Genomic DNA, 84,654 nt, shown 5'->3' on the forward strand with positions numbered 1-84,654 from the left:
CAGCTGACCGCCGACTGGTCCTGGCCCGCCGCCCTCTTCACCGAGGACGAGGTCCGCGCCCTGGCCGAGGCCTGGTTCGCGAGCCTGCGCGCCCTGGTCGCGCACACCGCGTCCCCCGAGGCCGGCGGTCTGACCCCGTCCGACGTGCGTCCGCTGGTCCCGGTCACCCAGGAGCAGATCGACCGGCTGGAGGCCGACCACGGCCGCCTCGCCGACCTGCTCCCGCTCTCCCCCCTCCAGCAGGGCCTGTACTTCCACGCCACCTACGACACCGACGCCCACGACGTCTACACCGTCCAACTCGCCCTCGACATCGAGGGCCCGCTGGAGGCCGCCGCCCTGCGCGCCGCCGCCGAGGCCCTGCTCACCCGGCACGAGACGCTGCGCGCCGCGTTCCGCGACGACTTCGGTCTGCCCTCCCCGGTCCAGGTGATCCCCGCCCGGGTCGAACTTCCCTGGCGCGAGGTCGACCTGACCGACGTGCCCGCCGACGGCCGGGCCGAGGCCGTCGCCGCCTGGACGGCCGCGGACCGCGCCGACCGCTTCGACCCGGCGCGCGCCCCGCTGATGCGGTTCGCCCTGCTCCGGACCGGCGCGGAGCAGCACCGGCTGGTCGTCACCAACCACCACATCCTGCTGGACGGCTGGTCCATGCCGGTCCTGGTGAAGGAGCTGTTCACGCTCTACGGCGGCGACGGCACCGCGCTGCCCCGGGTCACCCCGCACCGCGACTACCTGGGCTGGCTGGCCGGCCAGGACCGCGCCGCCGCCGAGGACGCCTGGCGGCAGCTGCTCGACGGACTGGCCGAACCCACCCTGGTCGCCCCCGCCGGCCGCGACGGCGGGCCGGGTGCGCCCGACCGGGTCACTGTCGACCTGCCGGCCGGGCTCACCGCGCAGCTCACCGAGCTGAGCCGGGCCCGCGGCACCACCCTCAACACCCTGCTGCAGGCCGCCTGGGCGCTGGTCCTCGGCCAGCTCACCGGCCGGGACGACGTGGTCTTCGGCGGCACCGTCTCCGGCCGCCCGCCGCAGGTCCCCGGCATCGAGTCGATGGTCGGCCTCTTCATCAACACCCTGCCGGTGCGGGTCACCCTCGACCCGGCCGAGACCCTCGGCGCGCTGCTGCACCGCCTCCAGGACCAGCAGGCCGCCCTGATGGACCACCAGTACCTCGGTCTCACCGACCTCCAGCAGGCCGCCGGGCTCGGCGAACTCTTCGACACGCTGGTCGTGTTCGAGAACTACCCGCTGGACGCCGACGTGCTGGCGCTCGGTGGCGGGCTGCGCGTCACCGGCCTGGAGGGCCACGACGCGACGCACTACCCGCTGATCCTCACCGCCGTCCCCGGTGAGCGGCTCCAGCTGCGCCTGGACCACCGCGGCGAGCTCTTCGACGCCGCCGCCGCGCGCGCCCTGGTGGACCGGCTGGTCGGTGTCCTCACCGGCGCCCCGGAGCTCCTGGACGCGCCGGTCGGCCGGATCCCGCTGCTCGCCGCCGAGGAGCGGGAGCGGCTGCTGGCCGACTTCAACGACACCGCGCGCCCGGAGCAGAGCGCCGAGCCGGTGGTCACCCGGCTCTTCGCCGACCTGGCCGGCTGGGCGCCGGCCGCGGAGGCGGTCGCCTCGGCCACCGGCACCCTCTCGTACGGCGAGCTGGACGCCCGCGCCAACCGGCTCGCCCACAAGCTGCTGGCGGCCGGCGTGCGTGCCGAGGACCGGGTCGCGCTGCTGATGGAGCGCTCGCCGGAGCTGGTCGCGGCCGTGCTCGGCGTGCTCAAGGCCGGCGGCGCGTACGTGCCGCTCGACCCGCGCTTCCCGGCGTCCCGGATGCGGCACATCCTGGCCGAGACCGGCGCCACCGTGCTGGTCGCGGACACGGCCGACGCCGTCCGGCGGTTCCGCGACGGAGCCGACGCCGGGGACGACACCCGGGACGAGACCCGGGACGACACCCGGAACGACGACGGCAGCGGGGACGACGGCGGCCTCGGGCTGACCGTGATCGAGGCGGCCCCCGCCCTGGCCGAGGGCCCCGCCCACGACCCGGGCGTGACCGTCCGCCCGGACCAGCTGGCCTACGTGATGTTCACCTCCGGCTCGACCGGCCTGCCCAAGGGCGTCGGCGTCACCCACCGCGACATCGTGGCGCTCGCCGAGGACCGCCGCTTCGAGTCCGGGCACGAGCGGGTGCTGCTGCACTCGCCGACCGCCTTCGACGCCTCCACCTACGAGCTGTGGGTGCCGCTGCTCGGCGGCGGCCAGGTGGTGGTCGCCCCCGCCGGGGACCTCGACGCCGTCCGGCTGCGCGAGACCGTCACCCGGCACGGCGTCACCGCGCTGTGGCTGACGGCCGGCCTGTTCCGGCTGATCGCCGAGGACGGGCCCGGCTGCCTGGCCCGGGTCAGCCAGGTGTGGACCGGCGGCGACGTCGTGCCGGCCGCCGCGGTCCGCCGCGTCCTGGAGGCCTGCCCCGGCCTGACGGTCGTCGACGGCTACGGCCCCACCGAGACCACCACCTTCGCCACCACCCACCGGATCGGCTCCACCGCCGAGGTCCCCGCGTCCGTGCCGATCGGCCGCCCGCTGGACGGCATGCGGGTGTACGTGCTGGACGCGGCCCTGCGGCCCGTCCCGCAGGGCGTGGCCGGCGAGCTGTACATCGCCGGTGACGGCCTGGCCCGCGGCTACCTGGGCCGCCCCGGCCTGACCGCCGAACGCTTCACCGCCGACCCGTACGGCCCCGCCGGCACCCGGATGTACCGCACCGGCGACCTCGCCCGCTGGGCCCCCGACGGCACGGTCGACTACCTCGGCCGCACCGACGACCAGGTGAAGGTCCGCGGCTTCCGGATCGAGCTCGGCGAGATCGAGGCCGTGCTCGCCAGGCACCCCGCGGTCGCCCAGGTCTCCGCGGTGGTCCGCGAGGACACCCCCGGCGACCAGCGGCTCGTCGCCTACGTCGTGCCCGTGCCCGGGGCCGAGCCGTCCCCCGCCGAGCTGCGCGCACACGCCGCCGAGGGCCTGCCCGGCTTCATGGTGCCCTCCGCCCACGTCCTGCTGGCCGCGCTGCCGCTGACCGGCAACGGCAAGGTCGACCGGCGCGCCCTGCCCGCCCCCGCGCTCGCCGCCCCGGCCGCCGGCCGGGCCCCGCGCACCCCGCAGGAGGAGATCCTGGCCGGGCTGTTCGCCGACGTCCTCGGCCTGCCCGCGGTCTCCGTCGACGACGGCTTCTTCGACCTCGGCGGCCACTCGCTGCTCGCCACCCGCCTGGTCAGCCGGATCCGCCCGGTGTTCGGCGTGGAGCTGGCCGTCCGCACGCTCTTCGAGGCGCCCACCGTCGCCGAACTCGCCGAGCGGATCTCGGTCGCCGGGCAGGCCCGCGCCGCGCTCACCGCACGGCCGCGGCCGGAGGAGGTCCCGCTCTCCCCCGCCCAGCGCCGGCTCTGGTTCCTCAACCGCTTCGAGGACGCCGGTTCCTCCTACAACCTGCCGCTCGCGCTGCGGCTGGACGGCGACCTCGACGCGGGCGCGCTGCACGCCGCGCTCGGCGACGTCACCGCCCGGCACGAGAGCCTGCGGACCGTCTTCCCCGAGTTCGACGGCCGACCACGCCAGTGGGTGCTGCCGGCCGGGGTGTCCGCCCCCGCCCTGCCGGTCACCGAACTCCCCGACGCCGACGGCGCGTTGAACGCGGCGCTGGCCGCGGCGGTGGCCGAGGGCTTCGACCTGACCACCCAGCCCCCGCTGCGGGCCCGGCTGTTCCGGATCTCCGCCACCGACCACGTGCTGCTCGTGGTGCTGCACCACATCGCCGGCGACGGCTGGTCGCTGGCCCCGTTCGCCCGCGACCTGGGCACCGCCTACGACGCCCGGCGGGCCGGCACCGCCCCCGGCTGGGAGCCGCTGCCGGTCCAGTACGCCGACTACACCCTCTGGCAGGCCGAGGTCCTCGGCGAGGAGAGCGACCCGGCGAGCCCGCTGGCCCGGCAGATCGAGCACTGGGGCAGCACGCTGGCCGGCCTGCCCGAGGAACTGGCCCTGCCCACCGACCGGCCGCGCCCGGCCGACGTCAGCTACCGCGGCGCGTCCGTGCCGCTGGCCCTGTCCGCCGAGGTGCACGAGCGGGTCGCCGCCGTGGCCCGCGCCCACGACGCCAGTGTCTTCATGGTCGTCCAGGCCGCCGTGGCCGCCCTGCTGAACCGGCTCGGCGCGGGCGAGGACATCCCGCTCGGCAGCGTCGTCGCCGGCCGCACCGACGAGGCCCTGGACGAGCTGGTCGGCTTCTTCGTCAACACCCTGGTGCTGCGCACCGACCTCTCCGGCGACCCGACCTTCGCCGAGCTCCTGGCCCGCGTCCGGGAGGCCGACCTCGCCGCGTACGCCCACCAGGACGTGCCGTTCGAGCGTCTGGTCGAGGTGCTCAACCCGGTCCGCTCGCTGGCCCGGCACCCGCTGTTCCAGGTCATGCTCGCCTTCCAGAACAACGCCGAGGCCACCCTGGACCTGGACGGGCTGCGCGCCACCGCGCTGCCGGTGCGCCTGTCCGCCGCCAAGTTCGACCTGCTGTTCTCGCTGGAGGAGACCTTCACCGCGGACGGCGCCCCGGCCGGTCTGACCGGGGTGCTGGAGTACTCCGCCGACCTGTTCGACCGCGGCAGCGCCGAGACCGTCGGCGAGCGGCTGGAACTGCTGCTCGCCGCCGTCACCGCGGACCCCGACCGCCCGGTCACCGCCGTCGACGTGCTCACCGCGGCCGAGCGCGACCGCGTCCTGGGCAACTGGAACGACACCCGCCGCGAGGTCGCCGAGGCCACCGTGCCCGCACTGTTCGAGGCCCGGGCCGCCCGCACCCCGGACGCCCCGGCCGTCCTGCACGCCGGCACCGAACTGGCCTACGGCGAGCTGAACGCGCGCGCCAACCGGCTGGCCCGGCTGCTGGTCGCCGAGGGCGCCGGCCCCGAGCGGTTCGTCGCCCTGACGCTGCCGCGCACCGCCGACCTGATCGTGGCGCTGCTCGCCGTCCTCAAGTCCGGCGCCGCCTACCTTCCGGTCGACCCCGGCTACCCGGCCGACCGGATCGGCTACATGCTGGCCGACGCCCGGCCCGCGCTGGTCCTCAGCACCGGCGAGGCCGCCGGCGTGCTGCCCGAGGGCGCCCGCACCCTGCTGCTGGACGACCCCGCCGTCCGGCAGCGGCTCGCCGGCCTGGCCGGCACCGACCTCACCGACGCCGAGCGCAACCGGCCGCTGGACGTGCGCCACCCCGCGTACGTGATCTACACCTCCGGCTCCACCGGCCGCCCCAAGGGCGTGGTGGTCCCCCACCGCAACGTCGCCGACTTCGCCGCCTGGGCGGCCGCCGACCTCGGCCCCGACCGGCTCTCCGACGTGCTCGCCGCGACCTCGCTCAACTTCGACGTCTCGGTCTTCGAAATCCTCGGCCCGCTGCTCTCCGGCGGCCGGATCGAACTCGTCCGCGACGTGCTGGCCCTGCTCGACGTGCCCGAGGGCCGGCACTACAGCCTGATCAGCGCGGTGCCCTCGGCCCTCGCGCACACCCTCGGCCAGGCCGGCGCCCCGCGCTTCGGCGCCGACCTCGTCGTGCTGGCCGGCGAGGGCCTCCCGGCCCACACCGCCGACGCCATCCGGGCCGCCGTGCCCGGCGCCGGGATCGCCAACATCTACGGCCCGACCGAGGCCACCGTCTACGCCACCGCCTGGTACGGCGGCGCCGGATCCGCCGGACGGACCCCGCCGATCGGCCGGCCCCGGCAGAACACCCGGGCCCTGGTCCTGGACGCGGGCCTGCGCCCCGTCCCGCCGGGCGTGCCCGGCGAGCTGTACCTGGCCGGCGAGGGCCTGGCCCGCGGCTACCTCGGCCGCCCCGGCCTGACCGCCGAACGCTTCACCGCCGACCCGTACGGCCCCGCCGGCAGCCGGATGTACCGCACCGGCGACCTGGTCCGCTGGACCGCCGACGGCGAGCTGGAGTACCTCGGCCGGACCGACTTCCAGGTCAAGGTCCGCGGCTTCCGGATCGAGCTCGGCGAGATCGAGGCCGCGCTCGCGAAGCACCCGTCGGTGGCCCGGGTGGCCGTGCTGGTCCGCGAGGACACCCCCGGTGACCAGCGGATCGTCGCCTATACCGTCCCGGCCGGCGAGCCCGCCGACCCGGCCGCCCTGCGCGCCCACGTGGCCGCCGCGCTGCCCGAGTACATGGTCCCGGCCGCGTTCGTCACCCTGGCCGCGCTGCCGCTCAACCCGAACGGCAAGCTGGACCGGCGCGCCCTGCCCGCCCCCGACTTCGGGGCCGCGGCCGGCGCCGGGCGGGCACCGCGCACCCCGCAGGAGGAGCAGCTCACCGCGCTTTTCGAGGAGGTGCTCGGCGTCGCCGGGGTCTCCGTCGACGACGGCTTCTTCGACCTCGGCGGCCACTCGCTGCTCGCCACCCGGGTGGTCAGCCGGATCCGCACCCTGTTCGGCGCCGAACTCCCCGTCCGCGCCCTGTTCGAGACCCCGACCGTGGCCGCGCTCGCCGAGCGGATCGGCGCCGCGGCCCGGGCCCGCCGGCCGCTGGCCGCCCGGGTCCGCCCGGAGTCCGTCCCGCTCTCCGCGGCCCAGCGCCGGCTCTGGTTCCTCAACCGCTTCGAGCAGCGCACCGGCACCTACAACCTGCCGCTCGCCGTCCGTCTCACCGGCACGCTGGACGAAGCGGCGCTGCGGGCCGCGCTCGGCGACCTGACCGACCGGCACGAGAGCCTGCGCACCGTCTTCCCCGACACCGACGGCCACCCGCGGCAGCAGGTCCTCGCCGCCGGTGCCGCCCGGCCGGAGCTGACCACCGCCCCGTACAGCGCGGAGGCGCTCGCCGCGGCCGCCGCGCACGACTTCGACCTCGCGAGCGAAATCCCGCTGCGCGCACGGCTGTTCACCGCGGACGAGCGGACCCACGTGCTGCTCCTCGTGCTGCACCACATCGCCGGCGACGGCTGGTCGATGGCCCCGCTGGCCAGCGACCTCGCCACCGCCTACGCGGCCCGACTGGACGGCCGCGCACCGGAGTTCACCCCGCTGCCGGTCCAGTACGCCGACTACACGCTCTGGCAGGCCGAGGTCCTCGGCGAGGAGCACGACCCGGCGAGCGAACTCGCCCGGCAGACCGGCTACTGGCAGCAGACCCTGGCCCGCCTCCCCGAGGAACTGGCCCTGCCCACCGACCGGCCGCGCCCCGCCGAGCTCAGCTTCCGCGGGAACACCGTGCCGCTGCGGCTGCCCGCCGAGGCGCACGCCCCGCTGGCAGCACTGGCCCGGGAGGCCAACGCCAGCGTCTTCATGGTCGTCCAGGCCGCCCTGGCCGCCCTGCTCGGCCGGCTCGGCGCCGGTGAGGACGTCCCGATCGGCTCGCCGATCGCCGGCCGCACCGACGAGGCGCTCGACCGCCTGGTGGGCTGCTTCGTCAACACCCTGGTGCTGCGCACCGACCTGTCCGGCGACCCGACCTTCCGGGAGCTGGTCGAGCGCGTCCGGGAGACCGACCTCGCCGCGTACGCCCACCAGGACGTGCCCTTCGAGCGGCTGGTCGAACTGCTCAACCCCGAGCGCTCGCTGGCCCGGCACCCGCTGTTCCAGGTGATGCTGTCGTTCCAGAACAACGCGGCCGCCGCCCTGGAGCTGCCGGGCCTCACCGTCGAGCCGCACGAGGCCGTGGTGGACGGCGCCAAGTTCGACCTCTCCTTCCAGCTCGCCGAGGAGTACGCCGCCGACGGCGGCCCCGCCGGCGTGGCCGGCCGGATCGAGTACGCGACCGACCTGTTCGACCGGGAGACCGTGGCCGGGCTCGCGGACCGGTTCACCCGCGTCGTGACCGCCCTGGTCACCGCGCCGGACCGGGCCCTGTCCGAGCTCGACGTGCTGACCGCCGAGGAGCGCGGGCAGCTGCTCGTGACCTGGAACGACACCGCCCACCCGGTGCCCGCCACCACCCTGCCCGCGCTGTTCGAGGCCCAGGCCGCCCGCACCCCCGACGCCACCGCCCTGGTGGCCGGCGAGGAGCGGCTGAGCTTCGCCGCGCTGGACGCCCGCGCCAACCGGCTGGCCCGGCTGCTGGCCGGCCGGGGCGTCGGCCCGGAGCGGTTCGTCGCCGTCGCCCTGCCCCGCACCGCGGACCTCATCGTCGCGCTGCTCGCGGTGATGAAGGCCGGCGCCGCCTACGTCCCGGTCGACCCGGCCCTCCCGGCCGGGCGGATCGCCCAGCTGCTCGACGACGCCGGCACCGCCGCCGTCATCACCGGAGCTGGCGCCCGCGACGCGCTGCCCGCCGACCGCGGCGGCCTGCGCATCGACCTGGAGTCCCCGGCGGTCGTCCACCGGCTGCGCGAGCTGCCCGCCACCGCGCCCACCGACGCCGACCGCACGGCCGCCCTGGCGCCCGCGCACCCGGCGTACGTCATCCACACCTCCGGCTCGACCGGGAAGCCGAAGGGCGTCGTCGTCCCGCACGCGGGGCTCGGCAACCTATTCCACCACCACTTCGGCGAGCTGTACGCGGCCGAGACCGCAGCGGCCGGCCGGCCGCTGCGGGCGGCGCTCACCGCCGCCGTCTCCTTCGACGCCTCGCTCGACCCGCTGCTGTGGCTGGTCGCCGGGCACGAACTGCACGTCGTGGACGACGACACCCGCCGCGAGCCGGCGGCCCTGATCGGGTACGTCCGGGAGCACGGCATCGACTTCCTGGAGCTCACCCCGTCCTACGCCGAGCAGCTCGTCGAGCACGGCCTGGTCCGGGACGAGACGGCCCGGCCGCGGATCCTCGCCCTCGGCGGCGAGGCGGTCGGCGAGGCGCTGTGGCAGGAGCTCGCCCGCACCCCGGGCGTCACCGGCTACAACCTGTACGGTCCCACCGAGGCCACCATCGACAGCCTCACCACCCGCACCACCGACACCGACCGCCCGCTGGTCGGCCGGCCGGTCGGCAACGCCCGCGCCTACGTGCTGGACGCCGCGCTGCGGCCGGTCCCGGCGGGTGTCGCGGGAGAGCTCTACCTCGCCGGCGCCGGTCTGGCCCGCGGCTACCTCGGCCGCCCCGACCTCACCGCCGAACGCTTCACCGCCGACCCGTACGGCCCCGCCGGCACCCGCATGTACCGCACCGGCGACGTGGTCCGGTGGACCCGGGACGGGCAGATCGAGTACCTCGGCCGCTCCGACGACCAGGTCAAGATCCGCGGCTTCCGGATCGAGCTGGGCGAGATCGAGACCGTCCTGGCCCGGTACGAGGGCGCCGAGCGGTCGGCCGTGGTCGTCCGCGAGGACCAGCCGGGTATCAAGCGCCTGGTCGCCTACGTCGTCCCGCGCGGCGGGGACCTGGACGAGGCCGTGCTGCGCGCCCACCTCGCGGCGGCACTGCCCGGGTACATGGTCCCGTCGGCTTTCGTCGCGCTCGACGAGCTGCCGCTGACCGCCAACGGCAAGCTCGACCGCCGGGCCTTGCCCGCCCCCGAGTACACCGGCACCGGCCAGGGGCGGCAGCCCGGAACGGCGGCCGAGGAGATCCTCTGCGGGATCTACCGCGAACTGCTCGGCGTGGACACGGTGTCCGTCGAGGACAGCTTCTTCGAACTCGGCGGCGACAGCATCGTCTCCATCCAGCTGGTCAGCCGCGCCCGCAAGGCCGGCCTGGTCCTCACCGCCCGCGAGGTCTTCCAACACCGCACCCCCGAAGCCCTCGCCGCCGTCGCCACCACCACCGACACCCTGCCCACCGAGGAAAGGGCAGCCGGGCTGGGCCTCGTCCCCGAAACCCCGATCACCGCCTGGCTGCGCCAACTCGGCGGACCCGTCGACGGGTTCAACCAGTCCATGCTGGTGCAGACGCCCGCCGACGCCACCCACGAGCAGCTCACCGACGCCCTGCAGACGCTGCTCGACCACCACGACGCACTCCGCGCCCGCCTGATCCGCAGCACCGAAGCCTGGAACCTCGACATCCCCGCCCCCGGCACCCTCCGCGCCGGCGACCTGCTCCACCACGCCACCGCCGACCTCACCACCGAAGCCCGCGCCGCCCAGCTGCGGCTCGACCCCGACGCCGGCGTCATGCTCCAGGCCGTCTGGTTCCAGACCGAGAACCGCCTGCTGCTCACCGCCCACCACCTCGTCGTCGACGGCGTCTCCTGGCGGATCCTGCTCCCCGACCTCGCCCACGCCTACAACCGCGTTCCCCTGGAACCCGTCCCCACCTCCTTCCGCCGCTGGGCCCAGCAGCTCACCACCCTCGACCGCAGCAACGAACTCCCGCTCTGGCAAGCCCAGCTGACCGGCCCCGACCCACTCATCGGCACCCGCCCCCTCGACCCGCAGACCGACACCGCCGCCACCGTCCGACACCTCTCACTCACCCTCCCCACCGAGGTCACGGCCCCCCTGCTCACCGACACCGCCGCCCGCTACCGCGCCACCGTCAACGACGTCCTCCTCACCGGCTTCGCCCTCGCCGTCAACACCTGGCGCGCCACCGCCACCACCCAGGTCCTCGTGGACCTCGAAGGCCACGGCCGCGAACCCGTCATCCCCGGCGCCGACACCTCCCGCACCACCGGCTGGTTCACCAGCCTCTTCCCCGTCCGCCTCGACCCCGGCACCACGCACCCCGGCACCGGTCTCGGCAGCGCACTCAAGGCCGTCAAGGAACAACTCCACGCCCTCCCCGACAACGGCATCGGCTACGGCCTCCTCCGCCACTCCGACACCGGCACCACCCTCACCCACCTCCCCACCCCCCAGATCGGCTTCAACTACCTCGGCCGCTTCAACGCCACCACCGGAGACGCCACCGACTGGGCCCTGTGCACCGACGCCGACCTCGGCGACGGCCGCGACCCGGCGATGCCGCTGGCCCACGCGATCGAGCTGAACGCCGTCACTCTCGACCACCCCGACGGCCCGCAGCTGACCGCCGACTGGTCCTGGCCCGCCGCCCTCTTCACCGAGGACGAGGTCCGCGCCCTGGCCGAGGCCTGGTTCGCGAGCCTGCGCGCCCTCGCGGCGACCACCGACGGCGGTCTCACCCCCTCGGACGTCCGTCCGCTGGTCGCCTCCGTCACCCAGGAGCAGATCGACCGGCTGGAGGCCGAGCACGGCCGCCTCGCCGACCTGCTCCCGCTCTCCCCGCTCCAGCAGGGCCTGTACTTCCACGCCACCTACGACACCGACGCCCACGACGTCTACACCGTCCAGCTCGCCCTCGACATCGAGGGCCCGGTGGACCGGTCGGCCCTTCGGGCCGCGCTGCACACCCTGCTCACCCGGCACGCCAACCTGCGCGCCGCGTTCCGTCACGACGGCCTGGACACCCCGCTCCAGGTGATCCCGGCCCGGGTCGAACTTCCCTGGCACGAGGTCGACCTAGGCCACCTGCCCGCGGCGGACCGCGCAGCGGCGGCCGACCGGCTGACCGCCGAGGACCGCACCCGGCGCTTCGACCTCGACCGGCCGCCGCTGATGCGGTTCACCCTGGTCAGCACCGCCGCCGACCGGCACCGGCTGCTCGTCAGCCACCACCACCTGCTGCTGGACGGCTGGTCCATGCCGGTCCTCCTCGGCGAGCTGTTCACCCTGTACGGCGCCGCCGGCGACAGCGCCACGCTGCCCCGGGTCACCCCGTACCGCGACTACCTGGGCTGGGTCGCCGGCCAGGACCGCGCGGCCGGCGAGGCCGCCTGGCGGCAGGTGCTCGACGGGCTGGAGGAGCCGACCCTGCTCGCCGCCCCCGACGCCTCCCGGGCACCGGTGCTGCCGGTCCGCACCCGCCTGGAGCTGCCGGAGGCGGAGACCGCGGCGCTGGCGCGCTGGGCTCGCGAGCGCGGGGTCACCGTCAACACCGTCGTGCAGGCCGCCTGGGCCATCGTGGTCGGCCGGCTCACCGGCCGGGACGACGTGGTCTTCGGCGGCACCGTCTCCGGTCGCCCGCCGCAGGTGCCGGGCGTCGAGTCGATGGTCGGCCTCTTCATCAACACCCTGCCGGTGCGGGTCACCCTCGACCCGGCGGAGACCTTCGGTGCCCTGCTGGAGCGGCTCCAGGACCAGCAGGCCGGTGTGATGGACCACCAGTACCTTCCGCTCGCCGACCTCCAGCGGATCGCCGGGCTCGGCGAACTCTTCGACACGCTCGTCGTGTTCGAGAACTACCCGCTGGACGCCGACGGGCTGCGCACCGCGGCCGGCGGGCTGGGCATCGTGGGCGGCGACAACCACGAGTCCACCCACTACCCGCTCAGCCTGACCGTCAGCCTGGGCCGGGCCCTCGGCCTGGACCTCGCCCACCGTCCGGACGTGCTCGACCAGGACCGGGTGGACGCGCTGACCGCCGCCTTCGTCCGGCTGCTCGGCGAGGCCGCCGCGCAGGCCGACCTGCCGGTCGGGCGGCTGCGGCCGGCCGACGACGGCGCCGAGGAGCGCATCCTCGGCGCGTGGGCCGGCCAGGCCGTCGCCGAGCCGGGGCACGACCCGCTGATCGACCGGTTCACCCGCCAGGCGGCCGCCACCCCGGACGCCACCGCCGTGGCCGGCGGCGACGAGCGGCTCAGCTACGCCGAGCTCGACGCCCGCTCCAACCGGCTGGCCCGGCTGCTGGTGGCGCGCGGCGCCGGCCCCGAGGGCTACGTCGCGGTCGCGCTGCCGCGCTCGGTGGACCTCCTCGTCGCCCTTCTCGCCGTCCTCAAGTCCGGTGCCGGCTACGTCCCGCTGGACCCCGAGCACCCGGCCGAGCGCCTGCGCTACGTCCTCGACGACGCTCGCCCGTCCCTGCTGCTCACCACCGGGGTGACGGCTGCGGACCTGCCCGGCACCCCGGCCGTGTTCGTCGACGACCCCGCCCTCGGCACCCAGCCGTCCGGGCCGCTCCCGCTCACCGGCGACGGGCGCTCCCCCGCCTACGCGATCTACACCTCCGGCTCCACCGGCCGCCCCAAGGGCGTCGTCGTCCCCCGCGCGGCACTCGACAACTTCCTCACCGACATGACCGCGCGCGTCCCGATGGACGGCACCGACCGGCTCATCGCCGTCACCACCGTCTCCTTCGACATCGCCGCCCTGGAGCTCTACCTCCCCCTGCTCGCCGGGGCCACCGTCGTCATCGCGGGCAAGGACGAGGTCCTCGACCCCGAGGCCCTCGCCGCCCTGATCGCCCGGCACGACGGCACCGTCCTCCAGGCCACCCCCTCGCTCTGGCAGGGCCTCACCGCCCAGGCACCGCAGGCGCTCCACGGCCTGCGGATGCTGGTCGGCGGCGAAGCCGTCCCCGGCGCACTCGCCGAGGCCATGGCGAAGACCGGACGCTCCGTCCTCAACGTCTACGGACCGACGGAGACCACGATCTGGTCCACCACCGCCGTCCTCGACGGCACCGCGACCAGCCCGTCCATCGGCCGCCCGATGCTCAACACCCACGCCTATATCCTCGACTCCGCCCTGCGCCCGGTCGACGCCGGCGTGCCCGGCGAGCTCTACCTCGCCGGTGCCGGCCTCGCCCGCGGCTACCTGGGCCGCCCCGGCCTGACCGCCGAGCGGTTCACCGCCGACCCGTACGGCGCGGCCGGCAGCCGGATGTACCGCACCGGCGACCTCGCCCGCTGGGCCCCGGACGGCACGATCGACTACCTCGGCCGCACCGACTTCCAGGTCAAGGTCCGCGGCTTCCGGATCGAGCTGGGCGAGATCGAGGCGGTGCTGACCGGCCACGAGGACGTCGCGCGGGCCGCCGTCGTCGTCCGCGAGGACCGCCCCGGCGTCAGGCTCCTCGTCGGCTACGTCGTCCCGGCCGACGGCCGGACACCCGACCCGGCCGGGCTCCGCGCCCACGCCGCCGCCGGACTCCCCGACTACATGGTCCCCGCCACCGTCGTCGTCCTCGACGCCCTCCCCCTGAACACCAACGGCAAGCTCGACCGCAAGCAGCTCCCCGCCCCCGACTTCACCGACCGCCCGGCCGGCCGCGCCGCCGCCACCGAGCGGGAGAAGCTCCTCGCCGCCCTCTTCGCCGAAGTCCTCGGACTCCCCGAGGTCGGCGCCGACGACAGCTTCTTCACCCTCGGCGGCGACAGCATCACCTCCGTCCAGCTGGTGGGCCGCGCCCGGCTGGCCGGCCTGGTGCTGACCCCGCGCGAGGTGTTCCGGCACAAGACGGTGGCGGCACTGGCCGCCGCCCTGCCCGAGTCCCCGGCCGATCCGGCGCTCGCGCCGGACCCGGAGGGCGCGGACCCGGCCGTCGGCGCCCTGCCGGCCACCCCGATCATCCGGTGGCTGCGCGAACTCGGCGGCAGGATAGACGGGTTCAACCAGTCGGTGCTGGCCCCGGTCCCCGGCGGCCTCACCGGGGAGGCGCTCCGCGCGGTGCTCCAGGCCGTCCTGGACCACCACGACGCCCTCCGGGCGCGCCTCGTCCGCACGTCCACCGCCTGGACCCTGGAGGTCCCGCCGAAGGGCGCGCTGCCGGCCGCGGCGGTCGTCCACCGGATCGACGTCGCGGGCCTGACCGAGGCCGGGACCGCCGCCCTGGTGGACGCCGAGGGCCGTGCCGCACAGGACCGGCTCGACCCGGACGACGGGCTGATGGTCCAGGCGGTCTGGTTCGACGCCGGACCGGAGGCTCCCGGCCGCCTGCTGCTGGTCCTGCACCACCTGGTGGTGGACGGCGTGTCGTGGCGGATCCTGATGCCCGACCTGATGCAGGCGTACGAGGCGGTGGCCGCCGGCCGCGAGCCCGTCCTGGAACCGGTCTGGACGTCCTTCCGTGCCTGGGCCCGCGGGCTGGCCCGCGCCGCCCTCGCCCCCGGACGCGCCGCCGAACTCCCGGTGTGGACGGGCATGCTGGCCGGCTACCAGGAACCCCCGCTGGGCACCCGGGCGCTGGACCCGGCCGTGGACGTGGCCGCCACCGCCCGGCAGCTCGGCCTGACGCTGCCGGCCGAGGTCACCGGGCCGCTGCTGACCACCGTGCCCACCGTGCTCGGCACCGGCGTCAACGAGGTGCTGCTCACCGCGTTCGCGCTCGCCGTCACCGCGTGGGACCACGGCCGCGGGCGGCAGCGCCCGGCCGGCGTCCTGCTCGACCTGGAGGGCCACGGCCGCGAGGAACTGCTCGCCGGCGTCCTGCCGGACGCCGACGTCTCGCGCACCGTCGGCTGGTTCACCAGCATGTTCCCGCTCCGGCTCGACCCCGGGGTGGCGGCCGCCGACTGGCCGGAGGTCCGGGCCGGTGGCCCCGCCGTCGGCACCGCGCTGGCCAACGTGGCCGGGCAGCTCGCCGCGCTGCCCGACAACGGCGCCGGCTACGGGCTGCTGCGCCACCTCAACCCGGAGACGGCCGACGTGCTCGCCGCGCTGCCCGTCCCCCAGATCGGCTTCAACTACCTGGGCCGGTTCGGCGCCGGGGACGGCGAGGACGACGGCGACGGCGGTCTGGGCGGCAGCGACGCCGCGATGCCCGCCGGACACGCCCTGGAGCTCAACTCGCTGGCCCAGGACCGCCCCGACGGCCCGCACCTGGTGGCGTCCTGGAGCTGGCCGGACGGCCTGTTCACCGACGACGAGGTCCGCGGTCTCGCCGAGGCCTGGTTCACCGCCCTGCGCGGGCTGGTCGCCCACGCCGCGCACCCGTCGGCCGCCCCGGTCCGGCCGGTGCCGCCGCGGCCCGCGACCACGGAGCCCGCACCGCTGCTGGACCTCGACCAGGACGAGATCGACGCGTTCGAAGAAGACTTCGAATTCTGAGTGGAGAGAGAGACATGACCAAGGTGAAGCCGCGCATCGAGAGCATCCTGCCGCTCTCTCCGCTCCAGCAGGGCCTGCTGTTCCATGCGCAGTACGACGCCCAGGGCCCCGACGTCTACACCATGCAGCTCGCCCTCGACATCGAGGGCGACGACCTCGACGTCGAGGCGCTGCGGGGGGCCTGCGCCGCCCTGCTGCGCCGGCACGCCGGGTTGCGGGCCTCGTTCCGCCACCGCCAGAACGGCGAGCCGGTCCAGCTGATCCCGTTCGAGGTGGCGCCCGACTTCACCCTGGTCGACCTCACCGCCCGACCACCGCAGGAGTGGGAACGGGCCGCCGGGGAGGTCGCCGCCGGGGACCGCGCCCGCCGCTTCGACCTCGCCCGACCACCGCTGATCCGCTTCACCCTGGTCTCCGGCGGCACCGACGGGCACGACGGCGGGACCACCGGCCGGCACCGGTTCCTGATCACCGCGCACCACATCCTGATCGACGGCTGGTCCCGGGCCCTGCTGGTCGGGGAGCTCTTCGAGCTGTACGGGCTGCTGCGGCGCGGTTCCGACGAGCGCGCCCTGCCCGCCGTCACCCCCTACCGCGACTACCTCGGCTGGGTGGCCGCGCAGGACCGGGGCGCGGCCGAGTCGGCCTGGCGGCAGGTGCTGGACGGGCTGGAGGAGCCGACCCTGCTCGCCGCCCCGGACCCGGCCCGCGAGCCGGTCGCCCCGGTGACCACCCGGGTCGAGCTGCCCGCCGCCGCGACCGCCGCCCTCGTCGGCTGGGCCCGCCGGCTCGGGGTGACCGTCAACACCGTGGTCCAGGCCGCCTGGGCGATCACGCTCGGCCGGCTCACCGGCCGCGACGACGTGGTGTTCGGCGGCACCGTCTCCGGCCGCCCGCCGCACCTGCCCGGCGTGCAGTCCATGATCGGCCTGTTCATCAACACCCTGCCGGTCCGGGTCGCCCTCGACCCGGCCGAGCCGGTCGGCGCCCTCCTGGAGCGGCTCCAGGACCAGCAGGCCGGCCTGATGGACCACCAGTACCTCGGGCTGGGCGACATCCAGCGCCTGGTCCCGGGCGGCGGCGAACTCTTCGACACCCTGCTGGTCTTCGAGAACTACCCGGTGGACACCGAGGGCCTGCGCCGTTCCGCCGGCGGGCTCGGCGTCGTGGACGGCCACAGCCACGAGGGCACCCACTACCCGCTGAGCCTGCTGGCCCACGTCGGCGACGTCCTCGCCCTGGAGCTGAGCCACCGTCCCGACCTCCTCGACCGGCCCGCCGCCGAGGCCGTCGGCGCCGACGTGCTGCGGCTGCTCGCCGCGCTGCCCGGCGCCGAGGCCACCCCGGTGGGCCGGCTGGAGCTGCTCACCGCGGAGGAGCGGACCCTCGTCCTCGGCACCTGGAACGACACCGCGCACGCCGGCGACCTGCTGCCGCTGCCCGCCCTGTTCCGGCGGACCGCCGACCGGCACCCCGGCACCGTCGCCGTCCAGTACGCCGGGCAGCGCCTGACCTACCGCGAGCTCGACGCCGCCGCGAACCGGCTGGCCCGGCTGCTCGCCGCCCGCGGCGCGGGCCCCGAGCGGATCGTGGCCCTGGCCCTGCCCCGCTCGGTCGAGCTCGTCGTCGCCCTGTGGGCCGTGCTGAAGTCCGGTGCCGCCTACCTGCCGGTGGACGCCGGGTACCCGGCCGAGCGCATCGCCCACATGCTCGGCGACGCCCGCCCCGTCCTCGTCCTCACCGACACCACCACCCGGCCGGTCATCGAGTCCGCGGCCCCCGGGGCCGGCGAGCGGCTGCTGCTGCTGGACGACCCGGCGACGGCGACCGCGCTCGCCGGCCTCTCCGGTGCCGAGGTGACCGACGCCGACCGCACCGCACCGCTCACCCCGCTGTCCCCCGCCTACGTCATCTACACCTCGGGCTCCACCGGCCGCCCCAAGGGCGTCACCATGCCCGGCGCCCCGCTCGCCAACCTGATCGGCTGGCACGAGGCGGAGCTGCCCGGCGGCTCCGGGGTGCGCACCGCCCAGTTCACCGCGATCAGCTTCGACGTCTCCGCGCAGGAGCTCCTCTCCAGCACCCTGAGCGGCCGCACGCTGGTCGTCCCCGACGAGGACACCCGCCGGGACCCGGCCGCCTTCGTCCGCTGGCTCGACGAGCAGCTGATCGACGAGGTGTACGCGCCCAATCTCGTGCTCGACGCCCTGTGCGAGGAGGCCGTCGGCCAGGGCCTGGAGCTGCCGGCCCTGCGCCACCTCGCCCAGGCGGGCGAGGCGCTCGTCCTCAGCAAGCGGATCCGCGACTTCCACCACGGCACCGGCCGCCTCCTGCACAACCACTACGGCCCGACCGAGACCCACGTCGTCACCGCCGTCACGCTCCCCGCCGACGTCGACGCCTGGCCCGACCGCCCCACCATCGGCCGCCCCATCCGCAACACCCGCACCTACGTGCTGGACGGCGCGCTCCGCCCGGTCCGGCCCGGCGTGCCCGGCGAGCTCTACCTCGCCGGCGCGGCCCTGGCCCGCGGCTACCTCGGCCGCCCCGGCCTCACCGCCGAACGCTTCACCGCCGACCCATACGGCCCGCCCGGCAGCCGGATGTACCGCACCGGCGACGTGGTCCGCTGGACGCCCGACGGCGAGCTGGACTACCTCGGCCGCTCCGACCACCAGGTGAAGATCCGCGGCTTCCGGATCGAGCTCGGCGAGATCGAGGCCGCGCTCACCGGCCACCCGGCGATCGCCCAGGCCGCGGTGCTCGCCCGCGAGGACCGGCCCGGCCTCAGGACCATCGCCGCCTACCTGGTACCCGCCGACGGCCACACCGTCCCCGGCTCCGACGCGCTCCGCGCCCACCTCGCCGGCCTGCTGCCCGACTACATGGTCCCCGCCGCCTACGTCACGCTGGCCGCCCTGCCGCTGACCCCCAACCGGAAGCTGGACCGCCGCGCCCTGCCCGTCCCCGAGGGCTCCTCCTCCGGCCTGGCACCGCGCACGGCCCGCGAGGCCGCCCTGTGCGCCCTCTTCGCCGAGACCCTCGGAGTGGAACGGGTCTTCGCCGACGACGGCTTCTTCGACCTCGGCGGCCACTCGCTGCTCGCCACCCGTCTGATCAGCCGGATCCGCTCCGAGCTCGGCGCCGAGCTGCCGGTCCGCGCGCTGTTCGAGGCGCCGACCCCGGTGGCCCTCGCCGAGCGGGTCGGCTCCGCCGGCCGGGCCCGGAAGGCGCTGACCGCCCGCCGGCGGCCGGCCGAGATCCCGCTCTCCCCCGCCCAGCGCCGGCTCTGGTTCCTCGGCCGGCTGGAGGACGCGGGCGGCAACTACAACCTGCCCCTGGCGATCCGGATCTCCGGCGAGCTGCACGTCCCGGCGCTGCGCGCGGCCCTCGCCGACGTGGTCGCCCGGCACGAGAGCCTGCGGACGGTCTTCCCGGACACCGACGGCCGGCCCCGTCAGCACGTCCTCGACCCGGCGGACGCCGTGCCGGCCGTCCCGGTGATCGGCGTCACCGAGGAGGAGCTGCCCCGCGCACTCGCCGCGACAGCCGCCCGGGACTTCGACCTGACCGGTGAACTCCCGCTCCGGGCCCGCCTGTTCGCCCTCAACGGCACCGAGTACGTGCTGCTGCTGGTGCTGCACCACATCGCCGCCGACGGCTGGTCGATGGCCCCGCTGGCCCGCGACCTGTCCACCGCCTACCGCGCCCGCCGCGAGGGCGCCGAACCCGGCTGGCAGCCGCTGCCCGTCCAGTACGCCGACTACACGCTCTGGCGCCAGGAGATCCTGGGCGACGAACACACCCCCGGCAGCGAACTCGCCCGCCAGATCGACCACTGGCGCACCACCCTCGCCGGCCTGCCCGACGAGCTCACCCTGCCCACCGACCGCCCGCGCCCGCCGGAGTCCAGCTACCGGGGCGACACGGTCTCCCTCACCGTCCCCGCCGGCACCCACCGGGCGCTGGCCGCCCTCGCCCGCGGGCAGCGGGCCAGCGTCTTCATGGCCGCGCAGGCCGCGCTCGCCGCCCTGCTGCACCGGCTCGGCGCCGGCGAGGACATCCCCCTCGGCACCCCCGTGGCCGGCCGCACCGACCAGGCGCTGGACGAGCTCGTCGGCTTCTTCGTCAACACCCTGGTGCTGCGCACCGACGTCTCCGGCGACCCCACCTTCCGTCAGCTGCTGGAGCGCGTCCGCGAGGGCGACCTCGCCGCGTACGCCCACCAGGACGTGCCCTTCGAGCAGCTGGTCGAGGCACTCAACCCGAACCGCTCGCTGGCCCGGCACCCGCTGTTCCAGGTGATGCTGTCCTTCCAGAACAACGCCGAGGCCGGCCTCGACCTGCCGGGCCTGCGCACCACCGCACAGCCGGTCGGCCTGCGGATGTCCAACTTCGACCTCTCGGTCGTCCTCGCCGAGCGGTTCACCGCGGACGGCGAGCCCGACGGCATCGAGGGCGGCATCGAGTACGCCACCGACCTGTTCGACCGCGCCACCGCCCAGGAGCTCGCCGACCGCCTGGTCCGGCTGGTCGGCGACCTGGTCGCCGACCCGGACCGCCCGCTGTCCACGGTGGACGTGCTCACCGCGGAGGAGCGCCACCGGGTGCTCGTGGAGTGGAACGACACCGCGCGCAGCCACCCCACCGGCACCCTGCCCGCCCTGTTCGAGGCCCAGGCCGCCCGCACCCCCGACGCCACCGCCCTGGTCTTCCGGGACGTCCGGCTCAGCTACGCCGCGCTCAACAGCTGGGCCAACCGGCTGGCCCGCCGGCTGATCGCCGACGGCGTCCGGCCCGAACAGGTCGTCGCCGTCCGGCTGCCGCGCTCCGCCGAACACGTCGTGGCGCTGCTCGCCGTGATGAAGGCGGGCGCGGTGTACCTGCCGGTCGACGTCGCGTACCCGGCCGACCGGATCGCCCACATGACCGAGGACGCCCGGCCGGTCGCCGAACTCGCCGACCTCGCCGAGCTGTGGGCGCTGGAGGGCCACCCCGCCCATTCGGGCGGGAACCTGACCGACGAGGAGCGTGCCGGCGCCCCGCGGCCCGACAACGCCGCCTACGTCATCTACACCTCCGGCTCCACCGGCCGCCCCAAGGGCGTCACCGTCCAGCACCGCAGCATCGTCAACCTGTTCCACGACCACTTCGGCCGGCTCTACGCCCCGGAGCTCGCCGCGGCCGGCGACCGCCGCCTCAAGGTCGCCCTGGTCGCCTCGCTCTCCTTCGACGCGGCGATCGACCCGCTGCTGTGGATGCTGGCCGGCCACGAGCTGCACCTGATCGACGACGAGGCGCGGCACGACGCCGCCGCCCTGGCCGCGTACGCCCGGCAGGCCGGCGGCATCGACCACTTCGACACCACCCCCGGCCACTTCCAGCAGCTGCACGAACTCGGCGTGACCACCGACGAGGCCACCCGCCCGCTGCTGGTGAGCCTGGGCGGCGAGGCGCTCGGCGAGGCCCTGCGCGCCGAACTCGCCACGGTCGAGGGCCTGGTCTCCTACAACCTGTACGGGCCCACCGAGACCACCGTCGACGCCCTGGGCCAGCGGATCACCGAGACCGGCCGGGTGCTGGTCGGCCGCCCGCTGGACAACTACCGGGCGTACGTCCTGGACGCCGCGCTGCGCCCGGTCGCCCCGGGCGTCGCGGGCGAGCTCTACCTCGCCGGCACCGGCCTGGCCCGCGGCTACCTCGGCCGCCCCGGCCTCACCGCCGAACGCTTCACCGCCGACCCCTACGGCCCGGCCGGTTCGCGGATGTACCGCACCGGCGACCTCGCCCGGTGGACCAGGGACGGCCGCATCGACTGCCTCGGCCGCGCCGACGACCAGGTCAAGGTGCGCGGCTTCCGGATCGAGCTGGGCGAGGTGACGGCGGCGCTGGAGGCCCACCCGGACGTCGCCGCCGCCGCCGTCCTGGTCCGCGAGGACCGGCCCGGCATCCGCGAGCTCGTCGCCTACGCCGTCCCCGTCGCCGGCCGGTCCGTCCCCGCCGACGGCGAGCTGCGCCGCGCCCTCGGCGAGCGGCTGCCCGACTACATGGTCCCGGCCGCGTTCGTCCCGCTGGAGCGGCTGCCCCGCACGGTGAACGGCAAGCTGGACCACCGGGCGCTGCCCGCCCCCGCCCCGCGCACCGGCGCCGACGGCCGCGCCCCGCGCACCGCGCAGGAGAAGGCGCTGTGCGCGATCTTCGCCGAGGTCCTCGGCCTCGACACCGTCTCGATCGACGACAGCTTCTTCGACCTCGGCGGCCACTCGCTGCTCGCCGTCCGGGTCACCGGCCGGGTCCGCTCCCGGCTCGGCGCCGAACTCGCCGTCCGGACCCTGTTCGAGGCCCCGACACCCGCCGGACTGGCCGACCGCCTCGGCACGGCCGCGACCGGCCGCCCCGCACTCACCGCCCGCCGGCGCCCCGACCCCGTCCCGCTCTCCCCGGCCCAGCGCCGGCTCTGGTTCCTCGACCGCTTCGAAGGGCCCGGGGCCACGTACAACATGCCGCTGGCGGTCCGGCTCGCCGGCCCGGTCGACCCGGCGGCCTTGGCGGCCGCGCTCGGCGACGTCTGCGCCCGGCACGAGAGCCTGCGGACGGTGTTCCCGGACGCCGACGGCCGGCCGCGGCAGCTGGTCCTGCCGCCCGATTCGGCCCGCCCCGAGCTCCTGGTGGCCCCGTACACCGCCGAGGCGGTGGCGGCCGAGGCCGCGCGCGGGTTCGACCTGGCCGCCGACCTGCCGGTCCGGGCGGCGCTGTTCACGGCCGGCGGGGAGGAGTCCGTGCTGCTGGTGGTCGTGCACCACATCGCGGCGGACGGCTGGTCGATGGCCCCGCTCGCCCGCGACCTGTCCACCGCCTACGCCGCCCGACTCGGCGGCCGCGCACCGGAGTTCACCCCGCTGCCGGTCCAGTACGCCGACTACACGCTCTGGCAGGCCGAGGTCCTCGGCGAGGAGGACGACCCGGCCGGCGAACTCAACCGCCAGGTCGAGTACTGGCGCACCACCCTGGCCGGGCTCCCGGAGGAACTGGCCCTGCCCACCGACCGGCCCCGCCCGGCCCGGATGAGCCACCGCGGCGACACCGTCCCGTTCACCGTCCCCGCCGCCACCCACGAAGGGCTGCTCGCGCTCTCCCGGGCCACCGGCAGCAGCCTGTTCATGGTCGTCCAGGCCGCGCTGGCCACCCTGCTGCACCGCCTCGGCGGCGGCACGGACATCCCGGTCGGCAGCGTCGTCGCGGGCCGCACGGACGAGTCGCTGGACGAGCTGGTCGGCTTCTTCGTCAACACCCTCGTGCTGCGCACCGACCTGTCCGGCGACCCGGGCTTCCGTGAACTGCTGGGCCGGGTGCGGGAGACGGACCTCGCCGCCTACGCCAACCAGGACGTGCCGTTCGAGCGCCTGGTGGAGATCCTCAACCCCGAGCGGTCGATGGCCCGGCACCCGCTGTTCCAGGTCATGCTGGCCTTCCAGAACACCGGGGAGGCGACGCTCGGCCTGGCCGGGCTCGACGTCGCACCGTGCGAACTCGCGCTCGACTCGGCGAAGTTCGACCTGACCTTCCAGCTGGCGGAGTCGGCGGACGGGCTGGCGGGCAGCGTCGAGTACGCCGTCGACCTCTTCGACCGCAGCACCGCCGAAGCACTCGCCGCCCGCCTGGTCGCCGTCCTGGACACCGTCGCCACCGACCCCGACATCCGCGTCGGCAGCATCGACGTCCTCACCACGGACGAACGCGCACTGCTCGCCCAGTGGTCCGGCAGCCCACGCGAACTGGCACCCGTCACCTACCACGGCCTGTTCGAAGCCGCCGCCGACACCACCCCCCACGCACCCGCCCTCACCAGCGGCCCCCTCGTCCTCACCTACGCCGAGGTCGACGAACGCGCCAACCGCCTCGCCCACTGGCTGCACGGCCAAGGAGTCGAACCGGAGCACATCGTCGCCCTCGTCCTGCCCCGATCCGTCGACATCGTCATCGCCCAACTCGCCGTCCTCAAGACCGGCGCCGCCTACCTGCCCATCGACCCCGACTACCCCACCGAGCGCATCGACTACATGCTCGACGACGCCCGACCCACCCTCGTCCTGCACGAACTGCCAGAGCTGGACGGCGAGTCCGCCACCCGACCGACGGCGGCGCCCGCCCCGACGAACCCCGCCTACGTCATCTACACCTCCGGCTCCACCGGGCGTCCCAAGGGCGTCGTCGTCAGCCACGCCGGCCTCGCCAGCTTCGCCGCCGCCGAGATCGAACGCTTCCACGTCACCCCCGACAGCCGCGTCCTGCAGTTCGCCTCCCCCAGCTTCGACGCCTCCGTCCTCGAACTCGTCATGACCTTCGCCGCCGGAGCCACCCTCGTCATCCCGCCCACCGGACCACTCGCCGGCGACATCCTCGCCGACGTCCTGGAAACCGAACACGTCACCCACGCCCTCATCCCGCCCGCCGCCCTCGCCAGCGTCCCGAACGGCACCTACCCCCACCTCCGCACCCTCATCGTCGGCGGCGACGCCACCTCCGCCGAACTCGTCGACCACTGGGCCCCCGGCCGCCACATGGTCAACGCCTACGGACCCACCGAATCCACCGTCGCCGCCACCATCTCCACCCCCCTCACCCCCGGCACCGGCACCCCCACCATCGGCACCCCCATCCCCAACACCCACACCTACGTCCTCGACGCCACCCTCCAACCCGTCGCCCCCGGCGTCCCCGGCGAGCTCTACCTCGCCGGCCCCGGCCTCGCCCGCGGCTACCTCCGCCGCCCCGCCCTCACCGCAGAACGCTTCACCGCCAACCCCCACGGACCCGCCGGATCGCGGATGTACCGCACCGGCGACCTCGCCCGCTGGACCCCCACCGGCGCACTCGAATACCTCGGCCGCACCGACGACCAGGTCAAGATCCGCGGCTTCCGCATCGAACTCGGCGAGATCGAGACCGTCCTGGCCCGTCACCCGGAGGTGGCGCGGTCGGCGGTCGTGGTCCGCGAGGACCAGCCGGGCGTCAAGCGCCTGGCCGGCTACGTCGTCCCGGCCGCCGGCGCCGCCCCCGACGCCGAGGCGCTGCGCGCCCACCTCGGCGCCGCCCTCCCCGACTACATGGTCCCGTCCGTCTTCGTCGTCCTGGACGCCCTCCCGCTCACCGTCAACGGCAAGCTCGACCGCAGGCAGCTCCCCGCCCCCGTAGCGGAGACCGGCCCCGCCGCCGGGCGCGGCCCGCGCTCCGCCCAGGAGGAGGTGCTCTGCGGGCTGTTCGCCGAGGTGCTGAAGGTCGACCGGGTGGGCATCGACGACAGCTTCTTCGAGCTGGGCGGCGACAGCATCACCTCGATCCAGCTGGTCAGCCGGATCCGCTCCGTCCTCGGGGTGAAGATCGGCAACCGGAGCGTCTTCGAGACCCCGACCGTCGCCCGGCTCAGCGAGAAGCTCGGCAGCGGCCAGGGGGGTGACGGCTTCGAGGTGCTGCTCCCGCTGCGCACCGGCGGCGACCGGCACCCGCTGTTCTGCATCCACGGCGCCGGCGGCCTCAGCTGGCCGTACTCCTCGCTGCTGAAGCACATCGGTGCCGAGTACCCGGTCTACGGCCTCCAGGCCCGCGGCCTGGACGGCGTGGACGAGCGGATCGCCGGCAGCGTCGAGGAGATGGCGGCCGACTACGTCGAGCAGATCCGCTCGGTCCAGCCCGCCGGCCCGTACCACCTGGCCGGCTGGTCCTTCGGCGGGATCGTCGCACACGAGATCGCCGTCCGGCTGGCCGAGGCCGGCGAACGGGTCGCGCTGCTCGCCAACCTCGACCAGACCCCGTTCGACGAGGCCTGGACCGAGGAGGAGGGGTACACCGTGCCCACCGAGCGGGACGTCCTGGAGACCCTGCTGGACTTCGTCGGCTACGACCTCGCCGAGCTGCGGGCCCGACCGCTCGACCACGGGCGGGCGATGGAGCTGATCCGGGCCCGGGACAGCGCGCTCGGCAGCCTGGAGGAGCACCACATCTCCGCCTTCGTGAAGGTCGGCGTCAACAACCACGTGCTCAGCGGCGCCTACCGGCCGCGCCGGTTCGACGGCGACCTGCTGCTGTTCGTCTCGACCGTCGGCACCGACGACCCCGCCGCCAAGGCCGAGCGGTCGGCGGCCGCCTGGCAGCCGCACCTGACCGGCACCGTCACCACCCACCCGGTGCACGCGCACCACGGGCACCTGCTCCAGCCGGACCCGGCGGCCGAGATCGGGCGGGTCCTCCTCGCCCGCCTCACCGACTCGCCGGCCCCCGTCAACTGACCACCCATCGCAGACACGTAAGGAGTGGCCGTCATGGAAACGGCAATCTCGGCGGAGGGCCTCCGCAAGCGGTACGGCGACCACCAGGCGCTCAACGGCATCGACCTGGAGGTGCCGGCCGGCTCAATCCTGGGCGTGCTGGGCCCCAACGGCGCGGGCAAGACCACCACCGTCCGCATCCTCACCACCCTGCTGACCCCGGACGAGGGCCGCGCGACCGTCGCGGGCTTCGACCTGGCCACCCAGCAGAAGCAGATCCGCGCGAACGTCGGCCTCACCGGCCAGTACGCGGCCGTGGACGAGCGGCTCACCGGGCGGGAGAACCTCCAGCTGATCGGCACGCTGCTGCGGCTCGGCCGGCGCGGCGCCCGGGCCCGCGCCGACGAGCTCCTGGAGAAGTTCGACCTGACGGCCGCGGCCGGCCGGATGGCGAAGACCTACTCCGGCGGTATGCGCCGCCGGCTCGACCTCGCCGCGAGCCTGGTCGCCGCTCCGCCGGTGCTCTTCCTGGACGAGCCGACCACGGGCCTGGACCTCACCAGCCGGCTCGCGCTCTGGGGGATGATCAAGGAGCAGGTGCACAACGGCGTCACCGTCCTGCTCACCACCCAGTACCTGGAGGAGGCGGACCAGCTCGCCGACTCGATCGTGGTGATCGACAAGGGCCTGGTCATCGCCGACGGCACCCCGGACGAGCTCAAGCGCAAGGTCGGCGGCGAGCGCCTGGAGGTCACGGTGGCCACCGACGCCGACCTGGCCGCCGCCACCCGGGTCCTGGCCGAACTGTCCTCCGGCGAGCCGACCGTCGACCAGGAGACCCGCACGGTGTCGGTGCCGATGGGCGGCGGGGTGAGCACCATCGCCGCCGCCGCGCTCGGGCTGGAGCGGCTCGGCATCGAGCCGCAGGACTTCGCCGTCCGCCGGTCCTCGCTCGACGACGTCTTCCTCGCCCTCACCGGACAGCCGGGCGCCGCGCCCGCCACGGAACCGACCCCCGCCGGGGACCCGGCGCAGCCCAAGGAGATGCAGGCAGCATGACCGAGGTGTTCAGCGACACGTTCGCGCTCGCCGGCCGCCAGATGCGGCACATCCGGCGGATGCCGGAGCAGCTCCTCGGCATCACCGTGATGCCGGTGGCCTTCGTCCTGGTCTTCGGCTACCTCTTCGGCAGCGCGATGCAGGTGCCCGGCCAGGGCGGCTACAAGGAGTACATCATGGCCGGCATCTTCGCCCAGGTGATGCTGGCCAACCTCACCACCACCGCGGTCGGCGTGGTCGAGGACCTCAACAACGGCCTGGTGGACCGCTTCCGCGCACTCCCCATCTCCCGGTCGTCCGTGCTGCTCGGCCGCACCGTCGCCGACCTCGTGCTGGTCTCCTGGACCTCCGCGGTGATGGCCCTGGTCGGCTACCTGATCGGCTGGCGGGCGCACAACGGCGTCCTGCAGACGCTGGCGGGCTTCGGCCTGCTGCTGCTGATGGGCTTCGTGATGTCCTGGGTGGGCGCCCTGGTGGGGCTCTCGCTGCGCAGCCCGGAGGCGGTGAGCGCGCTCGCCGGCGTGGTGATGATGCCGCTGGCGTTCCTGTCCAACGCCTTCGTCCCGCCGCAGGGCCTGCCCGGCTGGATGCGGGTGATCGTGGAGTGGAACCCGGTGAGCGCCGTGGTCTCCGCCGCCCGCGACCTCTTCGGCAACGAGCGCGGCGAGTCCAGCGGGGCCTTCCCCTCCGAACACCCGGTCCTCGCCGCGGTGCTCGTCCTGGCCGCCCTGCTCGCCGTCGTCATCCCGCTCGCCGGCCGCGCCTACCAGCGCGCCGCCGCCAAGCGCTGACCACGGTCCGCCCGGGAACGACGAAGGCCCTGCTTCCGCCGGCCGGAAGCAGGGCCCTCGTCGTCGGGCGGTGTTCAGCGTCTGTGGCCGGGGCCGATCATCAGGAACAGCACCCGCAGCACCAGCACCGAGCTGACCACCAGCAGGTTGTAGCCGAAGAGTTCGAACAGCCCGAGGCCCTGGCTGAGCATCGGGCCGCCCTCGGTGCGCAGCAGTTGCACCCCGACCAGGCCGATCACCCCGCCGAGGAAGGCGAGCAGGACCTCGTGGACCAGCGAGCGCAGGAACCGCCGGTCCTCCGGGTCGGAGAACATCCGGACGCCGACGGTGAGCTGTCCGCCCTCCACGGCGGAGCCGATCCGCTCGATCCGGCGCGGCAGCCGGCGCAGCATCGGGACCAGCCCGAGCAGTTCCTCGGCCACGGTGCGGCCGAGCGTCTCCGGCTTGAGCTTGCGCAGGTGCTGGGAGACGGCAAAGGAGCGGGCCTCGGTGACGATGTCGAAGCCGGGCACCAGGCGGTCCAGCGAGCCCTCCATGGTGGCCAGGGCGCGGAAGACGGCCGCGATCTCCGGCGGCACGCTGATCCCGTGCCGGGAGACGATCGCGAACAGGTCGGCGAACATCTCCCGGTCGGGCTTGGTGCCGGGCGCGAAGTGGCGGGCGAGGAACTGGCCGACCGCGCGTTCGAGCCGGCGTTCGTCGATGTGCTCGGGGTGCACCACCATCTCCAGCAGCGCGTCGCACAGCCCGCCGGGGTCGCCGCGGTGCAGGGCCAGCACCATGCCGCTCAGAGTGGCGCGCAGCGAGCGGTCGATCCGCCCGACCGAGCCGAAGTCGAGCATGCCGAGCGTGCCGTCGTCGAGCAGCAGCAGGTTGCCGGGGTGCGGGTCGGCGTGGAAGACGCCGCTGGTCATGATCTGGCCGAGCAGGCACTCCAGCATCGCGCCGGCCAGCGCGTGCCGGTCCAGGCCGCGCTCGTCCAGCACCTTGGGGGCGCTGTGCAGCGGAATGCCGGACATCCACTCGGTGACCAGCACCCGCTTGCCGGTGAGGTCCTCGTGCACCTCGGGCACCCGGATCACGGAGTTCCCGCCGGCCTCGGCGATCGCGGCGGCCACCGAGAGCGTGTTGCGGGCCTCGATCCGGAAGTCCAGCTCCTCGTGCACCGAGACCGCGAAGCCCTGGGCGAGGGTGACGGCGCCGACGCTGCGCCCCCACTCGGTGTGCTGTTCCAGCCGTTCGGCGAAGCGGTAGAGGATGTCCAGGTCGTCGACGACGATCTCGCGGGCACCGGGACGCTGCACCTTCACCGCGACCTGCTCCCCGCCGGGCAGCCGGGCCCGGTGGACCTGGGCGATGGAGCCGGCCGCGAACGGCTTCCGGTCGAACTCGGCGAACACCTCGTCCGGCGAGGCGCCCAGCTCCTCGTGGAGGACCCGCTCGACGGCGTCCCAGGGCTCGGGCGTGGCCTGGTCCTGGAGCAGGCCGAGCTCGGTGGTGAACTCGGGCGGCAGCAGGTCGTGCCGGGTGGACATCACCTGGCCCAGCTTGACGAAGGTGACCCCGGCCTCCTCCAGGGCGAGCCGCAACGAGGCCGCCAGGACGGCGCGTTCGGCGGCCGCGTTCGGCCCGCGCCTGGTCCGGCCGGAGAGGAAGCGGCCGAGGCCGTGCCGGACGAATATCCGGCTGAGCCGCCCGTAGCGGCGGGTCCGGGCGACCTGCCGGCGCAGCGAGCCGGGGAACCGCACCAGCCCGCGCATCACGCCGGAGGGCACCAACACCTCGGTGGCCGCCAGGAAGAGCATGGCGGCCACCAGGGAGACCCCGATCTCCAGGGTCAGCAGGGCGACGGGCTGCACGTGGCGCAGCGGGTAGCTGACCAGGGACGCCGCGGCCAGCCCGACCAGGCCGGTGGCGACGGCGCGCCCCTTGCCGAGCCGGACGCCGAGCAGCCGGCGGGCGCCGGAGGCGAGGCCGGTGACGAAGACGGTCAGCGAGAGCGCCGCCAGCAGGACGAGGGCGGCGGCGTTCATGCCTGCCGGCTGCCCGCGGTCCGGCGCCGGCGCGCGGCGTAGTTCAGCGCCACCACGGCGAGCAGCGGCCCCCAGAGCAGCAGCGGCATGTAGAGCCAGCCCATCACGGCCCGGTGGGTGCCCTGGAGGTTGCCGCCGTCGACGCGGTCCCACAGGACGGCCTGGCTGACGGTGAGCGCGGTCATGAACGCCGCCCCGAGCAGGGCGGCGGTGACCGCCGCCCCGGTCCGGACCGGCCGGCCGCCGGCCAGGGGGATCCAGCGCGGCACGACCAGCCCCCAGTCACGGACCAGCCCGAGGGTCATCAGGGCCGCGCCCTCCTGGAGCAGCGAGATGGCCGGCAGGATGAGGTAGCCCGTCCCGGGCAGGCCGTAGTCGCTGCGCAGGACGGCCTCGCTGTACCCGACCGGCACGCCGACGGTCATGGCGAGCCGCCACAGCGTCGACGGCAGGGCGATCAGCGGCACGGCGTGCGCGACCCAGACCGCCCAGCGTGGTGGCGGGGGTGTGTCCGGCAGGACGCCGGGGGCCAGGAGACGGCTGGCTTCGGTGGTCATAGGACACTGCCCATCTGATCGTCAGGTGCACGGCCGGCTGTCCATGCTAGGAAGCTGACCTGGGTGTTTACGGTCCCGTTGTCAGCTTGCTGCCACAATTCCGGCCACCGTCGCACCCGCTGAGGCACTGTCCACTCCTTGCCAGTCGGCCGCGGGACTCCGGGGGGAATTCCGGGCCACTGTCACCATCAGGACAACGGCGTTGAACGGCGGGACTGTTCGGACGAAGACTCGTCGGCAGGGAAATACCCCCGAAATTCGTCGGGGCGCCCCGACGAAAGGAGAAGACCATGACCAAGAAGGTGTACGAGGCTCCGGTATTCGCGGCCGCCGGTTCGTTCACGGTGGACACCGGAATCGGCCTCCCGGTGCTCTGGGACTGGAAGCACGTCGGCGGCTGCTTCTAATTCGCCGGCCGTCCACCCCCTTTCCCAGGAGCCGACCATGCCGGACCACGGCGCACCGTTCTTCTTCGTATTCCCGGACAACGAAGCAGCGTTCGCCGTGGCCCGGCGGCTCCGCCGGGCCCGCCCGGAGCTGTCGGTCGTCGACCACGCCTCCGGCCGGGCCTGGCTCCTGGGCCGCTGGGACGCGGACGGCCTCGCCGTGGTGCGGGCCGGCCGCACGGCGGTCGCGCTGTCCGGCGCCTTCCCGCGGACCGCGGCCGGGGTGCTGGCCGGCCGGGCCTCCCGGCTGCGCGACCCGGCGGACCTCGACGACCTGGCCCTCACCCTGCCCGGCCAGTTCCACCTGCTCGCCTCCGTCGACGGCGAGCTGCGCGCCCAAGGCTCGGCCTACGGCGCCCGCCGGCTCTTCCGGACCCGCACCGGCGGCACCCTGGTGGCCGGCGACCGGGCCGGAGCGCTGGCCCGGCTGGCGGGCCTGGAGCCCGATCCGACCGCGGTCGCGATCCGGCTCATGGGCCTCGTGCCGGCCCCGCTGGACGAGCGCCCGATGTGGCGGGAGGTCACCGCCGTCCCGCCGGGCACCGCCCTGCTGGTCCGGCCCGACGGCTCGCACCGGCACCGCCGCTGGCACCGGGCGCCCGAACCGGACACCCCGCTGGAGCGCGGGGCGCCGTCCGTCCGGGAGGCGCTGCTGGCCGCGGTCGACCTGCGGACCGCCCCCGGCGGGCTGATCAGCTCCGACCTGTCCGGCGGCCTGGACTCGACCTCCGTCTGCTTCCTCGCCGCCCGCGAGCCCCGGCCCGCCCGGCTGATCGCCTGCACCTCCACCGGTGACGAGGCGTTCAACGAGGACGGCCGGTGGGCCCGGTGGGCCGCCGAGGACCTGCCCGGGGTCGAGCACTTCATCCTGCCCGATGACGAACTCCCCAAGTTCTACGAGGGTTTCGCCGACGGCGGGCTGCAGCTGGACGTCCCCGCCCCGGTCGTCGCCTCGCGGCACCGGATCACCGTGCTGGCCTCCCGGATGGCCGAACGCGGCTCCCGGCTCCACCTGACCGGGAACGGCGGCGACAACCTGTTCTTCGGCCTGCCCGGCCACCTGCACGCGCTGGCCGCCCGGCGCCCGTTGGTCGCGCTGCGCAAGCTGAACGGCTTCCGGTCGCTGCGGTCCTGGCCGGTCACGGCCGTCGCCCGCCAGATCGCCGACCGGCGCGGCTACCGCGCGGCGCTGGCCGGCGTCTCCGTCCGGAACACCGCGCTGCGCACCCGCGACCTGAGCACGCCCTCGCTCGGCTGGGTGCGCGCCCCCTCCGTCGCCTCCTGGCTGACCGGGGACTGCCTGGACCTGTTCGAGCGCGAGCTCGCCGCCGCCGTCCCCACCGCGGAGCCGTACGGGCCCACCCCGGGCCGGCACTTCGAGCTCGCCGCCCTGTACCAGCTGGCCCGCGACAACCAGGCGATCGACGACGCCTGCCGCACCGTCGGGATGCCGACGGCCGCACCCTTCCTCGACGACCGGGTGATCGAGGCGGCGTTCTCGGTCCGGGTCGAGGACCGGGTCGACCCCTGGGCCTACAAGCCGCTCCTGGTCCGGGCGATGGACGGGCTGGTGCCGCGGCGTTCGCTCGCCCGCGCCACCAAGGGCGAGGGCACCCAGGACGCCGCCGCCGGCCTGTACCGCCTGCGCACCGAACTGACCGCGCTGTGGGAGGACAGCCGGCTGGCCCGCGCCGGGCTGGTCGACGAGGCCGCCCTGCGCCGGACCTGCGCCGCCGCGAGCTCGCCCGAGCTGCGCGACGAGCGGTTCATCTCCACCCTCTCCGCCGAACTGTGGCTGCGGGCGCTCGACCCGCAGCCCACGGCCGCGACCGCCACGGGAGTCCCCGCATGAAGCTCGTCCACCGTGAGTACCTGAAGATCGCCGAGACCGAGTACGGCGCCGTCCTGCTGGACATGAAGTCGGGCGCCTACTGGGAGCTCAACCCCACCTCCGCGACGATCGTCCGTGCCCTGCTGGACGGCGGCCGGGCCGAGGACGCCACCCGCCGCCTCACCGAGGAGTTCGACGTCGACGCCGAACGCGCGGCCGCCGACGTGGACGGCGTCCTGGCGGCGATGGCCGCGGCGGGCGTGGTGGCGGCGTGAGCGGGCGGCCCGGGCACCCGGGGAGGCCGGCATGAGCTTCACCACCGCCCTGTCCACCGGCGCCCGCCACCCGCTGCGCCGGCGTCTCACCGCCCGCACCACCGTCCTGGCCGCCCGGCTGCTGGCGCGGCTGGCCCCGCACCGGCTGGAGCGGGCCCTGGCGTTCCTGGCCCGCGGCGCCGCCCCGGCCACCGAGGCGCAGGCCACCGCGGCCCGCGAGCTGGTGCTCACCGCCAGCCCGGCGATGCAGGGCCACCGCAGCTGCCTGCCCCGCTCGGTGGCGGTCGCGCTGACCTGCCGGCTCGGCGGCAGCTGGCCGACCTGGTGCGTGGGCACGCTGATGAGCCCGCCGTTCAGCCCCCACGCCTGGGTGGAGGCCGAGGGCAGGCTCATCGGCGAGAAGGGCCGCTACGAGAGCTGGGCGCGGCTGGTCACGGTCGCCGCGCCCGGCCCGTCCGGTCAGCCCGGCCCGTCCGGTCAGCCCGGGCAGGGCCTCACTGGCAGCCGCGCTGCCAGTTCCAGCCGATGAAGGTGTGCCGCAATTCCACGTCGAACCGGCAGGTGGCGGTGCCGTCCGCGGCGAGGTCGACATACGAATGGTGCGCATTGGCGTACCACGCCCCGGTCACGTCGAAAATGCCCTTGTAGGTGAATTCGGCGTGGGCCTCGTTGTGCGAGGCCGTGCAGTCGGCGGTGCAGTCGGAGTTCTTCGTCGCGGACTTCAGCGACCAGCCGGCGTTCCACGGCTCGCGGTTCCACTGCTGGGTGGCGTCGGTGTCCGCGGTGGTGATCCGGGTGCCGTCGGCGGTCCAGGACGAGGTGGTGTACAGGCCGGTCATCCGGATGTTGCAGCAGTCGAACATCTCGTTCCAGCTCTTGAACTGCCGCGCCGCCGGGCCGGCCGCCGCTGCGGCCGCGACGCCCCCGGCGCCCCGGGTGCCCTTGGCCGGGACGAGGACGGCCTCGCCGAACACCGGCTTGCAGTCCGCGCCGATGGTGACCTGCTGCTGCACGGCCGTCCCGGCCGGCGGTGCGGGCAGGACCCCGGTCAGCCGGAGCTCGCCGCAGGACCTCGCCGTCCCCCCGGCGGCGGTGGAGCCGGCCGAGCCGGCGGCGGTGGCCGGAGCGGCCGACAGCGCCAGGGTGCCGGCGGCGAGTACGGCGGCGAATGCGAGGCGATTACGCAATGTCCCATGCCTTCCTGGTGAGTTCCGCCTGGGAGCGTAAGCGGCGTTCTTTCCCGGCTGGCCGGCCCGCAGGAATCTTGGCAGGAAGCTGACATATCTCTGGCCGATCCCCGGAACGGTGTCCCGGTGGCACCTTCATGTCAGCAGGGTTGAACGGCCGTCCGTACCCGCCGGAAGCTGTCGACAGCGCGAACAGACACCTGGAATCCGTAGCGGCCGGGCCGCAGAGGGGGGTTTCCGCATGAGGGCCGGACAGATGTACGACGCCCGGAATCCCGGCGGGCCGGATCTCCCGCCGGAATTGCCGTCGGGCCTGCCGTCGGACCTGCTGCCGTCCGACCTGCTGCTGGACCGGCTCGGCCTGGCCGAACCCGCCTTCGAGGACCGGATGCGCACGGCGCTCGCCGAGGCCGAACAACGGCTGCTCCCCGGCACGGACGAGGGCCCGGACCCGCGGGTCACCGCCATCACCGGACACCTCGTCGAGGCCGGGGGCAAGCGCCTGCGCCCGCTGCTCGTGCTGCTCGGCGCCGAGTTCGGCGATCCCGCGGCGCCCGGCATCGCCCAGGCCGCCGCCATCGCCGAGCTCGTCCACCTCGCCTCGCTCTGCCACGACGACGTGATGGACGGCGCCGACACCCGGCGCGGCCGGCCCAGCCTGCACGCCCGCTGGGGCGAGCGCGCCGCCGTCCTCGGCGGGGACTGGCTGCTCGCCCGGGCCGCCCAGCTCGCCGCCGGCCTCGGCCCCGCCGCCGTCCACCTGAACGCCCAGGCCGCGGGCCGCCTGGTGGCCGGCCAGCTGCGCGAACTCACCGGCCCCGGCCCGGACGTGGACCCGGTCACCCACTACTTCCGGGTGGCGGCCGGCAAGACCGCCGCCCTGCTCGCGATGTCCCTGGGCATCGGCGCCGTCCAGGCCGGCGCGCCGGCCCCCGCCGCGGCCGCGCTCACCGAGTACGGCGAGCAGCTCGGCATCGCCTTCCAGGTCGCCGACGACCTGCTGGACCTGCGCGCGCCCGCCGGGTCCACCGGCAAGGAACGCGGCCGGGACCTGCTGGCCGGCGTCCAGAGCCTGCCGGTCCTGCTTGCCCGCGAGGGCGCCGACCCGGCCGACGCCGAACTGCGCGCGCTGCTCACCGGCGGCGCCGTGTCCGCCGCCGACGCCGCCCGGGCCCTGGAGCTCTTCGAGCGTTCCGGCGCGCTCGCCGAGGCCGGGGCCGTGATGCACCGGCGCCTCGACCGCGCCCGCGCCGCCCTGGACGCGCTGCCCGCCCTCCCGGCCCGCCGCGCCCTCTCCGCCCTCTGCGACCACGTCGCCCTCCGCACCGGCTGAGCCGGCCGAACCCGCCAGGAGCCGCGCCATGACGATGGCCGCACGGGTCGCCGGACCCGGCCGGATCCGCCAGGACGTCCACCACGGCCCGGCCGCCACCGGGGCGCCGCACGCCGGGGGCGGGCCGGTCTCCCGGGAGCGGGTCGAAGCGTTCCCCGACGGGGGCGGCCCCCCGGCCCGGGAGCGCGTCGAACCGCTCCCCGGTGAGGGCGACCCCCCGGCCCGGGAGGGAGCGGGCAGCGCGCCCGGCACCCTCGCACCCGCGCTGGCGGGCCCGCTGGCCCCCACCCTGTTCCGGGTGATCGCCGGCAACCCCGGACCGGAGGAACTCGCCGCCATCGCCGCCCTGCTGAGCGTCCGCGCCGCGGCCGCCCGGCCGGCCCCGGCACCGGCCTCGGCACCGACATCCGCGCCGCCCGCCCGCTGGGAGCGCAGCGCCCGGCGCCCGGCCGCCTCCTGGGCCTCGCCGCCCTGACCCGGCGCTGGCAGTTTGCTGCCGACCTCGTTGCGGGCCCGGCCCGGGCCGACCCAGGGTGATGAAGAGGCCGTGGCCATTCCGGATACGGGCGCGGTCGGGCAAGGAAGGGGCAGCAGCCGTGCTTCAGGTGGTGTTCCGCATCCTGGGGCCGCTGGACATCAGCGCCGACGGCCGGCCGATCGCCCTCCAGGGCGCCCGCCAGCGGACCGTCATGTCGATGCTGCTGCTGTCACCCGGCCGGGTGGTCTCCGTCGACACCCTCGCCGACGCCGTCTGGCACGGCAACCCGCCGGCCACCGCCCGCAACCAGATCGCCATCTGCGTCTCCGGCCTGCGCAAGACCCTCAAGACGGCCATCGGCATCGACGACCTGATCGTCACCAGCCACCCCGGCTACCTGCTCCACCCCGGCGAACACCGCATCGACGCGGTCGAGTTCGAGGAGCGGGCCGCCGAGGGCCGGGAGGCCGCCCGGCGCGGCCGGATCGAGGAGGCCCAGGACCACTTCGAGAACGCCCTCGCGATGTGGCGCGGTCCCGCCCTCGACGGCATCACCACCGAACGCGTCGAGGCCGAGGCGGCCCGGCTGACCGAGCTCCGCCTCGACGTGTACGAGCAGCTCACCGCGCTGCGCCTGGAGGCCGGCCGGCACCGCGAACTCATCGGCGAGCTCACCGGTTTCGTCCGCGAGAACCCGCTGCGCGAGCAGGCCCTCGCCCAGCTGATGCTGGCCCACTACCGCTCCGGCCGGCGCGCCGAGGCCCTGGAGACCTACCGCGACGGCGCCCGGCTGCTCGCCGACGAACTCGGCATCGACCCCGGCCCGGCCCTCCAGGAGCTCCACGAGGACGTCCTCAACGACTCCCCCGGGCTGAGCCTGCCGGTCGCCCCCGCCGCCGCCCCGGCCCTCGCCGTGCCCGCCCACCTGCCGCCGGTCCCGGCCGCGTTCACCGGGCGCCACCAGGAACTCGCCGCCCTCGACCGGCTGCTGGACCACCAGGGCGGCGCCTCGCTGCCGGTCGGCTCGATCATCGGCACCGGCGGCGTCGGCAAGACCGCCCTCGCCGTCCACTGGTCCCACCAGGTCGCCGCCCGCTTCCCCGACGGCCAGCTCTTCGCCGACCTGCGCGGCTACGACGAGGAGGAGGAACCGCGCCGGCCCGGCGCCGTCCTGGACCGCTTCCTGCGCGCCCTCGGCGTCCCCGGCCCGCAGATCCCCGCCGACCGGGTCGAACGCACCGCGCTGTTCCGCAGCGTCCTGTACGACCGGCGGGTCCTGATCGTGCTCGACAACGCCCGCTCCTACGAGCAGATCCGCCCGCTGCTGCCCGGCAGTTCCGGCTGCTGCGTCCTGGTCACCAGCCGGGACAGCCTGAGCAGCCGGCTCGCCGGCGACTACGCGCTCGTCCCGCTGCACCTGGCCTCACTCGGCCAGGACGAGGCGATCGCGCTGCTCTCCCGGGTCGCCGGCGGCGACCGCTTCGCCGCCGACCCGGCCGGCGCCGCGCGGCTCAGCGAACTCTGCGACCGGCTCCCGCTCGCCCTGCGGATCGCGGCCGCCCGGCTCGCCGCCAAACCGCACTGGACGGTCCGCACCCTGGTCTCCCGGCTGGAGGGCCAGCACCGCCGGCTGGACGAGCTCAGCCCCGACGCCCGCGGCGTCCGGGCCGGCTTCCGGCTGAGCTACCGCGACCTGCCCGCCGACACCGCCCGGATGTTCCGGCTGCTCGGCTCGCTCAACGTCACCGAGTTCTCCGCCTGGGCCGGCGCCGCCCTGCTCGACATCGACCCGGTCGACGCCGAGGACCTCATCGAGCAGCTCGTCGACGCCCAGCTGCTGGAACCGCTCAGCGCCAGCACCGGCCACGTCCGCTACCGGTTCCAGGACCTTCTCCGCCTCTTCGCTCGCGAGTGCGCGCTTGCCGAGGACGGAGAAGGCGACCTGAGGACGGCCCTGCGGCGCGCCTACGGGGTGTGGCTCGGGCTGGCCCGCACGGCGCACCGCCGCCTCTACGGCGGCGACTACACCGTCGTGCCCGGCTCCGCGGCGCCGCACCCGCTGCCCGACCACCTCACCGAGACCCTGCTCGAAGACCCGATGGAGTGGTTCGAGGCCGAGCGGAACGCGATCAGCGGGCTGGTCCAGCAGGCCGCCCGCGAGGACGCGTCCGAGTACGCCTGGGACCTGGTGATGACCACGGTCACGATCTACCAGAACCGCAACTACCTGGAGGACTGGCGCGAGGGCGCCGAAGCGGCCCTGGCCGCCGCCCGCCGCACCGGGGACCGGCTGGGCGAGGCCGCGATGCTGCACTCGCTCGGCACCCTGGAGATCGTCCAGTACGAGCACGACAGCGCCCACGAGCGGCTCGGCCTGGCCCTCCGTCTGTTCGAGGAGCAGGGCCAGGACCAGGGCCGCGCCCTCGTCCTGCGCAACCTGGCGCTGTGCGAACGCCAGCGCGGCGACCTGGACGGGGCCGTGGAGACCGGGCGCCGCTCGCTGGAGATCTTCCGCAAGGTCGGCGACCGCTACGCCGAGGCCCATGTGCTGGGCCTGCTGGCGCAGATCGAACTGGAGCGCGGGGACGCGCAGGCGAGCCTGGTGCTGTCGTCGGAGGCGGTGGCCCGGAGCCGGGGGCTCGGCACGGTCCGGGGCGAGGCGCAGAGCACCGTCCGGCTCGCGGAAGCGCTGATCCGCCGGGGGGACGGGGTCCGCGCGGAGGAGGCCTGCCGGCGGGCCCTGGAGCTGGTGCTCGGAAGCAACGACCGCCGGGGCGAGACGCACGTGCTGCGGGCCCTCGGCGAGGCGTTGTGGTGCCAGGGGCGCCACGAGGAGGCGGAACCGGTCCTGGGCCGGGCGATCGACGCCGCCGAGGCGGTGCAGGACGCCTTCCTCCAGGCGCGGGCGACGGCCGTGCTCGGCTGCGTCCGGGCGCTGCTGGCGGACCGGGCCGGCGCGGCGGCGGCGCTCGGCCGGGCGGCGGAGCTGTTCGCCGAGGTCGGCGCCGGGGCGTGGCGGGAGCGGGTGGACCGGCTCCTGGTGGCGATCGCGGACGGCGGACCGGCCGACTCGCAGCGGTTGTTCGAGCTCGTCCAGCCCTGACGGCCGCCCGTCCGGCGGTGCGGCTCAGGTCCACGGGTCGTCGATCCGCAGCGCGTCGGCGGTCCGCGCCGAGGCCACGGCACCGGCCGCGACCGCACCGGCCGGTGCCCGGTCCGCGAACACGTCACCCTGGCTCGCCGCCACCGCACCGAGCGCCGCGAGCGTCAGGGCCGCGGCCGCCGTGAGCTTCGCCAGCGGGGCGACCACGGCGGTGCGGGCGGACGTGCGGGCGGTGGTGCGGGCGGAGAGAAGGATGCTGTTCACGGTGGCCTCCAGGACCTTCGCCGTCCGCCTGGCCGGTTGCCCTGCGGTACGTCACGAACGCTACGGAGCCCGCGTTTTGGGCCGCTTTCAAAGTCGTTTCGCCGCCCCGAAATCGATCCGAGAGCCAGGAGGAACCGCAGGTCAATAGCGTTTCGCGCAGCTCGGTCCGCGGGTGGCCGCGGGCTGCGGAGACGGTTGGGGGCCGGCATGGACTTCAGGATCCTCGGACCGGTGTCGGCCGAGGCCGACGGCCGGCCGGTCGGCCTCGACGGCGCCAAGCAGCGCACCGCGCTCGCCGCGCTCCTGCTCGCCGAGGGCCGGCTGGTCACCGACGAGCGGCTGACCACCCTGCTCTGGGGCTGGGAGCCGCCGGCCACCAGCACCAACCAGCTCTACACCTACGTCTCCCGGCTGCGCACCCGGCTCGGCCTGGCGCACGGCCTGCAGCGCCACGGCGCCGGCTACCGGATGGACCTCTCCGGCGCCGGCCTGGACTGGGACCGCTTCCGCGAGCTCGCCGCCGCCGGCCGCGCCGCCCTGCTCGCCGCCCGGTACGACGAGGCCGAACGCCGGCTCGCCGACGCGCTCGCGCTCTGGCGCGGCCCGGCGCTCGGCGACGTCACCGAGCACCTCGCCGACGCCGAGGGCCCGCGGCTCACCGAGGCCCGGCTGGCCGCCGTCGAGCAGCACGCCGAGGCCGCCCTCGCCCTCGGCCGGCACGACGACCTCGTCCCCGCGCTCACCCGGCACGTCACCGGCCACCCCGCCCGGGAGCACGCCCGCGGGCAACTGATGACCGCGCTGTACCGCTGCGGCCGCCAGGCCGATGCGCTCGCACTGTACGAGGACGGGCGGCGGCTCCTCGCCGAGGAGCTGGGCATCGACCCGGGCCCCGGACTGCGCGCGCTGCACCAGGAGATCCTCACCGGCACCCTGGCCGGGCCGGCCGCGCCGGAGCGGACCCTGGCGGTGCTCGCGCCGGCGGCCGGGGCCGCTTCAGCACCTCCCGAGGACGGGCCGTCCGTTCCCGGCCGGGGCCCGGCTGCGCCGGCTCCGGCCCCGGCGCTCGTCCCCGCCCTGCTCCCCGCCGCCCCGCCCGACTTCACCGGCCGGGAGGAACAGGCCCGGCACGTCCTGGACGCCCTGCGCGAGGGCCGCGACGTCACCGTCACCGGCGCCCCCGGCACCGGCAAGTCCGCCCTCGCCCTGCACACCGCCGAACGGGCCCGGCCCGCCTTCCCCGACGGCCAGCTCTACGCCGACCTCCGCGCCCCCGACGGCACCCCGCGCGACCCCGGGCAGGTCCTCGGCTGGTTCCTGCGCTCCCTCGGCACCGCCCCCGGGCACATCCCCGCCGGCCGGGAGGAGCGCACCCAGCTGTACCGCACCCTGCTGGCCGGCCGCCGCCTGCTGATCGTCCTGGACAACGCCGCCGACGACACCCAGGTCCGCCCGCTGCTCCCCGGCGGCGGCGCCACCCGCACCCTGGTCACCGGCGTCCGCCCCGCCCTGGCCACCCTCGAAGGCGCCCTGCTGCTCCGGCTCGGCCCGCTCGCCCCCGCCGAGGCCGCCCGGCTGCTCGCCCGGATCGCCGGCCCCGAACGGCTGGCCGCCGACCCGGAGTCCGTGGCCCGGATCGCCGAGTACTGCGACCGCCTCCCGCTCGCCCTGCGGATCGCCGCCGCCCGCCTCGCCGACCGTCCGCACTGGCTCCCGGCCCGCCTCGCCGACCGGCTCGCCGCCCCGGACCGCCGGCTGGCCGAGCTGCGCATCGGCAGCCTCGACCTCGCCGCCGCGCTGCGCCCCGCCCTGGCCGCCCTCGACGGGCCCGCGACGGCCGCCCTGTCCGTCCTGGCCGAGGCCGGTCTCGCGGTCCTCACCGCACCGGACGCGGCGGCGCTGCTCGACCTGCCCCTCCCGGACGCGGAGGACGTCCTGGAGCAGCTGGCCGACGCCCGCCTGCTGGAACCGCGCCCCGCCGGCGACGCGTTCGCGGACTACCGCCTGCTGCCGCTGGTCGGGCTGGCCGGGCGCGGCCTGGTGCCGGTGGGCTGACCCTCCGACGGGCGCCCTGCTTCCCCGCTTCTTTGTTTCCCCGCTCCGCCGCTGTGCGGCCCCGGACCGCCCCGGCCCGGTGGCGGCCCGCCTCCGCACCGGGCCGCCACCGGGTCCGTCCCGCTTCCCGCACCCGCCTCATCCGCACCCGCCGGCGTGCCCCTCGTCCAGCCCGTAGGTGGCGACGTAGCCGTTCTCGGCGGTCCCCGGCGTGGCCAGCCCGCTCAGCGCGTCGACGTAGTCCGCCAGCAGGCCGGTCCAGGCCGTTCCGTCGTCCTGCAGCAGCAGTTCCTGCTCCATCGCCGCCGACCGCTCGATCCGGGTCAGCACGTCCAGCGGGTGCTCCACGCGGACTTTCTCGGACATGATTCCTCCTGTGGTGACCGGGCCCCTTTCCGGGCCCCGCACCAACAGACTGGAACCGCCCCCTGTATTCGCCCTCCGCCGTTTCCTGCACCGGCGGTACAGAACGCGTACAGCTCCGCCGTACACCCCTGCGGCAGCCTCCCGTCATGACCACCGACGCAGAACCGCCCACCCCGCTCGGCCGCATTCTGATCGCGGGCGGCACCCTGACCGCCTGGATCGCCGCCGTCCGGCTGGCCTCGGCCCTCCGGGGCACCGTCCGCGTCACGGTCGTGGCACCCGCCGGCCCCGTCCGGCCGACGTCCCCGCAGGTCACCGCCCTCTCCCCGGCCTTCCGGGACGCCCTCTTCGACCGCCTCGGCACGCCGGAGAGCACCTGGATGCGGGCCTGCTCGGCGTCCTTCAACGCGGCGACGAAATTCGCCGGCTGGCGCCCCGACCCGGTCTACCTCCCCGATGCCGCGACGCCCCCCGACTGCGAGGGATTCCCGCTCACCGATTTCTGGCAGCTACGCCGCCGGACCGGCCGGACGACCGAACCGGTCGACCACGCCTGTTTCGTCGTCCCGCCCCTGCTGGACGCCGGGAAATCCCCCCGCTGGCTCGACGGCCGGGCGGCATTCCCGTACGGCTGGCACGCGGATTCCGGCCTGCTGGCGGAATTCCTGCGCCGCACGGCGGTCGACACCTGCGGCGTCCGGGTCCGGACCGCGGAGATCCTCGGCGCCGACCGCGACGACGCCGGCCTGATCACCGCCCTGCACACCACCGGCGGGCGCGAGGAGGCCGACCTCTTCCTGGACTGCACCGGCCCCGCCGCCCGCCTGATGTCCGGCCTGCTCGGCGAGCCCTTCGTCCCGGCGGCCGGCCACGCACCCGCCGACCGGACGGCCACCGTCACCGTCCCGCACGACACCGCCCGCCTCGGCATCGAGCCGTACACCACGGTCACCGCCCTCCCCGAGGGCATGCTCTGGCGCCGCCCGCTCCCCGGCCGCTGCGACGCCGCCCTCGCCTACGCGAGTACCCGGACCACGCCGGACGAGGTCGCAGGCGTCCTGCTCCGCGCCGTCGGCCTCCCCGGGACCGACGCCGCCCGCCGCACCGTCACCCACACCGCCTTCACCCCGGGCCGGCTCCGCCGCAGCTGGGCCGGGAACTGCCTGGCCCTCGGCGCCGCCGCCGGCTCCGCCGACCCGCTCGCCGAGGACCACGCCACCACCCTCGACCTCCTCGACCGGCTGCTCCGGGACCTCCCCTCCCGCACCGCCCCGGAAGCCCCCGCCGCCCGCTTCGACGCGGCCGCCGCCGCCCACCACGACCGCGCCCTGGACCTGGCCCGGCTCCGCCACGCCACCTCACCCGCCGGACAGACCGACCCGGCCGCCCTCCCCGCCCGCCTCCGGTCCGTCCTCCGCGCCCACGCGGCCGGACTCGCCCCCGCCCCCGGGGAGCTCCCGCTGCGCACCCTGCTGACCGTCCTCACCCCCCACACCGCCGCCCCGCCCGCGGCCCTGGCCCACCACCCGCACGCCGTCCGCGCCGCCGAGGACGCCTTCACCCGGATCAGGCGCCACCAGCGCACCCTCCTGGAGACCCTCCCTCCGGCGCACAGCTACCTCGCCCACCTCACGGCACCCGCCGCCGCCCCCGGCCGGGCCCACGCCCCCGCCTGAGCCGACGCGGCCCCGCCACCACGACCACGACCACTACCGCCACCGCCGCTACCGCGCCGACACGGCGTCAACCCCGGTGAAACAGAACAGCCCAGGCCGGACACCCGGCCTGGGCTGTGCACGTGGGCCGCCAGGGGCTCGAACCCTGAACCTACGGATTAAAAGATCAAGCCCGATCGTGCCCCGCACAGCTGTCATCGCTCACTACGCGCTACTTCTGCAGGCTGGCATGTTGTGGCGAACCGCTTAATCCGCCTGTGAGGTGGCTCTGCCGCACGGTCCGCTCACGCATAGCTCACGCACTGGCAGCGGGCCCAGACTCCTGAAGCCACCGATGACGCGGCCGGGCGAAGGGCCTGACGCTCCCTCCGCGGTTCTGGTCCGAGTTCGGGATCAGATCTGGACCACATGGACGTCCTGGGCGTCCAACGCCTTCAGGTATGCCGTGAGGTCATCCGGGTCACTGGTGAAAACAACAGCGCTGCCGTGTCGGGCCGCAGTCAGCGCGACCAAGGCATCCACGGCGTCCGGACGCTTCTTCGGAGGCAACTCGGCCACAGCAAGCGCGCTACCGATGCGCTGCCACTCCGCCAGATCCGGCCCGGTCGCACACATGATGCAAACCGTCTGTCCAGCGGCAGTGGGGCGCATCGCCGGGGCCGAGCTGCGCGCCTGCGGCACCGTGCAGTCCTTGAGGACCGCGGCCATCGCGTGCACGGTGGCGGGACTGGGCCGCCAAACCTGGGCCAGCACCGGCCCGAGCACGACCGCGCGATGCGGTGCATCCTTGAGGCCGGCGTGCAGACGTACCGCCTTGACTTTGCGGTCAGCGAGCGCGATCAGCATGCCGGTGTCGTAGACCGGCACCCGCGCGGTCACGCGGCGTTGCCTGGGCGGGCAGCCGGAGCATCCGCGCCATAGACAAGCTCCATGGCCTCCGCGACCTCCCGACGCTCCTCCTCCGTAAGATCGTCATCGGCGACCTCCGGCAGCGGAGGCAGTTCGGCGGCCTCCGCCTCCGCCGCGGCGATCACCGCGTCGATCCGGGCAAACTGCGCCTCAGCGGCTTCCACCTCGGCCATCTGCCGGGTAGCGGCGTTGACGAGGTAGGCCGAGACATCCAGACCCGCGCGCTCGGCATGCTCCCGAATGCGCTCGGCATGATCGCGGTCGAGGCTGATACTGATCCTGGTCTTGGCCATGCAGTCAGTGTATGACGCGTATTACGACCTGCCAAGCGCCTTCCGCCCGCCGATCGCCACCAAGGCCCGTTTCCTCAACTCCAGCTCCGCGGACTCACTCGTCGCCGACCGAAAGCGACTGCCCGGCCCCGGCAGAACGCGGCCACTCGCTACAGAGCCTCGGTGTCAACCGTCGGGGCTACTCCACGCTCTCCGCGACAAGGCCGAGGAACCGCATATCCTCCCCACTCCCATGCCACCAATGGCCGCTCCTCTGACCGCATGTCAGTACAGGCGCTCACGCATGTGCCGCCAAGAGCACAGCAGCACCCCGAGCCAAAGAATCAGCCGGGGTGCTGCGTTGCAGGTCGAAGGCGGTGTGACCGCCACATTCCAGGTGGGCCGCCAGGGGCTCGAACCCTGAACCTACGGATTAAAAGTCCGCAGCTCTGCCAATTGAGCTAGCGGCCCGTGGCCCGTCCCGTGCGAGGCGGGCCACGGCGATCCTACCCGGTGGGGCCCAGGGCTCCGCCAGTGGATTGCGGGGGCGCGCCGGGGGTCCCGGGGGCGGCCGGAGCGGCTGCTCAGCGGGCAGCCGGGGCGGCGGGCGAAGTGTCGGCCGGGGCGGCGGGCGGGGTGTAGTGGGCGGCGCGGACGCGGCGCAGCCAGGCCTCGGCCGGCCGCGGGTCGGGGTCCTCGGGAAGGGCACCGGGCCGGGCGAAGCGTTCGGCGGCGGCCGCGAGCAGGGGTTCGGCGGTGGCGGGGTGGTCCGCGATGCGCTCGCCGAGCTCGCGGATCCGGCCGGGGTCGGGCAGCCGGACGACGTTCTCGCCGGTCTCGTGGAGCCGGACGCCCTGTTCCACCAGCCGGACCAGGTGCCGGCCGTGCTTGGCGGCCCGGCGCCGGGTGGCCGGGTCGGTGGTGTCCCGGGTGAGCAGCTTGCGGAACTGCTGGTCGGCGTAGCCGAGATAGGAGTTGCGGACGGCCTTCGCGCTCAGGAAGGACGTCCGGATCGCGATCAGCTCCTCGCCCAGCGGGCTGCGGGTCTCGTACAGGTCGTCCGGCAGCCAGGCCAGTTCGGAGGCGGTCGGGTTGCAGCCGAGTGCCAGCCGGCACCACTTCGCCGCCTCGTGCAGCGTCACGTCCGGTCCGGTGGTGACGTGCGACTCGGCCGGGCGGTGCAGACCGTGGAAGTCCTCGGTCGGGGCGGCGAAGAGGCCCAGCCGGTCGATGTCGGAGCCGGCGTGCGCGAACCCGTACGCGGTCGAGCCGACGACGCCCGAGAGCAGGACTGTGCCGGGGGTGGGGCTCATGACGGTCTCCTTCGTCCGGGCGGCGGGGTGTCCGGGGCGCTTGCCGGTGTGCGGGCCCGGCGTTCCGGGCGCACGCCGGTGGTCCGGACCCGGCCTTCGGCCCCCGGGGCGGTCCGAGGAGTCTGCCCCGCGGGGGCCGCGCCGGGCGAGCGATTTCCGGCCCCGGCGCCGGCCCGGGGCCGATACTGGCGGCATGGCGAAGGCGTCGAAGGCAGACAGCGGCGGGCCGCACCGGCCGGCCGTCCCCGCGGCCACCACCGCGAAGCTGCGGGCCTGGTGGGCGCACCGGCAGTGGCTGGACGGCGCACACCGCGGCGCGTCCGCCGCCGAGGTGCTGACGGCCACCGGCTGGGCACGCTCGGTGGGCGGAGCGGCCCCGTACCTCGGCCTGTTCGCGCGGGCCGGGCTGAGCCGGGAGGCGGTGGACGCGGCGGTCGCCCGGCTGGAGGTCCACGAGCTGCCGTCGGCCCGCGGTTGCACCTACGTGCTGCCGGCCGCCGACTTCGCGCTCGGTCTCGCCGCCGGGGCGGCCGCTCCCGCGGGCGAGTTGGCCGCCGCCGAGAAGCACCTCGGGGTGACCCGGGACGAGGTGGAGAAGCTCTGCCTGGCGATCGGCCGCGCCCTGGCCGGCTCCGCCGGTCCCGGCCCTTCCCCCCACTCCCTCCACTCCACCGGCTCCGCCGGGGCTCCCACGGGTCCCACCGGTCCCGCCGATCCCGCCGCGGTGCCGCTCGACCCGGCCGCGATCCGGGTGGCCGTCGGGGACGCCGTCCGCTCCCTGGGCGAGGCCGGCAGGAGACGCGGCCTGTCGACCACCCTGCCGCTCGCCCTGGGCCTGATGCAGTCGCGCGGCCAGCTCCGCCGGGTGCCGGTCAACGGCCGCCTCGACCAGCAGCGTTACGGCTACGTCGGCTGGGACCAGCCGGTGGCCGGCGACGCGGCCGACCTCGCCCGGCGCTACTTCTCCTGGGCCGGTCCGGCCAGTCTGCAGCACTTCCGCTGGTTCTCCGGCTTCACCGCGGCCACCGCCAAACGGGCCGCCGCCGAGGCGGGCATGGTCCCGCTGCCCGGCCGGCCGGACGGCCCCGACCTGCTGATGCCGCCCGAACTCGTCGACGCCTTCGCCGGGTTCGGCGTCCCCGCCGAGCCCTGCTACACGCTGCTGGCCGGCATCGACGGCATCCACCTGCTGCACCGCGACCTGTCCCGGCTGGTCGACCCCGCCGACGCGGCCCGGCCGCTGCCCGCCGGCAAGGCCGGGCGCAGCTTCGGCGGCGAGGCCGACCCGCAGACCCACATCGTGCTGGACCGCGGCCGGATCGTCGGCTTCTGGGAGTACGACCCCGAACCGGGCGAGATCGTCCTGCAGTCCTTCGTGCCGCCGGACGCCGCGCTGCGCGCGGCGGTGGCCCGGACCGAGGCCTTCGTCCGCGACCAGCTGGGCGACGCCCGCGGATTCAGCCTGGACTCGCCGCGGAGCAGGGCGCCCAGGATCGCGGCGCTGCGCGCGGCGGCGGCCGCCACCGGAGGGTGACCGGCCCGCCCGGGGGTACGGTCGGGCCATGACCGACGCAACCACCACTGCCCGTACCGAAGTCGTCCTCGTCACCGGCGGCGGGCGGGGCATCGGCGCCGCCACCGCGCTGCTCGCCGCCCGGCGCGGCTACCGGGTCTGCGTCAACTACCGCGCCGACGAGGGCGCGGCGGCCGCCATGGTCGAGGCGATCCGCGCCGGTGGCGGCACCGCCGTCGCGGTCCGGGCGGACGTCACCCGCACCGCCGAGGTCGAGCGGCTCTTCGCCACCGTGGACGCCGAACTCGGACCGCTCACCGCCCTGGTGAACAACGCCGGCGCGCTGGAGCAGCAGTGCCGACTGGAGGAGATCGACGAGGACCGGCTGAACCGGATCTGGGCCTCCAACATCACCTCCGCGTTCCTCTGCGCCGGGCAGGCCGTCCGCCGGATGTCCACCCGGTACGGCGGGTCGGGCGGCGCCATCGTCAACGTGTCCTCCGCCGCGTCCCGGCTCGGTTCGCCGAACGAGTACGTCGACTACGCGGCGGCCAAGGGCGCGGTCGACTCGATGACCCGCGGGCTGGCGCTGGAGGTCGCCGCCGAGGGCATCCGGGTCAACGCCGTCCGCCCCGGCCTGATCCACACCGGCATCCACGCCCTCGGCGGCGAGCCCGGCCGGGTCGACCGGGTCGCCCCCGGCCTGCCGATGCGGCGCGGCGGGCAGCCCGAGGAGGTCGCCGAGGCGATCCTCTTCCTGCTCTCCCCGGCCTCCTCCTACATGACCGGCGGCTTCCTCGACGTCGCCGGCGGCCGCTGAACCGGCCCCCGGGAGCACCCGCTCCGTTTCCTTCCCGCGGCCGACCCTTTGTCCGTACGGTGGAACCCATGACCGACGACCTGCCGGACCGTGAACCCGACCAGCCGTCCGCCTTCCTCGACATCCCCGGTGTGCGCAACTTCCGCGACGCCGGCGGCGTCGGCGCCCTGCGCAGGGGCGTGCTCTACCGCTCCGGGTCCTTCCACACCCTCACCCCGGAGGGCGCCCAGCGCCTGAAGGCCCTCGGCGTGCGCGTCGTCATCGACCTGCGCAGCCGGGACGAGCTGGAGCTCTGGCCCGACCTGCGGCACGGCCTCGGCCACGAGGCGGTCCACCTCCCTACCCTCCCGGCCAACCGCCAGGACGTCGACCGCCCCTGGCCCGAGGACCAGGAGAGCCTCTACCCCTTCATGGCCGAGACCGCCGGCCCCTCCCTGGCCGCCGCCATCCGCCGCCTCGGCACCCCCGGCGGCGTCCCGGCCGTCGTCCACTGCGCCGTCGGCAAGGACCGCACCGGCCTGACCATCGCCGTCGTCCAGTCCCTCTTCGGCGCCTCCGACGCCGACATCACCGCCGACTTCCTGCTCTCCAACGCCGGCCTCGGCCTCCTCGACGGCCCCACCCCCTACCTCGACGAAACCGGCACCGAGCGCGTCTCCCGCCCCATCTCCGCCCCCCTCCTCGCCTCCGCCCTCACCTGGATCCGCACCCACCACGGCTCCATCCCCGCCTACCTCCACACCCACGGCACCACCGAAGCCGACCTCACCGCCCTCCGCACCAACCTCTCCACCTGACCCACCCCGGCCCCGGCCCCACCGCCGGGCCGCCCACCCGGGCCGGCCCGGCCGCGAGCATCACGATCGGATACCCGATCACAGCTGTCCGCCGAGCACGGCTTCCAAGCGCACTACGGTCGTCCGTAGTAATCAGATGACCGGATCAGCCGGTCGCTTGGATTCTCGGGCAGGAAATGGGCAACAACTCAACCGACTGGAAGTTCGACGTCCCCACCAGCGGCAGCAAGCGACTGCCGCCGGACCCGCGGTATGTGGAGGCACTGAGCAGCCAAGGCTACGGATTCGAAATCGCCGTAGCCGACCTGGTCGACAATTCCATCGACGCCGGCGCACGCGATGTCGTGATTCACTTCCTCCGCGACGGGGACCAGCTCGTCAGCCTTCTGATCGTGGACGACGGGCACGGCATGGACGATGCCGCACTGGATGTCGCCATGACCGTCGGCGGGCGGCGGGACTACGGGGACTCCGCCCTGGGCATGTTCGGAACGGGCCTGAAGGCAGCCTCGCTCTCGCTCGCCGAATCCCTCACCGTCATCTCCAGGACCAGGCGTACACGGGCGGCAGGACGCCGACTGGTCGGAGCTGGTTTCCAGGCGGATTTCCAGTGCGATGTCGTCGACACCGACTACTGCCAGTCCCTGATGGACCGCTACTACGACAAGCCCATTACCTGGCACGGCACCGTAGTCCGCTGGGACGGCGTGAAGGACTTCCCCAAGCACGGCGGCACCGGCCAGACCGACCGCTATCTCACCAAGGTCATCAACCGGCTCGGCCTGCACCTCGGCCTGCACCTGCACCGCTTCCTGGAGCGGGACGATTTCAACATCACCATTGCCGTCGAGGACGTCCGCACACGCATGGTGTACCTGAACTACGGGGTCGAACCACTCAACCCGTTCGGGTACCCGGTCTCGGGAGCGCCCGGCTATCCGCGTGAGTTCGAGGCGGAGCTGGACGGCCTCGGCACGGTCAGAGCCGTCGGTCACATCTGGCCGCCCAAATCCAGCCTGGACGAGTACCGGGCCGTCGGCTCCGTGCAGGACCGGCAGGGCTTCTACTTCTACCGCAATGACCGGCTGGTCCAGGCCGGGGGCTGGAACGGCTACCGGCAGGCCGAGGCCCACCTCTCGCTCGCCCGGGTGGCGGTCGACCTTCCGCCCGGCATGGGCGACGTCTTCCGCCTGACGGTGAAGAAGTCGGGCGTCGATACGTCGCCGGCCTTCCCGGCCGCACTGGAGCAGGCCACAGCCGATGACGGCCGGACGTTCCGCTCCTTCGTCGAGGACGCCGACCAGGTGTACCGGACAGCCCGCAAACGCACGGCCACCGCGCGGAAGGCCGTCATCCCTCCCGGCCGCGGGCTGGCACCCGAGGTCCGGCGCGTCATCGAGGACGAAATCCCGGTCCTGCCCGGCGAAGAGCCCATCGCCATCCTCTGGGGCAGGCTCGCCCCCGACCAGTTCTTCGAGCTGGACCGGGAGGAGCGCACCATCGTCCTCAATCAGCACTACCGCGCTGCCCTGCTCGGCGGCCGCCGCGGCGGACTGAACGACGTGCCGATGGTCAAGTCCCTGGTCTACCTGCTGCTGCACCAGGTATTCGAGAAGGAGTACAGCGGCTCCCGCGAGAAGGACAACCTCCTGCTCTGGCAGAACATCCTGGTCTCCGCTGCACGCAACGAACAGGACCGCTTTGACCGCAGCGAGCACTGAAGCCGATCCGTCCCCTGCTCCGGAGCTGACCCCGATGACCGACCACCTGCTGGAAATCCACTCCGCCGTGCACGCACTCATGCGTGCGTCCGGGCCGAAGCGCCTGGCCAAGTACCTCGTGCTCGTGGGCGAGGACATCAACCCCGACACCGACCTCACCGAGCAGCACCTGGCAGCCCGGCTGGGGAGCGCCGAGGCAGGTGACCCGCTGCTCGAGACATGGCGGCGGCTCCTCAAGGGCTGGGACCACGAGGAGACAGCTGCCTGGAGTGCGGGCACGGAGCCGAACACCGTGGAACGCAGGTCTGCCGCCTATGACCGGCTCGGAATCGGACCGCAGCTGCAGGAGGCCGTCAGCCAGGCGGTACCGGTTGCCCTCGCCGCAGGGCCCGTGGTCATCAGCAAGGACCGGCCGGACAACGCCTGGTACGAGCAGAGCCGGTCCGCCCACTCGTTCTACTGGCCCGCCTACGAGAAGTACCTCCTGACACAGCGGAAGTGGTCGGCCGACGCGGTGGCCGGCCTCGACCAGGCGACGACCCAGGTAGTCACCCGGCTCGCCGACCCGACCTCACCGGTCCCGCACCAGACCAAGGGACTGGTGGTCGGCTACGTCCAGTCCGGGAAGACGGCGAACTTCACCGGCGTCGCGGCCAAGGCCTTCGACGCGGGCTACCGCCTCGTCATCGTCCTCGGCGGCACACTCAACCTCCTCCGCCGCCAGACCCAGCGACGGCTGGACATGGAACTCGTCGGCCGGGAGAACATCCTGGGCGGCATCGATCCCACCGACCCCGTGGCCATGGAGGGCGTCGACTACCAGGACGACAAGGACTGGGCCGCCGACCGCTTCCTGCGCCACGGCGCCCAGCCCGCCATGCTCGGGCACTTCAACATCGAGCGCCTGACCACCCGGGATGACGACTACCGCTCGCTGCTCCGGGGCATCACCGCGCTCGAGTTCGACAAGCGCGAGCCCGAGCTCCCGCTGTACGACCCCCGTAACCTGCACCGCACGGCCGGCCGCCTGATGGTCGTCAAGAAGAACAAAGCGGTTCTCACCAAGCTCGTCCGCGACCTGAAGAAGATCCGGACCAGCCTGGCGGAGATCCCGGTCCTCATCATTGACGACGAGTCCGACCAGGCCTCCGTCAACACCTCTGACCCGCGGAAGTGGCGGGAGGGCCAGACCGAGCGGACGGCGATCAACGGCCTGCTCTCGTCGCTCATCAAGATGCTCCCCCGCGCGCAGTACGTGGGGTACACGGCGACGCCCTTCGCCAACGTCTTCATCGATCCGTCGGACGTCGACGACATCTTCCCCAACGACTTCCTGATCTCGCTCCCGCGACCAGCCGGGTACATGGGAGCCCAGGACTTCCACGACCTCGACTCGGACATCAGCCCCGAACACCGGACGATCGCCAACTCCCAGGAGAAGGCTCACGTCCGGAGCATCGGGACGTCCGAGGAGGAGACCGGATCCGAAGCGGAGGCAGCGGAGTACGCCGACTCCCACTACCTCCGCGAGGCGCTCGACGCGTACGTGCTGGCCGGCGCGATGAAGCTCTACCGTGAGGACCGCGGGGCCAGCTCATACCGGCACCACACCATGCTCGTCCACGAGTCGGTCAAGCAGGCCGAACACCGTGAACTCGCGGAACGGCTGCAGCGGCTCTGGGACACCTCTGACTACTTCGGCCCGCGCGGGCACAGCCGCCTCCGCAAGCTGTTCGACGACGATGTCCGGCCCGTGTCCGTACTGCGGTCCGAGGGCTTCGCCATCCCGGATTCCTACGACGGACTGGCGCCCTATGTCGGCCCGGCCGTGATCCGGACTGGAGGAAACGGCCACCCGGTCCTCGTCGTCAACGGCGACAAGGACATCGAGCAGCCGGAACTCGACTTCGACTCCCAGTCGGTCTGGAAGATCCTGGTCGGCGGGACCAAGCTCTCCCGCGGGTTCACCGTCGAAGGCCTGACCGTGAGCTACTACCGCCGCAGCACGGCCGCCGCGGACACCCTGATGCAGATGGGCCGCTGGTTCGGGTTCCGGCACGGCTACCGCGATCTCGTCCGGCTCTATATCGGCCGCAACGAAGCCAGGGGCCGCCAGACGGTCGACCTCTACGAGGGGTTCGAGGGAATCTGCCGCGACGAGGAGGCCTTCCGGACGCAGCTCGCCCTCTACAACGGAGCAGGCGGTCCGCCCCTGACCCCGGCCCAGGTGCCGCCGCTGGTCGCCCAGCACATCCCGTGGATCAAGCCGTCCGCCCCCAACAAGATGTTCAACGCCGAACTCGTCGAGATCCGGTCTCCGGGCCGGTGGGTCGAGCCGGCCGCCCACCCGGCCGCTGCTTCCGACACACGGCACAACACCGACCGCTGGAACCCGGTCTACACCGCTCTCGGCGGCGGAGAGCGGCTCACCTTCGTGCACCTAGGCCAGAACGACCGGGGCTCGTACACCCGCTTCGCCGCCCAGACGGCGGTCGTCAGCCATGACGTGCTGCTCAAGGTCCTGGCAGACCTCCGCTGGGACCGGCCTGAGCTCTTCGCCCCGCACCTCAGCTACCTGGCTGATCCCGGCGAGGCGGGCGCCGCGGCTGACGACTGGGTCGTCGTCGCCCCTCAGCTGAGTACCGCCGGGGCAGCGAGCACCGACCTTTACGGCAGCGGGCCGCTGACCGTCGTCAACCGTGCCCGCAACGCGAACGGCGTGTTCAGCCGCATCAGCGGTATGGCCCACCGGCAGTCGGCGGAACGGATCGCCGGTCTCCTGCCGGCGACGGAGGACGACCCCTACGCCTCCCAGCTCGCCAGGCCACGCCGCGGCACGGTCCTGCTCTACCCCGTGGTCGACCAGCATCCCGCGTCAAGGATCGGCAACCCGGAGTCCGGCCCGGTGACGACGGCCTTCGCCCTTCTCCCGCCCGGCAGTCCGCACGGAACGGAGCGCGGTCCGCTGATCCGGTTCCGGACGATCGATTCGGGAACGGACTCACCGGTGGTGACCCGGATGCCGGGCTGACAGCCCCCCTGCGTCACTCCGAGGTGGCGGCCTTCAGGACCAGGTCGGCTTCGTCGTACCGCTGCGCCGCGTTGAACAGCCGAACGATGCGCAGGACGTCGCCGTACGGGCGGCGCGCCGCACTGTGCAGCAGAGCATCAGCGGCAACGGCGAAGCCCCGGCCCTGACATGCCGTCACCACATCGGGGATCCGGTGGATCGGGAGCTTGTCGCCGGCTTCGGTGAGAACCAGGTGCGCATCCCTGTCGCGGCCCTCGAGGAGGTGCTGGATCGCCTCCTCGAGCCCCGCCGCCAGCGGCAGCAGACCGTCGGTGTTCTGCCGGTCCCCCGGCGGCAGGGGGACCGGCAGAACCTGCCCGCGGCCGACCACGCTCCCGGCGGGCCGGCCAGGCGTCGTGTGGCCAGCCCGGCCGGGGGCCGCCGCCATGTTCCTGTTCCACCGCCGCCGGACTGCGCGCGGGCCAGCAGCAGCCCGCCCGGCGTCGCAGGTCACGCTGCGGTGCCCGCACCGCCCGCATTCCCGGGAATCCCAGTCGCGGCAGCGCTCGCAGCGCCGCGCATCTGCGTGCAGCCGTGCCAGTTCACCCAGCGACCACGGAGGCTCCTCCCCGGAATCCTTCCGTGCCTCCGCGTGCAGATTCGTGATCAGCTTCATCAGCGGGATGTGACGGGCTCTGAGATAGCCGCTGAGTGCGCTCGGCGAGCACCGGAGGCGGCGCGCGTTGGCAGCGAGAGTTCCCGGCTTCGGGGGCGCGGCACCCGGCTTGCCCTCAGCCAAGGGGACCGGCCTGAGACATCTGTAGAGGTCACACAGGGCCCCGGCCAGCAATTGCTGCTCCCGGGTGCTCTTCCTGATGAAGCTCCCGCCGACTTTGCCAAGCGGTGGCACAGCCCCTCCTCGGTGTCCGCACAGTGGTGGCCATCCGAGTCTGTCCGATCAACAAGACCGCGGAAAGACAGCCCTGTTCAGAATTCCACTAAAGATCGTTTACCACTGGCGCCAGCCCCGTCCCCCGTCCTTAACTTGAGACCTGTCCACGTGGGTGGTCCGATGCACGGGCCGCTCCATGCTCCGGTGCGCTGCAGCCCGCGTGGACTCCAGAGGCCGACTGAGAGGAAACGCCGTGGCACACCCGTCGTGGGAAGACGCAAGCCTGGGTTCGATGAAGCGCGTGGCCCTGTGGCTGGCGACCGAGGTCGGCGAAGGCGGCATCTTCACCTACACCAGCCTCCGCGAGGTCTTCCCCAGCACGACGCAGATCGACCGGCGGGTACGGGACCTCCGCGAGCGCGGCTGGCGGATCGACACTGCGAGGCACGACGGGACGCTCGGGAGCGACGAACGACGGCTGGTGTCGGTTGGCGAGCCGGTGTGGGAGTCCGGCAAGGGCCCGGGCAAGAAGGCCGGCGGGCTCAACGGCGCCCGGCGCCGCGAGGTGCTGATGAAGGACGGGAACATCTGCCGGAGTTGCGGCATCACCCCGGGCGAGGAGTACGCCGAATCCTACGAGACCGCGCAGCTGGACATCGCGCGTCGTCCGGTCAGGCACGCCGACGGGAGTGTCTCGACCGAGCTCATCACCGAGTGCCGGCGCTGCCGGATGGGTGCGCCCCAGGCGGAGACGGACGAGGCCAGGACGATCGCAGCGATCGGCGGCCTCGGCAGCATGGAACGCAAGCTGCTGGCCTCCTGGGTGAAGGCTGACCAGCGGGAGTTCGGCAAGGTCGAACTCCTGTGGGCCGCCTACCGCACCATGCCCGAGGGGTCCCGGGCTCTCTTCCGGGACTCGCTGGAGGCCAGCCTCCAGCCGTAGGGGGCCGGCCCGGCCCCGCCGCCACCGCCCAGCACCTGACCAGACGCGCATCCCAACCTGAGGAGAAATGCGACATGAGCCCCGACCTTGGCCGGCCCCCCATGGCGGAACACAACCAGGACCTCGTGGAGAAGCGGCTCCATGAACTCTCCCAGGCCGGCGGGGTACGTGAGTCGTTGAAGATCGAATGGCGCAGCCAGCCGCTGCACATCGAGGTCATCGACATGCCGACCGACAGCCTCTACTACAACCCCGGAACGCACCGCATCCGCGCCCAGCGCAGCCACGACCCCCGGCTCGACGCCGCGCTGGACGCCGACCCGTGGAGCGCTGAGAGCCAGGAGTACCTGCACTACCTGCTCCAGGCCAAGCCGTCGAAGACTGACGAGACCGATCCGGACTTCTCCGAACTGAAGAAGAGCATAAAGGAGTTCGGCCAGAACGACCCGGGCCTGATCACCCGTGAGGGGATCCTCGTCAACGGCAACACCCGGCGCGCCGCGATGAAGGAGCTGGGGGAGCAGACCATCCGGGTCGGCGTGCTCCCCGGCGACTGCACCTGGGCGGACATCAGCGCAGTGGAGCTCTCGCTCCAGCTGCGCAAGGACCACCGGCGCGACTACTCGTACATCAACCGGCTCCTTGCGATCGAGGAGCAGGTCACTCTGGGGCGGCCGCTCGCGAGCGTCGCCCACGAGTTCCGGACCACCGCCGCCGCCTGCGATCAGGACCTCTGGGTCCTCGCCTGCATCCGGGAAATGATCGACCGCAGCTCCAGCGGAGGCATCGGCCTCCGGCTGGTCGACTTCGAGGAGCACCAGGAGAAGCTGAAGGAGCTCCGCCGCCGGTACGCCAAGGAGCTGGCGGCGAACAAGCGCGAGGAAGCCGAACTGATCAAGGAGACCCGGATGGCGGCGATGGTTCTGGGCTTCTCCAAGACCGATGTCCGCGTCATCGAGGACGACTTCCACGACAGGTACCTCGCCCACCGGCTGCCGGACGAGCTCCGCCCGGCCGTAGCCAGTGCCCCGGTGGCGGTGGCGATCCCCGGACTTGGCCGTTCGGTCGCGCCGGCCGCGACGGCGAAGGTGGCCACCGCGAAGGCGTTCACCGACTCGGTGCTCCGGCTCAAGGCCGCAGAGGCGGCTGGCGGCAAGCTCCCGCCGGAGCAGGTCAGCGCTGCGTCCCGGAGCTTCCGGGCCGCACGGGACGCGGTCGAGGGCGCGCTGGACCCGGCCGGCCGCGACGCCCGGCTGCGCAAGCGCAAGCGGGCGGCGCCCGACCGTCTCAACGATGCCAGCCAGGACATCGACCAGTGCATCACCGACCTGGTACTGTCCCGCGGTTCCCGCAGTCTCGACGAAGAGGCGTTCGACGAGGCAGTCCTCCAGCTCCGCGCCAGCCTGGCCAAGCTCGCCAAGGAAGCACAGCGCAGCGTCACCGAGGCCGGCGACGGAGTCACCTGGCTGTTGAGTGCCGTACGGCAGGAGAGTTAGTGAGCCTGACAGCAGAACCGTCTCTGCAGATCGGCTTCGACGTCACGCGGACCGCTGCTGTCCTCCGGGCAGCAGCGGGCTTCCGGAACGACCTCGTCAAGCTGTCACTGCGCTTCGGCAACGGCAGCATGCGGGGCCCGGTGTCCGCCGAGATCCCGCTCGACGACTTCCTCGCCAGCCTCGAGGAACTCGGCAGCTGGCCCGCTCCGGAGAGCGTGCAGTGGGAGGACGCCCTCGCCGAGCTGGCCGGGAGCGTCCTGGACGATGCCGACCTCGCCCGCAGGCAGCTGTCGGGTGGCGCTCCTGACCAGCCCGCCGTCGAACCGGACGGCGTGCCGGGCCTCCTGGGCGGGAACTGGCAGGCAGAACTCACCGCCTTCCAGAAGCGGGATGTGTCCCGTCTGCTGTCCCTGCGGCACGGGGCGAACTTCAGCGTCCCCGGCGCCGGGAAGACGCGGACCACCATGGCGGTCTTCGCCGCGCTCCGGGAACAACGGGAGGTCAGCCGCCTCCTGGTGGTGAGCCCGAAGTCGGCCTACGAGGCGTGGCAGACCGAGGCGGTGCTGTGCTTCCGGCAAGCTCCCCGGACCGCGGTCATGGCCGGCTCCCCCGACCCCGGTGCGGAGATCCTGATCGTCAACTACGAGCGGCTAGACCGCCAGCTGGCCGCGCTGGCCAGCTGGCTGAAGGCCACCCCCAGCATGCTCGTGCTCGACGAAGCCCACCGGATGAAGCTGGGATCGCAGGGCATCTACGGGGCGGCTTGCATGGCCCTGGGACCACTCAGCAAGCGGCGTCTCATCCTCACCGGAACGCCTGCCCCCAACGGCGCCCGTGATCTTGAGAACCTGCTCTCGTTCGTCTGGCCGGGCCACGGGCGCCGGGTGGTCAACCAGGCCGTCGCCGGCGGCGATCTCACCCACGCCAGCGCTGTGCTCCGGCCGCTCTACACCCGCACGACCAAGCGTGAACTGGGGCTCCCGCCGGCCGTGACCACCATCCGGTACGTCGACATGCCCGCGGTCCACCGCGAGATCTACGACGCCCTGGCAGGGCAGTACTCGGCCCGGGCGGAGGCGGCCCGTTCCGATTTCGAGGCGCTCGGGAGGTCCATGCTCCGGATGCTGATGGCGGCGACCACCCCTGCCCTGCTCAACCAGGGGAACAGCTTGTACGAGCCCCTCGAGTACCGGCTCGATCCGCTGGAGGTCCCGCAGAACACTTCACTGCAGGCTCTGCTGGCAGACCTCCCGTCATACGAACTGTCCCCGAAGTACCAGGAGGCCCGGCATCTCGTGGCCGGGAACGCCGCCAAGGGCCGGAAGACCCTGGTCTGGGCGAGCTTCGTACGGAGCCTGACCACCCTGGAACTGATGCTCAAGGACTTCCAGCCCGCCGTCGTCCACGGCGGGACACCTGACCGCGAGGAGCAGATCCGGAGGTTCCGGGAGGACCCTGACTGTGCGGTGCTGATCTCAAACCCCGCCACGCTGGGCGAAGGCATCAGCCTCCACCAGGTCTGCCATGACGCCGTCTATGTGGACCGGGACTTCCAGGCCGGCCGGTTCCTGCAGAGCCTGGACCGGATCCACCGGCTGGGCCTGCCGGCCGGCACCGAGACCCGGATCACCGTTCTCGCGTGCCGCGGGACCGTCGACGAAACGGTCGCCAAGCGGCTGGAGCTGAAGCTCGAGTTCATGGGCCGCATCCTCGATGACCCGGCCGTCCAGCAGCTGGCCGACCTGGAGGAGGAGCCCGCCATTGCGGCGGGGATGAACATGGCTGACATTCAGGCCTTCCTGGAGCATCTCGATGCCGCCGCTGCCCGCTGAGGGGACGCTGAAGGCCGCCGTGCGCTGGCTCCGCGCGCTGCGCACGGCGGACGTCAAGCGCGCCCGCGCGCTCTTCACCCACCATGACGCGTACGCGGACCTCACCCCGGCCCAGTACACCGACGGCCTGGACTGGCTGCGGCGGATCGGCCTGGTGCCGCTGCCCCGCCAGGCAACGGTGGTCTCTGCCCTGGAAGAACGGCTTCTCACCCTCCAGCTGCTGGAGAGGTCCCTGGAGGCGGCCCGCCCGGACTGGGTCACCGACGGCGACGCGACGACCGGTGACGGCGGCCAGATGCCGGCAGCCGGGCAGGCCATCGCCGAGGTGCTCGGCCTCAGTGACAGCGAAGCTGCAGCGGCCGTTGCGAAGGCCAGGCTCACTGAACGCGCACGGGTCGGAGCCGCTGGTGAGCATGCTCTGGTGGCGCTGCTGCGGCGCAGTGCGAGCGCCGACGTGGTCCATGTGTCCGCCTTCTCGGACCGGTTCGGCTACGACATCGCCGTCGAGTCGGAACGGTCCAGCATTCATCTGGAGGTGAAGACCACGACGAACGGGTCGGGGCGGACGTTCTTCCTCTCCCGTCACGAATACGAGACCATGCGAACGGACCCTGCATGGCAGCTCGTATTCCTGGTCCTTGACGAGCAGGACCAGCTGGCATCCGTGCGGACGGTCTCCCGGTCATGGATCGCTGAGGCCGTGCCACGCGACCACGACTCCCATGGTGTCCAGTGGGCCTCTGCCCGGTTCTCCCTCCCACCGGCCGCTCTCACCCCCGGCATCAGCTCCCTGCACGGACACCTCCGGGGCGACGCCCCGGATCTGCTCACCGGATCCGAGCGCTCGCGTACGGTGCACGTGTAGTCCGGCCCGGTCATTGTCAGAGCCCGGTGGCACACTCGGGCAGAGCCAGCAGCCAGGTGGCAACCGGGCACACCAGAGCGCCTTCGTCTCTGCGACACTTGGCTTTTGCGTGTCACAGCCAGGGAGGACGACCCATGACCACCAGCGAGAAGCCGCTGACCTCAGTCGAGATCTGCGCCGGCGCTGGCGGCCAAGCGGTGGGCCTTCACCGGGCAGGCTTCAAGCACGTGGCCCTTGTCGAGATCGACAGGCATGCAGCTACCGCGCTGAAGAAGAACGTGCAGGACCGCAAGGAATGGAAGTGGGAGCGCGAGCACGGGACCGTCCATGAAATGGACGTCAAGGAGTTCAGTGCAGCCGAGCACCTCCCACACTACGAGCCCGGGCAGATCGATCTGCTGGCCGGCGGAGTGCCGTGCCCGCCGTTCTCGCTCGCCGGCCACCAGCTCGGGCGGGATGACGAACGTGACCTCTTCCCCACGATGCTCGAACTGGTCCGGGAAATCGCCCCGAAGGCCGTCATGATCGAGAATGTGCGCGGACTTCTCCAGCCCGAGCACAAATTCGCCGGCTACCGGAACCACATCGTTTCCGAGCTTGAGGACATGGGCTACCACGTCTGCAAGTGGGATCTCGTCGAGGCAGCCGACTACGGCGTGCCGCAGCTCCGCCCGCGAGCCATCCTGGTCGCCATCCACTCGGACTACTACGCAGAGAAGTTCGAGTGGCCGACCGGTGACGGCAAGCAGAAGACCGTCTTCGAAGCCCTGAAGACGACCATGAAAGACCGCTACGACCAGGCCAAGAAGCTCTACCCGGCCCTGGCGGAAGCGCTCGACGCCAAGCATGAATTCTGGAAGAAGAAGTCCCGGGCCGGCGGTGTCGCCCCCACCCTGGTCGGCGGATCGAAGAAGCACGGCGGCGCCGACCTCGGACCGAGCCGCGCGAAGGCCGCCTGGAAGCTGCTCGGCGTGGATGCCATGGGTGTGGCGAACGACCCGGCCGGTGAAATCAACGTCACCCGCGATTTGCTGAGCGAGAACGGCCCGAAGCTCACCGTCCGCCAGGCTGCCATCATCCAGGGATTCCCCGAGGACTGGCATTTTGAAGGCGGGAAGACTGCCAGCTACCGGCAGGTCGGGAATGCTTTCCCGCCGCCAGTGGCAGAGGCTTTCGGGAGGAGCATCGCCGAGGTCCTGAACCTCGGCCCGCGCCCTGATCGGGACCAGGACGCGCCCCTGGCCACGACCGGCGGCTCAGCCAGGCACGTCACGGGCGGCACTGCCGGGACCCCGGCGTCGCTCTTTGACGACTGTGCTGATCTGGAGGGCGCAGCCCTCAGGTGACTCGTGCTCCCAGAACCTGAGGACCGTCCATCCTGCGGCCTCAAGCTGGGCATCGGTGTCACGGTCCCGCTCGACGTTCCGGGTGACCTTCTCTGACCAGTAGCCCGGATTGGTCTTCGGCGAGACGTAGTGTTCCGGGCAGCCGTGCCAGTAGCAGCCGTCAACGAACACCGCCACCTTCGCCGGGCGGAAGACGAGGTCAGCCGTACGCCGGAGCCTGGGCAGCGGGCGTGCGGCGACCCGATAACGGAGGCCGCCGGCATGGACGAGCTGCCTGATCCGCAGCTCTGGCTTGGTGTCCCGGCTCCGGATCGCCTGCATGTTCCGCCGGTTTGCTGCGGATGACGCCCAGGATCCCTCCGGCGGAACCCAGGTATCAGTCATGGGGCTTCCTCATCTCGGACATCGTCGGCTGCACTGGCAGCTCTGCTTCCAGGTTATGGCGCATGGCCCCGTTCTAGCTCCGCCCGGCCGGGGCGCCGCTGTGGCGGCTGCCGTCGGTGGCCTCCAACAGCGAGCTGTTGGCGACGTTGCGCACCCGGTGGAGGCCGTCCGTGACCACGTGGTCAGGCACGGGGTGAGTCTGTCACCGGGGGCCGACAGGCCTCGTAGGCGAAGGCGGCTGCGAGGACGGCGGCCGTTGCGGTCACCTCGGCGAGGGCGGAGACGGTGGTGCCGAGCGGGACGGCCAGGGTGAGCAGGGCGGCCGTAAGCAGGCGGGGCAGGTTGGGGGTGAGGGCGAAGGTGCGGCGGACGGCGGTGTTCACCACGAGGAAGAGCGCGACGCCGCCGGCCAGCGCGGCGGCCTGGGCGAGGGTGATCGGGGCGGCGGGGTGGGCGACGGCGGACTTCACGCCGGTGGCGAAGAGCAGGACGCCGAGCAGCAGCCCGTAGTGGCCGAGGTTGTAGACGCTGACCGCGAGCCGGTTGCGCCGGTCCGAGGGGAGCGCGGCCATGTGGTGTTCGGCGCGGGCGTCGTCGTCGCGGCCGAAGTACGCCCACCAGAGGCCGACGCAGACGGCGAGGCTGAGGAGGGCGACGGCGATCAGCGCGGCGCCGAGCTCGGCGGTGCCGGCTCCGACACCGATGGCGATCACCGACTCGCCGAACGCGATGATCACGACCAGTCCGTGGCGTTCGACGAAGTGGTCGGCGCGGAGCTGGAAGCTGGGCAGGTCGACCAGCCGGGGGATCGCGAACTGCAGGGCGAAGGCCGCTGCCCAGAAGGCGAGTTGGGTGGTGCCGGTGAGGTAGCCGCCGGTCACCACCAGGCCGGTGTTCAGCAGGTTGAGGCCGCCCATCCGCAGGACCGGGCCGAGGGCCACGCCGGAGGCCGCGAACATGCCCGTGTGCACGGCGACGACCAGCAGGTACGCCCACCCGAAGGCCGCGCCGCTGCCCTCGAAGGCGTGCGGCACGGAGAGCGAGATCACCAGGAACCCGGCCATGGCGAGGAGCAGCAGTCCGCGGCGGCCGTGGGTGCTGGGGGGCATCGCGTTGGTCAGCCAGATGAAGGCGTCGTACATCCACCAGATCACCGCCAGCATCACCACCACCTGGGCGAGGCCGCCGGCCGTGAGGTGGTGGACCAGGCTCCCGGTGAGCTGGGTGATGGTGAAGACGAAGACGAGGTCGAGGAAGAGTTCGAGCGGGGCCACCCGCAGGGCGGGTTCCGCCTCGGCCGCGGAGGGGGCCGGCAGGGTTCTGGGCACGGGCACGGTCACCGCGCGAGTATGCGGCACACCGCCCGTTCCGCGAGGGCGTTTTCAACACTCGGACACCCTTTCGCCCGCCCCGGCCGGACAGCGCGTCAGATCGGACGCCTATGCTGCCACGAATGGTGTCCGACCGAATTCCCTCGCCCGACGGATCCGCGGATCCGTCCCACCGTCAGCAGCCGGCCCTCGACAGCGCGATCACCGACCTGGAGGCGGCGAACGAGGCCGCCGACATCGAGCGGTTCGACGCCGCGTTCCGCCTGGTGGGCGGGCTGCTCGGACCGGCCGGTGCCCGCGAGTCGGCGGCGGTCGGCCCGCGGCTGGCCGCACTGCTGCCCGACGCCCCGCCGTTCGAGCGGGCCAGCCTGGCGATGATGGTGGGCGCCTGCGTGGAGCGCGGCGCCGACCCGGTGGCCTGCGCCGACCAGGTGCTCGCCGGCCTGCGCGAGGCGCTGACCGGCGCCCTGCTGATGAGCGAGCGCTGGAAGGAGACCGGCGGCGGCGAACTGCCCGACCCGGAGGCCGACAGCCCGGGGGAGGCGCACGCCCGGATCGCCGACCCGGACGACCCGGACGGGTGGCCCGCCCACCGCGCGGTGATCGGCTGGTGGACGCTGCACCTGTGGCAGATGGCCTCGTTCGCGGTGTACACGCACGCCGCCGTCCGCACCTCGGCCCGGACCTCCGGCGTGACGGACGTGCTGGCCGAGCTGATCGAGCGGTACGGCGAGGAGCAGCACGACCTCAAGGGCGTGCTCTACCTGATGAAGACGCTGGACGACGAGCCGCTGCTGGTGCTGGACCGCCCGAGCGGCACCGGCTACCTGGTCCGGATGGACGGCCTGACCGACAACTTCCAGCTGCACACGCTGCTCGCCGAGCTGCTGATCGGCGGCGGCCACCTGCCCGGCGCCCGGCCGGACCCGGAGGTGGTCGCGCTCAGCCGGACCGAGGAGGCCGACGGGCGCCGGGTCACCGCACTGGGCGCGTTCAACCTGCTCGCCCCGGACGGCTCGTGGATCTGGAACGAGGGCACGCCCAGCGACGTCCCGGTGGTGGACGGCGTCCGCACCCTGGTGCTGGAGCCGCAGCCGTACGAGCGCAGCTGGTCGGCCGGCCGGTTCATCCCGCAGGTCCCGGGGGACCTCCGGCTGGAGCGGGTGCTGGCGCCGGCCGAGGCCGCGGACCTGCTCTCCCGGACCGCACCGGCGCACCCCTTCGAGCAGGCCTTCCGCTAGGAACGCACGGCGAGGGGGCGGACGGCGAGGGGGCGGACGGCGTGCCCGGGCATGCGCCGCGCCCACGGAGGCACGGCGTACCGTCCCGCCGGACGGCGTGGCGGGCGGGTTATGGTCGAGACGTCCACGGAGTCCGGGAATCTGCAGGAGTGGAGTCGGCAATGGCGAGGATCCCGAACGTGCTCTCGACCGCGGCGCCCGCCGCGCTCACCGCCGCGAGCGGCCTGGTCGGCGGCTACGGCGTCGCCCGCTGGACGGGCAGGCGCGAGCTGGGCGGCGCGGTGCTGGCCGTGGCCGGGGCGGGTGCCGCCGCACAGTGGCACCGCAGCTCGGGCGCGGCCACCGCGGCCGCACTGACCGGGCTCTACGTGGCCGCGTTCGGCGGCTCCCACCCGCTGGCGAAGAAGATCGGCGCCTGGCCGTCCGTCTTCGCCGTCACCGGCGTGGTCGCCGCCGCCTCGACCGCCGCCACCGCCCTGACGGCCCGCAAGCGCTGACCCCGGCACGGGGATGCTGACGCCCCCTCAGTCCTCAGTCACCAGCCCGCTCCGGCGGCGCGGCCGCACGTCACCCGACGGCCGCGCCGAACCGGGCCTCGAAGGCGGACCGGTTCGCCGAGACGGGCGTGCGGTCCCAGACCGCGAACACCACCCGCTCGAAGGCCGCGCCGTACCGGGCCAGCGCCCCCTCGAAGGCCTCGGCCACCTGCGCCGGGTCGTTGCGGAACACCCCGCAGCCCCAGGCCCCGAGCACCAGCGTCGGTATCTCGTGCCGGGCCGCCACGGCGAGCACCCGGAGGGCCCGCTCGGCGAGCACGGCCCGCACGTCCGCCCCGGCCGAACGCCGCTCCAGCTGGCCCGCGTTGGGCGCCGGCGAGGTCAGGAAGGTGACCGGGTACGGCCGCGCCAGCAGCCCGCCGTCCGCGCCCCGGATCACCGGCACGTCGGGCGAGACGATCACCCGGTGGCTGTACCGCAGGTCGGTGGAGGCGCGGTGCGCCGCGTAGTAGTCCGATGCCTCCAACAGGCAGGTGTACAGCAGGGCGCTGCGGCAGAGGTCCTCCTCCTGCGCGCGGGCGCCGCGCAGGTAGCCGCCGCCCGGGTTCCGCGCGGAGGCGAAGTTGAGCACCCCGACCCGGCCCGCCCCGGCCCCGACCAGCCTCCGGGCAGCCTCGATGCTGCCCTCGGCCGTCACCTCCACGGCGCCGGCGGCCGGCCCCGGCCCCGGTGCACCCGCCCGCACCAGCGCGTCCAGCGCCTCCGGCGTGTACGACACCGTCCCCTCCCTGGCCACGGCCAGCCGTTCCGCCACCCGAACGAGCTCGCCCCCGGCCGCCCGGTAGCTCCCCCGCTCGACGATCTCCTCGTTCACCACCGCGACGTGATGCAGTCTGCTGCTCATGTCCGCGACCGTACGGGACCGGGCCGCCCGCGCGCCACAGGTTATTCTCACCGGTAGAACAACAGGGCGGACAGGGCCCGAGAGGCGAACGGCCGCGCGGCGAACCGGCCGCCGACCGGAACCGTCCCCCGGAACGCCGACGGGCCCGCCCCACCGAAGTGGAGCGGGCCCGCGGTCAGTGCCTGCTGCGCGTCACGCGCGCGGCGTCAGTTCTTCCAGCGCGGCTTGCGGTCGTCGCGGTTGAAGCCACCGGAGTTGAAGCCACCGGAACGGCCGCCACGGTCGTCGCGGTCACGGTTGAAGCCACCGGAGGCCTGCGGGCGGCCACCGGAGCGGTGGTCGTCGCGGCGGGAGAACGGACGGCTGCTGCCGCCGCGCTCGTCGCGGTCACGGCCGAAGGACGGACGGTCACCGAAGGAGCGGGCCGGGCGGTCGCCGAAGCCACCGGAACGGCCGCCACGGTCGTCGCGGTCACGGTTGAAGCCACCACGGTCGTCACGGTTGAAGCCACCGGAACGGCCACCGCGGTCGTCACGGTCACGGTTGAAGCCACCGCGGTCGTCACGGTTGAAGCCACCGGAACGGCCACCACGGTCGTCACGGTCACGGTTGAAGCCACCACGGTCACGGTCACCGAAGCCACCCGAACGGCCACCACGGTCGTCACGGTTGAAGCCACCGGAACGGCCACCGCGGTCGTCACGGTCACGGTTGAAGCCACCACGGTCACGGTCACCGAAACCGCCCGAACGGCCACCACGGTCGTCACGGTCACGGTCGCGGCTGAACGCCGGGCGCTCGGTCCGGGCCTCGCGGTACGACGGGGTGCGCTCCTCGGCCACCGGCGCGGCGGTCTCGGCCGGGGCCTGCGCGGCCTCGGCGGAGTCGGCCTCGGCGGCCGGCGCCTCGTCCTCGATGCCCAGCTCGGCCCGCTCGCGCGCGGCACGGGCGGCCAGGCGGTCGGCCTCCTCGCGCAGCTCGGTGGCGCGACGCTGCGCGCGCTCCAGCTGGCGGGTCATGTCGGCGAGCTCGCGCTCGGCGGCACCGGCGATGCCGGCCGCGCTCTCGGCCTGGACCTCGATCAGCGAGCGGGCGCCGGTGATCCGGGCCACCTCGGCGTCGAAGGCGTGGTCGAGGATGTGGCGCGAGGCGTCGACGCCCGCGTCCTCCATCAGGCGGAAGACGCCGCGGCGCTGGTGCGGGAGCACCAGGGTGACGACGGTGCCGGAGCGGCCGGCGCGCGCGGTGCGGCCGGAGCGGTGCAGGTAGTCCTTGTGGTCGCCGGCCGGGTCCACGTTGAGGACCAGGTCGATGCCGTCGACGTGGATGCCGCGGGCGGCGACGTCGGTGGCGACGACGACGTTGACGTAGCCGTCCTTGAAGTCGCCGAGGACGCGGGTGCGGGCGCCCTGGGTCATGCCGCCGTGCAGCGCGTCGGCCTTCACGCCGGCCTCGATGAGCTGCTCGGCGACGCGGTCGGCGCCCATCTGGGTGCGGACGAAGATGATCGTGCGGCCCTTGCGGGCGGCGATCGCGTTGGTGATCGGCGCCTTGTCCTTGGGCTTCACCACGAGGATGTGGTGGGTCATGGTGGTGACCGCCCCGGCCGACGGGTCGACCTCGTGGGTGACCGGGCTGTTCAGGTAGCGCTTGACCAGGGTGTCGATCTCGTTCTCCAGGGTGGCGGAGAACAGCAGGCGCTGGCCGCCGGCCGGCACCTGGTCGAGGATCTCGGTGACCTCGGGCAGGAAGCCCATGTCGGCCATCTGGTCGGCCTCGTCGAGGACGGCGACCTGGACGGCGTCGAGCTTGGCGGAGCCGCGGTTGATCAGGTCGCGCAGACGGCCGGGGGTGGCGACCAGGACGTCGACACCGCGCTCCAGCGCGTAGATCTGGTTGGACATCGAGGTACCGCCGCAGACGACCTTGAGGCGCAGGCCGAGCACCGAGCCGAACGGCTCCAGGGCGTCGGCGACCTGCATCGCCAGCTCGCGGGTCGGAACCAGGATCAGGCCGCGCGGGGACTTGGCCCGGGTGCGCTCGCCGTCGGCGAGGCGGGTCAGCAGCGGCAGGCCGAAGCTGAGGGTCTTGCCGGAGCCGGTGCGGCCGCGGCCCAGCACGTCCTTGCCGGCCAGCGCGTCCGGGATGGTCGCGGCCTGGATCGGGAACGGGGTGGTCACACCGCGCTTGGCGAGGGCCCGGACGACGTCGTCCGGCAGGCCCAGGTCGCCGAAGGTGATGGTGGGCTCGGCGTCCTCCGCGGCCTCCTCGGCCTCGGCGGCGGCCTCGGCGTCCGCGGCGCGCTCGACGGCCTCGGTGGCCTCGGCGACGACCTCGGCGGAGGCGGCGTCGACGGTGACGTCGATCAGCTCGGCGTCGGTCTCGGGGGTGGTGACATCGGCGGCGGACTCGCTCGCGGGCATGGCGAAGCGGGCGTCGTCAACGAGAGACATGCAAAACCTTCCGGAAGTGGCACGCGCCAAAGTCCGGGGTTCTGTTTCACAACCGCCTCTATGCGGTCAGCCACGGATCGCCGGAACGCGCCAAGGGCGCCAGATGGGAATAGGGCGCCAGTCAAATGAATCAAACGAACGATCTACCACCATAGAGGACCCTCGGGATCGGAGGCAAATGCGCTGGCCAGACCGCTAATGCCCGCCCGGTCCGACGGTGGGGGCCGAAGATCCGGAGCTTCCGGCGGAGGGTTCCTGGGTCGGCCGGTCCGTCGGCGGGGGCGTGGTGTGCCCGGGCTCGGGGGTGGCCGACGGCCGCCCGGTGGGGGTCGCCGGCGGGCTGGTGACCGTGCCGCCGCCGGACCGCCCGTCGCCGGTCCCGCTCCCCGTACCGGCGGTACCGCCGGCGCCACCGGCGGCTCCGCCGCTCGCCCCGCCCGAGGAGGAACCGCCCGAGGAGGAGCCGCCCGACTGAGGCCCGGTGCCGGCGCTCACGCCCCCGGCGGCCCCGTTCGCGCCGGGCGCGGTCTCGCCGGGCACCGCGCCCGGCATGGTCCCCGCGCCGTCGGAGGCGCCGTCGGACGCACCGTTCACGCCGGGGAGTGCCCCGCCCGGTGCCGAGGTCAGACCCGCCCCCGGCGTGTTCCCCGGCTGAGAGCCCCCGGTGCGCTCCGGGCGCCCGGACGCACCACCCTGGTGGCTGCCCCCGCTCGGCGCGGCCGAGCCGCCGCCCGCGGACTTGCCCGGCGACCCGGCCTGCCCCATCGGGACCGCGCCGTGCTTCGCGTCCGCCGCCGGACCCACCGACATGCACCCGGTCAGGCCGAGCCCGGCCACCGCCAGCACCGCCGCCGCCCGCACCACACCGTTCCGCACGGCCACCGCCCGCGGCGCGGCCTGCCGGACCGCCACCGCCCGCACCACCGCCGGGCGAACCGTCCGCATCTGCCGCACCGGACGTGCCTCGCGTGTTTCCCGCACGTCGCGCGTTTCCCGCACGTCGCGCGTTTCCCGCACGTCGCGCGCCTCACGCGCCGAAGGCACCTCACGCACCGCACGCATCGCCGCCACCGCGCTCCCTCTCCGCCGCCCCACCCGGGCCGTTCACCGGCCGTGCACCGTGCCCGGCCACTTCCGGTGCCCAACGCGCGCCCCGGGGCACGGGACACGGTCTGCCCGGCAGGAAGCCCCCGGCACCATCCGGCCGGCGCAGCCGCACCGGGGGTGAACCGAGGCGAACCACCCACCCAGGAGCCACAGAAGCCCCCAGCTCCCCAGGGGCCCGGGCAGCCCCTGATGCCCCTCCGGCCTCTCCGGCCCCTCTCGTTCCGACCCTCCCGACCCGCCCGGCTCAGCCCCAGAGCGCCGAGGCCAGCCCCGCCCCCGCGTAAGCCGCCGCCAGCCCCACCGCCACGCTGCCCGCCACGTTCGCCAGCGCGTACCGCCCCGCCCCGCTCTCGGCCAGTCGCAGCGTCTCGTACGAGAAGGTCGAGTACGTCGTCAGCGCCCCGCAGAACCCCGTCCCGAGCAGCAGTTGGACGCGCGAGGACGCCGCGCCCGCCACCACCGCCCCGGTCACCAGTCCGAGCACCAGGCAGCCGAAGGCGTTCACGACGAAGGTGCCCCACGGGAACACCGAGTCGTGCCGGGACTGCACCGCGCGGTCGGTCAGGTAGCGCAGCGGCGCGCCGACCACCGCCCCGGCCACCACCAACAGCCAGTTCACGCCCCGCCCCCCGCCCCGGGCCGCCCGCCCGGGCCCTCGCCGGCCCCGCGCTCGCCGGCCCCGGCAGCCGGCTGACCGGCCGCACCGTCCCGCCCACGCCCGGCGTAACGGATCACCTCGCACGGATCGAGCACCACCAGGCCCTCCGCCACCAGCTCGTCCAGCTGCGGCAGGAAGGCCCGCACCCGCTCCTCGGTGTCCACGATCACCACGGCCACCGGCAGGTCCTCGCTCAGCGACAGCAGCCGCGCCGTGTGCACCAGCGACGAGGCCCCGAAGCCCTCGATCCCCCGGAACACGCTCGCCCCGGCCAGCCCGGCGGCCCGCGCCCGGTGCACGATCTCGCTGTACAACGGCCGGTGGTGCCAGCGGTCGTTCTCGCCGACCAGCACGGTCAGCCGCAGTGCGGGCCCGGTGAGTCTGGTCATCGCCTCTCCCTTCCACCACGCGCCATCAGACGACGCGTCAACCCGGCCGCCGCCCAGACCGCCGCCAGCGCCGCCAGCAGCGTCAGCCCGAGGTAGGCCACCGCCGGGCCCGGCCGTCCCTCCACCAGCAGGCGCCGGATCTCCACGGCGTACGTGGAGAAGGTGGTGAACCCGCCCAGCACGCCCGTCCCGAAGAACGGCCGCAGCAGCGGGTGCGCCGGCCGCCCCTCGGTGACCGCCACCAGGAACACGCCGATCACCGCGCAGCCCACCACGTTCACCACGAGGGTGGTCCACGGGAAGTCCGCCGGCCCGCCCGGCCACAGCAGCCCGGCGCCGTACCGGGCCGAGGCCCCGATCGCGCCGCCCAGGGCCACCACCGCCACCGCCGGCCCCTGGCCGCGCAGCACCGGCGGCCGCCGCGGCACGGGCGGCCGGGACGCCACCCGCGGCGCACCGCCCGAGCCGTCCACGCCGCCCGAACCCTCCGAACCGTCCACCGCGTTGTCCACCGAGCCGCCCACCACGTCGCCCACTGCGCCGTCCCAGGTCGTCATGGAGCCATGAAACACCGGCCCCGACTGCCTGGCACACCGTCACCCCAGACCCGACAATGATCCGGTGGAGATGACCCGGGAAGAGTTCGAGACGCTGGTCAGCGACGCCCTGGACCAGATTCCCCCGCAGCTCGCGGCCATGATGGACAACGTCGCGGTCTTCGTCGAGGACGAACCCGACCCCTCCGACCCCGAACTCCTCGGCCTCTACGAGGGCACCCCGCTCACCGAGCGGGGCGAGTGGTACGCCGGTGTCCTGCCCGACCGGATCATCGTCTACCTGGGCCCGACGCTGCGCCACTGCGACACCCGCGAACAGGTGGTCGACGAGGTCCGCACCACCGTCATCCACGAGGTCGCCCACCACTTCGGCTTCGACGACCACGAGCTCGACGAACTCGGCTGGTCCTGACCCCCGCCGCCACGGCCCCGCGGCCGCCCCCGCGGCCGCCCCGCCACACCGCCCCCACCCCCTCCCGCCCGGTCGGCCGAAACCCGTTTTGGCGTTCGGCTCGCCATCCCATATGCTTCTCGACGTCCCCGGAACGCTGGAAACAGCCGAACGGACCACAAGCCCTCATCGTCTAGTGGCCCAGGACGCCGCCCTTTCAAGGCGGTAGCACGGGTTCGAATCCCGTTGGGGGCACGCAGTACCGTAGTGAAGTGCAGTAGAGCAAGACCTATGTGGAGCGACACCACACCAGGTCCCGTGGAGCAGTTGGTTAGCTCGCCACCCTGTCAAGGTGGAGGTCGCGGGTTCAAGTCCCGTCGGGATCGCTCGTCTCGCAAGAGGCGGTGCAGTACGGCCAGGTAGCTCAGTTGGTACGAGCGTCCGCCTGAAAAGCGGAAGGTCGCCGGTTCGACCCCGGCCCTGGCCACATAGCCTGACCAGGCACGATGCCCTCGAAGCAGCTCGCTTCGGGGGCATTTTCGTGCCGTTTGACGCCAACGGCGCAGCGGACGGTCACTCCCCTCACGGCCCCGCCGAGCGAGTACGTGACGTACTTGACGTACTTCACGGGCGCGGGCGACCCTGGTTCTCGGACGAGGAGGCTTCCGATGACAGCAGTCCACTACGAGAGCTACACCGAAGCCAGAGCGCACCTGAAGGATCTGCTCGACGCAGCCGGGCAGGGCCGTGTCGCGACCGTTCGCCGCGACACCGAGTACGCGGCGGTGGTCGACGCGGGACGGCTACGCCACGCCCTCACGCTGCTGTGTCCGTCCAAGGCCGAGGTGGTCGCAGAGGGTGGCGGCTGGTCGGTGTTCTTCCCTGGCCTCCCGGTCGCCGCGGACGGCGGCACGTTCGATGAGGCCATCGACGAGATGGTCGACGCGCTCCGCGAGTATGCGGAGGACTGGCAGGACCGACTCCTGAGCGCTCCGAACCACCGTGACAACTGGGGCCTGGTCCAGCTGATCGGCCTCAGCGACGACGCGCAGCTCCGCGACTGGCTGCTCGGAGTCGCGAAGTGACCTGGCCTCAGCCGACACGCGAACGGCACGAGCAGTTCTGCAAGGTTGAAGGCTGGGATCGCGTACGTGACGCGCGCGGTCGCACCGGTACCCACCACATCACCTATGAGTTCGGGCTCCCCGATGGACGGATCCTGCGCACTCGGGTATCGCATCCGGTCGACCGCACCGCGTACGGCGCGAGCATGTGGGCGCACATCCTCCGCGATCAGCTCGACGTGACAGAGGATGTCTTCTGGCCGTGCGTCCTGGACGGCACGCTTCCCGATCGAGGCGCGCCCGAGCCACCACGCGAGGCGATCCCCGTGGATCTGGTCTACCTGCTGATCAACCGCGTCGGCCTCACCGAGGGCCAGGTCGCCGAGCTGGACAGGGCCCAGGCGATCGAGCGACTCCAGCAGTTCTGGACCGAGGGTCGCTGACACCAGTCGCTGGATCGCCGCCCGGGGCTACTGGTGGCCGTCCCCGAGCCCCACACACGGCAAGGACGGGCTTCAGCCCAGCAGAGCCCGATCGTCGAGCCGGCGCAGCAGGCCCGGCAGGTGCCGGTACTGCTCGCGGAGCGCGGCCACCCGCTGCCGGAACTCAAGGCCGCGCCCCACGTGATCACAGGCGTCACGGAGCACGACCAGGAGAGCCACGGCGCTGTCATAACGGGCCGCCTGCTTACGAGCGACATGGTTCTCGACCTCGTGCCAGATCGCTCCCTCCTCGGCGGCCAGAGCAGTCAGCTTCATCGCTCGCGCCTCGACTCGAACCCGTTCGGCGCGCTGTCGGCGTTCCGTGACTCGCGCATGCGCCGCGTCCAGCAGTTCCGCGACGGAGCGCTGGCCCGACACCGTCACGGCAGACGGTTCGCCGCGCAGCCGGCGCACAAGTTCGGCTCCCAGCTGAGGCTCATCCCCCAGCGCGAGACGCAACAGGAGGCCATCCTTCTCCTTCTCGGGAAGCGCGGCGATCAGTGGCGCCAGCTTCTTCTTCCCGGGCCGCTTCGGAGGTGCGGGGGCGGGCGGGCTGGCCTCGGCGGCGACCGCCAGCAGATCGGCGTCGACCCGCAGGAAGTCCGCGAGCGCCCGCTGCGGTGCGGTGAGCCGGTCGAGCCCGGCCGGGACCGGGGGCTCGACCGCTGCCCGGTAAGCCTCCTCGTCGTCCTCCTGGAATGCCCAGGCGCCGATGGCGGACAGCCATGCGAGGTAGAGGGCACGGTGATCTCCAGCGGCCAACTCGGCTCGAACCCCGGCGATGGCACCGAGCGAGTCCTCGGCGCCCTCGTCCCAGTCCCCGCTCTCGTCCTCGCTGCGCAGGTCCAGGACTAGGTGGGTCTTGGTCGTCCACGCCTCGACGTACTCGTCGAAGCAGTACGGCTCCAGTGCCCGCAGCGGGAGCTGCCCCTTGGGCAGGCGCAGGATCACCTGATGGGTGCCCCAGTTGGTCAGGTAGAGGTGGGCGTCGTAGTACTGCTCCACCATCCGCCGAGAGTCACCGCGGAAATTGCCCCACTGATATTCGTTGGTGAAGCTGGTCGCGGTGATCCGGGCCCGGGTGGACAGCGACCGCAGTTGCTCCTGCTCGTCGCTGGTCAGCGGTCGGTCGATCGCCAGGAACCCGTAGTACTGGTACTCGCTCATCGCTGGGACCCTAACGGGAATGCCGATCCTCGATGATGAGATCCGTCAAGCCCAGAGCAGACAGGAAGCGGCGATGGAACCCGAGCAGCCACGCACCGTCGAGCAGGTCCGAGGTCTCGTCAGCTGGATGGGCGCGGGACGCAAGCTCACCCAGATGGGCAAGGTCACCCTCGCGGACGCGCGGGCCCTGGTCACACTCCTGGAGACCGGCGACACCATCGACCCGGCCATCGGTGACAGGACCTTCAAGACCAAGTCCAGCCAGGAGCTGTACCACCTGAACCTGCTGGTCGAATGGGCCAAGGCGGCCCGGCTGCTGCGGGTCACCGGCGGCCGCCTGGTGCCCGTCAAGAAGAACGCGCGCGTACTGGAGGATCCCGAGCGCATCCTCGACGCGATGTTCGAAGCCCTGCCGCGCATCGGCGAGGCGGTACTCCCCTCCGGGTGGCTCGGCTCGATGTTCGCGGAGGAGTACCCCGCCGGGCTGCGGGCGGTGCTGACGAGCCTCTACGCCACGGACCTCCCGGTGCCGGAGCAGAAGCTGCGGACTGCGGTGTGGGAGGCGCTGTCCGGGTTTTTCGTCCTCGACGACCTTCCCGAGGACCGCCTTCGCCTCCTGCGTCAGAGCAACGACCGCGACGTGGACCGCCTCCTCGCCACGCTCAATGGCCTCGGGGCCGCCCAGCAGACCGGCAAGTCCGTCGCTCTCACCTCGGCCGGCCGTCAAGCCATGGCCCGGTTGCGCGGGGAGCCACGCCCCGGCGACCCCGTCTACCAGCTTCGCATCCAGCTCGCCGATGTGGATCAGCCTGCGGTGTGGCGCCGCGTCCAGGTGCCGGTCGGTATCCGCCTCGACAACCTGCACCGGGTCATCCAGGCGGCGATGGGCTGGCAGAACTGCCACCTGCACGCGTTCAGCGCGAACGGCGTCGACTACGGGCGCCGCTCGTCCGAGCTCGACTTCATCGACGAGACCACCGCCACCCTGGACACTGTCGCCAAGGAGGGGGCACCCCTCGATTACACCTACGATTTCGGCGACTCGTGGGACCACCGCATCACCGTCGAACACCAGATGGCAGCCGATGCCGACCACCACTATCCCGCCTGTGTGGACGGAGCGGGAGCCTGCCCACCCGAGGACTGCGGCGGCCCGGGCGGGTACGAAGAACTCAAGCGGACCCTCCACGACTCCGCCCACCCGGAGCACGAGGACCTGCTGCGCTGGCTCGGTATCGAGACAGCAGCCGACTTCGACCCGGCCCGCTTCGACCTGCGCGAAACCAACCGGCAACTGCGCACTCTCGGCTGGTGAGCACGGTCCGGTCCCGTGACTCCGGTTGACGCCAACGCTGATGCCAACCGCCGTGCACCATGCCGTCCGTAGCCGCACTTCCACGGACGGCAGAACCGCTCAAAACAGGGCGTATCGACGCTCCGGCTTGGCCTGAAAAGCGGAAGGTCGCCGGTTCGACCCCGGCCCTGGCCACCGTACGAGGAAGGCCCCGGAGAGTTCACTCTCCGAGGCCTTCTGCATGTCACACCCGCCAAGAAGCGCTGCCGACTAGGCTGAGAACCCGGTCGGCTCGCCCGGGAAGGCACCGGACATGAACCCAGAGCACTTCGCCCTGTTGGAAGAAGCCCGCAGGAACCTGCCAGACGGGTTCAAGGTCGAGATCTCGGGCGACACCATCGTCATGATGGTCAGCCCGTCGGGCATCCACCAGCGGAACCTGCTGGTGGTGCGCCGCCAGTTCGACGCACACGCCCCGGCCGACCTGCTGCCGAGCGAGAACACCGACCTGGTCTCGCCGAACGTCGGCAAGAGCCGCAACCCCGACCTGAGCTACCTGCCGGGTGAGGCGCTGGAGACCACCGACAACCAGGTCCCCGCCGAGCTCGCCGCGATCGCCGTCGAGCTGGTCTCCCCCTCCAACCCGGAGAACGACTGGGTGGGGAAGGTGCGGGACTACCCGCTCATGGGCATCCCGCTCTACCTGCTGGTCGACGCCCGGCAGAAGACCGTCACCCTGTTCAGCCGGCCGGACGGCACGAAGTACCACCGTCGCGAGGACATCGAGTTCGGCGAGACGCTGCACGTTCCACCGCCGTTCGACTTCGAGCTGGTCACGACGGCGCTGCTGCCCTACTGAGCTGCGAGCCGGGTGGTGAGCCAGTCGGCGGTGGCGGGGAGCCAGTCGACGAGGGCGTTGCCGAGCAGGTGGTTGCCGTGGGGGACGTGGAGGAGGGTGGCGTCCGGCGCGTGGCGGGCCAGGGACTCGGCCGTGGTGACGCCGGGGATCCGGTCCTCGCCGCCCTCGACGACCAGGAGCGGGCCGGTGATCGCCGGGGCCAGGCCGGTCAGGTCGATGCGGTCGGCGAAGGCGCGCGCGGCCTCCGGGCCGCCGCAGCGCTGGGTCAGGGTCGCGGTGACGAAGGGGACCAGGGCGTCCCAGTCCAGCCGGTACGGGCCGCTGACCACGGCCGTGGCGCGGACCCGGGGCTCGTGGGCGGCGGTGACCGCGGCGTAGTAGCCGCCGAGGCTGAGGCCGATCACGCCGACCCGGGTGGCGTCCACGCCGTCCCGGGCCGCCAGGGCGTCGATCACCCGGCCGACCACGCGGTGGTAGTCCGGGTCGGGGGTGCTGGTCGCGGCGAGGACGCCCTGGCCCGGGCCGTCCATGGCGAACACGGCCGTGCCTCGCGCCAGCAGCGCCTCGGCGACGGCGTGGAACTCCTCCTTCCCGGAGTCCATGCCCGGCACGACCACCACCACCGGGGCCCGCCCGTCCCCGGCCGGGCGGCGGAGCCAGCCCGCGAACGACCCGCCCTCGATCCGCTCGGCGGCCGGCTCCAGGCGGGCCAGCGCGCTGCGCATCGCCTCGTCCGCCTCGGTGGCGGCGCGGGCGGCGGCCGCGCGGTCGGGGTGCGGCAGCAGCGCGGCGAAGTGGAACCAGCGGGCGGCGGTCCGGTAGGCCTCGCCCGCGGTCCGGCGGCGGCCCTCGGCCGTGGCCTGGTCGGCGGCGGCGAGGTGGCGCAGGCCGGCGGCCCGGCAGGCCTCGGGCCACCCGAGCAGGGACGGCAGCGCGGCGGTGACGCGGGTGTACTCGTGCGGGTCCAGCCCGGCGCCGGTGGCGCGCGGACGGTTCTCCTCGACGAAGGCCGGCAGCAGCGCGGGGTGGTCGAGGAAGGACAGGTCGGGGGCGGCGGTCATCGGAGCGGCTCTCTGTTCGGGGACGGAGGTCGGGCGGGTGGAGCGGGGTCAGGTCCGGCGGGTGGAACGGGGCGGGGTCAGGACAGGGTGAGCACGGCCTTGCCGCGGATCCGGCGCTCCCGCAGGTCGGTGAGGACGGCGGCGGTCTCCGTCCAGGGCGCGACCCGGCCGATCTCCGGGGTGAGCCGCCCCTCCCCGACCAGGCGCACCAGGGTGGCGAGGTCCGTGCCGTCCGCGGTGTCGGAGTCGGCGTAGTGGAAGTGCCGCAGCGTGGCGGACTCCGGGCCGGCGAAGAAGCCGAAGAAGTCCAGCGTCGCGGGCGTCCGGGAGGCCTGGCCGAACCAGATCAGCGTGCCGCGCTTGGCCAGCCGGGCGAGCGCCAGGGGCAGGTCCGGCCCGCCCGTCGATTCCAGCACCAGGTCGTACGGGCCGCGCGCCGCGCCGACCTCGTGCACGACCTCCGCCGCGCCCAGCTCGGCCAGCCGCCGGCCGCGCTCGGCCGAGGCCGTGACCACGGTGAGCTCGGCGCCCGCGGCGGCGGCCAGCTCGGTGACGTAGTGGCCGACGCCGCCGGAGGCGCCGGTCAGCAGCACCCGGCGGCCGGCCAGCGCGCCGGCGGTGCGCAGCAGCCGCAGGGCGGTCAGCCCGGCCAGCGGGAGGGCGGCCGCGCGGACGCTGTCCAGCTCGTCCGGGAGCTCGGCCAGCGAGGCGGTCGGCACGCACACGTACTCGGCCCAGCCGCCGGCGGGCGGGTGGCCGACCACCCGGCGGCAGACGGCCGGGCCCGACCCGTCGGCGGCGGCCTGCACGACCAGGCCGGCGATGTCCTTGCCGGGCCGCCAGCCCGGCCGGGGGGCCTCCAGCTGGAACGTCTCGCCGCGGTTGACCGAGAACGCCTCGACCTTCACCAGCGCCTCGCCCGGCCCGGGCCGCGGCTGGTCCACCTCGGCGAACCGGACCGTCTCGTCCGCCCGGCCGGTCGGTGTCAGTGCCTTCACGATCCTTCGCCCTCCCTCGGCCCCTCGCCGGCGGGACGGGCGAGGTGGTGCCCCCAGCAGACCGCTGCCGCCCGCACCCGGTCCAACAACCGCCCGGGCGGCACGACAACCGATCGTTGTCGGCACGGCCCGCCCACCGGACGCCCGCCCACCACCACCCGCCCGCTCCACCGAACGCCTGCCAACAGCACAGGAAGGCCACCGGAGCACGAGCCCGTACGCTGAGCCCCCATGGATCTCGATCTCGCCCAGGTCCGGGCGTTCGCCGTGGCGGCCGAGGAGCTGCACTTCGGGCGCGCCGCCGCACGGTTGGCGATCAGCCAGCAGGCGCTGTCGAAGCGGGTGGCCCGGTTGGAGGCGGCGCTCGGGGCGCGGCTGCTCGACCGGGACGCCCGCGGGGTCGGGCTGACCGAGGCGGGGCGGCGGTTCCTGGAGCCGGCCCGGCGGCTGCTCGTCCACGGGGACCACGCGGTGGCGGCGGTGGCCTGCACCCGGCGCCCGCTCCGGATCGACGTCTGGGGGCACCTGTACGCGCCGATGCGGACGGTCGCGCAGGCCGTCGAGGGGGTGCCGGGGCTGGAGGTGGAGCCGGTCCCGGGGCGGGACCTGCCCTCGGTCGCGGCGGCGCTGCTGCGCGGCGAGAGCGACGCCGGGTTCGGCCGGGTGCACCCGCTGCCGGACGGCCGGGACGCGGGGCTGGCCCACCGGCTGGTGCGGCTGGAGCCGGTGGACGCGCTGCTCAGCACCGACCACCCGCTGGCCGGCCGGGACGTGCTGCGCCCCGCCGACCTGCGGGACAGCGTGCTGCGCTACCCGGCCGCGGTGGACCGGCTGGACTTCCTGACCCGGTTCGCCGACCAGTTCGGCATCGCCGCGCGGACGGGTTCCACCAACCTGGGCCTGGAGCACTTCGTGGAGCGGGTCCGCACCGACCCGGCCTGCTTCTCCCTCCTCCCCGCCGACTGCCCGCTGCCCGACCATCCGGCGGCGACCGCGGGGCGGCCCGGTGTGCGGACCGTCCCGCTGGCCGACCCCACCCCGCTCTACGCCTGGTCGCTGGTCTGGCGCGAGGAGGACTCCCGGCCGCACCCCCAACTGGAGCCGCTGTTGGGGGCGTTCGGCGAGGAGGCACGGCACAGCCGGTGGCTGGAGTACGACCCGGCGCGGGACTGGCTGCCCGGCCCGGACGAGGACGCCCTGCGCCGCTGAGCCCGGACCGGCCGCCCGCCGACGCCGGTCAGTGGAACCACTGCGTGTCCGTGGCCAGCACGGCGCCACCGGCCCCGAGGAGCCTGACCGACGTCGCCTGGACGCCGGGCTTCCCGGGAAGGCCGATCCAGCGCATCGGCGAGTCCCCGAGCACGACCGGGACCGCCTCGGTGCTGGTGCCGTCGGACCAGGCCGCCACCACCCGTGCGACATCGGGCCCCACCGGGGCCACCAGGACCGGGACGCCTCCCGCCCCGCCGCCCTTGACGCCCAGCAGGCTGCCCTCCAGGGACCGCCCGGCCCCACCGCCGGTGGGGCCGGGCGGCCGCCCGTCGGGGGACGGCACCCGGCTCGCCGAGGACTCGGTCTCCGTTCCCGCGACGGTGAGGAAGACCCGAACCGTGTCGGTCCCCGGCGGGTAGATCAGTCGCAGCCGCTCGGCCGGGCTGCGGTCCGCCATCGGGTGGCCCGGCGAGGGCGAGGCGAGCTCGGTGTTGCGCTGCTTCGCGGGCCACTTCTCCTGCTGCGCGAGCGCCTGGCCCATGGTCTCCGGGTGCGGCCAGAGCTGGGCCCGGGCCTGCCAGGTGGTGCCGCCCGCCTGCCCCTGGGCGACCAGCACCTCGGTGGGCGTGAGCGGATCCCGGCCCGGCGCCGCGGACGCCCCGGCCCCGGACGCCCCGGCCCCGGACGGGGACGGCGTACCGGGCGAGGGACGCGCACCCGACGCGGACACCGCCCCCGACGTCGGCACCCCCGCGACCCGCGCCGACCCCCCGCACCCGCCCGCGCCGCCCCGGACGGGGTTCGCACATCCGCGGCGGCGGCTGTGACACTGGAGGGGCTCAAAAACCGGGGTGCGCTCCACCCCGCCTCCTTGCGAACCTAGAGGGATGCCCGCAGTGAGTTCTCCCGCAGTCCAGTCCGCCGACGCCCCTGCCCAGGGACCGGGCATCGGCGAGCTGGCCGCCCGTCTCCCCGAGCTGACCCTGCGCGACGAGGTGCGGATCGGGCGCCGGCTGGAGGGGGCCCGCCGGGTCCGCAAGCCCGGGGCGCGTCAGCAGATCGCCGCCGAGATCGCCGCCGACATCGACCGCGCCGCGCTGCTGGTCGAGCGGCGCCGGGGCGCCGTCCCCGAGATCACGTATCCCGCCGAGCTGCCGGTCAGCCAGAAGAAGGACGAGATCCTCGCCGCGATCCGCGACCACCAGGTGGTGATCGTGGCGGGCGAGACCGGCTCCGGCAAGACCACCCAGATCCCGAAGATCTGCCTGGAGCTGGGCCGCGGCGTCCGCGGCCTGGTCGGCCACACCCAGCCCCGCCGGATCGCCGCCCGGACGGTGGCGGAGCGGGTCGCCGAGGAGCTGCGGACGCCACTGGGCGAGGCGGTCGGCTGGAAGGTCCGGTTCACCGACCAGGTCGGCCAGGACACCCTGGTCAAGCTGATGACGGACGGCATCCTGCTCGCGGAGATCCAGACCGACCGCGAGCTGCGCCAGTACGACACCCTGATCATCGACGAGGCGCACGAGCGCAGCCTCAACATCGACTTCATCCTCGGGTACGTCAAACAGCTGCTGCCCCGCCGCCCGGACCTCAAGGTCGTCATCACCTCGGCGACCATCGACCCGGAGCGCTTCGCCCGCCACTTCGGCGACGCCCCGATCATCGAGGTGTCCGGCCGCACCTACCCGGTCGAGGTCCGTTACCGCCCGATCCTCGACGAGGACGCCGAGGACGACTCCACCGACGCCGACCGGGACCGCGACCAGATCCAGGCGATCTGCGACGCCGCCGTGGAGCTGCAGGCCGAGGGGCCCGGCGACATCCTGGTCTTCCTCTCCGGCGAGCGGGAGATCCGCGACACCGCGGACGCGCTGAATCGGCTGAAGCTGAAGTCCACCGAGGTCCTCCCGCTCTACGCCCGGCTGAGCTCGGCCGAGCAGCACAAGGTCTTCCAGCGCTCCCACTCCCGCCGGATCGTGCTGGCGACCAACGTCGCCGAGACCAGCCTCACCGTCCCGGGCATCAAGTACGTGATCGACCCGGGCACCGCCCGCATCTCCCGCTACAGCCACCGCACCAAGGTGCAGCGGCTCCCGATCGAGGCGGTCAGCCAGGCCAGCGCCAACCAGCGCAAGGGCCGCTGCGGCCGCACCTCGGACGGCATCTGCATCCGGCTGTACTCGGAGGAGGACTTCCTCTCCCGCCCCGAGTTCACCGACGCCGAGATCCTGCGCACCAACCTGGCCTCGGTCATCCTCCAGATGACCGCCGCCGGTCTCGGCGACATCGCCGCCTTCCCGTTCCTGGACCCGCCGGACTCCCGCAACATCAAGGACGGCGTCAACCTGCTGCACGAGCTGGGCGCGCTGGACCCCGACGAGAAGGACGTCCGCCGCCGCCTCACCCCGCTCGGCCGGCAGCTGGCCCAGCTCCCGGTGGACCCGCGGATGGCCCGGATGGTCCTGGAGGCCGACAGGAACGGCTGCGTCCGCGACGTCATGGTGATCGCCGCCGCCCTCTCCATCCAGGACCCGCGCGAGCGCCCCACCGAGAAGCGCCAGGCCGCCGACGACCGGCACCGCCGCTTCCAGTCGGAGACCTCCGACTTCCTCTCCTACCTGGCGATGTGGCGCTACGTCCGGGAGCAGCAGAAGGAGCTCTCCTCCTCGGCCTTCCGCCGGATGTGCAAGTCCGAGTTCCTCAACTACCTGCGGATACGGGAGTGGCAGGACATCTACTCCCAGCTCCGCACGGTGGCCAAGCAGCTCGGTGTGACCATCGAGGAGCCCCATCCCGACGCCGAGCCGGACGCCGACCGGATCCACCAGTCGCTGCTGGCCGGCCTGCTCTCCCACATCGGCCTGTTCGACGTGGAGAAGCGCGAGTACGGTGGCGCCCGCGGCGCCCGGTTCGCGGTCTTCCCGGGCTCCGGCCTGTTCAAGAAGCCGCCGCGCTGGGTGATGTCCGCCGAGCTGGTGGAGACGTCCCGGCTCTGGGCGCGGATCAACGCGAAGATCGAGCCGGAGTGGGTGGAGCCGCTGGCCGGCCACCTCACCAAGCGCAGCTACAGCGAGCCGCACTGGGAGAAGAAGGCCGGCGCCGTGCTGGCCTACGAGAAGGTGACCCTCTACGGGATGCCGGTCGTCGCCCAGCGCAAGGTCAACTACGGCCGGATCGACCCCGGTCTCTGCCGCGAGCTGTTCATCCGCAACGCGCTGGTCGAGGGCGACTGGGAGACCCACCACCGGTTCTTCGCCGAGAACCGCAAGCTGCTCAGCGAGGTCGAGGAGCTGGAGAACCGGGCCCGCCGCCGGGACATCCTGGTCGACGACCAGACCCTGTTCGACTTCTACGACGAACGGCTGCCGGACGACGTCGTCTCCACCCGGCACTTCGACTCCTGGTGGAAGAAGGCCCGGCACGACCAGCCGGACCTGCTCAACTTCGAGAAGTCGATGCTGATCAACGACGCCGCCGACGGCGTCACCGAGGCGGACTACCCGGACCACTGGCAGCAGGGCAAGCTCCGCTTCAGGCTGACCTACCAGTTCGAGCCGGGCAGCGACGCGGACGGCGTGACCGTCCACATCCCGCTGCCGGTGCTCAACCAGGTCACCGCCGAGGGCTTCGACTGGCAGATCCCCGGCCTGCGCGAGGAGCTGGTGACCGCCTACATCAAGTCCCTCCCCAAGGCGATCCGGCGCAACTTCGTGCCGGCGCCGGACTTCGCCAAGGCGGCGCTGCGCCAGGTGAAGGACCGCCAGGAGCCGCTGCTGCCGACCCTGGAGCACGTCCTCAAGCGGCTGACGGCGGTCACCGTCCCGCCGGAGGCCTGGGACGACGAGCGGGTGCCGGAGCACCTCAAGGTGACCTTCCGGGTGGTGGACGGCCGCAAGAAGCTCGCCGAGTCCAAGGACCTGGAGGACCTGCGGCTCCGGCTGAAGCCCAAGCTGAAGGAGACGCTCTCCTCGGCCGCCTCCGGCCGGGGCATCGAGCAGTCCGGGCTGACCGCCTGGCCGGCCTCCCTGCCCGTCCTCCAGCGCACCTTCGAGCAGCGCTCGCACGGCCACTCGCTGCGCGCCTACCCGGCGCTGGTGGACGAGCGGGACGCGGTCGGCATCAAGCTGTTCGACACCCCGGAGGCGCAGGAGAGGGCGATGTGGGAGGGCACCCGGCGACTGCTGGTGCTGAGCACCAACTCTCCCGCCAAGTCGATCCAGGGCCGGCTGGGCAACCAGGCCAAGCTGGCGCTCTCGTACAACCCGCACGGCTCGGTCCCGGCGCTGTTCGAGGACGTGGTGGCCTGCGCCACCGACCGGCTGATGACGCTGGCCGGCGGTCCGGCCTGGGACGAGGCGGCCTTCGGCAAGCTGCACGACAAGGTCCGGGCCGACCTGTACGACCTGTCGGCGGACACCACGCTGAAGACGGCGACGGCACTGATCGCCTTCCACAAGGCGTCGACCCGGCTGAAGTCGGTGAGCAGCCCGGTGCTGCTGTCCGCGGTGAACGACGTCCGGCTGCACCTGGCCTCGCTGGTGCACCCGGGCTTCGTCACCGAGACCGGCTGGCAGCGGCTGCCGGACCTCAAGCGCTACCTGCTGGCGGTGGACCGCCGGCTGGAGGCGCTGCCCAACCACCCGCAGCGGGACGCGCAGCAGCTGCTGAAGGTCCAGCAGGTGCAGCAGGAGTACGGGGAGCTGCTGGCGGCCGTGCCGGCCGGGCGGGAGCCCTCCCCGGAGGTGCGGGCGATCCGCTGGATGATCGAGGAGCTGCGGGTCAGCTTCTTCGCCCAGTCGCTCGGCACGCCGACGCCGGTCTCGGAGAAGCGGATCACCAAGGCGATGGAGGCCGCCCGGGCGACGCTGTGAGGCCGCCCAGCTCAGCGGGCCGGGGGCCCTCAGGAGCCGGTTCGACCTGGGGGCCCCACATGGGCTACGATCTGTCTTGTTCGCAGCGCGGCAAGCAAAGCGAACGGATCAGAAAACTCTGGTCCCGTGGAGCAGTTGGTTAGCTCGCCACCCTGTCAAGGTGGAGGTCGCGGGTTCAAGTCCCGTCGGGATCGCCGTTGCCGAGAGGCCCGGAACCGTTTGGTTCCGGGCCTCTCGCCGTTTCATCGGACGCCCCTTTACACCTGACTAGGTCTAGACCACAAGTAACCGTCCGTGTGATCGTCGTCACTCATGTTTTCCCGGGACCCACTCCCCGGCACCCCCGCCAAGGTCCCAGTAATTTAATATGTAAAATTGTACATCTATTAACTGTAAATCCCCCCCGCCTCACGGGCATCAAATCGTTATCTGGAGTTCAGCATTCCGACCGGTTGGCCGGTCCGTGAGGCATGACAAAGGGGCCGCTTACCGGACCCGGCGGAGTCCGGTAAGCG

The 84,654-nt window shown here is 73.7% G+C and carries 52 protein-coding genes and 5 tRNA genes; 36 read left to right on the forward strand and 21 right to left on the reverse strand.

Annotated features, from left to right (window positions below):
• The first annotated feature begins 144 nt into the window (after positions 1-144).
• Genes ABZ885_RS00005 through ABZ885_RS00020 form a run of 4 tightly spaced genes read left to right on the forward strand, consistent with a single transcriptional unit; the run spans position 145 to position 27,886 of the window.
• A complete protein-coding gene (locus tag ABZ885_RS00005) occupies positions 145-15,771 on the forward strand; it encodes an amino acid adenylation domain-containing protein (RefSeq protein WP_360181088.1) in 15,627 nt (5,208 codons plus the stop codon).
• A gap of 14 nt (positions 15,772-15,785) precedes the next feature.
• Positions 15,786-26,057 carry an amino acid adenylation domain-containing protein gene (locus ABZ885_RS00010; protein ID WP_360181091.1) on the forward strand — a complete coding sequence of 3,424 codons (10,272 nt, stop codon included), beginning with the start codon at positions 15,786-15,788 and terminating at the stop codon, positions 26,055-26,057.
• 33 nt (positions 26,058-26,090) lie between these two features.
• Positions 26,091-27,095, forward strand: a complete 1,005-nt coding sequence (locus ABZ885_RS00015; RefSeq protein WP_360181094.1) for an ATP-binding cassette domain-containing protein — start codon at positions 26,091-26,093, stop codon at positions 27,093-27,095.
• A complete protein-coding gene (locus ABZ885_RS00020; RefSeq protein ID WP_360181097.1) occupies positions 27,092-27,886 on the forward strand; it encodes an ABC transporter permease in 795 nt (264 codons plus the stop codon). The genes ABZ885_RS00015 and ABZ885_RS00020 overlap by 4 nt, the downstream gene beginning before the upstream one ends.
• A gap of 74 nt (positions 27,887-27,960) precedes the next feature.
• Here ABZ885_RS00020 and ABZ885_RS00025 read toward each other — a convergent pair whose 3' ends face one another.
• Both ABZ885_RS00025 and ABZ885_RS00030 read right to left on the reverse strand, forming a co-directional pair.
• Entirely contained in the window at positions 27,961-29,919 is a 1,959-nt protein-coding gene (locus tag ABZ885_RS00025) for an AarF/UbiB family protein (RefSeq protein WP_360181099.1), read from the reverse strand.
• Entirely contained in the window at positions 29,916-30,476 is a 561-nt protein-coding gene (locus tag ABZ885_RS00030; protein ID WP_360181102.1) for a hypothetical protein, read from the reverse strand. Before ABZ885_RS00030 ends, ABZ885_RS00025 begins: the two co-directional genes overlap by 4 nt.
• 290 nt (positions 30,477-30,766) lie before the next feature.
• Between ABZ885_RS00030 and ABZ885_RS00035 the strand changes: the two genes are divergently transcribed.
• Genes ABZ885_RS00035 through ABZ885_RS00050 form a run of 4 tightly spaced genes read left to right on the forward strand, consistent with a single transcriptional unit; the run spans position 30,767 to position 33,557 of the window.
• Positions 30,767-30,883: a keywimysin-related RiPP gene (locus tag ABZ885_RS00035; RefSeq protein WP_360181105.1), complete on the forward strand. Its 117-nt coding sequence runs from the start codon at positions 30,767-30,769 to the stop codon at positions 30,881-30,883.
• A 37-nt stretch (positions 30,884-30,920) separates the two neighbouring features.
• Positions 30,921-32,774 (forward strand): asparagine synthase-related protein, encoded by a 1,854-nt coding sequence (locus ABZ885_RS00040; RefSeq protein ID WP_360181108.1) that lies wholly within the window; start codon positions 30,921-30,923, stop codon positions 32,772-32,774.
• Entirely contained in the window at positions 32,771-33,028 is a 258-nt protein-coding gene (locus tag ABZ885_RS00045; protein ID WP_360181111.1) for a lasso peptide biosynthesis PqqD family chaperone, read from the forward strand. Before ABZ885_RS00040 ends, ABZ885_RS00045 begins: the two co-directional genes overlap by 4 nt.
• Before the next feature lie 31 nt (positions 33,029-33,059).
• Positions 33,060-33,557 (forward strand): lasso peptide biosynthesis B2 protein, encoded by a 498-nt coding sequence (locus ABZ885_RS00050; RefSeq protein ID WP_360181114.1) that lies wholly within the window; start codon positions 33,060-33,062, stop codon positions 33,555-33,557.
• On the opposite strand, the gene ABZ885_RS00055 is transcribed toward ABZ885_RS00050, so the two are convergent.
• A complete protein-coding gene (locus ABZ885_RS00055; protein ID WP_360181117.1) occupies positions 33,523-34,215 on the reverse strand; it encodes a hypothetical protein in 693 nt (230 codons plus the stop codon). The two genes, ABZ885_RS00050 and ABZ885_RS00055, sit on opposite strands and share 35 nt — an antisense overlap.
• A gap of 241 nt (positions 34,216-34,456) precedes the next feature.
• Between ABZ885_RS00055 and ABZ885_RS00060 the strand changes: the two genes are divergently transcribed.
• The 3 genes from ABZ885_RS00060 to ABZ885_RS00070 all read left to right on the forward strand — a co-directional run bounded on the left by ABZ885_RS00060 (position 34,457) and on the right by ABZ885_RS00070 (position 39,129).
• On the forward strand, positions 34,457-35,548 hold the full coding sequence (locus tag ABZ885_RS00060) for a polyprenyl synthetase family protein (protein ID WP_360181120.1): 1,092 nt from the start codon (positions 34,457-34,459) through the stop codon (positions 35,546-35,548).
• A gap of 28 nt (positions 35,549-35,576) precedes the next feature.
• A complete protein-coding gene (locus ABZ885_RS00065) occupies positions 35,577-36,023 on the forward strand; it encodes an acyl-CoA carboxylase epsilon subunit (protein WP_360181123.1) in 447 nt (148 codons plus the stop codon).
• A 121-nt stretch (positions 36,024-36,144) separates the two neighbouring features.
• Positions 36,145-39,129, forward strand: a complete 2,985-nt coding sequence (locus ABZ885_RS00070) for a BTAD domain-containing putative transcriptional regulator (RefSeq protein WP_360181126.1) — start codon at positions 36,145-36,147, stop codon at positions 39,127-39,129.
• A gap of 24 nt (positions 39,130-39,153) precedes the next feature.
• On the opposite strand, the gene ABZ885_RS00075 is transcribed toward ABZ885_RS00070, so the two are convergent.
• On the reverse strand, positions 39,154-39,393 hold the full coding sequence (locus ABZ885_RS00075; protein ID WP_360181129.1) for a hypothetical protein: 240 nt from the start codon (positions 39,391-39,393) through the stop codon (positions 39,154-39,156).
• A gap of 207 nt (positions 39,394-39,600) precedes the next feature.
• Here ABZ885_RS00075 and ABZ885_RS00080 point away from each other — a divergent pair, with 207 nt between their 5' ends.
• On the forward strand, positions 39,601-41,448 hold the full coding sequence (locus ABZ885_RS00080) for a BTAD domain-containing putative transcriptional regulator (RefSeq protein ID WP_360181132.1): 1,848 nt from the start codon (positions 39,601-39,603) through the stop codon (positions 41,446-41,448).
• A 138-nt stretch (positions 41,449-41,586) separates the two neighbouring features.
• On the opposite strand, the gene ABZ885_RS00085 is transcribed toward ABZ885_RS00080, so the two are convergent.
• Entirely contained in the window at positions 41,587-41,814 is a 228-nt protein-coding gene (locus ABZ885_RS00085; RefSeq protein WP_360181135.1) for a DUF6269 family protein, read from the reverse strand.
• A 146-nt stretch (positions 41,815-41,960) separates the two neighbouring features.
• On the opposite strand from ABZ885_RS00085, the gene ABZ885_RS00090 reads away from it, so the two are divergent.
• Positions 41,961-43,490 (forward strand): tryptophan 7-halogenase, encoded by a 1,530-nt coding sequence (locus tag ABZ885_RS00090; RefSeq protein ID WP_360181138.1) that lies wholly within the window; start codon positions 41,961-41,963, stop codon positions 43,488-43,490.
• Positions 43,491-43,883: 393 nt separating this feature from the next.
• Here the strand turns inward: ABZ885_RS00090 and ABZ885_RS00095 are convergent, their stop codons facing one another.
• The 4 genes from ABZ885_RS00095 to ABZ885_RS00110 all read right to left on the reverse strand — a co-directional run bounded on the left by ABZ885_RS00095 (position 43,884) and on the right by ABZ885_RS00110 (position 45,984).
• Entirely contained in the window at positions 43,884-44,369 is a 486-nt protein-coding gene (locus ABZ885_RS00095) for a hypothetical protein (protein WP_360181141.1), read from the reverse strand.
• Complete coding sequence (locus tag ABZ885_RS00100) at positions 44,366-44,692, reverse strand: ribbon-helix-helix protein, CopG family (protein WP_360181143.1); 327 nt, start codon at positions 44,690-44,692, stop codon at positions 44,366-44,368. Before ABZ885_RS00100 ends, ABZ885_RS00095 begins: the two co-directional genes overlap by 4 nt.
• Positions 44,693-45,069: 377 nt before the next feature.
• Positions 45,070-45,142: transfer RNA gene (locus ABZ885_RS00105), tRNA-Lys, on the reverse strand.
• A gap of 113 nt (positions 45,143-45,255) precedes the next feature.
• On the reverse strand, positions 45,256-45,984 hold the full coding sequence (locus tag ABZ885_RS00110; protein ID WP_360181146.1) for a nucleotidyltransferase domain-containing protein: 729 nt from the start codon (positions 45,982-45,984) through the stop codon (positions 45,256-45,258).
• 193 nt (positions 45,985-46,177) lie between these two features.
• Between ABZ885_RS00110 and ABZ885_RS00115 the strand changes: the two genes are divergently transcribed.
• The 5 genes from ABZ885_RS00115 to ABZ885_RS00135 all read left to right on the forward strand — a co-directional run bounded on the left by ABZ885_RS00115 (position 46,178) and on the right by ABZ885_RS00135 (position 53,866).
• Positions 46,178-47,518 carry a crosslink repair DNA glycosylase YcaQ family protein gene (locus ABZ885_RS00115; protein ID WP_360181149.1) on the forward strand — a complete coding sequence of 447 codons (1,341 nt, stop codon included), beginning with the start codon at positions 46,178-46,180 and terminating at the stop codon, positions 47,516-47,518.
• A 28-nt stretch (positions 47,519-47,546) separates the two neighbouring features.
• Positions 47,547-48,317 (forward strand): SDR family oxidoreductase, encoded by a 771-nt coding sequence (locus ABZ885_RS00120; protein WP_360181152.1) that lies wholly within the window; start codon positions 47,547-47,549, stop codon positions 48,315-48,317.
• A 68-nt stretch (positions 48,318-48,385) separates the two neighbouring features.
• Positions 48,386-49,114 (forward strand): tyrosine-protein phosphatase, encoded by a 729-nt coding sequence (locus tag ABZ885_RS00125; protein ID WP_360181155.1) that lies wholly within the window; start codon positions 48,386-48,388, stop codon positions 49,112-49,114.
• 176 nt (positions 49,115-49,290) lie between these two features.
• Positions 49,291-50,835, forward strand: a complete 1,545-nt coding sequence (locus tag ABZ885_RS00130) for an ATP-binding protein (RefSeq protein ID WP_360181158.1) — start codon at positions 49,291-49,293, stop codon at positions 50,833-50,835.
• Between the two features lie 34 nt (positions 50,836-50,869).
• Entirely contained in the window at positions 50,870-53,866 is a 2,997-nt protein-coding gene (locus ABZ885_RS00135; RefSeq protein WP_360181161.1) for a Z1 domain-containing protein, read from the forward strand.
• A 13-nt stretch (positions 53,867-53,879) separates the two neighbouring features.
• Here the strand turns inward: ABZ885_RS00135 and ABZ885_RS00140 are convergent, their stop codons facing one another.
• Entirely contained in the window at positions 53,880-54,521 is a 642-nt protein-coding gene (locus ABZ885_RS00140) for a hypothetical protein (protein ID WP_360181164.1), read from the reverse strand.
• 508 nt (positions 54,522-55,029) lie between these two features.
• Here ABZ885_RS00140 and ABZ885_RS00145 point away from each other — a divergent pair.
• The 5 genes from ABZ885_RS00145 (at position 55,030) to ABZ885_RS00165 (ending at position 61,219) form a co-directional block, all read left to right on the forward strand.
• Positions 55,030-55,680 (forward strand): hypothetical protein, encoded by a 651-nt coding sequence (locus ABZ885_RS00145; protein WP_360181167.1) that lies wholly within the window; start codon positions 55,030-55,032, stop codon positions 55,678-55,680.
• Positions 55,681-55,754: 74 nt separating this feature from the next.
• Positions 55,755-57,176, forward strand: a complete 1,422-nt coding sequence (locus tag ABZ885_RS00150; protein WP_360181170.1) for a ParB/RepB/Spo0J family partition protein — start codon at positions 55,755-55,757, stop codon at positions 57,174-57,176.
• Entirely contained in the window at positions 57,176-59,008 is a 1,833-nt protein-coding gene (locus ABZ885_RS00155) for a DEAD/DEAH box helicase (protein ID WP_360181173.1), read from the forward strand. The genes ABZ885_RS00150 and ABZ885_RS00155 overlap by 1 nt, the downstream gene beginning before the upstream one ends.
• Positions 58,989-59,873, forward strand: a complete 885-nt coding sequence (locus tag ABZ885_RS00160; protein WP_360181176.1) for a DUF3883 domain-containing protein — start codon at positions 58,989-58,991, stop codon at positions 59,871-59,873. Before ABZ885_RS00155 ends, ABZ885_RS00160 begins: the two co-directional genes overlap by 20 nt.
• Before the next feature lie 134 nt (positions 59,874-60,007).
• Positions 60,008-61,219: a DNA cytosine methyltransferase gene (locus ABZ885_RS00165; protein ID WP_360181179.1), complete on the forward strand. Its 1,212-nt coding sequence runs from the start codon at positions 60,008-60,010 to the stop codon at positions 61,217-61,219.
• On the opposite strand, the gene ABZ885_RS00170 is transcribed toward ABZ885_RS00165, so the two are convergent.
• Together ABZ885_RS00170 and ABZ885_RS00175 are read right to left on the reverse strand one after the other, a co-directional pair.
• On the reverse strand, positions 61,130-61,603 hold the full coding sequence (locus tag ABZ885_RS00170) for a very short patch repair endonuclease (protein WP_360181182.1): 474 nt from the start codon (positions 61,601-61,603) through the stop codon (positions 61,130-61,132). The genes ABZ885_RS00165 and ABZ885_RS00170 overlap by 90 nt on opposite strands.
• A 182-nt stretch (positions 61,604-61,785) precedes the next feature.
• Positions 61,786-62,943, reverse strand: a complete 1,158-nt coding sequence (locus ABZ885_RS00175) for a low temperature requirement protein A (RefSeq protein ID WP_360181184.1) — start codon at positions 62,941-62,943, stop codon at positions 61,786-61,788.
• 113 nt (positions 62,944-63,056) lie between these two features.
• Here ABZ885_RS00175 and ABZ885_RS00180 point away from each other — a divergent pair, with 113 nt between their 5' ends.
• Both ABZ885_RS00180 and ABZ885_RS00185 read left to right on the forward strand, forming a co-directional pair.
• Positions 63,057-64,175: a hypothetical protein gene (locus ABZ885_RS00180; RefSeq protein WP_360181187.1), complete on the forward strand. Its 1,119-nt coding sequence runs from the start codon at positions 63,057-63,059 to the stop codon at positions 64,173-64,175.
• 161 nt (positions 64,176-64,336) lie between these two features.
• Positions 64,337-64,672 (forward strand): hypothetical protein, encoded by a 336-nt coding sequence (locus ABZ885_RS00185; protein WP_360181190.1) that lies wholly within the window; start codon positions 64,337-64,339, stop codon positions 64,670-64,672.
• A 70-nt stretch (positions 64,673-64,742) separates the two neighbouring features.
• On the opposite strand, the gene ABZ885_RS00190 is transcribed toward ABZ885_RS00185, so the two are convergent.
• The 5 genes from ABZ885_RS00190 to crcB (ABZ885_RS00210) all read right to left on the reverse strand — a co-directional run bounded on the left by ABZ885_RS00190 (position 64,743) and on the right by crcB (ABZ885_RS00210) (position 70,740).
• Positions 64,743-65,576: a TIGR02452 family protein gene (locus ABZ885_RS00190; RefSeq protein ID WP_360181193.1), complete on the reverse strand. Its 834-nt coding sequence runs from the start codon at positions 65,574-65,576 to the stop codon at positions 64,743-64,745.
• A gap of 206 nt (positions 65,577-65,782) precedes the next feature.
• On the reverse strand, positions 65,783-68,029 hold the full coding sequence (locus ABZ885_RS00195; RefSeq protein ID WP_360181196.1) for a DEAD/DEAH box helicase: 2,247 nt from the start codon (positions 68,027-68,029) through the stop codon (positions 65,783-65,785).
• 1,351 nt (positions 68,030-69,380) lie between these two features.
• Complete coding sequence (gene crcB, locus ABZ885_RS00200) at positions 69,381-69,755, reverse strand: fluoride efflux transporter CrcB (RefSeq protein WP_360181199.1); 375 nt, start codon at positions 69,753-69,755, stop codon at positions 69,381-69,383.
• A complete protein-coding gene (locus ABZ885_RS00205; RefSeq protein ID WP_360181202.1) occupies positions 69,752-70,183 on the reverse strand; it encodes a DUF190 domain-containing protein in 432 nt (143 codons plus the stop codon). Before ABZ885_RS00205 ends, crcB (ABZ885_RS00200) begins: the two co-directional genes overlap by 4 nt.
• On the reverse strand, positions 70,180-70,740 hold the full coding sequence (gene crcB, locus ABZ885_RS00210; RefSeq protein ID WP_360181205.1) for a fluoride efflux transporter CrcB: 561 nt from the start codon (positions 70,738-70,740) through the stop codon (positions 70,180-70,182). The genes ABZ885_RS00205 and crcB (ABZ885_RS00210) overlap by 4 nt, the downstream gene beginning before the upstream one ends.
• A gap of 70 nt (positions 70,741-70,810) precedes the next feature.
• Between crcB (ABZ885_RS00210) and ABZ885_RS00215 the strand changes: the two genes are divergently transcribed.
• The 6 genes from ABZ885_RS00215 to ABZ885_RS00240 all read left to right on the forward strand — a co-directional run bounded on the left by ABZ885_RS00215 (position 70,811) and on the right by ABZ885_RS00240 (position 72,638).
• Positions 70,811-71,152, forward strand: a complete 342-nt coding sequence (locus tag ABZ885_RS00215) for a metallopeptidase family protein (RefSeq protein ID WP_360181235.1) — start codon at positions 70,811-70,813, stop codon at positions 71,150-71,152.
• Positions 71,153-71,313: 161 nt separating this feature from the next.
• Positions 71,314-71,386, forward strand: a tRNA-Glu gene (locus ABZ885_RS00220).
• Between the two features lie 57 nt (positions 71,387-71,443).
• A tRNA-Asp gene (locus ABZ885_RS00225) sits at positions 71,444-71,517 on the forward strand.
• A 27-nt stretch (positions 71,518-71,544) separates the two neighbouring features.
• Positions 71,545-71,618 (forward strand) — tRNA-Phe (locus ABZ885_RS00230).
• Between the two features lie 181 nt (positions 71,619-71,799).
• The gene (locus tag ABZ885_RS00235) at positions 71,800-72,216 is read left to right on the forward strand and encodes a prevent-host-death protein (RefSeq protein ID WP_360181208.1); all 417 of its coding nucleotides are present in this window, start codon (positions 71,800-71,802) and stop codon (positions 72,214-72,216) included.
• Positions 72,213-72,638 (forward strand): cytotoxic translational repressor of toxin-antitoxin stability system, encoded by a 426-nt coding sequence (locus ABZ885_RS00240; protein ID WP_360181211.1) that lies wholly within the window; start codon positions 72,213-72,215, stop codon positions 72,636-72,638. The genes ABZ885_RS00235 and ABZ885_RS00240 overlap by 4 nt, the downstream gene beginning before the upstream one ends.
• A 72-nt stretch (positions 72,639-72,710) precedes the next feature.
• Here the strand turns inward: ABZ885_RS00240 and ABZ885_RS00245 are convergent, their stop codons facing one another.
• On the reverse strand, positions 72,711-73,844 hold the full coding sequence (locus ABZ885_RS00245; protein ID WP_360181214.1) for a hypothetical protein: 1,134 nt from the start codon (positions 73,842-73,844) through the stop codon (positions 72,711-72,713).
• A gap of 19 nt (positions 73,845-73,863) precedes the next feature.
• Between ABZ885_RS00245 and ABZ885_RS00250 the strand changes: the two genes are divergently transcribed.
• On the forward strand, positions 73,864-75,159 hold the full coding sequence (locus tag ABZ885_RS00250) for a plasmid pRiA4b ORF-3 family protein (RefSeq protein ID WP_360181217.1): 1,296 nt from the start codon (positions 73,864-73,866) through the stop codon (positions 75,157-75,159).
• 292 nt (positions 75,160-75,451) lie between these two features.
• A complete protein-coding gene (locus tag ABZ885_RS00255; RefSeq protein ID WP_360181220.1) occupies positions 75,452-75,997 on the forward strand; it encodes a Uma2 family endonuclease in 546 nt (181 codons plus the stop codon).
• On the opposite strand, the gene ABZ885_RS00260 is transcribed toward ABZ885_RS00255, so the two are convergent.
• Positions 75,991-77,058 carry an alpha/beta fold hydrolase gene (locus ABZ885_RS00260; protein WP_360181223.1) on the reverse strand — a complete coding sequence of 356 codons (1,068 nt, stop codon included), beginning with the start codon at positions 77,056-77,058 and terminating at the stop codon, positions 75,991-75,993. The genes ABZ885_RS00255 and ABZ885_RS00260 overlap by 7 nt on opposite strands.
• Positions 77,059-77,135: 77 nt before the next feature.
• Positions 77,136-78,056 carry a zinc-binding dehydrogenase gene (locus ABZ885_RS00265; RefSeq protein ID WP_360181226.1) on the reverse strand — a complete coding sequence of 307 codons (921 nt, stop codon included), beginning with the start codon at positions 78,054-78,056 and terminating at the stop codon, positions 77,136-77,138.
• A 231-nt stretch (positions 78,057-78,287) separates the two neighbouring features.
• On the opposite strand from ABZ885_RS00265, the gene ABZ885_RS00270 reads away from it, so the two are divergent.
• Entirely contained in the window at positions 78,288-79,265 is a 978-nt protein-coding gene (locus tag ABZ885_RS00270) for a LysR family transcriptional regulator (RefSeq protein WP_360181229.1), read from the forward strand.
• A gap of 28 nt (positions 79,266-79,293) precedes the next feature.
• Here ABZ885_RS00270 and ABZ885_RS00275 read toward each other — a convergent pair whose 3' ends face one another.
• The gene (locus ABZ885_RS00275; protein WP_360181232.1) at positions 79,294-79,884 is read right to left on the reverse strand and encodes a hypothetical protein; all 591 of its coding nucleotides are present in this window, start codon (positions 79,882-79,884) and stop codon (positions 79,294-79,296) included.
• Between the two features lie 331 nt (positions 79,885-80,215).
• Between ABZ885_RS00275 and hrpA the strand changes: the two genes are divergently transcribed.
• Together hrpA and ABZ885_RS00285 are read left to right on the forward strand one after the other, a co-directional pair.
• Positions 80,216-84,139: an ATP-dependent RNA helicase HrpA gene (hrpA, locus tag ABZ885_RS00280; protein ID WP_360181238.1), complete on the forward strand. Its 3,924-nt coding sequence runs from the start codon at positions 80,216-80,218 to the stop codon at positions 84,137-84,139.
• A gap of 120 nt (positions 84,140-84,259) precedes the next feature.
• A tRNA-Asp gene (locus ABZ885_RS00285) sits at positions 84,260-84,333 on the forward strand.
• The last annotated feature ends 321 nt before the right edge of the window (positions 84,334-84,654 follow it).

Origin of the sequence: Kitasatospora sp. NPDC047058 (assembly GCF_040643935.1) — a bacterium.
Lineage (GTDB): Bacteria > Actinomycetota > Actinomycetes > Streptomycetales > Streptomycetaceae > Kitasatospora.

What these genes read in the sequence shown, in the direction of transcription:
- ABZ885_RS00145 (WP_360181167.1), top strand. Translation starts at nt 55,030, where the DNA reads ATGAAGCGCGTGGCCCTGTGGCTGGCGACCGAGGTCGGCGAAGGCGGC.
- ABZ885_RS00085 (WP_360181135.1), bottom strand. Translation starts at nt 41,814, where the DNA reads ATGTCCGAGAAAGTCCGCGTGGAGCACCCGCTGGACGTGCTGACCCGG.
- ABZ885_RS00130 (WP_360181158.1), top strand. Translation starts at nt 49,291, where the DNA reads ATGGGCAACAACTCAACCGACTGGAAGTTCGACGTCCCCACCAGCGGC.
- ABZ885_RS00160 (WP_360181176.1), top strand. Translation starts at nt 58,989, where the DNA reads ATGCCGCCGCTGCCCGCTGAGGGGACGCTGAAGGCCGCCGTGCGCTGG.
- ABZ885_RS00190 (WP_360181193.1), bottom strand. Translation starts at nt 65,576, where the DNA reads ATGAGCAGCAGACTGCATCACGTCGCGGTGGTGAACGAGGAGATCGTC.
- ABZ885_RS00050 (WP_360181114.1), top strand. Translation starts at nt 33,060, where the DNA reads ATGAGCTTCACCACCGCCCTGTCCACCGGCGCCCGCCACCCGCTGCGC.
- ABZ885_RS00260 (WP_360181223.1), bottom strand. Translation starts at nt 77,058, where the DNA reads ATGACCGCCGCCCCCGACCTGTCCTTCCTCGACCACCCCGCGCTGCTG.
- ABZ885_RS00115 (WP_360181149.1), top strand. Translation starts at nt 46,178, where the DNA reads ATGGCGAAGGCGTCGAAGGCAGACAGCGGCGGGCCGCACCGGCCGGCC.
- ABZ885_RS00010 (WP_360181091.1), top strand. Translation starts at nt 15,786, where the DNA reads ATGACCAAGGTGAAGCCGCGCATCGAGAGCATCCTGCCGCTCTCTCCG.
- ABZ885_RS00065 (WP_360181123.1), top strand. Translation starts at nt 35,577, where the DNA reads ATGACGATGGCCGCACGGGTCGCCGGACCCGGCCGGATCCGCCAGGAC.
- ABZ885_RS00165 (WP_360181179.1), top strand. Translation starts at nt 60,008, where the DNA reads ATGACCACCAGCGAGAAGCCGCTGACCTCAGTCGAGATCTGCGCCGGC.
- ABZ885_RS00255 (WP_360181220.1), top strand. Translation starts at nt 75,452, where the DNA reads ATGAACCCAGAGCACTTCGCCCTGTTGGAAGAAGCCCGCAGGAACCTG.
- ABZ885_RS00020 (WP_360181097.1), top strand. Translation starts at nt 27,092, where the DNA reads ATGACCGAGGTGTTCAGCGACACGTTCGCGCTCGCCGGCCGCCAGATG.
- ABZ885_RS00195 (WP_360181196.1), bottom strand. Translation starts at nt 68,029, where the DNA reads ATGTCTCTCGTTGACGACGCCCGCTTCGCCATGCCCGCGAGCGAGTCC.
- ABZ885_RS00170 (WP_360181182.1), bottom strand. Translation starts at nt 61,603, where the DNA reads ATGACTGATACCTGGGTTCCGCCGGAGGGATCCTGGGCGTCATCCGCA.
- ABZ885_RS00090 (WP_360181138.1), top strand. Translation starts at nt 41,961, where the DNA reads ATGACCACCGACGCAGAACCGCCCACCCCGCTCGGCCGCATTCTGATC.
- ABZ885_RS00150 (WP_360181170.1), top strand. Translation starts at nt 55,755, where the DNA reads ATGAGCCCCGACCTTGGCCGGCCCCCCATGGCGGAACACAACCAGGAC.
- ABZ885_RS00180 (WP_360181187.1), top strand. Translation starts at nt 63,057, where the DNA reads ATGGTGTCCGACCGAATTCCCTCGCCCGACGGATCCGCGGATCCGTCC.
- ABZ885_RS00235 (WP_360181208.1), top strand. Translation starts at nt 71,800, where the DNA reads ATGACAGCAGTCCACTACGAGAGCTACACCGAAGCCAGAGCGCACCTG.
- ABZ885_RS00270 (WP_360181229.1), top strand. Translation starts at nt 78,288, where the DNA reads ATGGATCTCGATCTCGCCCAGGTCCGGGCGTTCGCCGTGGCGGCCGAG.
- ABZ885_RS00185 (WP_360181190.1), top strand. Translation starts at nt 64,337, where the DNA reads ATGGCGAGGATCCCGAACGTGCTCTCGACCGCGGCGCCCGCCGCGCTC.
- ABZ885_RS00035 (WP_360181105.1), top strand. Translation starts at nt 30,767, where the DNA reads ATGACCAAGAAGGTGTACGAGGCTCCGGTATTCGCGGCCGCCGGTTCG.
- ABZ885_RS00120 (WP_360181152.1), top strand. Translation starts at nt 47,547, where the DNA reads ATGACCGACGCAACCACCACTGCCCGTACCGAAGTCGTCCTCGTCACC.
- ABZ885_RS00125 (WP_360181155.1), top strand. Translation starts at nt 48,386, where the DNA reads ATGACCGACGACCTGCCGGACCGTGAACCCGACCAGCCGTCCGCCTTC.
- ABZ885_RS00080 (WP_360181132.1), top strand. Translation starts at nt 39,601, where the DNA reads ATGGACTTCAGGATCCTCGGACCGGTGTCGGCCGAGGCCGACGGCCGG.
- ABZ885_RS00030 (WP_360181102.1), bottom strand. Translation starts at nt 30,476, where the DNA reads ATGACCACCGAAGCCAGCCGTCTCCTGGCCCCCGGCGTCCTGCCGGAC.
- ABZ885_RS00015 (WP_360181094.1), top strand. Translation starts at nt 26,091, where the DNA reads ATGGAAACGGCAATCTCGGCGGAGGGCCTCCGCAAGCGGTACGGCGAC.
- ABZ885_RS00250 (WP_360181217.1), top strand. Translation starts at nt 73,864, where the DNA reads ATGCCGATCCTCGATGATGAGATCCGTCAAGCCCAGAGCAGACAGGAA.
- ABZ885_RS00045 (WP_360181111.1), top strand. Translation starts at nt 32,771, where the DNA reads ATGAAGCTCGTCCACCGTGAGTACCTGAAGATCGCCGAGACCGAGTAC.
- ABZ885_RS00060 (WP_360181120.1), top strand. Translation starts at nt 34,457, where the DNA reads ATGAGGGCCGGACAGATGTACGACGCCCGGAATCCCGGCGGGCCGGAT.
- ABZ885_RS00025 (WP_360181099.1), bottom strand. Translation starts at nt 29,919, where the DNA reads ATGAACGCCGCCGCCCTCGTCCTGCTGGCGGCGCTCTCGCTGACCGTC.
- ABZ885_RS00110 (WP_360181146.1), bottom strand. Translation starts at nt 45,984, where the DNA reads ATGAGCCCCACCCCCGGCACAGTCCTGCTCTCGGGCGTCGTCGGCTCG.
- crcB (WP_360181205.1), bottom strand. Translation starts at nt 70,740, where the DNA reads ATGACGACCTGGGACGGCGCAGTGGGCGACGTGGTGGGCGGCTCGGTG.
- ABZ885_RS00205 (WP_360181202.1), bottom strand. Translation starts at nt 70,183, where the DNA reads ATGACCAGACTCACCGGGCCCGCACTGCGGCTGACCGTGCTGGTCGGC.
- ABZ885_RS00245 (WP_360181214.1), bottom strand. Translation starts at nt 73,844, where the DNA reads ATGAGCGAGTACCAGTACTACGGGTTCCTGGCGATCGACCGACCGCTG.
- ABZ885_RS00040 (WP_360181108.1), top strand. Translation starts at nt 30,921, where the DNA reads ATGCCGGACCACGGCGCACCGTTCTTCTTCGTATTCCCGGACAACGAA.
- ABZ885_RS00215 (WP_360181235.1), top strand. Translation starts at nt 70,811, where the DNA reads ATGACCCGGGAAGAGTTCGAGACGCTGGTCAGCGACGCCCTGGACCAG.
- ABZ885_RS00140 (WP_360181164.1), bottom strand. Translation starts at nt 54,521, where the DNA reads ATGAAGCTGATCACGAATCTGCACGCGGAGGCACGGAAGGATTCCGGG.
- ABZ885_RS00135 (WP_360181161.1), top strand. Translation starts at nt 50,870, where the DNA reads ATGACCGACCACCTGCTGGAAATCCACTCCGCCGTGCACGCACTCATG.
- ABZ885_RS00100 (WP_360181143.1), bottom strand. Translation starts at nt 44,692, where the DNA reads ATGGCCAAGACCAGGATCAGTATCAGCCTCGACCGCGATCATGCCGAG.